The sequence below is a fragment of the Nocardioides aromaticivorans genome (assembly GCF_013408525.1).
In the GTDB taxonomy this organism is placed as follows: domain Bacteria; phylum Actinomycetota; class Actinomycetes; order Propionibacteriales; family Nocardioidaceae; genus Nocardioides; species Nocardioides aromaticivorans.
Window position 1 is genome coordinate 2095068 of sequence record NZ_JACBZM010000001.1, and the last position, 112349, is coordinate 2207416.

113 protein-coding genes and 1 tRNA gene (2 of these 114 cut by a window edge) are annotated in these 112349 nt (G+C 70.4%); 76 read left to right on the forward strand and 38 right to left on the reverse strand.

Annotated features, from left to right (window positions below; genetic code table 11):
* A protein-coding gene (locus BJ993_RS09820; RefSeq protein ID WP_179648612.1) for a DUF6361 family protein crosses the window boundary here: on the reverse strand, positions 1-419 show its 5' portion. It extends 772 nt beyond the left edge of the window; the window shows 419 of its 1191 coding nt (coding positions 1-419); it begins with the start codon at positions 417-419; its stop codon lies beyond the left edge, outside the window.
* Positions 420-635: 216 nt separating this feature from the next.
* Between BJ993_RS09820 and BJ993_RS09825 the strand changes: the two genes are divergently transcribed.
* A complete protein-coding gene (locus tag BJ993_RS09825; RefSeq protein WP_179648613.1) occupies positions 636-1466 on the forward strand; it encodes a hypothetical protein in 831 nt (276 codons plus the stop codon).
* Positions 1467-1481: 15 nt separating this feature from the next.
* Here the strand turns inward: BJ993_RS09825 and BJ993_RS09830 are convergent, their stop codons facing one another.
* Positions 1482-1928: a MarR family winged helix-turn-helix transcriptional regulator gene (locus tag BJ993_RS09830; protein WP_179648614.1), complete on the reverse strand. Its 447-nt coding sequence runs from the start codon at positions 1926-1928 to the stop codon at positions 1482-1484.
* Positions 1929-2070: 142 nt separating this feature from the next.
* Between BJ993_RS09830 and BJ993_RS09835 the strand changes: the two genes are divergently transcribed.
* On the forward strand, positions 2071-3033 hold the full coding sequence (locus tag BJ993_RS09835; RefSeq protein WP_179648615.1) for an alpha/beta hydrolase: 963 nt from the start codon (positions 2071-2073) through the stop codon (positions 3031-3033).
* Positions 3034-3083: 50 nt separating this feature from the next.
* Here BJ993_RS09835 and BJ993_RS09840 read toward each other — a convergent pair whose 3' ends face one another.
* Complete coding sequence (locus BJ993_RS09840; protein WP_179648616.1) at positions 3084-3716, reverse strand: NADPH-dependent F420 reductase; 633 nt, start codon at positions 3714-3716, stop codon at positions 3084-3086.
* Between the two features lie 177 nt (positions 3717-3893).
* Between BJ993_RS09840 and BJ993_RS09845 the strand changes: the two genes are divergently transcribed.
* The 5 genes from BJ993_RS09845 (at position 3894) to BJ993_RS09865 (ending at position 11709) form a co-directional block, all read left to right on the forward strand.
* Positions 3894-6407: a Calx-beta domain-containing protein gene (locus BJ993_RS09845; protein ID WP_179648617.1), complete on the forward strand. Its 2514-nt coding sequence runs from the start codon at positions 3894-3896 to the stop codon at positions 6405-6407.
* Between the two features lie 225 nt (positions 6408-6632).
* Positions 6633-7931: an ergothioneine biosynthesis protein EgtB gene (egtB, locus tag BJ993_RS09850; RefSeq protein WP_179648618.1), complete on the forward strand. Its 1299-nt coding sequence runs from the start codon at positions 6633-6635 to the stop codon at positions 7929-7931.
* Positions 7928-8914 carry an L-histidine N(alpha)-methyltransferase gene (egtD, locus tag BJ993_RS09855; RefSeq protein WP_218864660.1) on the forward strand — a complete coding sequence of 329 codons (987 nt, stop codon included), beginning with the start codon at positions 7928-7930 and terminating at the stop codon, positions 8912-8914. The genes egtB and egtD overlap by 4 nt, the downstream gene beginning before the upstream one ends.
* Positions 8915-9030: 116 nt before the next feature.
* On the forward strand, positions 9031-10686 hold the full coding sequence (locus BJ993_RS09860; protein ID WP_179648619.1) for an alpha/beta hydrolase: 1656 nt from the start codon (positions 9031-9033) through the stop codon (positions 10684-10686).
* A 45-nt stretch (positions 10687-10731) separates the two neighbouring features.
* On the forward strand, positions 10732-11709 hold the full coding sequence (locus BJ993_RS09865) for a hypothetical protein (RefSeq protein WP_179648620.1): 978 nt from the start codon (positions 10732-10734) through the stop codon (positions 11707-11709).
* Here the strand turns inward: BJ993_RS09865 and BJ993_RS09870 are convergent, their stop codons facing one another.
* From BJ993_RS09870 to BJ993_RS09880, 3 genes are read right to left on the reverse strand one after another with little or no spacing between them, the layout of a single operon-like run.
* On the reverse strand, positions 11710-12483 hold the full coding sequence (locus BJ993_RS09870; protein WP_179648621.1) for an MBL fold metallo-hydrolase: 774 nt from the start codon (positions 12481-12483) through the stop codon (positions 11710-11712).
* Positions 12484-12537: 54 nt separating this feature from the next.
* Positions 12538-13302 carry a sterol desaturase family protein gene (locus tag BJ993_RS09875; RefSeq protein ID WP_179648622.1) on the reverse strand — a complete coding sequence of 255 codons (765 nt, stop codon included), beginning with the start codon at positions 13300-13302 and terminating at the stop codon, positions 12538-12540.
* Positions 13299-14021: a FadR/GntR family transcriptional regulator gene (locus BJ993_RS09880; protein ID WP_179648623.1), complete on the reverse strand. Its 723-nt coding sequence runs from the start codon at positions 14019-14021 to the stop codon at positions 13299-13301. Before BJ993_RS09880 ends, BJ993_RS09875 begins: the two co-directional genes overlap by 4 nt.
* A gap of 100 nt (positions 14022-14121) precedes the next feature.
* Between BJ993_RS09880 and BJ993_RS09885 the strand changes: the two genes are divergently transcribed.
* From BJ993_RS09885 to BJ993_RS09900, 5 genes are all read left to right on the forward strand, one after another.
* Positions 14122-14919 carry an SURF1 family protein gene (locus tag BJ993_RS09885; protein ID WP_179648624.1) on the forward strand — a complete coding sequence of 266 codons (798 nt, stop codon included), beginning with the start codon at positions 14122-14124 and terminating at the stop codon, positions 14917-14919.
* 10 nt (positions 14920-14929) lie between these two features.
* Complete coding sequence (locus tag BJ993_RS09890; RefSeq protein ID WP_036543790.1) at positions 14930-15265, forward strand: DUF3817 domain-containing protein; 336 nt, start codon at positions 14930-14932, stop codon at positions 15263-15265.
* Between the two features lie 69 nt (positions 15266-15334).
* Complete coding sequence (locus tag BJ993_RS25805; RefSeq protein WP_257026853.1) at positions 15335-15457, forward strand: hypothetical protein; 123 nt, start codon at positions 15335-15337, stop codon at positions 15455-15457.
* Between the two features lie 265 nt (positions 15458-15722).
* Positions 15723-16259, forward strand: coding sequence for a peptidylprolyl isomerase (locus tag BJ993_RS09895; RefSeq protein ID WP_036543786.1), 537 nt, complete (start codon positions 15723-15725; stop codon positions 16257-16259).
* A gap of 25 nt (positions 16260-16284) precedes the next feature.
* Positions 16285-17205 carry a rhomboid family intramembrane serine protease gene (locus tag BJ993_RS09900; RefSeq protein ID WP_179648625.1) on the forward strand — a complete coding sequence of 307 codons (921 nt, stop codon included), beginning with the start codon at positions 16285-16287 and terminating at the stop codon, positions 17203-17205.
* Positions 17206-17287: 82 nt separating this feature from the next.
* Here the strand turns inward: BJ993_RS09900 and vanX are convergent, their stop codons facing one another.
* From vanX to BJ993_RS09920, 4 genes are all read right to left on the reverse strand, one after another.
* On the reverse strand, positions 17288-17896 hold the full coding sequence (vanX, locus tag BJ993_RS09905; RefSeq protein ID WP_179648626.1) for a D-Ala-D-Ala dipeptidase VanX: 609 nt from the start codon (positions 17894-17896) through the stop codon (positions 17288-17290).
* Positions 17893-18945, reverse strand: a complete 1053-nt coding sequence (locus BJ993_RS09910; protein WP_179648627.1) for a D-alanine--D-alanine ligase family protein — start codon at positions 18943-18945, stop codon at positions 17893-17895. The genes vanX and BJ993_RS09910 overlap by 4 nt, the downstream gene beginning before the upstream one ends.
* Positions 18932-19942 (reverse strand): NAD(P)-dependent oxidoreductase, encoded by a 1011-nt coding sequence (locus BJ993_RS09915; RefSeq protein ID WP_179648628.1) that lies wholly within the window; start codon positions 19940-19942, stop codon positions 18932-18934. The genes BJ993_RS09910 and BJ993_RS09915 overlap by 14 nt, the downstream gene beginning before the upstream one ends.
* Positions 19943-20016: 74 nt before the next feature.
* Positions 20017-20523 (reverse strand): cell division protein CrgA, encoded by a 507-nt coding sequence (locus tag BJ993_RS09920; RefSeq protein ID WP_036543780.1) that lies wholly within the window; start codon positions 20521-20523, stop codon positions 20017-20019.
* 92 nt (positions 20524-20615) lie between these two features.
* Between BJ993_RS09920 and BJ993_RS09925 the strand changes: the two genes are divergently transcribed.
* Positions 20616-21416: a DUF881 domain-containing protein gene (locus tag BJ993_RS09925; protein WP_051932064.1), complete on the forward strand. Its 801-nt coding sequence runs from the start codon at positions 20616-20618 to the stop codon at positions 21414-21416.
* 31 nt (positions 21417-21447) lie between these two features.
* Here BJ993_RS09925 and pknB read toward each other — a convergent pair whose 3' ends face one another.
* The 7 genes from pknB to BJ993_RS09960 form a co-directional block, all read right to left on the reverse strand.
* Positions 21448-23406: a Stk1 family PASTA domain-containing Ser/Thr kinase gene (gene pknB, locus BJ993_RS09930; RefSeq protein ID WP_051932063.1), complete on the reverse strand. Its 1959-nt coding sequence runs from the start codon at positions 23404-23406 to the stop codon at positions 21448-21450.
* Positions 23403-24905: a protein kinase domain-containing protein gene (locus BJ993_RS26325; RefSeq protein WP_051932062.1), complete on the reverse strand. Its 1503-nt coding sequence runs from the start codon at positions 24903-24905 to the stop codon at positions 23403-23405. Before BJ993_RS26325 ends, pknB begins: the two co-directional genes overlap by 4 nt.
* On the reverse strand, positions 24902-26413 hold the full coding sequence (locus BJ993_RS09940) for a peptidoglycan D,D-transpeptidase FtsI family protein (protein ID WP_036543778.1): 1512 nt from the start codon (positions 26411-26413) through the stop codon (positions 24902-24904). Before BJ993_RS09940 ends, BJ993_RS26325 begins: the two co-directional genes overlap by 4 nt.
* A gap of 148 nt (positions 26414-26561) precedes the next feature.
* Positions 26562-27944, reverse strand: coding sequence for an FtsW/RodA/SpoVE family cell cycle protein (locus tag BJ993_RS09945; RefSeq protein WP_036543776.1), 1383 nt, complete (start codon positions 27942-27944; stop codon positions 26562-26564).
* Positions 27944-29461 (reverse strand): PP2C family protein-serine/threonine phosphatase, encoded by a 1518-nt coding sequence (locus tag BJ993_RS09950; RefSeq protein WP_179648629.1) that lies wholly within the window; start codon positions 29459-29461, stop codon positions 27944-27946. The genes BJ993_RS09945 and BJ993_RS09950 overlap by 1 nt, the downstream gene beginning before the upstream one ends.
* Positions 29461-29928: an FHA domain-containing protein FhaB/FipA gene (locus tag BJ993_RS09955; RefSeq protein ID WP_036543774.1), complete on the reverse strand. Its 468-nt coding sequence runs from the start codon at positions 29926-29928 to the stop codon at positions 29461-29463. Before BJ993_RS09955 ends, BJ993_RS09950 begins: the two co-directional genes overlap by 1 nt.
* Entirely contained in the window at positions 29921-30658 is a 738-nt protein-coding gene (locus tag BJ993_RS09960) for an FHA domain-containing protein (RefSeq protein ID WP_036543773.1), read from the reverse strand. Before BJ993_RS09960 ends, BJ993_RS09955 begins: the two co-directional genes overlap by 8 nt.
* Before the next feature lie 189 nt (positions 30659-30847).
* Here BJ993_RS09960 and BJ993_RS09965 point away from each other — a divergent pair.
* A tRNA-Leu gene (locus tag BJ993_RS09965) sits at positions 30848-30931 on the forward strand.
* Positions 30932-31039: 108 nt separating this feature from the next.
* Positions 31040-32398: a tyrosine-type recombinase/integrase gene (locus BJ993_RS09970; RefSeq protein WP_179648630.1), complete on the forward strand. Its 1359-nt coding sequence runs from the start codon at positions 31040-31042 to the stop codon at positions 32396-32398.
* A 69-nt stretch (positions 32399-32467) separates the two neighbouring features.
* On the opposite strand, the gene BJ993_RS26740 is transcribed toward BJ993_RS09970, so the two are convergent.
* Positions 32468-32779 (reverse strand): helix-turn-helix domain-containing protein, encoded by a 312-nt coding sequence (locus BJ993_RS26740; protein WP_373366949.1) that lies wholly within the window; start codon positions 32777-32779, stop codon positions 32468-32470.
* A complete protein-coding gene (locus BJ993_RS09980) occupies positions 32722-32964 on the reverse strand; it encodes a DNA-binding protein (protein ID WP_179648632.1) in 243 nt (80 codons plus the stop codon). The genes BJ993_RS26740 and BJ993_RS09980 overlap by 58 nt, the downstream gene beginning before the upstream one ends.
* Positions 32965-33165: 201 nt before the next feature.
* Here BJ993_RS09980 and BJ993_RS26745 point away from each other — a divergent pair, with 201 nt between their 5' ends.
* The 28 genes from BJ993_RS26745 (at position 33166) to BJ993_RS10120 (ending at position 61761) form a co-directional block, all read left to right on the forward strand.
* Positions 33166-33612, forward strand: a complete 447-nt coding sequence (locus BJ993_RS26745; protein ID WP_179648633.1) for a helix-turn-helix domain-containing protein — start codon at positions 33166-33168, stop codon at positions 33610-33612.
* Positions 33613-34075: 463 nt separating this feature from the next.
* A complete protein-coding gene (locus tag BJ993_RS09990) occupies positions 34076-34627 on the forward strand; it encodes an SAF domain-containing protein (RefSeq protein WP_257026854.1) in 552 nt (183 codons plus the stop codon).
* 3 nt (positions 34628-34630) lie between these two features.
* Complete coding sequence (locus tag BJ993_RS09995) at positions 34631-35470, forward strand: CpaE/TadZ family protein (protein WP_179648635.1); 840 nt, start codon at positions 34631-34633, stop codon at positions 35468-35470.
* Positions 35467-37143, forward strand: coding sequence for a TadA family conjugal transfer-associated ATPase (locus tag BJ993_RS10000; RefSeq protein WP_179648636.1), 1677 nt, complete (start codon positions 35467-35469; stop codon positions 37141-37143). Before BJ993_RS09995 ends, BJ993_RS10000 begins: the two co-directional genes overlap by 4 nt.
* Positions 37140-38081 (forward strand): type II secretion system F family protein, encoded by a 942-nt coding sequence (locus BJ993_RS10005; protein ID WP_179648637.1) that lies wholly within the window; start codon positions 37140-37142, stop codon positions 38079-38081. The genes BJ993_RS10000 and BJ993_RS10005 overlap by 4 nt, the downstream gene beginning before the upstream one ends.
* Positions 38078-38989, forward strand: coding sequence for a type II secretion system F family protein (locus tag BJ993_RS10010; RefSeq protein WP_179648638.1), 912 nt, complete (start codon positions 38078-38080; stop codon positions 38987-38989). The genes BJ993_RS10005 and BJ993_RS10010 overlap by 4 nt, the downstream gene beginning before the upstream one ends.
* A gap of 79 nt (positions 38990-39068) precedes the next feature.
* Positions 39069-39272 carry a hypothetical protein gene (locus BJ993_RS10015; RefSeq protein ID WP_179648639.1) on the forward strand — a complete coding sequence of 68 codons (204 nt, stop codon included), beginning with the start codon at positions 39069-39071 and terminating at the stop codon, positions 39270-39272.
* A gap of 62 nt (positions 39273-39334) precedes the next feature.
* Positions 39335-39685 carry a TadE family protein gene (locus tag BJ993_RS10020; RefSeq protein WP_308116740.1) on the forward strand — a complete coding sequence of 117 codons (351 nt, stop codon included), beginning with the start codon at positions 39335-39337 and terminating at the stop codon, positions 39683-39685.
* Positions 39682-40131, forward strand: coding sequence for a TadE/TadG family type IV pilus assembly protein (locus BJ993_RS10025; RefSeq protein WP_179648640.1), 450 nt, complete (start codon positions 39682-39684; stop codon positions 40129-40131). The genes BJ993_RS10020 and BJ993_RS10025 overlap by 4 nt, the downstream gene beginning before the upstream one ends.
* A complete protein-coding gene (locus tag BJ993_RS10030) occupies positions 40128-40577 on the forward strand; it encodes a TadE/TadG family type IV pilus assembly protein (RefSeq protein ID WP_179648641.1) in 450 nt (149 codons plus the stop codon). Before BJ993_RS10025 ends, BJ993_RS10030 begins: the two co-directional genes overlap by 4 nt.
* Positions 40574-43834 carry a LysM peptidoglycan-binding domain-containing protein gene (locus BJ993_RS10035; protein ID WP_179648642.1) on the forward strand — a complete coding sequence of 1087 codons (3261 nt, stop codon included), beginning with the start codon at positions 40574-40576 and terminating at the stop codon, positions 43832-43834. Before BJ993_RS10030 ends, BJ993_RS10035 begins: the two co-directional genes overlap by 4 nt.
* A 22-nt stretch (positions 43835-43856) precedes the next feature.
* The gene (locus BJ993_RS10040; RefSeq protein WP_179648643.1) at positions 43857-44129 is read left to right on the forward strand and encodes a hypothetical protein; all 273 of its coding nucleotides are present in this window, start codon (positions 43857-43859) and stop codon (positions 44127-44129) included.
* Between the two features lie 26 nt (positions 44130-44155).
* Positions 44156-44689: a hypothetical protein gene (locus tag BJ993_RS10045; RefSeq protein WP_179648644.1), complete on the forward strand. Its 534-nt coding sequence runs from the start codon at positions 44156-44158 to the stop codon at positions 44687-44689.
* Positions 44683-45567, forward strand: coding sequence for a hypothetical protein (locus tag BJ993_RS10050; protein WP_179648645.1), 885 nt, complete (start codon positions 44683-44685; stop codon positions 45565-45567). Before BJ993_RS10045 ends, BJ993_RS10050 begins: the two co-directional genes overlap by 7 nt.
* Positions 45568-45698: 131 nt before the next feature.
* Positions 45699-46028: a hypothetical protein gene (locus BJ993_RS10055; protein ID WP_179648646.1), complete on the forward strand. Its 330-nt coding sequence runs from the start codon at positions 45699-45701 to the stop codon at positions 46026-46028.
* 478 nt (positions 46029-46506) lie between these two features.
* On the forward strand, positions 46507-47472 hold the full coding sequence (locus tag BJ993_RS10060; RefSeq protein ID WP_179648647.1) for a hypothetical protein: 966 nt from the start codon (positions 46507-46509) through the stop codon (positions 47470-47472).
* Positions 47473-47533: 61 nt separating this feature from the next.
* Complete coding sequence (locus BJ993_RS10065) at positions 47534-47755, forward strand: hypothetical protein (protein ID WP_179648648.1); 222 nt, start codon at positions 47534-47536, stop codon at positions 47753-47755.
* Positions 47752-48597, forward strand: a complete 846-nt coding sequence (locus BJ993_RS10070; protein ID WP_179648649.1) for a hypothetical protein — start codon at positions 47752-47754, stop codon at positions 48595-48597. The genes BJ993_RS10065 and BJ993_RS10070 overlap by 4 nt, the downstream gene beginning before the upstream one ends.
* A 38-nt stretch (positions 48598-48635) precedes the next feature.
* Positions 48636-48929, forward strand: a complete 294-nt coding sequence (locus BJ993_RS10075; RefSeq protein WP_179648650.1) for a hypothetical protein — start codon at positions 48636-48638, stop codon at positions 48927-48929.
* Positions 48929-49804, forward strand: a complete 876-nt coding sequence (locus tag BJ993_RS10080; RefSeq protein ID WP_179648651.1) for a hypothetical protein — start codon at positions 48929-48931, stop codon at positions 49802-49804. The genes BJ993_RS10075 and BJ993_RS10080 overlap by 1 nt, the downstream gene beginning before the upstream one ends.
* Position 49805: 1 nt before the next feature.
* Entirely contained in the window at positions 49806-50606 is an 801-nt protein-coding gene (locus BJ993_RS10085) for a hypothetical protein (RefSeq protein ID WP_179648652.1), read from the forward strand.
* A 32-nt stretch (positions 50607-50638) separates the two neighbouring features.
* On the forward strand, positions 50639-52621 hold the full coding sequence (locus BJ993_RS10090; RefSeq protein ID WP_179648653.1) for a type IV secretion system protein: 1983 nt from the start codon (positions 50639-50641) through the stop codon (positions 52619-52621).
* Positions 52622-52706: 85 nt separating this feature from the next.
* Positions 52707-54212: an SCO6880 family protein gene (locus BJ993_RS10095; protein ID WP_179648654.1), complete on the forward strand. Its 1506-nt coding sequence runs from the start codon at positions 52707-52709 to the stop codon at positions 54210-54212.
* Positions 54212-55756: a putative type IV secretion/conjugal transfer ATPase gene (locus BJ993_RS10100; protein ID WP_179648655.1), complete on the forward strand. Its 1545-nt coding sequence runs from the start codon at positions 54212-54214 to the stop codon at positions 55754-55756. Before BJ993_RS10095 ends, BJ993_RS10100 begins: the two co-directional genes overlap by 1 nt.
* 21 nt (positions 55757-55777) lie before the next feature.
* Positions 55778-58927, forward strand: a complete 3150-nt coding sequence (locus tag BJ993_RS10105; protein ID WP_179648656.1) for a VldE C-terminal domain-containing protein — start codon at positions 55778-55780, stop codon at positions 58925-58927.
* A 76-nt stretch (positions 58928-59003) separates the two neighbouring features.
* Positions 59004-59606 (forward strand): hypothetical protein, encoded by a 603-nt coding sequence (locus BJ993_RS10110; RefSeq protein WP_179648657.1) that lies wholly within the window; start codon positions 59004-59006, stop codon positions 59604-59606.
* Positions 59603-61063: a type IV secretory system conjugative DNA transfer family protein gene (locus BJ993_RS10115; protein ID WP_179648658.1), complete on the forward strand. Its 1461-nt coding sequence runs from the start codon at positions 59603-59605 to the stop codon at positions 61061-61063. Before BJ993_RS10110 ends, BJ993_RS10115 begins: the two co-directional genes overlap by 4 nt.
* Positions 61060-61761, forward strand: a complete 702-nt coding sequence (locus BJ993_RS10120; protein WP_179648659.1) for a hypothetical protein — start codon at positions 61060-61062, stop codon at positions 61759-61761. Before BJ993_RS10115 ends, BJ993_RS10120 begins: the two co-directional genes overlap by 4 nt.
* Positions 61762-61937: 176 nt before the next feature.
* Here the strand turns inward: BJ993_RS10120 and BJ993_RS10125 are convergent, their stop codons facing one another.
* The 3 genes from BJ993_RS10125 to mobF all read right to left on the reverse strand — a co-directional run bounded on the left by BJ993_RS10125 (position 61938) and on the right by mobF (position 71958).
* On the reverse strand, positions 61938-62678 hold the full coding sequence (locus tag BJ993_RS10125) for a hypothetical protein (RefSeq protein WP_179648660.1): 741 nt from the start codon (positions 62676-62678) through the stop codon (positions 61938-61940).
* Positions 62675-65815 (reverse strand): HsdM family class I SAM-dependent methyltransferase, encoded by a 3141-nt coding sequence (locus BJ993_RS10130; protein ID WP_179648661.1) that lies wholly within the window; start codon positions 65813-65815, stop codon positions 62675-62677. Before BJ993_RS10130 ends, BJ993_RS10125 begins: the two co-directional genes overlap by 4 nt.
* Positions 65816-66018: 203 nt before the next feature.
* Positions 66019-71958, reverse strand: coding sequence for a MobF family relaxase (gene mobF / locus BJ993_RS10135; RefSeq protein WP_179648662.1), 5940 nt, complete (start codon positions 71956-71958; stop codon positions 66019-66021).
* A gap of 335 nt (positions 71959-72293) precedes the next feature.
* Between mobF and BJ993_RS10140 the strand changes: the two genes are divergently transcribed.
* Positions 72294-72689, forward strand: coding sequence for a hypothetical protein (locus BJ993_RS10140; protein WP_179648663.1), 396 nt, complete (start codon positions 72294-72296; stop codon positions 72687-72689).
* Entirely contained in the window at positions 72667-73194 is a 528-nt protein-coding gene (locus BJ993_RS10145; protein WP_179648664.1) for a hypothetical protein, read from the forward strand. Before BJ993_RS10140 ends, BJ993_RS10145 begins: the two co-directional genes overlap by 23 nt.
* Positions 73195-73262: 68 nt before the next feature.
* Here BJ993_RS10145 and BJ993_RS10150 read toward each other — a convergent pair whose 3' ends face one another.
* The 7 genes from BJ993_RS10150 to BJ993_RS10180 all read right to left on the reverse strand — a co-directional run bounded on the left by BJ993_RS10150 (position 73263) and on the right by BJ993_RS10180 (position 77557).
* Positions 73263-73637: a hypothetical protein gene (locus tag BJ993_RS10150; RefSeq protein ID WP_179648665.1), complete on the reverse strand. Its 375-nt coding sequence runs from the start codon at positions 73635-73637 to the stop codon at positions 73263-73265.
* Positions 73634-73885, reverse strand: a complete 252-nt coding sequence (locus BJ993_RS10155) for a hypothetical protein (RefSeq protein WP_179648666.1) — start codon at positions 73883-73885, stop codon at positions 73634-73636. The genes BJ993_RS10150 and BJ993_RS10155 overlap by 4 nt, the downstream gene beginning before the upstream one ends.
* The gene (locus BJ993_RS10160) at positions 73882-74187 is read right to left on the reverse strand and encodes a hypothetical protein (RefSeq protein WP_179648667.1); all 306 of its coding nucleotides are present in this window, start codon (positions 74185-74187) and stop codon (positions 73882-73884) included. The genes BJ993_RS10155 and BJ993_RS10160 overlap by 4 nt, the downstream gene beginning before the upstream one ends.
* Positions 74187-74423, reverse strand: coding sequence for a hypothetical protein (locus BJ993_RS10165; protein ID WP_179648668.1), 237 nt, complete (start codon positions 74421-74423; stop codon positions 74187-74189). The genes BJ993_RS10160 and BJ993_RS10165 overlap by 1 nt, the downstream gene beginning before the upstream one ends.
* Positions 74420-74716: a hypothetical protein gene (locus BJ993_RS10170; protein ID WP_179648669.1), complete on the reverse strand. Its 297-nt coding sequence runs from the start codon at positions 74714-74716 to the stop codon at positions 74420-74422. Before BJ993_RS10170 ends, BJ993_RS10165 begins: the two co-directional genes overlap by 4 nt.
* 79 nt (positions 74717-74795) lie before the next feature.
* Entirely contained in the window at positions 74796-75812 is a 1017-nt protein-coding gene (locus BJ993_RS10175; protein WP_179648670.1) for a DUF932 domain-containing protein, read from the reverse strand.
* A gap of 116 nt (positions 75813-75928) precedes the next feature.
* Entirely contained in the window at positions 75929-77557 is a 1629-nt protein-coding gene (locus BJ993_RS10180; protein WP_179648671.1) for a ParB/RepB/Spo0J family partition protein, read from the reverse strand.
* A 333-nt stretch (positions 77558-77890) separates the two neighbouring features.
* Here BJ993_RS10180 and BJ993_RS10185 point away from each other — a divergent pair, with 333 nt between their 5' ends.
* Positions 77891-78346, forward strand: coding sequence for a hypothetical protein (locus tag BJ993_RS10185; RefSeq protein WP_179648672.1), 456 nt, complete (start codon positions 77891-77893; stop codon positions 78344-78346).
* Positions 78347-78362: 16 nt separating this feature from the next.
* On the opposite strand, the gene BJ993_RS10190 is transcribed toward BJ993_RS10185, so the two are convergent.
* Positions 78363-79487 carry a restriction endonuclease gene (locus tag BJ993_RS10190; RefSeq protein WP_179648673.1) on the reverse strand — a complete coding sequence of 375 codons (1125 nt, stop codon included), beginning with the start codon at positions 79485-79487 and terminating at the stop codon, positions 78363-78365.
* 174 nt (positions 79488-79661) lie between these two features.
* On the opposite strand from BJ993_RS10190, the gene BJ993_RS10195 reads away from it, so the two are divergent.
* The 5 genes from BJ993_RS10195 to BJ993_RS10215 all read left to right on the forward strand — a co-directional run bounded on the left by BJ993_RS10195 (position 79662) and on the right by BJ993_RS10215 (position 83674).
* On the forward strand, positions 79662-80051 hold the full coding sequence (locus tag BJ993_RS10195) for a single-stranded DNA-binding protein (RefSeq protein WP_179648674.1): 390 nt from the start codon (positions 79662-79664) through the stop codon (positions 80049-80051).
* A 21-nt stretch (positions 80052-80072) separates the two neighbouring features.
* Positions 80073-81101, forward strand: coding sequence for a DUF4192 domain-containing protein (locus BJ993_RS10200; RefSeq protein WP_179648675.1), 1029 nt, complete (start codon positions 80073-80075; stop codon positions 81099-81101).
* Between the two features lie 13 nt (positions 81102-81114).
* Complete coding sequence (locus BJ993_RS10205; RefSeq protein ID WP_179648676.1) at positions 81115-81279, forward strand: hypothetical protein; 165 nt, start codon at positions 81115-81117, stop codon at positions 81277-81279.
* Positions 81276-82307, forward strand: coding sequence for a DNA-processing protein DprA (gene dprA, locus BJ993_RS10210; RefSeq protein WP_179648677.1), 1032 nt, complete (start codon positions 81276-81278; stop codon positions 82305-82307). Before BJ993_RS10205 ends, dprA begins: the two co-directional genes overlap by 4 nt.
* Before the next feature lie 119 nt (positions 82308-82426).
* Entirely contained in the window at positions 82427-83674 is a 1248-nt protein-coding gene (locus tag BJ993_RS10215) for a hypothetical protein (RefSeq protein WP_179648678.1), read from the forward strand.
* 89 nt (positions 83675-83763) lie between these two features.
* Here the strand turns inward: BJ993_RS10215 and BJ993_RS10220 are convergent, their stop codons facing one another.
* The 3 genes from BJ993_RS10220 to BJ993_RS10230 form a co-directional block, all read right to left on the reverse strand.
* Entirely contained in the window at positions 83764-84498 is a 735-nt protein-coding gene (locus BJ993_RS10220) for an Abi family protein (protein ID WP_179648679.1), read from the reverse strand.
* A 128-nt stretch (positions 84499-84626) separates the two neighbouring features.
* Positions 84627-86228, reverse strand: a complete 1602-nt coding sequence (locus BJ993_RS10225; RefSeq protein WP_179648680.1) for a hypothetical protein — start codon at positions 86226-86228, stop codon at positions 84627-84629.
* 4 nt (positions 86229-86232) lie between these two features.
* Positions 86233-86634, reverse strand: coding sequence for a hypothetical protein (locus tag BJ993_RS10230; protein WP_179648681.1), 402 nt, complete (start codon positions 86632-86634; stop codon positions 86233-86235).
* Positions 86635-86811: 177 nt separating this feature from the next.
* Between BJ993_RS10230 and BJ993_RS10235 the strand changes: the two genes are divergently transcribed.
* The 12 genes from BJ993_RS10235 (at position 86812) to BJ993_RS10290 (ending at position 93321) form a co-directional block, all read left to right on the forward strand.
* A complete protein-coding gene (locus tag BJ993_RS10235; protein WP_179648682.1) occupies positions 86812-87414 on the forward strand; it encodes a helix-turn-helix domain-containing protein in 603 nt (200 codons plus the stop codon).
* A 78-nt stretch (positions 87415-87492) separates the two neighbouring features.
* Positions 87493-88098 (forward strand): hypothetical protein, encoded by a 606-nt coding sequence (locus BJ993_RS10240; RefSeq protein ID WP_179648683.1) that lies wholly within the window; start codon positions 87493-87495, stop codon positions 88096-88098.
* On the forward strand, positions 88088-88414 hold the full coding sequence (locus tag BJ993_RS10245) for a tudor domain-containing protein (RefSeq protein WP_179648684.1): 327 nt from the start codon (positions 88088-88090) through the stop codon (positions 88412-88414). Before BJ993_RS10240 ends, BJ993_RS10245 begins: the two co-directional genes overlap by 11 nt.
* A 257-nt stretch (positions 88415-88671) precedes the next feature.
* Positions 88672-89019: a hypothetical protein gene (locus BJ993_RS10250; RefSeq protein WP_179648685.1), complete on the forward strand. Its 348-nt coding sequence runs from the start codon at positions 88672-88674 to the stop codon at positions 89017-89019.
* 427 nt (positions 89020-89446) lie between these two features.
* Complete coding sequence (locus tag BJ993_RS10255) at positions 89447-89854, forward strand: hypothetical protein (RefSeq protein WP_179648686.1); 408 nt, start codon at positions 89447-89449, stop codon at positions 89852-89854.
* A gap of 112 nt (positions 89855-89966) precedes the next feature.
* Complete coding sequence (locus tag BJ993_RS10260) at positions 89967-90134, forward strand: hypothetical protein (RefSeq protein ID WP_179648687.1); 168 nt, start codon at positions 89967-89969, stop codon at positions 90132-90134.
* Positions 90131-90850, forward strand: coding sequence for a hypothetical protein (locus BJ993_RS10265; RefSeq protein ID WP_179648688.1), 720 nt, complete (start codon positions 90131-90133; stop codon positions 90848-90850). Before BJ993_RS10260 ends, BJ993_RS10265 begins: the two co-directional genes overlap by 4 nt.
* Positions 90851-90864: 14 nt before the next feature.
* The gene (locus BJ993_RS10270) at positions 90865-91392 is read left to right on the forward strand and encodes a helix-turn-helix domain-containing protein (RefSeq protein WP_179648689.1); all 528 of its coding nucleotides are present in this window, start codon (positions 90865-90867) and stop codon (positions 91390-91392) included.
* 19 nt (positions 91393-91411) lie between these two features.
* Positions 91412-91795 carry a helix-turn-helix domain-containing protein gene (locus BJ993_RS10275; RefSeq protein WP_179648690.1) on the forward strand — a complete coding sequence of 128 codons (384 nt, stop codon included), beginning with the start codon at positions 91412-91414 and terminating at the stop codon, positions 91793-91795.
* Positions 91792-92316: a thermonuclease family protein gene (locus tag BJ993_RS10280; RefSeq protein WP_179648691.1), complete on the forward strand. Its 525-nt coding sequence runs from the start codon at positions 91792-91794 to the stop codon at positions 92314-92316. The genes BJ993_RS10275 and BJ993_RS10280 overlap by 4 nt, the downstream gene beginning before the upstream one ends.
* A 603-nt stretch (positions 92317-92919) precedes the next feature.
* A complete protein-coding gene (locus tag BJ993_RS10285) occupies positions 92920-93150 on the forward strand; it encodes a hypothetical protein (RefSeq protein ID WP_179648692.1) in 231 nt (76 codons plus the stop codon).
* Between the two features lie 9 nt (positions 93151-93159).
* Positions 93160-93321: a hypothetical protein gene (locus BJ993_RS10290; protein WP_179648693.1), complete on the forward strand. Its 162-nt coding sequence runs from the start codon at positions 93160-93162 to the stop codon at positions 93319-93321.
* 31 nt (positions 93322-93352) lie between these two features.
* On the opposite strand, the gene BJ993_RS10295 is transcribed toward BJ993_RS10290, so the two are convergent.
* Entirely contained in the window at positions 93353-94219 is an 867-nt protein-coding gene (locus BJ993_RS10295) for a hypothetical protein (protein WP_179648694.1), read from the reverse strand.
* Positions 94220-94439: 220 nt separating this feature from the next.
* On the opposite strand from BJ993_RS10295, the gene BJ993_RS10300 reads away from it, so the two are divergent.
* From BJ993_RS10300 to BJ993_RS10310, 3 genes are all read left to right on the forward strand, one after another.
* A complete protein-coding gene (locus BJ993_RS10300; RefSeq protein WP_179648695.1) occupies positions 94440-94805 on the forward strand; it encodes a hypothetical protein in 366 nt (121 codons plus the stop codon).
* Between the two features lie 91 nt (positions 94806-94896).
* On the forward strand, positions 94897-96324 hold the full coding sequence (locus BJ993_RS10305) for a hypothetical protein (RefSeq protein ID WP_179648696.1): 1428 nt from the start codon (positions 94897-94899) through the stop codon (positions 96322-96324).
* Positions 96325-96701: 377 nt separating this feature from the next.
* Complete coding sequence (locus BJ993_RS10310) at positions 96702-97481, forward strand: DUF1998 domain-containing protein (protein ID WP_179648697.1); 780 nt, start codon at positions 96702-96704, stop codon at positions 97479-97481.
* A 202-nt stretch (positions 97482-97683) separates the two neighbouring features.
* On the opposite strand, the gene BJ993_RS10315 is transcribed toward BJ993_RS10310, so the two are convergent.
* On the reverse strand, positions 97684-99051 hold the full coding sequence (locus tag BJ993_RS10315; protein WP_179648698.1) for an aldehyde dehydrogenase family protein: 1368 nt from the start codon (positions 99049-99051) through the stop codon (positions 97684-97686).
* A 275-nt stretch (positions 99052-99326) separates the two neighbouring features.
* On the opposite strand from BJ993_RS10315, the gene BJ993_RS10320 reads away from it, so the two are divergent.
* Genes BJ993_RS10320 through BJ993_RS10340 form a run of 5 tightly spaced genes read left to right on the forward strand, consistent with a single transcriptional unit; the run spans position 99327 to position 103374 of the window.
* A complete protein-coding gene (locus tag BJ993_RS10320) occupies positions 99327-100100 on the forward strand; it encodes an SDR family NAD(P)-dependent oxidoreductase (protein ID WP_179648699.1) in 774 nt (257 codons plus the stop codon).
* A gap of 1 nt (position 100101) precedes the next feature.
* Positions 100102-100830: a gamma-glutamyl-gamma-aminobutyrate hydrolase family protein gene (locus BJ993_RS10325; protein ID WP_179648700.1), complete on the forward strand. Its 729-nt coding sequence runs from the start codon at positions 100102-100104 to the stop codon at positions 100828-100830.
* Positions 100830-101993: a cytochrome P450 gene (locus tag BJ993_RS10330; protein ID WP_179648701.1), complete on the forward strand. Its 1164-nt coding sequence runs from the start codon at positions 100830-100832 to the stop codon at positions 101991-101993. The genes BJ993_RS10325 and BJ993_RS10330 overlap by 1 nt, the downstream gene beginning before the upstream one ends.
* A complete protein-coding gene (locus BJ993_RS10335; protein WP_257026859.1) occupies positions 101990-102205 on the forward strand; it encodes a ferredoxin in 216 nt (71 codons plus the stop codon). The genes BJ993_RS10330 and BJ993_RS10335 overlap by 4 nt, the downstream gene beginning before the upstream one ends.
* The gene (locus BJ993_RS10340) at positions 102202-103374 is read left to right on the forward strand and encodes an NAD(P)/FAD-dependent oxidoreductase (RefSeq protein WP_179648702.1); all 1173 of its coding nucleotides are present in this window, start codon (positions 102202-102204) and stop codon (positions 103372-103374) included. Before BJ993_RS10335 ends, BJ993_RS10340 begins: the two co-directional genes overlap by 4 nt.
* A 113-nt stretch (positions 103375-103487) precedes the next feature.
* On the opposite strand, the gene BJ993_RS10345 is transcribed toward BJ993_RS10340, so the two are convergent.
* Both BJ993_RS10345 and BJ993_RS10350 read right to left on the reverse strand, forming a co-directional pair.
* Positions 103488-103853, reverse strand: a complete 366-nt coding sequence (locus BJ993_RS10345) for a hypothetical protein (RefSeq protein ID WP_179648703.1) — start codon at positions 103851-103853, stop codon at positions 103488-103490.
* On the reverse strand, positions 103850-104965 hold the full coding sequence (locus BJ993_RS10350) for an alcohol dehydrogenase catalytic domain-containing protein (protein ID WP_218864662.1): 1116 nt from the start codon (positions 104963-104965) through the stop codon (positions 103850-103852). The genes BJ993_RS10345 and BJ993_RS10350 overlap by 4 nt, the downstream gene beginning before the upstream one ends.
* A 214-nt stretch (positions 104966-105179) precedes the next feature.
* Here BJ993_RS10350 and BJ993_RS10355 point away from each other — a divergent pair, with 214 nt between their 5' ends.
* From BJ993_RS10355 to BJ993_RS10370, 4 genes are all read left to right on the forward strand, one after another.
* A complete protein-coding gene (locus BJ993_RS10355) occupies positions 105180-106781 on the forward strand; it encodes an FAD-dependent oxidoreductase (RefSeq protein WP_179648704.1) in 1602 nt (533 codons plus the stop codon).
* A gap of 120 nt (positions 106782-106901) precedes the next feature.
* Positions 106902-108284, forward strand: a complete 1383-nt coding sequence (locus BJ993_RS10360; protein WP_218864663.1) for a glutamine synthetase family protein — start codon at positions 106902-106904, stop codon at positions 108282-108284.
* 71 nt (positions 108285-108355) lie between these two features.
* Positions 108356-110227 (forward strand): helix-turn-helix domain-containing protein, encoded by a 1872-nt coding sequence (locus BJ993_RS10365; RefSeq protein ID WP_218864664.1) that lies wholly within the window; start codon positions 108356-108358, stop codon positions 110225-110227.
* Positions 110228-110371: 144 nt separating this feature from the next.
* Entirely contained in the window at positions 110372-111109 is a 738-nt protein-coding gene (locus tag BJ993_RS10370; protein ID WP_179648706.1) for a winged helix-turn-helix transcriptional regulator, read from the forward strand.
* Positions 111110-111147: 38 nt separating this feature from the next.
* On the opposite strand, the gene BJ993_RS10375 is transcribed toward BJ993_RS10370, so the two are convergent.
* Entirely contained in the window at positions 111148-111864 is a 717-nt protein-coding gene (locus BJ993_RS10375) for a hypothetical protein (RefSeq protein ID WP_179648707.1), read from the reverse strand.
* 167 nt (positions 111865-112031) lie between these two features.
* Between BJ993_RS10375 and BJ993_RS10380 the strand changes: the two genes are divergently transcribed.
* Positions 112032-112349 carry the 5' portion of an MFS transporter gene (locus BJ993_RS10380; protein WP_179648708.1) on the forward strand. The gene runs 1008 nt beyond the window's last position, so the window shows 318 of its 1326 coding nt (coding positions 1-318); the start codon lies at positions 112032-112034; the stop codon falls past the right edge of the window.

Sequence of the window (112349 nt, forward strand, 5' to 3'; positions counted from 1 at the left end):
ATCGCACCGGGATTCGTCCGCACCTTGTAGGTGAGCATGCCGGACCAGTAGAGGGTCGACGGCAGGTTCTTCACCTCGGGCCCTACCCGGCTCCCGATGAGGCCGGCGGCGTCATCGAAGGCCGAATCCTGAAAGGTCTTGATCAGCTGGCGTTCCTGAAGCTGGCCGACGCGGAAGTTCTCCTTGTCATAGGCGTGCGCCGCCCGGCCGCTCGTGTAGCACCACGGTACGAAGAGGTAGTAACGAGCGCGCGTCTGCAGCACAGAAGTGCCCGGGAACAGTAGGTCGCTGAACGCGTCCCGAACCTGTCCGATCCCCAGCTCGTCGCGGCTCTCCGTTTGCGAGAACAGGGCGACGAGCTCGCGAGTCACCCGCTGTTCTTCGGGGGTGGAGTCGAGCCACGCGATCAGCGAGGTCACTCGGCTGCTTTACGCCGTCGGATGTTCATCACCTATCGGAAGATAGGGGAACCGTCCGACGACTGGGATGCATTTCGAGGTTGAAGGTCGCTTGTTGCGGCCTGCAAGTAGTGCATTCGATCTGGGGCTCTGTACGCCAAGGCGCCACCATTGCGGCCGTAGGAAACCGTCAGCGAATGGCCGTCGGCTAGGCGCCTGCGTCATTAGTCTCCTGCTATGGCGGAACAAACCCAGGACAAGCTCTACGCGACGGCGCTGCAAACGATTGGCGCGGTTGCCCATCTGCCGGTCGTGAGGGTGGATCGAGAGGCGTTCCTGCGCAAGCACTTCGGCAAGTCGCCGCACATCGACGTGATCCTTGAGCGGGGTCCGCAGGCGGTCTACTCGGTGGAGTCGCTCCGGAAGAAGGCTTCGTCAATCATCAAGAGCAGCGCCACGAAGTCTTCTGCCGTCTCATTCGCTTCGGGGCTGCCCAGCAACCCGTTGGTGATGGTTGCGGCCGGAGGTGCGGATGTCGCGCAGTACTTCGGTTTCGCGATCAACCTCGCACAGCAAATCGCCTACCTCTTCGGGGAGGAGGAATTGTTTGACGGTGGTAGCGCGGAGCTGTCCGAGGCGGCGCAGATCCGCATCATCGGCTACCTGGGCGCGATGTTCGGCGCGGCCGGTGCGGCAGCGCTCGTCTCGCAGACGTCGAAGACAGCGGGTCAGAACCTCGGCAAGAAGGTGGCGGCGCAGGCCCTGACCAAGACGGCCTGGTACCCGTTGGTGAAGAAGGTCGGGGCCCTGGTCGGCAAGCAAGTGACCAAGAAGACCGTCGAGAAGACGATCACCAAGGCTGTTCCTGTGGTCGGAGGCGTCGTCTCCGGTGGGTTGACCTACGTGACGTTCCGTCCTATGGGCAACCGCCTGGCCGACACGTTCGTGAGCAACCTGAACGGCGAGTACGACGACGAGCTCGAACTGAACGCCGACTTCGCCGCGGGCTTGGATGCGGACGTTGTTCCCGGCGAGGTGCTCGCCGAGGAGACCGGAGCCGGCGAGTAGGTCCCGACTGGCGTCCTACGCCATCTTGTCGGCCACGTTGGCACTCAGGTGCTCTAGGCTGTCCTTCAACATCGCGAACTCACCCGGCTCCAGCGCCATCACCTCAGCGATCGAGTCCGGGATGCCCACCGCCTTCGCGCGCAGCTCCACGCCGGCTTCGGTCAGGGTCACGTGCACCGTCCGCTCGTCCTCGGTGCTGCGCGTGCGGGCAACCAGGCCGGCGGACTCCAGCCGCTTCACCAGAGGCGTCACCGTGCCGTAGTCCAGGCCGAGGCGGGTGCCGAGCTCGCCCATGGTCATCGGCGCTGACTCCCAGAGGGCCAGCATGGCGACGTACTGCGAATAGGTGAGGCCGAGCGCGTCGAGGATCGGGCGGTAGGCGGCGGTGACCAGGCGCTGCGCCGTGTAGAGCGAGAAGCAGAGCTGCTCGCCCAGGTCGAGGCTGTGCTTCGGCTTGGCCATGGCTCCAGCGTAGGGCGCAACTACCTTGCGCGAAAGGTTCTTGAGCAAAACCCTTGCGCGCAAGGTAGTTGTTACGTAATGTCTTGCGCACAAGGTAATCGCCTTGGTCGTTCCCCCCGACAAGCCCCAAGGAGCAGCTGACATGTCTGCCAACCCCAAGAACATCGCGCTGGAGCCCGCCGCACAGGCCTTCGTCGAAGCCACCAGCGAGCCGCCCTTCCTCTACCAGCTCCCCGTCGCCGACGGCCGCGCCGCCGTCGATGGCGTGCAGGACGACCCGATCTTCAAGCCGGAGGTCGACGACGAGTGGATCGACGTGCCCGGCGGTCCGACTGGCGACGTCAAGGTCCGCATCGTCAAGCCGCAGGGCGCGACCGGCCCGCTGCCGGTGATCCTCTACGTCCACGGCGCGGGCTGGGTGTTCGGTGACGCCCACACCCACGACCGCCTGGTGCGCGACCTCGCGATCGGTGCCGAGGCCGCGGTGGTCTTTCCGGAGTACGACCGGGCGCCCGAGTTCCAGTACCCCCACCAGATCGAGCAGGCGTACGCCGTCGCGCAGTGGGTCACGAAGCAGGGCGCCGACAAGGGGCTGGACGGCGGCCGGATCGCGGTCGCCGGTGACTCCGTCGGCGGCAACATGAGCGCCGCGCTCACGCTGCTCGCCAAGGAGCGCGGGGACGTGAGCTTCGTCTTCCAGGTGCTCTTCTACCCGGTCACCAACGCCGACTTCGACACCACCAGCTACCACGACTTCGCCGAGGGCTACTTCCTCGCCCGCGACGGCATGAAGTGGTTCTGGGACCAGTACACGACCGACCCGGCGCAGCGCGCCGAGATCACCGCCTCCCCGCTGCGCGCCACCACGGAGGACCTCGCCGGGCTCCCGCCGGCGCTGGTCATCACGGCCGAGGCCGACGTGCTGCGCGACGAGGGTGAGGCGTACGCCGCCAACCTCCGCCGCGCCGGCGTCGACGTGACCGCGACCCGCTACCTCGGCATCGTCCACGACTTCGTGATGGTCAACAGCCTCCACGAGACCGCGGCCGCGAAGGCCGCGATCGCGCAGGCGGTGGGTGCGCTCCGGGGTGCCTTCGCCGGCTGATCAACCCCGCACAGGAGAGCCCCGGTCAACCCGACCGGGGCTCTCCTGCGTCAGCGGACGATCTTGAAGTTGAAGTTCGCCGTCCCCAACGCGCCCATCAGCCGCAGCCAGACCGGCAGCATCATCTCGGTGCCGCGGGCGGTGGTGATGTCGCCGAGGTCGATCACGTCGGTATGGCCGAACTCCTCGAGCAGTGCGGTGACCGTCGCCTTCGCCGACGCGTCGTCGCCGGAGACGAAGACGCTGGTGCCCTCGGGCAGCAGGTCGGGGCGGACCATCAGGTCGGTGGTCAGGGTGTTGAGCGACTTGACCACCCGCGCGTCCGGGAAGGCGCGCTGGACCTGCTCGCCGAGGGAGTCGGTGTCCTTGACCAGCAGGGTCGGGGGGAAGCCGTTCGAGAAGTCGAGGGGGTTCGCGATGTCGAGCAACACCTTGCCGGCCAGCAGCTCGGCGCCGGCCAGGGACAGCATCGCGATCGAGGCGGTGCCATTGGTCGCGTTGACCACGACCTCGGCGTCGGCGACGGCATCGGGCACCGCCGCCAGCGGAAGGGTGGGCGCGTCGTCGCGGGCCCGGGTCGCCTCCGGGTCGCGGGTACCGATGACCACCTCGTGGCCGAGCTCGTCGAGGCGGCCGGCGATGGTCCGGCCGACCATGCCCGTGCCGAGGACGGCGATCTTCATGGGGACTCCTGGTCGGTGAGAGCCCGGTCTGGCCCGGGGTTCGGACGCTACCGCGTCGTACGACGACCGGTTCGTCAATCCCCCGTTGTGACGATTGTCGCCGCGGGCGGCCACGAGTAGTTTGCCCCGCGATAGAGCGGACCGGGCCGCCTGGAACTGCTTCGAAATGGGGTCGAAGTGAACCGCTCCCTGTCCACGCGCGCCTGTCGCGCCCTCGCCACCCTCGTCGGAGCGCTGCTCCTCGCGCTCGCCTCGCTCACCGCCACCACCTCGCCCGCCCTCGCGGACGCCAACGAGGCCGGCCTGGCCGCGGGTCCCTCGATCCGTGCCCAGCAGTCCCTGATCTCGGCGGGCGACGGGCACACCTGCTCGGTCGTCGGTACGGCGGCCACGCTGTGGTGCTGGGGTGACAACACCTTCGGCCAGCTCGGCAACGGCACCGTCACGTCGTCGACGACACCGGTGAAGGTGGTCGGCCTCTCGGGGGTGACGGCGGTCTCCGCGGGATCCCAGCACACCTGCGCGCTGCTCGGTGACGGGAGTGCCCGGTGCTGGGGTCGCGACAACTACGGCCAGCTCGGCGTGGGGCTCGCCCCCAACGGCTTCTCCGCGGTGCCGGTCGCGCCCAACGGCGGGTTCACGTTCACGGCCATCTCGGTAGGCACCGGCTTCACCTGCGGGACGACGGTGAGCCAGGTGTTCTGCTGGGGTCGCGGGACCGAGGGCGAGATCGGCAACGGGGGCCTGAGCAACGTCGCGTCACCCGCGCCGGTCGCCATGCCGGGACCGGCCCGTGCCCTCTCGGCCGGCAACCAGCACGCCTGCGCCGCCCTCCAGTCCGGTCAGGCCTGGTGCTGGGGCAACAACACCCAGGGCCAGCTGGGCCTCGGCTTCGCGAGCGGCCCGCGGCTGCCGCAGCAGCTCGGCATCCAGAACGTCGAGGCGATCAGCGCCGGCGCCCTCCACACCTGTGCCCTCGCCGAGGGCGTCTCGAAGTGCTGGGGGTCCAACAGCGACGGCCAGCTCGGGACCGGGAGCTTCAACTCGGTGCCCTTCCCGACCACCACGGCCAACAGCCCCTCCCTCGACCAGACGATCAGCGCCGGCGGCGCGCACACCTGCTCCCGCGTGTCCAACCAGGTGCGCTGCTGGGGTCGCAACCAGGAGGGTCAGCGCGGGGTCCCGAACCTGAGCGACACCAGCATCGCGACCGCGATCCCCACCTACGCGGGCGAGATCCCGGTGGTGAGCACCGGGACGGCGCACACCTGCGTGCGGTTCGCGAACGGCCGCGTCGACTGCTTCGGGTTCAACCAGCAGGGCCAGCTCGGCAACGGTACGACGACCCACAGCTCTACTCCGGTGCGCGCGCTCGGCGTCCCGGGCACCCCGGGCGGCGCGTCCGCCAGCGTCGTCGCCTACGGCACCATCAAGGTCAGCTGGAGCGCGCCGGCGAGCACGGGCAACATCCCGCTCGACCACTACCGGATCTACGACACGGAGGGCACCCTCAGCCGTCTCGTCCCGGCCGGCCAGACGTCCGAGACCCTCAGCGCCCTGCCCTCGGGGCAGACCTACAACCTGCGGATCGTGGCGGTCAACGAGCTCGGTGAGGGACAGCCCGCCCAGCTCACCGCGATCACCACACCGACGCAGCCGGTCATCCTCGTCGACGACGTGTCGTACGCCGAGGGCAACTCGGGCACGAAGAACATGACCTTCACCCTGACCCGGTCCGGCCCCGTCGGCGCCACGTCCTCCGTCAAGGCCGCCACCCAGAACGGCACGGCCGTGGCGTCGGGCGACTACACCGCGAAGGCGGCCACGACGATCAGCTTCGCGGCCGGCCAGGTGAGCAGGACCTTCGTGGTGAGCACGAAGGGCGACCTCCTGGCCGAGGACGACGAGTCCTTCAACGTCGTGCTCTTCTCCCCGGTCGGTGCCCAGGTCTACGACACCACCGCGGTCGGGACGCTCGTGAACGACGACCCGGGCGGCAAGCCGGTCTACAGCATCAGCGGCGCGAGCACCGTCGAGGGCGACGCCGGCACGAAGAACCTCACCTTCACCATCACCCGCAGCGGCAGCACCGCGGTGGCCGGGTCGGTGCAGTACTACACCCAGGCGCTCTCCGGCCAGGCGACGCCGACCACCGACTACACGACCAAGGCGGTGACGACGATGAGCTTCCCCGTCGGCGCTGTCACCAAGACGTTCACGGTGGCGATCAAGGGTGACTACGTCGCGGAGAGCGACGAGTACTTCCAGGTCGTGCTCAAGAACCCGGTCAACGGCAGCCTGGCGACGATCCCGTTCGACTACGGGCAGATCGTCAACGACGACTCGAGTGCGACGCCGAGCATCTCGATCAACGACGTCAGCGTGGTCGAGGGCGACAGCCTCACCAAGAACGTCACCTTCACCGTCACCCGCTCCGGCAACCTGGCGGGCACGACGGCCTTCAAGTACGCCACCCAGGACGGCACCGCGATCGCGCCGGGTGACTACACCGCGAAGGCGCTGACCAGCCTCAGCTTCACGGCCGGCCAGACCAGCAAGACGCTCACGGTCACCATCAAGGGCGACACCGTGGTGGAGCCGGACGAGCTGTTCTCGGTCGTCCTGTCGGCCGTCACCGGCGGCACGATCGGCGACGGCACCGGGACGGCGACGATCACGAACGACGACTAGTCCGCGCCGGAGGTCGGGAGGAGCTCGCGCGGTCGCGCGAGCTCCTCCCGGCTGAGGCCAGACCGCGGCTACGACGTCGTGGAGCCGCCGTACCCATCCGTTGTGACGTGAACTCCGAATGGCCAGAAGGGCACGCCCCTTGCGTTGTCGGCGCTGCGCCCTAGGGTCGAACGCAGGCGTCTCCGGCGGGCGCACGGGGCGACCGCGGACGACGAGGAGGCTCGGATGACAGCCAGGCAGTGGACCGCAGACACCCTCCTGACCCGTTACGACGAGGTCAGGTCGCACACGGAGCGGCTCGCGGAGCCGCTCTCGCCGGAGGACCAGACGGTCCAGTCGATGCCGGACGTGTCCCCGACCAAGTGGCACCGGGCGCACGTGACCTGGTTCTTCGAGACCTTCCTGCTCGCCGAGAACGAGTCCGGGTTCAAGCCCTTCCAGGACAAGTACTGGTTCCTCTTCAACAGCTACTACGAGGCCGTCGGGCCGCGCTACAACCGCGCCGAGCGCGGCGTGGTCAGCCGCCCGGGCGCGCACGACGTCGGCGTCTACCGCGGCAACGTCGACGACCGCGTCCGCGACCTCGTCGGCAGCCTCGACCAGGGCACGATCGACAAGCTGGCCGGCACGATCGAGCTCGGCTTCCACCACGAGCAGCAGCACCAGGAGCTGCTCCTGATGGACATCAAGCACGTCCTCTCCCTCAACCCCCTCCAGCCCGTGTACGCCGGCAGCCCGGCCGCCCACGCCGAGCCGGACGCGCTCGGCTGGGTCGACGTGGCGGGTGGGCTGGTCGAGATCGGCCACCGCGACGCGGGCTTCTCCTTCGACAACGAGCTGCCGCTCCACCAGCAGTGGCTGGAGCCCTACCGGCTGGCCGACCGGCTGGTCACCAACGGCGAGTGGCTCGAGTTCATGGCCGACGGCGGCTACCGGCGACCGGAGCTGTGGCTCTCCGACGGCTGGGCGCAGGTCCGGACGAACGGCTGGGCCGCGCCGTTCTACTGGACCGAGGTCGACGGCGTGTGGTTCGAGCACACGCTGCACGGCACCTTCCCGGTCAACCCGGGACTGCCCGTGAGCCACGTCAGCCACTACGAGGCCGACGCCTTCGCGACCTGGGCGGGCAAGCGGCTGCCGACCGAGGCCGAGTGGGAGCACGCGGTGCGCACAGACACCGCCACCGACGACGGCGACACCGCCGAGCGGGTGGGCAACCTCGCCGACACCGAGACCTTCCACCCCCGCGCGGCGGGCGAGGCCACGGGCCGGCTGCGCCAGGTCTACGGCGACTGCTGGGAGTGGTCCTCCTCGGCGTACCTGCCCTATCCCGGCTTCCACCCGCCCGCCGGCGCGATCGGCGAGTACAACGGCAAGTTCATGTCCAACCAGATGGTGCTGCGCGGCGGCTGCGCGCTGACGCCGCCGGGCCACGCCCGCGCGAGCTACCGCAACTTCTTCCCGCCGGGAGCGCGGTGGGCGCTGTCCGGCCTTCGCCTCGCCGACGGAGGGGAGCCGCGATGACCCAGTCGTCGGGCAACGGGCCGCAGATGAAGGTCCTGCTGGAGTCCGACTGGGCCGCGGGCAGCCTCGTCGACGACGTGCGCCGCGGCCTCTCCCAGCACCCGCGCACGCTCCCGCCCCGCTGGCTCTACGACGACCACGGCTCTGCGCTCTTCGATGAGATCACCCGCCTGCCGGAGTACTACCCCTTCCTCGCCGAGCGCTCGATCCTCGAGCAGCACGCCGCCGAGATCGTCACCGCGAGCGGCGCGACCACCCTGGTCGAGCTCGGCAGCGGCACCAGCGAGAAGACGCGGCTGCTGCTCGATGCGTTCACGGCCGAGGGCCAGCTCACCCGGTTCGCGCCGGTCGACGTCTCCGAGGGCACCCTGCGCGAGGCAGCCGACCAGATCGCCGCCGCCTACCCCGGCCTGGAGGTCGTCGGCGTCGTCGGCGACTTCACGCTCCACCTCGCCCACCTGCCCAAGGGCGGGCGGCGGATGGTCGCCTTCCTCGGCGGCACCATCGGCAACCTCTACCTCGAGGAGCGCAAGGCCTTCCTCGGCGCGCTCGCCGACCTGCTCGAGCCGGGCGACTCGCTGCTGCTCGGCACCGACCTGGTCAAGAGCGCCGATCGCCTCGTCGCGGCGTACGACGACAGCGCCGGGGTCACCGAGGCGTTCATCCGCAACTCCCTCACCGTCGTCAACCGCGAGCTGGGCGCCGACTTCGACCAGGCGTCCTTCTCCTACGTGCCCTTCTGGGACCCGCACATGGAGCGGATCGACATGCGGCTGCGCTCGGAGGTGCCGCAGCGGGTGACCATCCCGGGGGCCGATGTCGTGCTCGACCTCGCCGTGGGCGAGGAGCTGCGGATGGAGATCTCCACGAAGTTCCGGGTCAGCCGGATCGCCGCCGAGCTGGAGGCTGCCGGGCTCGCCGTGGCGCGGGTGTGGACCGACGATCCGGGCGACTTTGCGCTCACCCTTGCGGTGAAGGGCTGATCCGACCGCAAAATCTCTCGCGAAGGGGTGGACGCGCGCAGGTCCCGGAGGGCAGGGTCGGATCCGGCCCGGTGGACCCGGGCCGAGCTTCGTTCCACTACTCGGAGGGACCACACGTGAAGAGAGCACTGACGATCGTGGCGTCAGGACTGGCGGCCGCAGCCCTGGTGCTGCCCGCCGGCGGGAGCCCGGCAGCCGCGCGTGACCGCGACGGCAGCGCAGCGGGCGGCAAGCAGGCCGGTGTGCCGTCGTACACGCCACCGGCGCCGGCCTGGGGCGAGTGCGCCAGCGCACGACTCAAGGCCGCGGGTGCGGAGTGCGCGATGCTCGAGGTGCCCCTCGACTACGCGCGGCCGAACAGCACCAAGATCCACATCGCGGTCAGCCGCAAGCTGCACACCGACCCCGACTACAAGGGCATGATCGCGGTCAACCCCGGCGGCCCCGGCGGCTCCGGCCTGATCTACTCGATCCTCGGCGGCGCGATCCCGAACGGCGTCGGCGCCAAGTACGACTGGTACGGCTTCGACCCGCGCGGTGTCGGCAGCAGCGAGCCGTCGCTGAGCTGCGATCCCGACTACGCCGGCGCCGGCTACGACCGGCCGAACTACGTGCCCGAGCGCGCCGCGGACAAGCGCTGGTGGCGCCGGACCACCCGCGACTACGCCCGCGCCTGCTCGCGGTCCGAGGCGCGCGCCCTGCTGCCCTACCTGCACACGACCGAGGTCGCCCGCGACCTCGACAGCCTCCGCAAGGCCGTCGGCCAGGAGAAGCTCAACTACTACGGCTTCTCCTACGGCACCTACCTCGGCCAGGTCTACGCGACGCTGTTCCCGCAGCAGGTGGGCCGGTTCGTGTGGGACGGCGTGCTCAACGCGAAGAACGCCTTCTACCAGGCGAACCTCGACCAGGACATCCAGTTCGACCGCAACCTCGACACCTACTTCAAGTACCTCGCCGACCACGACACCGTGTTCGGCCTCGGCACCGACTGGCGCGCGATCAAGCGCGGCTACTACCGCCTGCGCGCGAAGCTCGACCGCACCCCCGCCGCCGACGGCAAGCTCGGCCCGGACGAGCTCGACGACGTGATGCTCAGCGCCGGCTACTACGTCTACGACTGGGTCGGCCTCGGCGAGGCCTACGCGAAGCTGGTCACCACCGGGGACGGCGACGACATCCTCGCCAACTATGCCGGTCCCGGCGACGACAACGGCTTCGCCGTCTACAACGGCGTCCAGTGCACCGACGCGGTGTGGCCGAACTGGAAGCGCACCCAGGCCGACGCCTGGCGGATCCACGAGCGGCACCCGTTCCTGACGTGGGGCAACACCTGGTACAACGCGCCCTGCCTCAACTGGCCGGCCCCGTCGCGCGACGCCGTCCGGGTGACCGGACGCCGGATCAGCACGCCGATCCTGATGATCGCCGAGACCCACGACGCCGCGACGGTCTACTCCGGCGCGCTGGCCACCCGGCAGGCGTTCCCGTCGTCGTACCTCATCGAGGGTGTCGGCGGCACGACCCATTCCGGCTCGCTGTCGGGCATCGCGTGCACCGACGACACGATCGCGAGCTACCTCGACACCGGTGAGCTGCCGGCGCGCAAGCCGGGCAACACCAGCGACCAGCAGTGTGACCCCGTGCCCGCGCCGGAGCCCGAGGCCGCGTCGTCGCTGCGGCTGCGCAGTGCCGGCGGCGACGTCGTCAAGGACCGGATGCCGGCGGTGCTGCGCGACGCGCTGCAGCAGGCGCAGACCATCGGTCGCTGAGTCGGAGCACGTCTCCGGGGCTCCCCTCATGGCAGACTCAGCGCCGTGAGGGGAGCTCCGACCAGTCGATCGAGGCTGGGTGCGCTGCTGGCGTGCGCGGCGGTGGTGACGGCGTGCAGCAGCGACCCGGAGCCGGTCTACCAGGAGGAGACCGCTCCCCAGTCCGTCGTGACCGAGTACGACGCCTCGCTGGAGCCCTCGGCCGCCGTACTCTCGCTGGTGCCGGACGACGCCACCTCGCTGACGGTCACCGACTTCGACCAGCTGCGGCTGGTGCTCGGCTACGGCGCGCTCGACGGCGACAGCTCGCAGCGCGAGCGCGACGCCTTCTGGCGCAAGGCCCCCACCACGGCCGCCCTCTCGCTGGGTCTCCTCGCCTCCGCCGACGCCCGGCTGCGCGCCGACTTCGGCATCGGTCGCGACGACGTCGCGTGGGAGGCGACCTACGCCGGCGACGCCTCCGGCTGGGTGCTCGCCTTCCACGACTCCGTGCCGATGGCGGCCGTGCAGCGCGCGGTCCGTGCGGGCGTCGGCCCGCTCGAGGGTGCGGTCGTCGACGCCGACCGCCACCTGGTCACCTCGGCCGAGCCGCCCGACGGCGCCGACTCGTGGGGCGCCACCGAGGAGCTGCTGAGCCTCGTCGGCCGGGAGGCCATCTCGACGTACGTCGACCGCTCCTGCCTGGACTTCGACAGCGTCTTCGGCGACGGCATGGAGGCCCAGCTGGCCGATGCCCCGAAGGCGGCGCTGCGTGCGCTCGACGAGCTCGACGCGTACTCGGTCGCGCTCGGCGCCGAGCTGGTGACCGTGCAGCTCGGCCCGAACCGGGGCGACGTCTTCGACCGGGTCCGGCTGGCCGAGGTGATGCCGCCGACCGATCCGGACTTCGGCTTGGTCATGAGCCGCGGGGTCGCCGACCCGTCGAGCGGCCGGCTGGGCTACACGCTGGCGGACGCCCCCGCGGCCGCCGCCCTGACGAAGGCCCGCACGCTGCCCTTCGCCGTCTGCCGTTCGCTCGGCTGATCAGCCCCGCAGGGCGTCGTACTGGCCCTTGTCGTGGGCGCAGATGACCGTGACCTCGTCGCCGTGGCTGCGGGCCAGCTCCTGGAGGCGCTCCAGGTTGGCGACCCGCGCCTTGTTGTCGACGGCCATCATCCGCTGGAAGGCCGCGAGCGAGGCGGGGCAGCCGGGCGGCTCGGCCACCTGGTCGCCGTGGAAGAACGCGTCGCCGGCGTGCAGGAGCCAGCCGCCGTCCGGGCGCCTGACCGCGACGCCGGAGTGGCCGCGGGTGTGGCCGTGCAGCGGCACGATGACCACGTCGTCGGCCAGCGCCTTCACCGAGGCGAAGCCGAACCAGTCGTCACCACCCTCGCGGTGCTCGGCCCAGAGCGGGTGGTGCGCCCACTGGCCCTGGACGTAGCGCGCCTTCTCCCGCAGCGTCGGGCGCTTCGCTGCGCCGAGCTCGGTGGCGTGCACGTGGATGCGCGCGTTCGGGAAGTCGCCGATGCCGCCCGCGTGGTCGAGGTCGAGGTGGGTCAGCACGATGTCGGTGACCTCGGCGGGGTCGTGCCCGAGCGCGCGGACCTGCGCGACGGCGGTCTCCGCGGCGTCGAGCGCGGGGCGGACCATGGTGAGGAACGGCCGGCCGAGCCGCTTGCGGTCGGCGAGGTCGGCGGTGCCGAAGCCGGTGTCGACGAGGACGAGCCCGTCGGGGCGCTCGAGGAGCAGGACGTGGGCGACCATCGGCGGGGCCAGCGGCGGCCGCATCGTCGCGCAGTTCAGGTGGTGGATGCGCACGGCCCGATCCTGATGGGACCGGGCCGGTGCGCGCTACCTACCGGAGCAGGATTTCTAGAGGTCCAGGTCGTGCAGCCGCTGCACGGTCGGCGAGGTCGGCACCGTGCTCGGGTCGGGGGCGGTGCCGAACAGCCGGTCCGCCGTACCGGCCGTGGTGACCGTGAACCAGTAGTGCTCGCTCTTGTAGTGGTGCAGCCGGTGGTTGCGCCAGACCTTGCGGTACCAGGCGGACTTCGGGCGGTAGTCGCTGTGCAGCAGGTAGTGCGTCCACTCGTAGCCGGACTTGATCGTGTAGACGGCGACCAGCAGCGTGAACATCGACGTCGTCGTCGGGGTGACCAGCCACGCGAGCCCGGTCCACGCCGGCGCGAGCCACAGCTGGGCCTGCCACGGGATGAAGACGAGCGGGATCTCGCGCGGGTTGGCGTGGTGGGCGCGGTGCTTGCGCGCGAGCAGCGGGTCGAGCCTCACCGGCCCGACGTGGCGCGGCTTCCAGTGCAGGATGAAGACGTGGACCAGCCACTCCACGACCGGCAGGATCGCCACCAGCCCGACCGGCACGAGCAGCTCCCACCACGACCCGGCGCCGGCGAGGACCCGGCCGACCAGTGCGGCGACCAGGCAGGTGCCCAGCAGGTAGGGGCTCGGGTGTCGCCAGAACTCGGCGAAGACCTCGCCCATCGCGAGGTTGGTACGACGCCCGGCGGCCCGGTCGCCGACGTACTTCCCGTCGAGCTTGCCGTCCAGCTTCCCGTCCAGCCGCTGCTCGTCGGCGGCCACCTTGCGGGCCGCGAAGGCCTCGACCTCGCGGGGGCTCACTGGTCCTCGCCCATCGCGTCGAAGGCGGCGAGGAGCGCCTCGGCCGTCGGCGTCAGCACGCGTGCCGCGGCAGCGCGGGCCGTGGCGGCGTCGCCGGTGCGGACCGCGGCGGCGAGCATCCGGTAGGGCTCGACCTGGCCGACCTCGGCGGCCAGCACGGCGGCCAACGCGGGCAGCGCCGGCTCGTAGGCGGTGCGCAGGCTGTTGAACATCAGCCGGAAGACGAGGGAGTCGGCGCCGTCCACGAGCAGGTCCCAGTAGTCGAGCGCCAGCTCCTGCCACCGCACGGCGTCGTCAGCGGCGGCCAGGTCGTCGATCACCCGGTCGAGCTGGGTGGCGAGCGCCGGGCCGCCCCGCTCGGCGGCCAGCGCGGCGATGCCGGGGCCGACCTCGGCGCGGGCCTCGATCACGCTGCGCGCGATGGAGGCGTCGAGGCGCCCGCCCCTGACCAGCAGTCGGGGCAGGAGGTCGAGGCCGGCGGCGCGGCGGAAGTCGCGGACGGTGGTCGCGCCGCCGTGGCGCACCTCGACGAGCCCGGTCTGGGCGACGCGCTGGAGCGCCTCGCGCACGGCCGGCCGGGAGATGCCGAGCACCTCGGCCAGCCGGCGCTCGCTGGGCAGGGGCTCGCCGACGGCGAGCTCGCCGTCGAGGACGTCGTCGAGGACCTGGTCGAAGACCTCGTCGGCGACGGAGCGGCGGGTCACGGGTCGCAGTGCCATGCCGACGACGGTAGGCCGAACCGGCTTGGTGGTCAAGTGGTCATACCAGTTTGATCGGCCCGATGACGCCTGTGCAGCACGCCGCTCGTACCCTGAATCCGTGGTGCGATGGTGGAGCGTTCGACTGTGGGGCGCCCATCTCCTCGCGCTCGTCTGCGTGGCCTTCGCGGCCGGCATGGGCGTGTGGCAGTACGACGCCTGGCAGGAGCGCCGCGCCGCCGAGCAGATGGACCTGACCGAGGCCTCCCCGGTGCCGATCACCGACGTGCTCGGCCCCGACGACCCGTTCCCCACCGCCGGCCTGGGCCGGCCGGTCGAGGTCCGCGGCACCTTCCTCGACGCCGGCACGGTGCTGGTCTCCGGCCGTGACGGCGCCGACGGCGAGGACGGCCGCTGGCTGGTGACCCCGCTCAGCGTCGGCGCCACCGACCAGCCCGCCGTGCCCGTGGTCCGCGGCTGGGTGCCCGCGGACACCACGATCGACGACGTCCCCCCGCCTCCGTCGGGCGAGATCGAGCTCGTCGGCTGGCTGCAGCCCACCGAGGCGGCCGAGGACGGCGACACGGACCCCGAGCAGGGCGTCATCCCCCACCTGCGGGTGGCCGACCTGGTCCAGCTCCTCGACGGCCAGGACCTGTACGGCGCCTATGTCGTCGCCCGCGAGCCGCTCGCCGCCGACGCCGCGGCCGGCGTGGACGCCGCCACCCTCGACCAGCTGCCGCCGGCCAGCCGGTTCACCGGCCTGCGCAACATCCTCTACGCGATCGAGTGGTGGGTGTTCGCCGCGTTCGCGGTCTTCCTGTGGTGGCGCCATGTGCGCGACACCACGGCGGCCCCCCTGCCCGGGGAGCCCGCCGACGTGGACGACCCGGAGGGCGTCTCCCCATCGACGGCATAGGCTCGGAGCCGTGACCAAGCTCTTCCACACCTATCGCGTGCTCGCGCTCGTGGTGGGTGTCCTCCTCGTGGTCGGCGCGCTCAGCTCCCTGTGCAAGTACCTCCTCGAGGACGGCAGCACCCTCCAGCAGCTGGGCGACGACCTCACGCTGATCTGGATCGTCCACGGCTGGGTCTACATCGTGTACGTCGTCGTGGCGTTCCTGCTGAGCCAGAAGGCCCGCTGGAGCCTCCCCCAGCTGGGGCTCATGCTCATCGCCGGGCTCATCCCCGGCCTGATCTTCTGGGTCGAGCACCGGGTGGTCGAGCGCCTGCGTGCCGACCACCCCGAGCTCGCCCGCGCCTGATGCCCGCCGACGAAATTGATTGACGTCAATCAATTTCGCCGGCGGCCCCTGCCACGCTGACCGAGGCCTGTGGAAGCGGTCGGCGGCGGCCGGCTGCGCCGTGACACGCCGTTGTCGGTGCTCGACGCCCGGTCGCTGCTGGAGCAGCACGCGGCGGCCGCGAAGTCGGTGGCCTCGCGACCCGCCGCGTGAGCTGGTCCGCCCTTCTCAGGCCTCGTCGGCCGACTGCCAGACCGGCTCGCTCCCGCCGCCCTGCAGCTTCTTCGCGATCGCGGCGACGGCCACGCCGAGCCCGGCCAGCACCAGCAGCTTCTTCAACGTCCTCATCCCAGTCTCCTCCTCGATCGGTGTCGACCCCAGCATGGTCCACGCCCCCAATGGCCGCCTCGTAGGATCGTCAGCGTTGCCGGCCACCGATGACCGGCGAGACACGAACCAGCCAGAGACGAGGCACCCCATGGCAGACCAGGCCGTCCTGAAGACGAACAAGGGCGACATCACGATCAACCTGTTCCCGAACCACGCGCCGCTGACGGTCGCCAGCTTCGCCGGCCTCGCCACCGGCAACCCGGTCGAGGTCTCGGCCGACGGCCCCTACACCCCCGACCGCCGCGGTGGCTCCACCGGCGAGGGCCCGTTCTACGACGGCCTCACCTTCCACCGGATCATCCCCGGCTTCATGATCCAGGGCGGCTGCCCCGACGGCATCGGCACGGGCGGCCCGGGCTACCAGTTCAAGGACGAGCCGCACCCCGAGCTCACCTTCGACAAGCCCTACCTGCTCGCGATGGCCAATGCCGGCCCGGGCACCAACGGCTCGCAGTTCTTCATCACCGTCGGCCCGACCACGTGGCTGAACTTCAAGCACACGATCTTCGGCGAGGTCGCCGACCAGGCCGGCCGCGACGTCGTCGACGCGATCGCCGCCGTCCCGACCGGCCGCAACGACAAGCCGGTCGAGCCGGTCGTCATCGAGTCCGTCACCATCAGCTGACCGCACCGGATCGAAGACAACGCGCATGACCAACCCTCCGGTCGGGGTGCCGACCTGCTACCGGCACCCCGACCGCGAGACCTGGATCCGCTGCCAGCGCTGCGAGAAGCCGATCTGCCCCGACTGCATGCGCGAGGCGGCGGTGGGCTTCCAGTGCCCCTCCTGCGTCGCCGAGGGTCAGAAGTCGGTGCGCCAGCCGACCGCGGCGTACGGCGGCACGCCCTCCAGCAACCCGGCGCTCACCTCGATCGTCCTCATCGCGACCAACGTCCTGGTGTGGATCCTGGTGACCGCGACCGGGCGCTACTCCAGCGCCCTCTTCGACTGGTTCGCGCTGAGCCCGCGGGGCGCGTGCCGCGAGGGCGACAGCTACTACCCGTTCATCACGGACGCGGCGACCTGCAACGCAGGCGCGTCGGCGCGGTGGGTCGACGGCGTCAGCGACGGCGCCTACTGGCAGCTGGTCACCAGCATGTTCACCCACGTCGAGCCGTGGCACATCGGCTTCAACATGCTCGCCCTGTGGGTGCTGGGACCACAGCTCGAGCGCGTCGTCGGGCGCGCGCGCTTCCTCGCGATCTACTTCCTCGGCGGCCTCGCCGGATCCGCGGCCGTCTACTGGCTCGCGGCCGAGCAGGGGACGACGATCGGCGCCTCCGGTGCGATCTTCGGCCTGATGGGAGCCCTGGTCGTGATCGGCCTGAAGATCGGCTCCAACCTGCAGGACCTGCTGATCTGGGTCGGCATCAACGTCGCGCTGACCTTCACGCTCTCCAACATCTCCTGGCAGGGCCACTTCGGCGGCCTCGCCGGCGGCGCCGCCGTCACGGCGCTGATCGTGTTCGCGCCGCGCAGTCGGCGCGCGACGCTGCAGGCCGTGGGGCTCGGTCTCTTCGCCCTCCTGATCGTGCTGGCGGTCCTCGCCCGCACGGTGGTGCTCGCCTGATATCCCCAGCTTTATCCACCGGTGTGGATGAATGACACCGATGTAGTTCTCCCCAACTGGGGAGAAAGCTGTGGAGAAGGCCTCAGGCGACCGTGAAGTCGAAGTACGTGTCCGGGTACGGCTCGTCGCGCAGCGTGTAGTGCCACCACTCGCAGTCGAAGCGCTCGAAGCCGCTCGCCTCCATCACCGTGCACAGCTGGTCGCGGTGCCACGCCTCCTCGGCCGTGATGCCCGCGGCCCCGTGGTGCGAGACCGGGTCCATCAGGTCGTGGTCGCCGCCCATCGCGGCCAGCTCGCCGGTGTCGAGGTGGAACAGGGTCAGGTCGACGGTGCTGCCGCGGCTGTGGCCGGAGCGCCGGGCCACGTACCCGAGCTCGATCATCTCCGGGCGCTCGAGGCGCGGGTAGTGCCGCGGCTTCGTGCGGCCGTCGTCGGGCTGCTCCGACCACGCCACGAACCGGTCCACCGCGCGCTGCGGCCGGTAGCCGTCCCACAGCAGCAGCCCGAAGCCGCGCGCCGCCGCCTCGTCACGGGCCACCCGCAGCGCCGCGCACAGCGCCCGGGTGCCGATGATCCGGTTGGCGAGGTAGCCGTCGACCGGCGTGCCGGTGAAGTTGTCCCAGGTCGCGTACTTCGCGTCCCAGCGGACGCCGGGCACGAGGTCGTCGACGTACACGAAGTCGGCGCTCATCGCCCCGCCCGGGCCAGGGTCAGCTCGACCAGCCGGTCGAGCACCGCCGGCAGCGGCAGGCCCGCCGCCGCCATCATCCGCGGGTACCGGCTGTACGACGTCAGGCCGGGCATCGTGTTGACCTCGTTGAGCACGACCTCGCCACCCGGCGTGAGGAACAGGTCGACCCGGGCCAGGCCGGAGCACCCCAGGGCGCGGTAGACCGCGACCGCGACCTCCTGCACCCGGCGCCGGTCGGAGGCCGGGATGTCCGCGGGGACGACGAAGGTCGCGTTCTCCGAGCCGGACTCGGGGGTCGCCTCCTGGTGGATCCGGAAGAAGCCGTGGGACAGGGCGACCCGGTCCACCTCGCCCACCAGCAGGTCGGCGCCGTCGCCCAGCACCGCACAGCCGATCTCGCTGCCGGCGACGGCGCCCTCGACGAGCACCTTGGCGTCGTACACGCGGGCGGTGGCGAGGGCCGCGGCGAGCTCCTCGGGACCGGTCACCTTGCTGACCCCGAAGGAGGAGCCGGAGCGCGCCGGCTTCACGAAGACGGGATAGCCGAGCTCGGCCGGGTCGAGCTCCTCGTCGCTGAGGACGACCCGGAAGTCCGGGGTGGCGATCCCCGCGGTGCGCACGAGCGTGTACGCGAGCGCCTTGTCCATGCAGGCCGCCGAACTGGGCACGTCGCAACCGGCGTACGGGATGCCGGCGAGCTCGAGCAGGCCCTGCACCGCCCCGTCCTCACCGAGCCGGCCGTGCAGCACCGGCAGCACGAGGTCGAGGTGGACGGTCCGCACCCCGTCCCCGGACGGTACGACGAGCCCGTGCACGGCGCGGTCGGGCGCCACGAACGCCGGCCGGCCGCCGGAGCCGTTCCAGTCGGCGTCGGGCCCGTCGCACAGGCGCCACTGCCCGTCGCGGGTGATCCCGACCCAGTGCACCCGGTAGCGGTCCGGGTCGAGGCTGCGGGCGACCTCCCGGGCCGACTTCACGGAGACGTCGTGCTCCTCGCCGATCCCGCCGAACAGGACCCCCACCGCGAGCCGCTCCTCACGCCCGGCCACGGCTGCTCCTCCGCTCGAAGTCGAGGCAGGTCGCGAGGGTCTGCTCGACCGTGTCGGCGAGCGCGTGGTCGGTGTGGAAGGCGGTGTGCGGGCTGATCACCACGTTCGGCATCTCCTGCAGCCGGGCGAGGGCCGGGTGGTCGAGCGGGCCGGTGCCGTGGTCGGCGTAGAAGATCCCGCGCTCGCCCTCGACGACGTCGAGCGCTGCCGCGGCCAGGTGGCCGTCCTCGAGCGCCGCGACCAGGGCGGCCGTGTCGACCAGCGCACCGCGCCCGGTGTTGACGAGCACCGCGCCCGGCCTCATCCGGGCGATCCGGCCCGCGTCGAGCAGGTGGCGGGAGTCGCGGTCCAGCGGCGTGTGGAGGGTGACGACGTCGCTGCCGCGGAGCAGCTCGTCGAGCGGCACGTGGCCGGCGCCCGGGCGCTTGTCGTGGGTGAGGACCCGGGCACCGAAGGCGTGCAACCGGGTGACGACGGCCGAGCCGATCCGGCCCGTGCCGACCACGCCGACCGTGAGGTCGCGCAGCTCCCGGCCGCGCTCGTCGGCGAGCCGGTAGTCGTGCAGGTCGGCCCGGCGCACCATCGACTTCGCGTGCCGCAGGGCCATCAGCACCAGCATCAGGGTGAAGTCCGCGACGCTGTCGGGGGAGTAGCGGACGGTCGCGACCTCGATGCCGAGGCGGGCGGCGTACGCGCGGTCGATGTGGTCGTCGCCGATGCTGCGGGTCGAGAGGTGCTCGACGCCCGCGCGGCGCAGCGCCCGCAGCGTGGTGCGGGTGACGTCGTACCGGTGCCCGACGCTGACGCACCTGCTGCCGCGCGCGAGCTCGGCGGTGTCCTCCATGACCGGCAGCGCGCTGATCGCGGTGCGGATGCCGAGACGCGACGAGGCCGCCCGGAACAGGGCGGCCTCGTCGGGGTCACAGCCGTAGATCGTGATCGTCGTCGGGAGCGCCGGGGAGACGGCGCGCTGGTCTGCTGCGGGGCTGGAGCGCATGGGCCCCAGTCAAGGCAGGACGACGTTGCCGGCCCGTATGCGTTTTCCGATACGCGCGCGATATGCGCGCGCCGTCACTCCCAGCGGGTGGCGAAGGTGAAGCCGACCGCCATGAACGCGATGCCGACGAAGAGGTTCTTCTGGCCCAGGTCGTTGAAGATCGGGATGTCCTTCGGGTCGTTGCCCGTGAGGAAGATGTAGAAGATGCAGATCCAGACCAGGCCGATCAGGAAGCAGCCGAGCATCCCGACCACGACGCCGCGGCCGCGGCCGAGCGGGGTCTTCGGGTGCGCGGAGATCGCCAGGCCGAGGAAGAGCGCGATGAAGCCGATCAGGTAGTTCTTGCCCTCGAGGTCGGCGAAGAACGACGGGCCGCCGGGCTGGTTGGGCTTGCCCTCGGAGTTGAGGCTGCCGAAGCCGTCGGTGGGCCGGATGCCGAAGTAGTAGTAGAGGATCCAGCCGATGCCCCCGAGGATCAGCACCAGCGCGATCGCGAAGCGGATGCTCATCACCGGACCGCGGTCGGGGTCAGCGAAGATGTCGCCGTCGTTGTTCTTCGACAGGCGGGGCAGCTTGGCCACGTCAGGGCTCCTCGATCATTTTCGGTCAGTCTGCCCGGCTGTGCTGCCGGGGCGGGGCGATGCGGTCAGGGGTCCGGGTGGACACTGTCAGTATGACGGGTACGCACGCGGGCGCTCCGCCGGGCCACCGGACCAGCCGGTCGCTGGCCTGGCGGGTCGGGACACCGGTCGTCGCGCTGCTGAGCGGCAGCCTGCTCGCCGTGTCGGCGGCGAACAGCGACGGCACCGATCTCCGCCCCGGACGGTACACCGACATGGCCGGTCTGGTGGAGGCCGAGGCCAACGACTACCAGGGCGTCGAGGACCGGCTCAACGAGCTCACCGACGAGGTCGACCAGCTCGGTGCCCGGGTCAGCGACCGCGGCGTCAACCTGGCGCGGGCCGAGGCCGCCGAGCTGCGCGACCCGGCGGGGCTCACCCCGCGGGAGGGCCAGGGTCTGCGGATCACCATGCAGGACGCCCCCGACGAGCTCGTTGACGAGGCCATCGAGTTCAACAAGCAGGCCGACCCCGAGGACCGGCTCAAGCTCAACCGGTTCGTCGTCCACCAGCAGGACATCCAGGCAGTGGTCAACGCGCTGTGGGCCGGCGGCGCCAGCGCGGTGACCATCGCCGGCCAGCGGGTCATCTCCACCACCGGCATCAAGTGCCGTGGCCCGGTCGTCCAGCTGCAGGGCGTCCCCTACTCCCAGCCGTTCGTGATCGAGGCCGTCGGCGACCAGTCCGGGCTGCTCGAGGCCATCGACGCCGACGGCCTGGTGAGCGGCTACCGCACCGACGCGGCCAACTCCCAGATCGGCATCGGCTGGTCGATGGAGGCCGAGGAGCGGGTCAAGGCGCCGGCGTACGACGGCCTGCTCGACCTGCAGTACGCCCGCCCGCTCAGGAACTGACGCTCAGGAGCCGGCCTTCAGCGACCGGCCCTCAGCGACCGGCCCGCAAGGGACTGGGCAGTCCCCCGAGCGGCCGCTCCGTGCCGCCCCCGGGTCCGCCGCCCGGGCCCGGGTCGAGCGGGTTGAGCGGGTCGGTGCCGTCGGCGACCTCCTGGCCGTCGCTGATCCCGTCGGCGTCGCTGTCCGGGTTGCTCGGGTCGGTGCCCGCCGCGGCCTCGTCGGTGTCGGAGAGCCCGTCGCCGTCGGTGTCGACCGGCTCGGTCGGCTTCACGTAGACCGACACGAAGATCACCACGTCGTCGCCCTGGTTGCGGGTCTCGCCGGCCGCCGGGATCTGCTCGGTGATCCGGCCCTTCTTCTGGCTGTCGTCGGACGCGTCGGCGTCGCGGACGACCGGGTTGAAGCCGGCGTCGCGGATCAGCTTCTCGGCCTGGGCCTGCGTCTTGCCGACGACGTTCGGGACCTTGCTCGGGCCGTCGGACACGCAGAGCGTGACGTCGGTGTCGGTGCCGACCATCGTGCTGGGGATCGGGGTCTGCTCGACGACGGTGCCCTTGGGGTCGTCGGCGTCGCAGTCCTCGAAGCGGATGTTCTCCCGCGGGATGCCCGCGTCGGTCAACGTCTTGAGCGCGACGGCGCGCTTCGAGCCGGTGACCGTCGGCATCGCGAAGTCGCACGGCCCGCTGGAGATGGTGAGGTAGACGGTCCCGGTGGGCGCGATGTAGTCGCCGCCCTCCGGCTCCTGCTTCAGGACCACGCCGGCGTCGAAGTCGTCGCTGCACGCCACCGCGCTGTGGTCGCTCTCGAGGCCGGCCTCGCCGATCTCGCTGCGCGCCTTGTCGACCTGCTTGGTGACGACGTCGGGGACGCGGATCTCGGTGGGGGTGTCGTCGAAGAGCTTGGGCCACACGGCGTACGCCGTGCCGAACAGGGCGAGCAGGAGGACGCCGAGCAGCACCCACAGGCCGACCTTGCTGCGGCGGTCGTCGCGGGCCGGGGGGAGCGGCTGCCGGACCGCGGTCTCGGGACCGGGGTCGTGCGGCACCGGCACGGGCGCGGCCACGGCCGTGGGCCCGGTGGCCGGCTCGCTGACGACGGCCTGGACCGGGCGGCCGGCGAGATAGCGCTCGATGTCGGCGCGCATCTGGGCGGCCGACTGGTAGCGGTCCTCGACCCGCTTCGCCAGCGACTTCATCACGATCGCGTCGATCTCGGGGGTGAGGTCGTCCTCGTGCCGCGACGGCGGTACGGCGGGCTCCCGGACGTGCTGGTAGGCGACCGCCACCGGGGAGTCGCCGACGAACGGCGGGCGCCCGGTCAGCAGCTCGTAGAGCAGGCAGCCCGCCGAGTAGACGTCGGAGCGCGAGTCGACGGTCTCGCCGCGCGCCTGCTCCGGGGAGAGGTACTGGGCGGTGCCGACGACGGCCGCGGTCTGGGTCATCGACGACTGGGCGTCGCTCATCGCCCGGGCGATGCCGAAGTCCATCACCTTCACGTCGCCCGACGGCGTGAGCATCACGTTGCCGGGCTTGATGTCGCGGTGGATGATCCCGGCGCGGTGGCTGTAGTCGAGGGCCGACAGGACGCCGCTGGTGATCTCCAGCGCCCGCTCGGGGAGGATCTTGCGGCCCTCGCGGAGGATGTCGCGCAGGGTGCGCCCGGCGACGTACTCCATCACGATGTAGGGGACGACCTCGTCGCTGCCGTCGGGCTGGACCGCCCGCTCCTCGCCGGTGTCGTAGACCGACACGATGGCGGGGTGGTTGAGCGAGGCCGAGGACTGGGCCTCGCGGCGGAACCGGGCCTGGAAGGTCGGGTCGCTGGCCAGGTCGGTGCGCAGCCGCTTGACCGCGACGACCCGGCCCAGGCGGGTGTCGGTGCCCTTGCGGACCTCGGCCATGCCGCCGCGGCCCAGCAGCTCGCCGAGCTGGTAGCGGCCGCCGACCACCGGCCCCGAGCCGTTGTTGCCGTCGTTGGGTGGGGTGCTCATCCGTCGGCTCCCAGGTCGCTGAGCGGGTCGGTCGGTGCGGTCGTCGGCTCGGTCGGCGTCGTGGGCTCGGTCGGCTCGGTCGGCGTCGTGGGCTCGGTCGGCTCGGTCGGCTCGGTCTGCTCCACCGGACCCCAGTAGTAGATGACGACGGAGTCGCCCTTGTTGAGGGTGCCCGAGCGGGAGAACTCGGCGACCGTGTCCTCGGGGCACGAGCCGTCGTTGGGCGTCGTGAAGCGCTCGACGGAGACCTGCAGCTCGAGTTCGCTCAGGTCCTGCTGCGCCGTGCGGTAGTCGGCGGAGCAGACGTAGTCGTCGGCGTCGAACTCGACGACGGTGCTCTCGCTGGAGGTCTCCTCGGTCGGCGTCGTCTCCGTCGTCGCCTCGGACGTCGTGTCGTCGGCGGTCGGCTCGTCGTCGCCGCCGCCGAGCAGCAGGATCGCGACCACGACCGCCGCGATGACGAGCAGGATCACCGCGATCGCGGCCGGCCACGGCGACGTACCGGTCTTCTGCTTCTCGTCGTCGCCCGCGTACGCCGCCGGCGAGTCGAGCCGGCGCATCGGCGCCGACGGGTCGGGGACCGGCGCCGGGACCACCCCGGTGACGGGCGGCAGGACCCGGGTCGCCCCCTCGGCGGGGGTCGGCGGCGGCACGGCGCTGGCGCCGGACGGGTTGCGGACCGCTGCGGCGAAGGCCGAGCCGTCGGCGAAGCGCTCGGCCGGGTCCTTGGCGAGGGCGCGCGTGACGACGGCGGCCAGGTCGGCGGGCACGCTGGCGGGCAGGGTCGGGACGGGCTGCTGGAGGTGCGCGAGCGCCGTCGCGACGGGGGTCTCGGCCTCGAACGGCCGGCGTCCGGTCAGGCACTCGTAGGCGACCACGCCGAGCGAGTAGACGTCGGAGGCGGGCGTCGACGGGTTGCCGCGCGCCTGCTCCGGGCTGAGGTACTGCGGGGTGCCCATCACCGAGCCAGTGCGGGTCAGCGCCGCCGAGTCGGCGGCGCGGGCGATGCCGAAGTCGGTGATCTTCACCTTGCGGTCGGGGGTCACGAGGAGGTTGGCGGGCTTCACGTCGCGGTGCACGATGCCGGCGCGGTGCGCCACGCCGAGCGCTTCGGCGGCCTGGGCGATCAGGTCCTGCACGACGGCGGTGTCGATCACCCGACCGTTGGAGCGCGCGCTCGCGAGCAGCGCCGAGAGCGGCTGGCCGTCGACCAGCTCCATGACGAGGTACGGCGGCAGGGTGCCGGTGTCGTCCGCGCCGTAGTCGTAGACGCCGGCGATCCCCGGGTGGTGCAGCGCCGCGGCACTGCGGGCCTCGCCCTCGAAGCGGGTCTGGAACATCGGGTCGTCGGCGTACTCGGCCTTGAGGACCTTGACCGCGACCGGCCGGTTGAGGCGGGTGTCGGTGCCGCGCCAGACGACGCCCATGCCGCCCGTGGCGATCACGGAGTCCAGGTGGTAGCGACCGGCCCGGTCGGCGTACTGGCTCTGCTCGCTCACTTGTTCAACACCGCTTCCATGACTGCCTTCGCGATCGGACCGCCGAGCTGCCCGCCCGCGATCTCCTTCCCCGGTGCCTCCTGGATCATGACCGCCACGGCGACCTCGGCGTTCTCGGCCGGCGCGAAGGACACGAACCAGCCGTACGGCGCCTTGCCCTCGACGCCGCGCTGGGCGGTGCCGGTCTTGCCGGCGACCTTCACGCCGTCGATCGCGGCCGGGGACGCGGTGCCGTCGTCCACGGTCGAGACGAGCAGGTCGGTGAGCTGGGCGGCGGTCTGCGGCGAGATCGCGTCGCGGAGCTTCTCCGGCTCGGTCGTCTCCAGCACGTCGAAGCTCGCGGTCTGGATCTGGTCGACCAGGTAGGGGCGCATCAGGCCGCCGCGGTTGGCGATCGCGGAGACGACCATCGCCATCTGCAGCGGCGTCGCCTGCACGGAGAACTGGCCGAAGCCGGAGCGGGCGGTCTCGGCGTCGTTGAGCTCGCGCGGGTCCTGCGGCTCGCCGTCGATGGTGTCGACGACCTCCTTCGGGAAGACCGACCGGGCCTGGGGCCCGAGGTCCTCGAGGTAGTCGCTGTTGAACCCGAACGCCTCGGCCGTCTCGCGCAGCTTCTTCGGGCCGAGCTTGACCGCCATCTTCGCGAAGGCGGTGTTGCAGGAGTTCTCCATCGCGGCCGCGAACGAGATCTCCGCCGGGCTGCATCCGGTGCGGCCCTCGTTGTCGATGACGTTCTGCGAGCCGCTGGTGCCCGGCGCCTGCCAGGTCGCGCCGGAGGGCACCTGGTCGTCCTGGTTGTAGAGGCCCTCCTCGATCGCCGCCGCGGCGGTGACCACCTTGAAGGTCGAGCCCGGGAAGAGCCGGGTCTGGATGGCCCGGTTGAGCAGCGGCTGGTGCTCGTTGGCGTCGAGCCGGTCGTAGGCCTTCTCCCGCACGTCGCGGCTGTGGGAGGCCAGCTCGTTCGGGTCGTACGAGGGGAAGGACACCATCGCGAGGATCCGGCCCGTCTTCGGCTGGATCGCGACCACGGAGCCCTCGCCGTCGGGTCCGACGGTGTCGCGCAGCGCGCGGTAGGCGGCCCGCTGCGCCTTCGGGTCGAGGGTCAGCGAGACATTGCCGCCCTGGTTGGTGTCGCCCTTGAGGAGGTCGACGAGGCGGTTGACGAACAGCCGTGGGTCCTCACCGGAGAGCACCTCGTTCTGGCTGCGCTCGAGGCCGGTCTGGCTGCCGAGCTGGAGATAGCCGGTGACCGGCGCGTAGAGCTCCTTGCCCGGGTAGACCCGGAGGTACTTGTACTGGTCGTCGACCGGCACGCTGCGGGCGATCGGCTCCTCGCCGACCTGGATCAGGCCACGCTCGCGGCTGAACGCCGCCGCCGCGACCCGGGCGTTGCGGGGGTCCTTGTTGAGCTCCTCGGACCGCCAGAACTGCAGATAGGTCACGTTCGCCATCAGGGCGAGGAAGAGGAACATGCAGAAGATCGAGACGGCGCGGATCGGCTTGTTCATCGCAGGCCCTCCCCGGTGGTCGAGGAGGTCGCGCAGCGACCGGTCGTCCCGGTGGTCGAGGAGGTCGCGCAGCGACCGGTCGTCCCGGTGGTCGAGGAGGTCGCGCAGCGACCGTCACGAGACCCCTGTGCCCGGTGCACGTGCTCACTCACGACGGCACCACCTTCACGATCTGCGTGGCCTGCTCGTCCTCGTCCTCGGTCTCCGTGAGGTCGGGCAGCGGGCGCCGGGCCTGGTCGGAGATGCGCAGCAGGATCGCGATGATCACCCAGTTGGCGACCAGCGACGAGCCGCCGTACGACAGAAAGGGCGTGGTCAGGCCGGTCAGCGGGATCAGCCGCGTCACGCCGCCGATGACCACGAAGATCTGCAGCGCGAAGACCGCGCCGAGGCCGGTGGCGACGAGCTTGCCGAAGCCGTCGCGCGAGATCAGCGCGGCGCGGAGGGCCCGCTCGACGACGAGGCCGTAGAGCAGCAGGACCGCCATCACCGCGGTCAGGCCGAGCTCCTCGCCGATGGCGGCGAGGATGAAGTCGGACTCGGCGTACGGGACCCGCTCGGGCATGCCCTCGCCGAGCCCGCGCCCGACCATGCCGCCCCACGCGAAGCCGTAGAGCGCCTGGACGAGCTGGTAGCCGCTGCCGTCGGGGTCGGCGAACGGGTCGAGCCAGATGTCCACCCGGGCCTGGACGTGGGAGAAGATCCGGAACGCGACCGTGGCGCCGCCGAAGAAGAGCAGGCCGCCGACGACCAGCCAGCCCGGTCGCTCCGTCGCGACGTAGAGCATGACGAGGAAGAGCCCGAAGAACAGCAGGCTGGACCCGAGGTCGCGCTGCAGCACGAGGATGCCGAGGCTGACGACCCACATCATCAGGATCGGGCCGAGGTCGCGACCGCGTGGCAGGTCGATGAAGACCACCCGGCGCCCGGCGAGGGCCAGCGCGTCGCGGTGGACGACGAGGTAGCCGGCGAAGGTGACGACCAGCAGCACCTTCGCGATCTCGCCCGGCTGGAAGCTGAACGGGCCGAGCGCGATCCAGATCTTCGCGCCGTTGATGGTGCGCCCGATGCCGGGAAGCATCGGCAGGATCAGCAGCACGATGGCAGCGAGGCCCGAGGTGTAGGTGAAGCGGGCGAGCAGCCGGTGGTCGGGCAGCACCACGAGGGTGCCGACGAAGAGGACGACGCCCAGCGTCATCCAGGTCAGCTGCTGGCTGGCCAGGCCCGTGTCCTTGGCGAGGTCGAGGCGGTGGATGATCGCCAGGCCCAGCCCGTTGAGGGCGGCGACGACGGGGAGCAGCACCGGGTCGGCGTAGGGCGCGACGATCCGCACCGCGACGTGGGCGGCGACCGTGAGCACGGTCAGCCAGCCGCCGTACCCGATCAGGTTGGTGGGGACCTCGCCGTCGACGCCGAGCCCGACGGCGGCGTAGGCACCGATGCCGACGACGAGCGCGAGGACGAGGAGGAAGAGCTCCGCGCCCCGCCGGCGGCGGTGGACGAAGCCCATCAGGGCGGAGTTGGTGGCCATCACTCCACCGGGGCGAAGTCGCTGGCGTCGCCGGTGGGGTCCGGCGTGGCGGGCGACGTCGGGTCGGGGGTCGTGGACGGCTCGGGCGACTCGTCGGCCGGGTCCTCGGCCCGGTCGACCTCGCCGGCGATCTGCTGGACCTTGTCACGGGCGGCGTCGTAGTCGTCGGCGGGGATGCCGTCCTCGACGCTCGAGGCCAGGCCGTCGGGCAGGTCGTCGACGGAGATGTCGGAGACCTCGTGTACCGAGGACAGCCCCGGGACCTCGACGCCGCGGTAGATGACGACCTTGCCGTCGTCCTCACCGACGTAGTACTGCCGCTGGCTCCACCAGTACGCCGTGCCGAGCACCACCCACACCAGGCCCACCAGCACGGCGAGCCCCAGCAGGCGGCGCGGCCAGATGAAGCGCGGCGGCGCCTGGGGGGCGTAGCGCATCGCCTCGGGGTCGGCCGGCGGGTCGGCCCGGATGGCGTAGTCGATGCCCTCCGGGATCTCCGCCGCGACCGGCTCGAGCTCGCCCGTGTCACCGGAGCGGTGGCCGCGGAAGAGCGCGCGGGGGCGACGCTGGCGCAGGTCGGCCGCGGCGCCGACGATCATCGGCTCGTGGGGGACGGCGTCCGGGACGGCCTCGGCGACGTCGGCCACGACGCAGGTGACGTTGTCGGAGCTGCCGGCGTCGAGGCTGGCACGGACCATCTCGATGGCGCTGAACTCCGGCGAGCCGTCGGCGAGGATCTCGGTGATCCGCGGGTCGTCGAGCACGCCGCACGCGCCGTCGCTGCAGAGGAAGAGGCGGTCGCCCGCGACGAGCTCGAGCGCGAACAGGTCCGGCTCGACGTCGTGCAGGCCGTCCAGCGCCTTGAGGATGAGGTTGCGGTGGGGGTGGACCCGCGCCTCCTCGGCGGTGATCCGGCCCTCGTCGATGAGGCTCTGGACGAAGGTGTGGTCGTTGGTCAGCTGGGAGAGCTCGCCGTCGCGGAGCAGGTAGGCACGGGAGTCGCCCACGTGGCCGAGCGCCAGCCGGGTGCCGTCGAAGAGGGCGACCGTGGCCGTCGTACTGGTGCCGTTGAGGGAGGGGTCCTGGTCGACCTGGTTGCCGATCGCGACGTGGGCCTCGTGGATGCCGTCGCTGACCCGGTCGAGGACGTCGGCGCTGCCCGGCGGCTCGTCGAGCTGGCGCAGCTCGTTGACGGCCGTGCCGGAGGCGATGTCGCCGCGGGCCGCGCCGCCGACACCGTCGCAGACGGAGAGCAGCCACGGGCCGGCGTACCCGGAGTCCTGGTTGTCCTTGCGGACCCGGCCCACGTCGGAGACGGCGTAGAAGTCGAGGCTGAGCGGCGCCTTGGGCGCCTTGGCCGGCGCGTCGACGGTGTCCTGCTGGAAGACCTCCGGGACCTCGGCGGTCGGGTCGGGCGTGGGCCGCTCGGGCGCCTCGGGGTTCTCGACGGTGTCGGGCGCGGTGCTGTCGAGGGGGGAGTCCTCGAGCGGGACGTCCTCGTCGGGGGTGGGGGCCATCACTTCCTCAGCTCCACGATGGTCTTTCCGATCCGGACCTGCGAGCCGAGCCCGATCGGGACGGGCTGCGTGATCCGCTGGCTGCCGAGGTAGGTGCCGTTGGTGGAGCCGAGGTCCTCGACGTACCACTGGCCGCCGGACGACACGATCCGCGCGTGCCGGGTCGACACGTAGTCGTCGTCGAGCCGGATGGCCGCGTCGTTGCCGCGTCCGATCAGGACCGGCGCGTTGGCGAGGTCGGCGGTGATGCCGGTGTTGACGCCCTGCACCACCGCGACGTGGGTGGGCTGGCCGCGACGCGGCGCCGGCGGCGGCTTGGGGGCGCGCGGCTGCTTGCCGGGCGCGGCCGGCGTGGGCACGCGGGCGCCGAACATGTCCGAGCGGATGACCGAGATGGCCGACAGCACGAAGATCCAGAGGATCGCGAGGTACGCGATCCGCACCAGGAACAGGGTCAGCTCAGACATCGGAGGCCTCCTCGAGGAGCCGGAGGACGAGGGACGTGTGGCCGACCTGGACCCGGGAGCCGTCGCGCAGGGTCGACCGCGCGACCTTCTGCCCGTCGACGCGGATGCCGTTGGTCGAGCCCATGTCGTGCACCTCGACATGGACCGGTCCGTCGCCGGGAGCGGCGCCGGTGCCGGTCTGGGTGGTGATGAGGAACTCGGCGTGCCGCCGGCTGACGCCGGGGTCGTTGATCCGGATGTCGGCCTCGCTGCCGCGCCCGACCACGAGGCCCGGCGCCTGCAGCGGGTGCTGCGTGCCGTTGACCTCGAGGACCGCGCGGGTGCGCTGGCTGCTGCTGCGCCGCGAGTGCCCGGTCACCGCCGCCTCGGCCTGGCTGCGCACCCGGAACCGGCCGGTGGTGAGGTCGTCGGCCGCCTCGAAGGTGATCCGGATCGGCCCGGGGAAGACGTAGGACTGCAGCTCGGCGTGCTCGGTCAGCTGCTCGGTGAGCTCGGTCGCCAGCGTCGAGTCGTACGGCGCCAGCCGCTCCAGGTCGCCGGGGGACAGCTCGACCACGAAGCTGTTGGGCACCAGCCGCCGCTGCCGCGAGAGCACCTGCGCCTTGTTGTCCAGCTCGCGCTGGAGCGCGGCCGCGATCTCGACGGGCTGCACGGCGCTGCGGAAGGTCCGGGCGAACACGCCGGAGATCGCCTGCTCCAGCCGCTGCTCGAATCGCTGCAGTCCCCCCACGTGCCTGCCCTCCTCTCGCCGGTCGGTCGTCCGTCGTCTGCGTCATTGCCCGTCGGGCCTGTCCGGACACGGGTCACTCGATCGTATCGGTGGCGGCCTCGAAGCCCCGGGACCTCGTCCGCCACCCCCCGGTTTTGGGCGATGGGGCGAGGCTGGGATAGCCTTGCCCGGCTGTCGAAAGACAGTGACGCGCGAGTGGCGGAATAGGCAGACGCGCACGGTTCAGGTCCGTGTGTCCGAAAGGACGTGGGGGTTCAACTCCCCCCTCGCGCACGTGAGTAGCCCCGGGGATGACCTGGGGCTTTACTCATTTCCGGAGTTAGCCTGATCGCCCAAGGGCGCACGAAGGGTGCACCAGCCTCTACTCGGAGAGGTTTGGACATGGCATACATAGAGAAGCGACACCGCACAGACGGCGGGATCTCGGCGCGCGTGAAGTGGCGTCTGGGAGGCACCCGAGACGGTGCGATACAGCTCGAGGTCTTCAGTGCCGGGACCGACGCACAGAACCTCGCACGGGCCGACGGCTTCAAGAAGATGGTGGACGCTGCTGGCCAGCGGTGGCCGGCCGGCTGGGTAAAGGGCGAGGGATTCGTCCGACCGGCCAGCGAGGCGGACCCCCTAACCGAGCCCCCGCGGTTCGTTGACATCGGCGAGGAATACGTCCGCCAGATCGTCGACCTCTCGCCCGGCCAGCGCAAGCGCTACCTGGGCCACCTCCGCATGCTGGAAGAGACCAGGATCCGAGGATCACTGATCTTCACAAAGCCGGTGACCGCAATCACCGAGGCAGACCTCAAGGATTGGTTGATCGACTGGGACCGGTCACTCAAGACGAAGGCGAACTATCACGGCCTGATCTACGGAGTCTTCGGATACGCCGTCAAGCGCGGTTGGCTGCCTGCGAACCCTGCCGTCGGGACGGCACCACGGATGTCCAGGGTGAAGCAGTCAAGACCTGAGCTGCGCTTCCTCACCGAACGAGAACTGCAGCGTGCTGTCGAACTGGCCGGACCATACGCCGACCTACTGACCGTTGCCGTGGGCACCGGCATGCGATTCGGCGAACTCGGAGCTCTCTGGGTCTCCGACGTGGACCTCGAGCGTCGCACGATCCGAATCAACAAGGCGTGGAAGCGCAATGGAGAGGACGACGCAACCGACGTGCCCGGGTGGCTCGCCAAGCTGTTGAAGGCCAAGCACACGATGCGCGATCACCACCTCGGCGTACCAAAGACCACCAAGTCGCGCCGGACGATCACCATCTCGCCTGCGCTCGTCGCCGTCTTGCGCAAGCGGATCAGAGGCAAGGCAGCTGACGACTTCGTCTTCGTGTCGAACGCTGGATACCCGCTGCACAACGGGGACTTCAGCACGCACGTGTGGCGAAAGCTGATGACGGCCCTCGAAGCCGAGGGCATCAGTCGATTCAGGTTTCACGACCTGCGGCACACCCACGTCGCGTGGTTGATCGCTGGCGGTGCACCATTGCCCCACATCCAGGCACGGTTGGGGCATGAGTCGATCACGACGACGATCGACACCTACGGCCATCTACTTCCCGCCGGTGACGAACTCATCTCCGGCATCATCGACACTGCGCTGACCGGAGGGACAATCCGCCCCAGCTCTGGGTCGTCCACGGGAACGAAGGCGAAGGGAAAGAAGTCCAAGAAGCACGCCAAGGCGGCTTCGGACCAGCGCTTGTCGCCTTTGGCCGAGAAGAGCGTCGGCACTTGAGGCCGACCCGCTGTAGTTCACCGGGCCCGAGCTTGCACAAGCTGGCGCGGCCGCGGGACCGCACACGGATCAGAGCTTTGAGCGGCGACGGTTGGATCCCGGCGGCCGGACGGCAGTCAGCGCGTCGGGTGAGGCGGAGACTGGCTGCTCTCCCGCCTCGATCAGTTCGTCGAGGTGCTCTGGGCGAAAACGGACATGCTTGCCGATTCGTGTGCATCGCACTCTCCGCTCCCGAACAGCATCCGCGACCCACCTCGTCGGAACGTTGAGATAGGTAGCCGCCTCCTCGATGGTGAACAGCGGACGCCAGCTCGATGCCTCGCTCACAGCCGTCCCCCGGTTTCTCGAACGTCCATGACGACGGTCGACGGAGCGATCCATCGCCGCACCTCGTCGACCGTCGTATAGAGCCGCCCATTGCCGTTGAACCTCCAGAATCGCGGGCCAGACCCTCGTGATTGCCAGGCATGCACCGTCGCCTGCGGCAGTCGAGCAAGACTGCAGAACTCGTCGATGGTCAGCAGTGCGCTGCCATTCCAGTCGGCAGGGATTTCGATGGGCTGCACGAGAACGCTCCTCTCAATGTCCGGACGGTCTCCTAAGTCCGTGCAGCTCCCCGGGGCGATCAAATCCGGCCAACTTGCTAGAAGAGCGACACCGCCGGGTACGTCGGTCGCATCGCAGCTCCCCATCGTGCGTTGGTCGTCTGAGTCGCCTTCCGACGAGCAGACACGCGCTACGACACTGGGCGGTAGAGTTCGCCGCTGATGGTCTCCGCCCTTGACCCCTCAGAACTGCGCGCTGCTCGCGAGAAGGCTGGCCTGACTCAGCACGAGTTGGCACGTCTCGTTGGTGCTGCTGGCGGGGAGCGAGTATCGCGCTGGGAGCTCGGCACGTCCGTTCCCCGGCCGGACTTCCTCGTCAGACTCGCAAGAGCCCTCGATATCCCGACCCTTCGTCTCATTCACATTGACGGCGAGATGCCCGACCTCAGGGCACTTCGACTTCAGGCTGGGCTAACGGTGCCGAGGCTGGCCGCGGCCGTGAACGTGGCTGTGCCTACCTACTACGCGTGGGAACAGGGTCGCTGGGCTCGGCTCCCTGCGTCCAAGCAGCTCGACAAACTCGCCCTCGCGCTAGGGCAGCCCCTTGATGTCGTTGACGCCGCCTTCTATGAGGCTCAACGTCAGCGCGCGCGGGGAACGGAGAAGTAGCCGCAGGCCGGAGTTCCGACGCGGTCGGCACACGCCCCAGGTTTTGACGGATATCCACAAGGAAAAAAGCCCTTCCGGGAGAGCCGGATGATTTGTGGTCCCATGGATCCGGACGTTCGGTGCGCGAAGAGCAGGTCAGTCCCATCGGGGGGACTGACCGCGCAACCGCTCCCGGTCAGGACTCGGGCGATGACATCTCGGAACTGGTCACCTGTGGACAGCAGTCAGGTCGATAGAAAGGCACTAGTGTGTTTGTGTCGAGTGGGGTTGCTGTTGACCGCTCCGAGCCCGTCTTGACACGTAGGTGATCGAGACAGGAGAGGACTCGGGAACCATGTCGATGAACATCACTCAAGAGCACTCGGGCGAGGCGCCCGCGAACAGCTCAGGGACGCCGCCCGTTAATCACTTCCCACGGCTCCGACGACGCCGCAGGCGTTGGGTGTTCGCAGTCTGTGCAGCATTGGTCGCTGCCGGAGCGCTGGGCACCTCGTTCGCCTTCACCTCGGTCAACGACACCCAGGAGGTCCTCGTCGTCGCCAACGACATCAAGCGCGGCGAGACCATCGACGTAGGTGACCTGGCCGTCGTCCGAGTCAGCGTGGATCCCGCGCTGACCCCGGTCCCCGGCAGCCAAAAGGCCCAGCTGGAGGGCAGCCGCGCGGCGGTCGACCTGTGGGCCGGCACCCTGCTCACTGAGCAGGCAGTCACCGACAGCCTGGTGCCGGGGCAGGGGGAGTCACTGGTGGGCATCAGCCTCACTCCCGCCCAGATGCCTTCGGAGCCTCTCTACGGCGGCGACGCCGTCCGGATCGTCACCACGCCCGGCGACCAGGGCGAGGTGACCGACAAAGAGCCGGTCACGATCGAGGCAGTCGTGGTTGGTGTTAGCCGCGTCGAGGAGACGGGGGAGACCGTCGTCGACGTCTCGGTGCCCGAGCGCGAGGCCGCCGACCTGGCCGCCCGTGCCGCCACCGGACGCGTCGCGCTCGTCCTGGACGCCCGGGAGCGCTGAGCCATGGCGCTGATCGTCCTGGCCTCCGCGAGCGGCTCGCCCGGCGTCTCCACCACCGCGCTCGGGCTCACCCTCAACTGGCACCGCCCCGTGCTCCTGGTCGACGCCGACCCGACCGGATCGTCCGCGGTGTTCGCCGGCTACTTCCACGGCACCCAGGAGCCAACCGGCGGGCTGATCAACCTCGCGCTGTCCCTGCGCGAGGGGACGCTGGCCGACGCCCTGCCCCGCGAGACGCTGCTGCTGGACCCTGAGGCGCCGGCCGAGCGGTCGGCGTGGTTCCTGCCCGGCATCCGGGCCCACGAGCAGGCTCCCAGCCTGATGCCGCTGTGGGATCCGCTCATCGAGCAGCTGCGGGCGCTGGAGCGCAACGGCCAGGACGTCGTCGTCGACGCCGGCCGGCTCGGCCTCGCCGGCTGGCCCCAGCCGCTCATCGACGCCGCCGACCTCACCCTGCTCGTCACCCGCAGCTCTCTGCCGGCGCTGGCCGGTGCGACCAGCTGGGCCAAGACCCTGCGGGCCCAGTTCGCGGCGGTCGGTGGCCTCTCCCGCCTCGGGGCCCTCCTCGTCGACGAGGACCGCCGCTGGCCCGCGGTGCCCACCGGAGCCCGAGTCCGCCCCTACACCGCACGCCACATCGCCAAGGCCCTGCAGATCCCCGTGGTCTTCTCGGTCGACTGGGAGCCCGAAGCCGCGGAGGTCTACTCCCACGGCGCCCGCAAGCCCCGCAAGTTCGAGTCCTCTGGCCTGCTGCGCGGCTACCGGGCCAGCGCCGCGGCCATCCAGTCCATCCTCGCCGCCAACCAGGCTGCCCTCGCCCCCACGAACGGAGGCCGAGCATGAGCACCAGCGGCACCAACGGACACCAGCCCGGAACCAACGGCCGCGACCCGCTGCGCGCCGATGAGTGGCTCGAGGCGCGTCACGCTGCGACCAGCGACCGCACCTCACCGTTCGCCCGCCGCCGCAGCACCCAGCCGCCTCCGCCGCCGCCCGCGGAGGACCACGACCCGACCTCGCTGCCAATCTTCGCCTCCGCCTGGACCAGCGAGGAGCAGCTGCCGGGGCGGGCTCGCTCCGAGTTCAGCCTGCGCCCTCTCGTCGCGCCCGCACCGGAGGAGCCCCACGACCACCGCGGCGCGGCCGGCGAGGTCGAGCTGGACTGGGAGCTGATCGCGCAGTACCGCGCCGAGATCTCCTCGCGCCTGACCGCCCGGCTCGACAAGGAAGGCGGCCGCGTCACCGAGGAGGACCGCGAGCAGATGGGCCTCGACGTGATCGAGGAGCTCATCAAGTCCGAGGCCGAGACGCTCGTCTCCACCGGCCGCCCGGCGTGGACCAAGGACCAGGAGAGGGCACTCAAGACCGCCCTCAAGGCCGCGCTGTTCGGCCTGGGGCGGCTGCAGCCGCTGGTCGAGCGCACGGACGTGGAGAACATCATCGTCATCGCCCGCGGCCCGGTGGTCTCGGTGTGGCTCGAGCTGGTCGACGGCACCCTGGTCGAGGCCGACCCCATCGCCGACTCCGAGGACGAGCTGCGCGAGTTCCTCGCCGACCTCGGCTCTCGGCAGAACCGGCCCTTCACCGAGGCCCGTCCGCACCTGGACCTTCGGCTGCCCGGGGGAGCGCGGCTCGCGGCCGGCTCCTGGGTGATGGCCTACACCTCGGTGGTGATCCGACGTCACGGCATGCGCGAGGTGTCGATGGACGAGATGGTCTACGACCGCAAGGCCTGCGGCGCTGTCCTGGCCGACTTCCTCGCCGCCTGCGTGCGAGCCGGCAAGAGCATCGTCGTCTCGGGCGTCCAGGGCTCCGGCAAGACCACCTGGGTCCGCGCCCTGTGCTCGTGCATCCCGCCGTGGGAGATGATCGGCACCTTCGAGACCGAGTTCGAGCTGCACCTGCACGAGCTGGTTGACCGGCACAAGATCGTCCACGCCTGGGAGCACCGCCCCGGCTCCGGTGAGGTCGGGCTCGACGGCCGCCAGGCCGGTGAGTTCAGCCTCGAGGAGGCCATCCACCACTCCTTCCGGTTCAACCTCGCTCGCCAGATCGTCGGCGAGGTCCGCGGCCCGGAGGTGTGGAACATGCTCAAGGCGATGGAGTCCGGCCCGGGTTCGATCAGCACCACCCACGCCCGCAGCGCTGAGCACACCATCGAGAAGCTCGTCTCCTGCGCGATGGAGAAGGGCCCGCAGGTCACCCGCGAGTTGGCGATCAGCAAGCTGGCCGCCGCGATCGACATCGTGATGTACCTGCGCTCGGAGGTCGTCCCCAACGACGACGGCACCTTCCGCAAGCAGCGCTGGGTCGAGGAGGTCCTGGTCGTCCAGCCCAGCATCGACGCGGCCCGCGGGTACGCGACCACCCCGATCTTCGCCCCCAACAAGCTCGGCCATGCCGTGGCCACCGGAAAGCTCGACAACTTCCTCGCCCAGGAGCTGGTCCGCCACGGGTTCGACCTCGAGGCGTACACGGCCGAGTCCCAGGCCAACCCGGGGGTGGCCACGTCATGAGCACCGCATCGTCGGCGTTCCTGCCCGCCGTCTTCGGCGCCTGCATCGTCATCGGCCTGATCGGCATGGCCTATGCGCTGATCCCGGCGCCGCCCAAACCGCCGCGGCCTACTCGGACCGTCACCCCGTTCGGCCGGCTGGGCAGCCGGTTCGGCCGGCTCGACCGCCGTACTCGGCTGCTGGTGATCGGCGGCGCCGTGACCGGTCTCCTGGTGGCGCTGGTGACCGGCTGGGTGATCGCGATCGTGCTCGTGCCGGCCGCGATCATCGGTATCCCGATGCTGCTGACGCCCCCGCCGGCGGCCGCGAGCATCGAGAAGCTCGAGGCGCTCGAGGAGTGGACCCGTTCCCTGTCGGGCAAGCTGACCGCCGGCCAGTCCCTGCGCTCTGCGCTCATCAGGTCGCTGCAGTCGACGCCGGAACCGATCGAGCGCGAGGTCGGGCTGATGGTCTCCCGGCTGTGGAACAACACCTCCTCCACCGAGGACGTGCTGCGCGCCTTCGCCGAGGACCTCAGCGACTCCACCGGCGACGTCGTGGCCAGCCAGCTGGTCCTCGCCGCCAGCGGCCGCGGTCAGGCCGGTCTGTCGAAGGCCCTGGACGCCCTCGCCGAGACCGTCGCGGCCGACGTGCGCGCACGTCGCCAGATCGCCGCCGACCAGGCCAAGCCCCGCACCACTGCACGCACCGTCACCGTGATCACCCTCGTTGTGCTGGGCATCCTGGCCTTCACCGGCGACTACATCGAGCCATACGGCACCCCGCTGGGGCAGGTCGTGCTCGCGGTCCTGCTGGCGGCCTACGTGGCGACGCTGCTGTGGATGCGCCGGATGGCCGTCGCCAAGCCGCTCCCGCGATTGCTCGACCTCGACGCCCGCACCGCGCGCCGCGCCGCCCAGCGCACAGCATCGGGCGCGAAGGAAGGAGCGCTCGCATGACCGGCCTGCAGCTCGCGCTCGCCAGCGGCACCCTCCTCGGGCTGGCCCTCGCCCTGCTCGTGTGGCGTCTCGCTCCGTCGGACCCTGACCTGGTCGACGCGCTGGACCGTCTCTCGCCCGACCACGCCGTGCCGCGCCGCTTCGCCGGCCTCGACGACGCCGGCGCCGACGCCGGATCGGCCGTCGACCGGATCGGCCTGTGGGCGATGAAGAACCTGCCCGGGGGAGCCTGGGCGCACACGCCGCGCAAGGACCTGGCCATCCTGCAGATCAGCGAGGCCCGGTTCTACGGCGAGAAGGTCGTCTGGGCGATGCTCGGCCTGATCATGCCGCCGCTGCTGGCCGGGTTCTTCACGATGATCGGGCTCACGCTGCCGTTCGCGATCCCCACGCTCGGCTCGCTGGCCCTGGCCGTCCTGTTCTGGTTCATGCCCAACTACAACGCCACCGACGAGGCCAAGAAGGCGCGCATCGAGTTCAACCGCGCCCTCGGCGCCTACATCGACATGGTCGCCACCGGCATCCGCGACGGCTCTAGCGGCCAGCAGGCGCTGCGCTCGGCCGCCGAGGTCGGCGACACGTGGGTGTTCAAGCGGATCGAGAGCGAGCTGCGCCGCGCCCGCTACATGACGCGAGCACCGTGGGACTCCCTGCACGGCCTGGCGGAAGAGCTCGGCGTCCCCGAGCTCGACGACCTCGCCGACATCATGCAGCAGTCCGGCCAGGACGGAGCGCAGATCTACAACAACCTCCGCGCCCGGGCCGCGGCCCTCCGCTCGGCGATGCTCAGCGCCGAGCTCGGCAAGGCCAACGCGGCCTCCGAGCGCATGTACATCCCCGCCAGCCTGCTCGGCATCGTCTTCATGGCGATCCTCGTCACCCCCTCGATGCTCCGATTCGCCACCTGACGCCCCTAACACCCGACCCCACCCACCGGCACGGGTCGCCCAAGACCGCAAACCGAACAACCAAGGAAGGAACAACCCGATGTTGAAGCTCTTCATCGCCCTCCAGCTCGCGGTGCTCACCGTGCGCGATGCCCTCGAGGACCGGGCCAGGATCCTGCGCGACGAGCGCGGCTCCGTCACGATTCAGGAGGTGCTCTGGGCAGTGGCGGCCATCGCCATCGTCGGCATCGTCGTCGCCGCCATCAGGGCCTTCGTGACCAGCGAGTCCGGCAAGATCAAGTAGGCCGGAGCCAGTTCGTCATGTCCGCCACCTCTCAGCGCCGTCGCCGGGACGAGCGCGGGTCAGTGACCATCCAGATGGTCTTCTTGATGCCCGCCCTCTTCCTGCTGATGTTCCTCGGCCTCCAGGGCGCGCTGTACTACCACGCGAAGCAGGTAGCGCTCGCGGCCGCGCAGGAGGGCGCCCGCGAGGCGGGCAGCGAGACCGGCACCCGAGAGTCCGGTCTGGCAACGGCGAACACCTTCCTCAACCACGCCGGCGGCTCCGACGTGATGACGTCGACCAGCGTCTCGGGGTCACGCACCACGACCACCGCCACCATCACGGTCACGGGCAAGTCCCTGAGCGTGATTCCCGGGTGGCACGTCACCGTCTCCCAGAGCGCCAGCGTGCCGGTCGAGAGGCTCACCGAATGACCAGGTGGACCAGCTGGCGGCGCAGGCGCCGGGACGAGCGAGGATCGGTGGCGATCGAGGCCGCGATCGGCGTCCCGGCCTTCGGCCTGTTCATCGCGATGATCATCCTCGGCGGCCGCGTGGAGATCGCCAAGCAGTCGGTGGAGGCAGCCGCCTACGAAGCAGCTCGCGCCGCCTCGATCGAGCGGACCCAGAGCGAGGCGATCAGCTCCGGCAAGTCCGCGGCCACCAGCAGCCTGCACGACCAGGGCCTGCAGTGCGCCACCACCAACGTCACGGTCAACGCCGCCGCGTTCAACGCGCCACTGGGCACCACCGCTCAAGTGACCGCCACGGTGACCTGCAAGGTCGACGTCGCCGACCTTGCCATCCCCGGCCTGCCGGGGACCAGGACGATCACCGCGACCGCCAGCAGCCCCGTCGACGCCTACCGGGAGCGCCGATGATCAGCCAGCTGCGCCGCCTCCTGGCGGGCCGGACCCGCGACGAGCGGGGCTCCATCAGCGTGTGGTTCGCCACCGCCTCGTTCGCGATGATCATCCTCGTCGGGATGGCCGTCGACCTCGGCGGCAAGGTCCACACCCAGCAACAGGCCCGCAGCGCCGCCGCCCAGGCCGCCCGCACCGGCGCCCAGGAGGTCCAGGGCTCGACCGCCGTGCGCGGCGAGGACCTCCGCGTCGACATCAACGCCGCCAAGGCGGCCGCGATGGACTACCTCCACGCCGCCGGCGTGGAAGGCAACGCGCGCGTCGTCGACGGCGACACCCTGATCGTCACCACCACCGACACCTACACCAGCAAGTTCCTCGGGATCATCGGCCTGGACACCATGCAGGTCACCGGGGAGGCGTCCGCGCGGCTCATCCGCGCCGAAGGAGGCATCGAAAGATGACCACGCCCACCCACCCCACTCTGGGCCAGCGGCTCACCGGCCTCGCGGCCTCGGTCGCCGTGCTCGGCATCCTCGTCGGGCTCCCTGCCCTGTTCCTCGCCATCGGGGCCAGCCCGATCCCCGACCAGGCCCCGACCCTGGACAGCATCAAGAACGCGCTCCTGGCGCCCGACGACGGCACCCTCGTCCTCGGCCTGTTCAAGGTGATCGGCTGGGCCGCGTGGGCCTTCATGGCGCTCAGCCTCGTCGTCGAGACCATCGCACGGCTCCGCAACATCCAGGCGCCCCAGCTGCCCGGCCTCCGGCTCCCGCAGGCCGGCGCCCGCAACCTGATCGGGCTCGCGGCCCTGCTGTTCATCGCCGCACCCATCGCGACGCAGGCAGCCACCGCCGCTCCAGCCAACGCTGCCGCCCCGGCCGCGGTGGGCCACGTCCACGCCGCCGCCGTCGACCAGGCCCCCGTGCAGCAGGACGTCAAGGTCGAGACGAAGCAGGAGCGCCAGGCGCCCAAGACCGTCAACCACGCCGTGAAGCCGGGGGAGAGCCTCTGGTCGATCGCCGAGGACCACTTCGGCGACGGAGCCAGGTACAAGGAGATCGCCGAGCTCAACCGCGACCTGCTCGGCACGCAGCCGAACTTCCTCGAACCCGGCTGGGTGCTCAAGCTCCCCGCGCACCAGGTCAAGGACGCCCCCGCACACCAGTACGGCGTCCAGGCCGGCGACACCCTCAGCGAGATCGCACAGGAGCAGCTCGGCGACGCCGATCGGTGGCCGGAGATCTACCAGGCGTCGGCCGGCGTCGCCCAGCCCGGCGGAGTGCAGCTGACCGACCCCGACGTCATCGACGTCGGCTGGACCCTCAACATCCCCGGCGCCGACAACCAGCAGCAGCCACGTGAGGTCGAGCCCGAGAACCCCGCCAGCCCCGAGGACCATCAGCCCCTCGACCCGCCGGCCGAGGAGAAGCCGCCGGTCGTCCAGGAGCCCGACGTGCCGGAGGTGCCCGAGACTGCGGCACCCGAGACCGAGGCACCCGAGGTCGCACCGCCCCAGGCCGAAGAGCCGGCGGCCGCCACCGAGGTCGACCAGCTCGACGACAGCGACGACTCGATCCTCGAGGCACCCTGGGTCCTCGCCGGTCTCACCGGCGGGGGCGTGCTGCTGTCCGGGGCCCTGCTGATGGCCCTGCGCTCACGCCGTCGCACCGCGTTCCGCAACCGGCCGCCCGGCCGCGCGATCGCCGCCCCGTCGCCGGAACTCGCGCCGGTGGAGATGACCCTGAACGCCACCGGCGCCGCCGCGGCCGCCACCGTGGAGTTCGCCGACGAGGCGCTGCGTCGCCTCGCGGCCGCCGTCGGCGCCCAGGGCACCACGATGCCGCCGCTCGCGACCGTGGAGCTCGGGCACGGCAAGCTGACCCTGCACCTCACCGCGCCGGCCACCATCCCCGCGCCCTGGGTAGGCAGCCCCGACCAGACCCACTGGCACGTCACCACGGACACAGACCTCGACCAACTCGGTCCCGACACCGACAACGTCGAGCCGCCCTACCCGCTGCTGGCCACCATCGGGGTGAGCGACACCGGCGAGACGTGGCTGCTGAACTGCGAGGAGCTGTCCACCCTCAGTATCAGCGGAGACCCCACCTACGGCCGCGACTTCGCCCGCCACCTCGCCGCCCAGCTGGCGGTCAACCCGTGGTCGCGGCGGGTGCAGGTCGACTGCATCGGCGTGGCCGAGGAGACCGTCGCCATCGACGAGCGGATCAGCTTCTACCCGACCGGAGCAGCCGGGTCGCCGGCAACCGCGGAGATCCTCGCGGCCGCGGTCACCACCGTCGACCGGGCCAAGCGCCACGACACCGACGTGTCCACGGCCCGCACCGGCAGCGTCGACGACGACACCTGGCCCGCCCGGATGCTCCTCGTCGACGCCGCCGCCGGAGATCCCGAGGGCCTCGAGCAGCTGCTGCAGCTGGTCAACGACCACGTCGGACAGTCGGCAACCTCCATCGTCGTCGCCGGCGAACGCCCCAACACCCCGGGCGCGGTGCTGCACATGACCAACACCGGCCGCGTCGTCCTCGAGCACGCCGGCCTCAACCTCATCGCCGTCGGCCTCACCAGCGACGAGGCCCGCGGCTGCGCCCTGGTCTACGCCCAGAGCGAGACCCCGGAGTACGTCGACACCCCGGTGGACGAGACCGCCACCGACGGATGGGAGGCCTACACCGACACCTCCGGCGCCCTCCGCCGCGAGTACACCCTGCCGCGCAACACCCCCGAGGACGCCGTCGACGAACCGATGTCCTCCCTCCTCGAGGGTCAGGACAAGGAGTACATCCGCGAGAGCGCGATCGTGCAGGAGGACCTCGAGGCGCTCGCGCCCAAGGTGCCGGCTCACGTCCGCGCCGAGGTCGAGGAGAAGGACCCCGACCTGGACCAGGACATCGCCGACTGGTTCTCACCCACATGCGACCGGCCCCGACTCACCCTGCTCGGACCGGTCGCAGCACGCGCCCACGGCAAGGCCCTGGCCAAGCGCAAGCCGTACTTCACCGAGCTGCTGGCGTTCCTCGCCCTGCATCGCAAGCACGGCGCTACCCGCGAGCAGATCCGCGAGGCGTTCTCGATCTCCGACGGCAAGGTGCGCGACTACACCAACATCGTCCGCGACTGGCTCGGCACCAACCCCCGCACCGGCGAGGACCACCTTCCCTACGCCGACAAGGCACCGGCCGCGAAGGTCAACGGCGTCAACGTCTACCAGGTCGACGACGGCCTGCTCGTCGACCTGGACCTGTTTGTCCGGCTCCGCAAGCGCGGCCAGGCCCGAGGGGGCGCCGAAGGCGTCGCGGACCTGTGCACTGCGCTCGAGCTGGTCGGGGAGGCCCAGCCGTTCAGCCAGCTGCGCGAGGAGGGATGGTCCTGGCTGGCCAACGAGCCCGACCGCGTCGACCTCATGGCCGCCGGTTGGATCGCCGACGTCGCGCTCATCGTCGTCACCGAGGCACTCGCGGCCGGCGACCTGGTCAAGGCTCGCTCCGCGGCCTACGTGGCCAACCGGGCCGACCCCGACGGCGAGAGCACCCGTCTGTGCCTGGCGCACGTCATGAAGGCCGAGGGCGACCAGCTCGAGGCCGACCGGATCCTGCGCGAGGAGATCTGCAACCGGTCCGACGACGGCGACGCCCCCATGGAACTGTCGGAACGCACGAAGACCATCATCCGTACGCACGGCTGGCTCGCGAGCTGACTCGGAAGGGAGCCCCCAGCACATGACAACGTTCGACCAGGAGCTCACCGGCCGCTACGTCGCGGCCGGCGGAGCCCGTCCCGACCCGGACGCCCGACGTATCGCTCGGGCGGTGTCCGTGCGCGACACCATCCGCACCCTCTACAACGCCGACAAGAAGTTCGGCATCGACCCGGCCGACAACGGCTCGCTCGCGGAGCTCGTCGACGCCGCCGAAGAGCACCTCGAGCACATCGCCAATGACGTCAGCAGATCCGTCACCACGCTGGCCCACACAGGAGGAGACACCGCATGAGGAAGCACCACTCCGCACTCGGGGGAGTGGCCCTCGCGCTCGCCCTGGCCCTCACCGGCTGCGGCGGCGGCGACCCCGACCCCGAGGTCAAGGAGACCCCCACCCAGTCGCCCTCACCGACACCCACTAGCGCGCCGACCCGGAAGACCCCCGAGGAGAAGGCCGCGGCCCAGCTGGAGGCCTACCTCGAGGTGAGAGACATCGCCTACCGAAAGCGGACGATCGACTTCAAGACTCTGAACCCGGTCGCGACCGGCGATGAGTTCCTGCAGCTGCAGCATGCGGTGGCGAGCATGACCCTGAAAAAGGTCACGGTCGAGGGCGAGTACACGCACACGCTCGACGAACCGCGGAACCGTGGGAAGGAGATGCTGATCATCGACTGCGAGGACCGCACGGGCGTGACGTGGAAGAACGACGGCGCGGTTCGGCAGCCCGACTTCACGGATCCGAATGGGAAGCCGCTTCGCAACCCGGCACCGGTCGAGTACACGCTGGTCAAGGACAAGGGCGTGTGGAAGGTCTCCGACTCAGACCTGCTCTGGGATCAGCCATGCTGAGGCGACTCGTAGCACTCATCGTTGCGTTGGCAGGGTCGCTCGTAATCGTGTTCGTAACAGCGTCGATCGCCAGCGCGGACTGCGTGGCCGACCCGGTCACCGGAGAGGTTCACTGCGAAGAGGGCGAGGGCGGCAACAACGGCGGCGGCAACGGGAGCACCGGCGGCTCATCGACCTGCAAGTACGACGGGAAGGAGATCCCGTGCACGGGCCCGGGAGGGTCGGTCTGGAGTAGCAAGTATGCGTGCTGGATCGGCGAGCGCGGTCCGGACGACATGGTCCCGCCGGAGGGTCAGACTAAGGAGGACGGGTGGTGGCATGTCTGCTACTTCCCGCCGCCGGGCTCATCGTGGGAGTACATGTGGATCGAGTCTGGTGAGGTCGGCATCAACCCGGTGGTCCTCGCCGAGCGTGCGATCGCCTCGATGGACCTGGACCCGATCAAGATCGGCATCGTTCCCGAGTCAGGCGCCAACCGTGCCGGCCTGGTCGGCCTCCCGGTATGGATGTGGGTCGACAGCCCGACTGAGGACACGTTCGGTCCGATCACCCGCTCCGCGAGCGAGGGGTCGGTTTCGGTAAGCGCGACAGCCAGCGTCTCCAACGTCGTGTGGGACATGGGCGACGGCACCAAGGTGACCTGCACGGGCAAGGGCACGCCGTACGCGGATCATTACGGGAAGCAGCCCTCGCCGACCTGCGGCCACCGCTACGCGAAGATGTCGTCGGCCCAGCCCGACGGCGCGTACCAGGTCACCGCCACGAGCCACTGGGTGGTGGAGTGGACCGGCGGCGGCCAGTCCGGAACCATCGAGTTCGACCTGACCACCGACCCGCTGCCCATCCGCATCGGGGAGGCCCAGGTGCTGACGCAGTGATGGGCGTAGAGGTGGAGAACGTGTGGGCGCGGCTCACTGAGCTGCCGAGCATGCCGCCCCGGATGGGCCTGTTCACGAGCCTGTCCGAGTGGCTGAACCGGGGGATCGACCCGCGGCCGCAGATGTAAGACATGGCCCCCACCTGGCGGGCCTTCAAGTCCGGCCTGCTCCAGCCTGGGAACCCGGTTCAGTACCGCCGGCTGCCCGGGTGGGCGCTAGACGTCGGCCGCGCTCGTGACGTCAGGATCATCGAGGCCCCGGAAGATCGGTTCGTCGCCGAGCCCCCGGTCGTCGTGGAGGGCGAGTTCGTCGACGACCACCCGGCGGCGTGGATCGAGCGCCTGGCCAGAGACGGCGAGGCGATCGTCGCGGTGGGGGAGCAGGGACCGGATGCGCTCTCGAGCTTCGCCGAGTGGAGCGGGACCTGGCACATGGGCGCATCACCGTGGCGACCTACATGAGTCCACGAGGGGTCGGCGTCACCCCGTAGAGCCCCGATCACAAGAAGCAGGTCCCCGTCCTCGAAGTAGGACGGGGACCTGTTGTTCCCCCGCCCGCGGTCTGCTGCTGGACGCGAAAGAGCCCCAGGCGTCTCGGGTCACCTGGGGCCCTTGGGCCACGTAGAGCACGCACCCTGCGGGCGGCGCCGGGGAATCGGGGATCGCCGGGCAGGGCAGGGTCTCTGCGGCCCGGGCCGCGAGGCCGACGCCGAGGCCGCGACAGCCTCCCGCGCCCGGTCGATCGCCGCCCGCAATAGGGGCGCGCAAGGGGGTCGGCCGAGACTCCTTGAACTTTCGGGGGGACGCCCTCTGACCTGCGGAAACGCGCGTCCCCCCTCAGCGTCCCCCCTCCAAATCAGGGCTTTGGGGGGACGGATGCGGGGACGCCAGCTCGCGACCTTTCTGCCGTGCTCAGCCACGGACGAAAGGAGCGAGTGCGATGAGTGTGGGCGACCAGCTCGGCCTCGACGAGACCCCGAATTCACACAGCGAACTGCTCGACCAGGCCCGCGAGAAGTGGCCGGCCTGGGTGGCAGCGGATCCCCGGCTCGGGGTCGTCGAGGAGTTCGACGACCTCCGTGCCTGGCTGCCCTCGGCCGAGAGCGCAGCCTCTGACGAAGTCCTCCTGGCGCTGGCCATGCTCGCGGCCCCCGACGGCGGTGACGACATCGCCGCGGCGGCCGCGCTCGCCAAGTGTCTGCTGCCCGGTGCGTGCCGGCTCGCCGGCTGGCTGAGCACCCTGCCTCCCCGCGAGGTCTTCCGGGACAGCCAGCCCGTCGTCGCCGGCTCCTGGTCAGCCGTCGAGCGGATCGACGAGCTCGTGGCCTCCCAGCTGTGGATCGAGGTGCGGACCTTCAAGTGGCGCCGTCTGCGCAAGGTCGCCGCGAACATCCTGATCAACACCCGAGTCGGGGTGCTCCGCGAAGTCGGCGACTTCTTCCACGTCTCCCGAGCAGACCGCACCTGGGCGAACACCACCCTCGTCGAGTCGTTCTCGACCGGCGACCTGGACGCCTCGGACGGGGCAGCGTGGAGCAAGGGCGAGCTGCAGACCGAGCCGGTCGCTGGCGCCCTGCGGCGCCGGCCCGAGATCCTCGCCGACGCCGGCTCCGAGCAGGAGGAGCCGTCGGCCACCGAGGAGTTGCTAGAGCTGCTGGCGTGGGCGTGTGAGAACCAGGTGATCAGCGCGGCCGACCGCTACCTGCTGCTGTGCTTGGTCGACGAAGCCGACCGGATCGAGACCCGCAACCTGACCCGCGGCTACGGCGGCCTGCTCAGCAACGAGGTGTCCAGCCGCGTCGCACCCCGCATCGGGGTGTCTGAGGCCACCGTCCGCCGCCACGGCTCGCGCACTGTCCGCGCCCTCGCCGCGGCCGCCCCGAGGAAGTTCGGCCATGACGAATGAGCGCAACCGTGATCGCTCTCACCGCCCCGCGACACATAGGCGACTGGAGGTGGTGAAGCCCATGACAAACACCCAGGACGACGGCGAGAGCCGGACGCCGGAGCAGATCGCCGAGCTGTTCGCGATCGCCGGCCGCGAGACCGAGGCGATCGAGCAGCTGACCGGCTGCGTCGCCCAGCTGCACGAGGTGCAGGCCGCCAAGGCCCAGCTGGCCAGCCTCACCCCGGCAGAGGTCCGTGCCGCGCTTGAGTACCGCCGCGGCGGCCTCGGGGAGGCCCAGTGAGCACCCAGACCTCGAGCCGCCCGGTCGGCGTCGACGAGCTCAAGCGGGCTTGGAACGCGGTGAGCGCAGGCGAGTTCCGGACCGGCCCCGGCGCCGGCAAGGGACCCCGCGGCCGCGGCACCGCCGCCGCGGACAACTGGAGCCCGGCAGCGGGGGAGCGCACCATCGCCGTGATCGGCTGCGCCGGTTCGGTCGGGGCCAGCACCGCCGCCCTGGCCGCCGGCCTGGCGGCCGCCAGCCCGGTCCGGGTCATCGAGTGTTGCTCGGTCACAGCGTCGGGCCTCGCCGCGGCCAGCACCGCCGAGCTCGGCCTGCACCCGACCGACTGGCGCCAGGGCAAGCGCGACCACGTCCTGCTCGAGCGGGCCAGCGAGGTCCTCGCCGGCGTCGACGAGGTTCCGCTGCCGACCGAGTCCGAGCACGAGACCCAGCTGACCATCCTCGACATCGGCTGGGAGGCCGGCCAACTTCTGGCCACCGACTGCTGGCTCGCCGAGGCCGTCCGCACCGCCGACCAGATCGTCCTGGTCACCACCGCCACCGTCCCCGGGATGCGCCGCGCCTCGGTCGCGCTCGAGCTGCTGGCCAACCACTGGCAGCCCGAGCAGATCACCCTCGCCGTGCGCGGTCCGCGCCGCAAGAAGTGGCCCCGGGGCCTCGAGCACGCCGGCGGGCCCGCCGTACGGCGCGTTCTGGTCGCAGACCGGTGCGTGGAGATCCCCGAGGACCGCGAGCTCGCGGTCAACGGCCTGGACTCCCGGCCCGTCCCGGCCCCCCTGATCTCGGCAGCCCGCCAGCTGCTCGAGCCCGCACACCTGTCCGACACCAGCGAAAGCGCCTGACCCACCGGGGGTCAGCAACCCAGAAAGGAAGTCCACCCATGGACGTCATGACCGCTGTTCTCCCGATGGCCGCCAAGGTCTGCCCGAAGGCACCCCCGGGTGCTGTCGGACCCACCAACGAGATCACCAGCTACGTGCTGTGGGGCGTCATCGTCCTGTTCGGTCTCGGCATCATCATCGCCATCGGCGCGATCATCGCCGGCCGAGTGTTCTCCCTGCCGCACGCCTCCAAGGTCGGCGTGATCTCGGTGGTCGTCGTGTTCGCCTGCGCGATCGCCTACCTGGTGCTGCCCGGCATGCTTAACGGGATCCTCGGCGAGGGCTGCATCTGATGCGGCGCGCAGCCACGAAGAAGGCCGAGGCCACCACCGAGTGGGGCCGGCGCCGGCTGCTCGGCATCCTCGCCGCCGCCGTCGCCGTGGCTGTGCTCCTGCTGGTCGGCCTCGTCTACGCGGTGTACCTGGCGATCGCCGGTATCGGGGACGAGGCGAACGCGAACACCGGCGTGGCCACCGGCGAGACAGACCACTCGACGGTGGCGCGCGGTGCCGCACACCGCGACGACATCGCGGCGGAGCCGATGCTGAGCGTCCCCGAGGGTGCGGCCTTCCCGGCCGAGACCACGAGCACCAAGGCCCCGGAGATCAAGATCCCGGCCGGCGCCGGGGTCAACGGACCGGCGTTCGTGATGACCGGGTTCCCGCAGACCCCCGAGGGCGCGATCGGACAGCTCGCCCAGATTGACCTCGCGGTGCTGCAGTCGATGAGCCTGACCACCGCCGAGGAGGTCTACAACGCCTGGGCGCTGCCCGGCGGGGTCCGCGCGGAGGATTGGTGGATCACCGCCAGCGTCCGGGCCTTCCTGTCCAGCACCGGGATGGGCGAGGTCAAGGACCCGAGCGCCTCGGTCTCCCTCGAGCCGGCCGGCGCGCTGATCAAGGGAACCGACGGCCCCGACTGGGCCACAGTCTGCGTGCTGATGAAAGTCAGCGCGACCTACAAGTCCGAGGGCCAGATCGCCTTCGCGCACTGCGAGCGCATGCAGTGGGTCGGCGGCCGCTGGATGGTCGCCCCCGGCACTCCGCCGGCACCCGCACCCGCCACCTGGCCCGGCACCGAGCCGGCCCACGAGGCCGGCTGGCGCACCTGGTCCACCGACCACACGACCGAACCCATCATCCCCGGCGACCACGAAGGGGAGCACTGACATGCGCAACGAGATGAGCAACCGGATCAACGGCCCGATGGGGGAGTCCCGCACCACCTTGCTGCGTGTGGGCGTCCTGGTGGTGATCGCCGCCCTGGTGGCAACCGCCGTGTGGCTCGGAGCTCGAGGACGCGCCGACGACAACGGCGGCACCGACAAGACCTCCGGCGGCTCGAGCCAGACCGAGGGGCAGAACGTCTCGGTCGAGCAGGTGGCCCCGGACACAGCCCCCGCGGACGGCGTTGTGATCCCGACCGGCGCAGAGGTGGTCGACGGCCACCCCATCCGGTTCCCGGCCACGGACCTCGGTGCGGTCGCGCTGCAGGTCGAGGTCGCCAAGGCACAGCTCGGGTTTGACTACGACCAGGCCGTCGCCGTGGCTGGCCTGTACGCCGCCCCCGAGGACAAGGCGGTCTTCGAGCAACGCGCCCGCGACGCCGTCGCGCTGCGCCGCCAGCAGGCCGGCGTCCCGAAGCAGGGCGACGTCCCGCCGCCCGCGTCGTACGCCGTGACACCTATCGCCTACACCCTCGAAGAGCTCGACGCCGGCTACTACGCGGTGAACCTGCTCAGCTACGTCACCCTCACCACCGCCAACGGCAAGGTCAGCGATGGCCTCTACGCCGGCACCCAGCTGATGCGCTGGACCGAGGTCGACGGAGTAGGGGACTGGCGCCTGGTCCAGGGCAGCGATGAGGACATCGACCACCTGGTCTCCACCGGCCAGCCTCAGGCGGTCGCGCCGGGCACCCCGGAGTACAAGCAGGCCGGCTGGATCCCGATCAACGGAGCGCCCCAGTGACCGCCACTGCTCTCAGTACTGTCGTCGGCCGAGTGACCAGGCTGGGCCACGTCGCTCGGGCGGCGCTGGCCGTTCTCGTCCTCACCACGCTCCTCGGTGCCGCCACCGCGCTGCAGCCGCCCGCCGCGGCCGCGGCCGAGCCGGTGGCCCGCACGGCCGCCACGACGGCCCGGTCCGCTCCGGTGGCGGCCACCGGCCAGCTGCCGGCCCGTGACGTCAAGATGGGCTGCCCCGGCCCGGACGCGCTGTGCGACCTCGGCGGCGACGCCGTCGACTGCGCCAAGGACCCGATCGACTGCGGCAAAGACGCTGCCGGCGAGGTCAAGGACGGCGCCGGGAACCTGATCAACGGCGCCGGCGACGTCCTCGACGGCGCGACCGGACTGTTCCCGGACGGCTGCGGCATCCTCGACGCGATCTGCGACGGCGGATTGCCTGGACTCCCGGGCTTGCCGGGTGTCCCCGGGATCCCCGGCATCCCTGGCCTCCCGAACGTCGGCGACCTGTTCGGCGGCGGCATTCCCGGCCTCGGTGACATCCCCAACCCGTTCGAGGCCATCGGCGACGTCATCGCCAAGGCCGCGGCCGATGCCTGGACCGCAGCCATGCTCGCGGTCTGGAACTCCGGCCTGTTCGTGCTGCGCATCGTGCTGACGTTCAGCGAGCTGTTCTTGACCCCCGACCTGCGTGCCGACGGACCGGGCAAGGACGTCTACGCCTTCGCGCTCTGGCTCGCGCTCTCCTTGGTGGTCATCTTGGCGATGATCCAGCTGGGAGCTGCCGCCTTCAAGCGCGAAGGGAAGGGCCTCGCGCGGGCGTTCATCGGCGCCGGCCAGTTCGTCGTGGTCTGCGCCTGCTGGTTCGGCTACTGCGTGATGATCGTCGCTGCCTGCGGCGCCATCACCAAGGCGCTGATGAAGTCGCTGCTCAAGGTGCAGACCTGGCCCGACTGGGACCCCCTGGGCGGTCTCGGCATCGACGACATCACCGACGCCGGCGTGGCCACCGCGCTCGCGTTCCTCGGGATCTTCCTGTGGCTGGCCGCGATCGGGCACGTCCTGGTCTTCCTCGCGCGCGCCGCGTCGCTGCTGGTGCTGACCGCCACCGGCCCGCTGTCGGCAGCCGGCCTGGTCTCGGACTTCACCCGCTCCTGGTTCTGGAAGTCGCTGCGCTGGTTTCACGCTGCGGCGTTCACGCCGGTGCTGATGGTGATGGTGCTGGGCATCGGCGTGCAGTTCGCCAACGGTGTCGCCGCCCACCTCGCCGACGACACCGCCAAGGCGTTTGGCACCGCACTGCCGGCGGTGATGACGATCTTGATCAGCGTCGTGGCGCCGCTGGCGCTGTTCAAGCTCCTGGCGTTCGTCGACCCGGGCACCCCCAGCGGAGCGTCGTTCCGACAGGGCATGGCCATCCAGGGCGGCCTCCAGGGCCTGCTCGGCGGCGGTGCCGCCGGCGGCGGTTCATCGGCCGCGTCGACCACGGATGCCAACGGCCGGTCTTCGGGTGAGCAGAGCGCGGAGGCCTCGACCGGTGACCGGTTCAACAAGTCGACCCAGGGCGTCCTCGGCAGCTTCGGGCCGGTCGGACAGGCGCTGTCGACCGGCATGGGCTGGATCAACTCCGCCGGTGCCAAGGCGACCTCGCTGATGTCGGACGAGACCAACCAGGCCGGCGTCGGGCAGAGCACCTACGGCCCGGACTTCAGTGGCATGGGAGGCCGTCAGTCCGGCGGCCAGTCCGGCGACCAGAGCAGCGGAACGCACCCCGGTTCGCAGGGCGGCGGGGACGACGACGCGCAGATGCCGACTCCGCCCATGCCGCCTGCTTCGCCGACACCTCCGACGCTGCCCACCGGCGGTGCGCCTGGTGGCGGCTCGGGTGGCGGTCAGGGCGGTGCCGGTGGTGCCGGAGCAGCTCCCAAGACCCCGGCTGCCGGTGGCGGTGGGGGAGCGGCGGGCGGCGCCGGTGGTGCCGGCGCTGCCGCCGGCGGGATCCCCCCGGTGGCGGTGTAGCGATGCGCCGCCGGATCCGCCTCACGCCCCTGCCGACCGTCCCCGACCTCACCGACATCGAGATTGACCCGGAAGGAAGCCGACGATGACCATCTACGCCGACTACCAGCGCGACCGCATCGGCTGGTTCTTCGGCCTCTCCGGAGGCCAGCTGATGTTCCTGGCGCTGGCCAGCCTGCCGGCGTTCTGGGCGATCAGCCGCGGGGCGTGGTTCTCCGCGTTCCTGTTCGCCCTGGTCTGGCTGTTCTTGCTGGCCATCACCGTCATCCCGGTCCGGGGCCGCTCGGCCACCGGCTGGGTGTTCGCTTCGACGGCGTACGCCGTGGGTGGGCTGCTGGGCTGGACCTCGTTTAGGGCCAAGGCCACGCAGGGCCGCGGCGAGGACCTCGACACCCCGGACCTGCCTGGGGTGCTGCAGGGGGTCCAGATCCACGACGGCCCGCCGCATGGCTCGCAGCTGCAGCGCGTCGCGGTGATCCAGGACCACGCCACCAAGACGTGGGCGGTCACGGCCGCGATCGTGCACCCCGGCATCGGCATGAAGGACGTCGAGGAGCGCAACCGCTACGGCGAGGCGCTTGCCGGGCTGCTCGACGTCGCCGGGCGTACCGAGAAGGTCGACGAGATCCTCTTCATGGTCCGCACCGTCCCCGAGGACGGCGCCGAGCGCGATCTGTGGGTCACCAAGCACCGCCGCGCCAACGCCCCGGAGTTGGCCGAGGTGGTGAACGGCGACCTGGCCCACGGCCTCACCCAGGCGTCGGTGCGCACCGAGACGTTCGTGACGATCGTGGTCTCCGAGACCCGGATCGCCCGGTCGGCCAAGGAGTCCGGCGGCGGCTTCGAGGGACGCTGCCGTGAGATCTACCTGCTCATGGCCGAGATCGAGGCACAGCTGCGCGGCCCGATGGGCATGACCTCGGTCCGGTGGCTCACCTCGCCCGAACTCGCGCTTGCCTGCCGGACCGGGTTCGCCCCCGGCGATCGCGCCGGCATCGTCGAGGCCATGGCGATGCGGGAGAAGGAGCCGGGCGTGAACGCCGACGTCCCGTGGGCATTGGCCGGCCCGTCCGGTGCCGACGCCACGGTGCGGCACTACAGCCACGACGCCTGGAACTCGATCAGCGCCACCATCAAGCTGCCCACCCGCGGCGTGGCGATGGGCGCACTCGCACCGATCCTCACCCCGAGCGAGTCCGGCGAGAGGCGCTCGTTCGTCGTCGCCTACCCGATCGTGTCCCAGTCCAAGGCCGACCGGCAGTCCGGCAACGCCGAGTGGGCCGCCGACCTGGCCGAGGGCATGAACGAGAAGCTCGGCCGCAAGACCCGCGCCAAGCAGCGCGACGAGGCACACAAGGCCCGCGGACTGGACGCCAAGCTGGCCCGCGGCAACTCGCTGACCCGCCCCTACGCGGTGTGCACGGTCACGGTTCCCAAGACGCTGCGGATCACCGAGTTCGGCCGCCGACTGGACGCCTCGGTCCGCCGCGCCGGGTTCGCGCCGCTGCGCCTCGACCTCGCCCAGGACACCGGGTTCGCCGCCTCGACCATCCCGCTCGGCACGAGCCTGACCCGGAGCGGAGACGCCTGATGACCACCTCTCGCCGCAACCGCCGCGGCGCTGATCGAGGCAGGGACATGGCGGCCCTGCTGTCGGACTTCGGGCACGACCTGCCCACGATCCCCGCCCTCGAGCCCGAGGCCAAGGAGCCTCGGATCTTCAAGTACGCCCCGCGCCGCGGCGCAGCTCGTGGCGGCCGCGGCTGGGCGGCCGCCACGGCGCCGGCGTCGGCCTGGTGCATGACCAGCGACCAGACGCCGGTGTTCTGGCCGTTCGTCTCCGCGCCCGCCCTGCCTCCGACCGGCGCGCAGATGGGCGTCGACCAGCTCTCGGGCGGCTCGTTCTACTGCGACCCGTTCGGGTGGGTGCTGCGCGATGACGTGCCTGCGACCAACCCCAACATCTTTCAGTTCGCCAAGCCCGGCAGTGGCAAGTCCGGCACCACCAAGGCGTTCTGCACCCGGATGATGCCCTTCGGCTACCGCACCCTGGTCACCGGCGACGTGAAGGACGAGTACGAGTCCCTGTGCCGCGCGCTCGGGGTCGAGCCCTTCGTCATCGCCCCCGGTTTCTGGGCTCGGGTCAACCCGCTGGACATGGGCCCGCTCGGCGACGGCTGGAAGGACCTCTCCGCCGAGGAACAGCAGCGCCGCGCCACGATCATCTTCAAGCGCTGGCTGGTCCTGGTCCGCGGTCTCGTCGGATCTATGAAGATCGACGACGAGCGCCGGGTCCCGTTCGGTCCCGACGAGAGCGACGTCGTTCGCAACGCACTGCAGATCCTCACCGGCTACGCCGCCGGTAACACCGTCCTCAAGGAGACGACCATCCCGCGTCTGTGGGACCTGTTGCGCAACCCCACCGAGGAGCTCGTCCGGGCCTGCGAGTACGCGAACATCCGCGCGTTCCTCGACGACACCCGGCTGCTGCGCAACGCACTCGGCGAGCTGGTCACCGGTACCCTGGCCGGCCTCTTCGATGACTTCACCAACATCGAGGTCGACTGGCGTGCCCCGATCCAGTCGTTCAGCCTTTCCCGGCTCGACGGCCTGGGCGATGAGGCGGTCGGCATCGCGCTGCTGTGCATGAACTCCTGGGGCCGCGGCCTGCGGGAGATCGCCGAGCCCGGCGACCTGCGCATCGTCGTGCGCGACGAGGTCTGGAAGCAGATGCGTCTCGGAACCGCCGCGGTGGCCAGCTTCGACGCCGACCTGCGGCTCTCCCGCGGCATGGCCGGTAAAGGCGGCGACATCCAGTTCTGCAACCTTCACAAGCCCTCCGACCTGCTCTCGGTCGGCGACGCCGACTCCCAGGCCGCGATGATCGCCAAGGACCTCCTCGAGCTGGCCGACATCAAGATCCTCGGCGCGCAGAAGCCTCGCGTCGCCCGCGAGCTCGACTCGATGCTCGGTCTCGGCCCGATCGCCCAGGACCTCGTCTCCGGGTGGGCGATGCAGGACAAGGGCCGAGCGCTGTGGTGCATCGGCGACGCCACCTACAAGGTCCAGACCGTGCTGCACCCGCTGGAGAAGAAGCTCTACTACACCAACGAGGCCATCGAGGCCGCGGCCTGAGCCGTCCGGGACTGACCAGTCGTGAAGAAGCTGCTGCTCGCCGGACTGCCGGTCCTGATCGTCTTCATGGGGCTGCCGTTCGTCGTGACCCTGATGGTCGTCATGACTACCACGGCGGCGGCCGAGTGCCGTACCCAGAGCTCCCAGTCAGCACCCACCGAGCTCGGCGACCTTGGTGCCATCGACGGCCCCGTGGGCGGCCCGGTCAAGGGCAGGATCACCATGGCCCAGGCCAACATCCCGCGCCGCTCCGGCCTCGATGGGTTCCGGGCCTCCATGCCCAAGGTGCTGTCCAAGAGCCCCGACTTCGTCACCCTGAACGAGGCCGGCGGCTGGAGCCTTGCCCAGATCGAGGCCGCGGCCCCGGGCTACGACGCCTTCCGGGTCTCGGCACCGTCGGAGTCCGGTGCCGGTGCCGAGCAGGCCATGGGCAACGTCGTGCTCTGGAAGCGGTCGACCTGGACCAAGGCCAACGGCGGTCGCGTCCAGCTTGTCGACGACGACAAGACCTTCTACGACGGTCGGCCGGTCACCTGGGACCGGTTCGCGACCTGGGTGATCCTCGAGCGCGCGGACGGCCACGGCGGTCGAGAGGTGGTGTCGGTGGTCTCCACCCACCACATGACCAACCCGCACCGCTGGCCGAAGCAGCACGGCAACCCGCCGCTGACCCGCCCCCAGCAGTACGGCGCCGGGATGGACATCCTGCTGCAGATGCGCAACTCGCTGGCCGCGCACGGCCCGGTGCTCGTCGGTGGCGACATGAACACCCAGGCCTCCTACACCGACCTGCCCTGGGCGGCCGCGGCGAAGATGAAGGGCGCCGGCTACGGCTGGCACAACCACGGCGTCGACTTCATCTTCTTCCCCCAGCACCAGGGCGTCCGGCTCGAGCAGGGCTGGGACGGCACCATGGTGTCGGACCACCACTGGCTTTCCGCGCGCATCGCCATGAACGGCGCCGGCCCCGAGAGCGCCCCGGAGCCCGCGGCCGCCAACGACGGTGTCGTGAACGTTGCCCACACCTCGAGGACAGCGGCCGCGCCGCCGGCCGGCGACGTGCTCGCCCAGCTGATGCGGCTGCGGTTCGCCTCTGGCTACCCGACCATGACCGCCGAGCAGGCCCGCAACGCGATCACCATCGCCCAGGTCGCCCGCGACCTCCAGATTCCCCGCCGCGGCCTGCAGATCGCGATCGCCACGGCGATCCAGGAGTCCAAGCTGGTCAACCTCAACAGCGGCGACCGTGACTCCCTCGGCCTGTTCCAGCAGCGCCCGTCGACCGGGTGGGGGAGCCGGGCCGAGATCACCACCCCGGTGCTGTCCGCGCGTGCCTTCTTCGGCGAGGCCCAGCACACCGGGAACCCTGGCCTGCTCGACATCCCCGGCTGGCAGAGCATGACCCTCACCCAGGCCGCGCAGGCCGTGCAGCGCTCCGGCTACCCCGACGCCTACGCCCAGTGGGAGGACGTCGCCGGCGACATCACCGACCTGCTCGGTGGAGACCTGCCCGACCTGCCCGACGACGGCTCCACCACCGACGTCGCCAACTGCCAGGGCGACACCGTCAACCCGATCACCGTCGGCACCCTCAACCTGCTCGGCGCCGGCCACACCGACCAGCCCGGCGAGCGGCCGGGCTACGACACCTGGGACAAGCGACTGCCCGGCGCCATGCGGACCATCGAGAACGCCGGCGTCTCGATCGCCGGTCTCCAGGAGGTCCACCTGCCCCAGGCCAAGGCCCTGGCCAACCAGTACGCAGCCAAGTGGGGCATGTACCCGGCCACCGGGAAGGTCCAGAACCGGGTGGTCTGGGACCGCAACGAGTGGGAGCAGACCGACGCCCGTCTCGTCGACATCCCCTACTTCGGCCGCAAGGACACCGGTATGCCGCTGGTCCAGCTCACCGGCACAGCTGGAGGCCCCAGCGCCGGGCAGGTGATCTGGGTCTGGAGCATCCACAACCCGGCCGACGCCCAGGGGGACGCCGCGGGGCACCGCAAGGAGGCACTCCGCCGCCAGCTGGCCACGATGACCGAGCTCTCCGGCACCGGCACCCCGGCGGTGATCCTGGGTGACTTCAACGACGGCAACAACTCCTCGCACTGCGCCCTGACCCCTGAGCTGACCAACGCCTTCGGCGGGTCGGCCGAGCCCTGCAAGAAGCCCAAGCAGGACGCGCCGATCGACCACGTCTACGGCACCAACCTCACCTGGGCCAGCGCCGAGGTCGACAACAGCACCAAGGCCAGCAAGCTCGCCGACCACCCGCTCGTGACCGCCACCACGGCCGGGAGCAGCGCCGGGTGCGCCGTCGCCACCGAGACCAACTACAACCTCGGGCCGGTCAAGCCCCAGCTGACCCAGCTGGTCAACATCCTCGGCCCCATGTTCGGCATCAAGACCGTCGGCGGCTACCGCGCGAGCGCCACCGATCCCAACGGCCACCCCGCTGGCCTCGCCGCCGACTTCATGGTCCCGCTGACGCCCGCGGGCAAGGCCCAAGGAGACGCACTCGCGGCCTACGCCCAGGCCCACGCCCGCGAGCTCGGCATCGACTACATCATCTGGTACCAGCGGATCTGGTCCGTCGCTCGGGCCGACGAGGGCTGGCGTCTGATGGAGGACCGCGGCTCCGCTACCGCCAACCACATGGACCACCCGCACATCAACGTGCTGCCCAACGTCAAGGTCTCACCGGTCGGCCTCGAGGGTGCGAGCTGTGACGAGGTGGTCTACCCGGTGCCGGCGAAGTACATCGGCTCCGACAACTACAACTGGCACGAGACCGGGCCCTACTGGTCCAAGTGGCACACCGGCACCGACTTCTCGGCTCCCTGCGGCACCACTGTCTACGCCGCCCACGCCGGCACCATCGAGATCGACACCACCCAGCGCTCCTGGGCTGGTCCCCAGTTGGTGAAGGTCACCACCGGCGCCGGAGGCCTCACCACCTGGTACGCCCACATGCAGAACATCAGCGTGAGCCGCGGTCAGACCGTCGCCGCCGGCGAGCCGATCGGGCAGGTCGGCAAGGAGGGCAACGTCTCGGGCTGCCACCTCCACTTCGAGGTCCACCTCAAGAACGGCTCGATCTACGGCCCCGACAACGTCGACCCGTCCACCTGGCTCGCCGAGAACGCCTCGCGCCCGAGCCGCGCCGTGTGATCGCACCGGAGGGCTGACCGCACATAGGTGACCAGCGAGGCCCAACGACCCACGACCGCCCGGAGGTGGCCAACCGATGCAGCGCGACCGACGACGAGACCCCTACCCGTGGACCTGGGAGGTCCCGCTAGCGGTGACGCTGGCGACCTTGTTCGTCATCGTCATCGGCATCCAGCTCGGCCGATCGGTGGCCAACCTGCTGGCCGGCGCCGGGTGGACCTGGCCCGACGCCAACGCCGGCGCCTTCCCCTCACCGATCGGGACCGCGTTCTGGACCAGCCTGCCCGGCGTCTTGGGCGGTAACGCGGGGGCGGGACTGCCCGACCCGGTCCCCGATCACCTCGCCGGCCGCGGCCTGGTGTGGGCCAGCCTCGCGCTGACCGAGCTCTCGCTGCTGGCCGCGACCATCTGGGCCGGTGTCTGGGCCTACCAGCGCTGGGGGCCCGGCCGGATGCGCGGCATGGCGACTGCAGCCGAGGCCGAGAAGCTCCTAGGAGTCACCCGTCTTCGCAAGGTCGCCGGCATCGTCCGCCCCGACATCTACGGCAAGCACGCGGCCGCCTCGGCCGCGCCGATGCAGCGCCCTGCCGGTGACCACACCGAGCAACCTGGTCCGCAGCTCGGCCACGGGCTCAGCCCCTGGCTCCTGGACGGGCGACGAACGAAGGAGGAGCGATGAAGCTGAGGTTCGACCCGTGGGACGTCGGCTGGCGCATCGGTGACGCGCACGAGCCGAGGGGTGGCGAGCTGTGGGTGCCGTGGGACCGCACCGCCGGCGTGATCGGCCCGCAGGGCTCCGGCAAGACCCTCGACCTGCTCACCCCGGCGCTGCTCGGCGCCCCGGGCGCGGCCCTGGTGACGTTGACGAAGGTCGAGGACCTGCTGCTCAACCTGACCGAGCGCTCCCGCGACGACCGTCCGTGCGTGGTGCTCGATCCGTTCGGGCTGGCCGAGGGCGTCGTCGACGAGCTGATCTGGGACCCGATCGCCGGATGCGTCGACCCCAAGGTGGCCGAGCGTCGCGCCAAGGCCTTCACCGCCGGCACCGTCAAGGGCGCGATCACCGGCGGCACCGGCGACGATGCCGCGCGGTTCTACGCCGCGGAGTCCGCGAAGGTCTTGCAGGGCTACTTCCACGCCGCGGCGCTGACCGGGAAGACGCTCGAGGACGTGCTGCAGTGGGTCGCGAACCCGACCGCGGCCACCCAGCCGATGGAGATCCTGCGCCGGCATCCGCACGCCGAGCCGTTCTGGCACGGCCTGCTGCACGGTGCGCTCAACGGCGACGACCGCACCGCCGGCAACACCGTCACCACGGTGCAGCAGGCGGTGTCGCTGTTCTTCCAGGCCGACATCCGCCGCCGCTGCATCCCCAGCCCCGGACACCCCGCCACCGACCTGGCCGACGTGATCCGCCGCCGCGGCACCATCTACCTCCTCGGCCGAGAGGACCCCTACGCCTCGGCCAGCCCGCTGATGACTGCGGTGGCCGAGCACGTTCTGGACACCGGCCTGGTGCTGGCCAACAACTCCCCGTGGGGAGGCCGGCTGTGCCCGCCGCTTGTCTCGGTGCTCGACGAGCTCCCCTCGACCGCGCCGCTCCCGACGCTGCGGACCCGGATGGCCAACGAGCGCGCGCTGGGGCTGTCGTTCATCTGGGCCGCCCAGACCCGGCCCCAGCTGACCAGCATCTTCGGCGAGCACGAGGCCCGGGCGCTGCTCGGCCTCACCAACACCCTGGTCATGTTCGGCGGGTCCAAGGACGTCGCCTTCAACCAGGAGATCTCCGACCTCCTCGGCCAGGTCCGGATCGGCCGGCGCACGCGCCGCGGTGGTGGCGGCGGGTACGAGGGCGACGACATCGCGATCATGCGGCCTGAGGAGGTCCGCCAACTGCCCGAGCACCAAGCGCTGGTGATCGCCGAGAACGGCAAGCCGATCATCGCCAAGCTGCACCGCTCTGTGGAGGGCAAGGCGGGCGAACGCCTCCTGGCCGACCAGCGGGTATTGCGCGAGCGCCTCACCAACGGCCGCCGCATGGTCATCACCCCCGAGGCCCGCGCCACCGCGGCACTCGTCGAGGCACGCCGTCTCGGCTTCGTCGACGACGACCACGCAAGGAGTGATGACCTGTGACCGCCGAGCAGCAGACCCGGCGGGCGGCGCCCGCGCTGATGGTCTTCCCGTTCCCCATGCCCGGCGACCACGTGCGGCTCGCCTACCGGGAGCTGCACATCGCCATCAACGGCACCGAGGAGGAGAAGCAGGCTCTCGGCAACCACGCGCTGTTGCCGCGGCCGTGGGAGCCGGCCTCCTGCCTGGACCCCGATCTTCGGCACGACCTGTGGGAGTGGCTCGAGGACGTCGTGATCTGGCTGAACCGCGAGTACACCTGGGACGTCTCCGGGCTCATCCCCAGCTGCTGGCCCCTGCACCCGCACCTGGTCCACGAGATCGCCGTGCTGGCCGACCAGCGCCGGCGAGCAGGGCTGGCGATGACCAGCGACGCGCTCGAGGAGTGGCACCGCTACTGCCTGCCGGCGTTCAACGACCGCATGCGCAACAGGCTGCGGGCCCACTGCGACGACGAGCACAAGACATGGCCGGCCAAGCCGCGACACAATGAGCACCTGGCCGAAGCCAGCCGCCAGCGGCGCGAGAACGCCTTCGCCCACGACGTCGACGCGCTGCACCTAGGTCGCCGGACCATCGAACAGCCGGAGTTGCCGGGGCATCCGCGTCTAGTCGAGGTTGACCTGAACACTGGCGAGATCAGGGACGAACCGCTCGGCGCGCAGCCGCACACCCGCACCGCGAAAGGCCCGCGCACCTGACGCGGCAGTCGCGTCTGTGAGAGTCATGGAATCCGCTCAGGTCGTCGTTTGCTCGTTCCGTCGGCGCTCCAGCTTCGAAATCGCTCTTCAGCGGGCGGCAGGACGGCAACGTCAGCCAGACAGGATTCGGACTCGGATCGGGAGCCGCGGGCAACGGTCGGATCAGAAGGTCTCTGTCAGGGCGTCGAGGCCATCGGGGCCTTCGGGTTTCGCTTCGACGGTCGCTTCTTGGCTGGGGCGGGTGGTGGACCTGGTGTCTCCACCCACAGGTGGGTCAGTTGGAACGGCGATTCGGGAAAGGCGCGAGTTAAGGTGTGAACGAGTTCGTGTAGGGGCGCCGTCGATGTCCCGTTCAGGGACACGGGTGGGACGGCGTTTGAGTTGGCAGCAACGTTGACGTCGGCGATCACGCTTCGAAGGGCAATTCCCTCGAGGTATCCAACCATCGCTCCAGCCCGTACGTACTTTCCGTATTGCCACCCGACGTCGATGAAGCGGGACATGCCGTCGGTGACGTAGCGCTCGGTGAAGTTCCAGCTCTTGGTTGGCTGTCCCAGACGTTTGCACTCAATGACAAAGGCCTTCGCAGACAGCAGCGGGTCAGGGCACTCGTGGTCGATCAGACCGCACTGGAAGTCGGGGATCTTGTTCTCAGCCGTTCCACTCGCGGTCGTGGGGCTTGGCTGATTTCGTGATTCCCACATGACCGGAGTGTCGAGCGCTGCCAGGCCTGCGATTCGGCGGTTTCGATTGGCGCGCAGGACGCACTCGTACAAGAGTCGGTTGAGGTCGGGTTCGGTTCCTCTCGCACCTTGGGCGGCGAGGAGGTGCAGTGCGTCGCGGAATACGTCCAGAATCAGGGCAACGTGGCGATCCCAGAGCGAGAGTTGGGACAGACGAGGCCGGCCCGTCGTCATCTGGACAGCTCCATCGCCTGCAGGAGCGCGACCTCGGCATCCTCGGCTGCAGCGGACGCCGACCAGAACCGCTCGCGGTTCCTCTTGATGATCACCATGCTGGTGTCGGTTGTGATCCGAATCGTGGTGTCGGCACCCACCGGCGTTGCCTCGCCGAGGGCCAAGTCGTCGGGCAGAAGAGACAGCACCTCGTCCCACTCGGCGCGATCGCGGTACAGCGTCGACGGCGGCTCGCCGCTGTAGGTCTCGAAAACGACCGCAATCAGGTCGCGTGCAGGTGCCGTTGCGATTCGCCAGGTGAGAGCGCCATCAGGTGCCAGACGCGCGTTCCACGACTTGAGGAAGCGTGCCACGTAACTTCGAAGCGGCTCGCTCTGTATTCGCTCGACATCGTCCGCGATGCCGCTGGTCTTGTGTGGTGCCGCTGCTCGACGTGATCCGAAACGGTCGGCTCGCGCGCCCGCGAAGCCCAGCAGGTATTGGTGGAAGTCGGTGACGATCGACCTCTCATCGTCAGACATCTCGAACAGGTCGAAGACCGCCTCATCGAGGTCCCTGAGCGTCGGCGGAAGATCGGGGTCGACGATGTCAGTCAGGAGGCCGGGCCGAGTGCCGTCGCGTTCGAGCGCATCGACTGCCTTGACGATCCGTCGCGTGACCTCGTTGTGGGCGTCTGGCAGGTGAACTGGTGTTCCCTTGATGTCACTCGCCAGCACCGAATCGTGCCACAGGCCCCACGATCCGCTGCGCATGAACATGCTGTACCGCCCGAGCGACGACAACAAGGTTGCCCAGATGACCTTCGCCTTCCATGCAGGCAGATTGCCCATCGGCAGGCAGTACACCGGATGCCGAAAGGACATCTCGTCTGTGACGAGGCGGGATCGAGGTCCGAATCCGACGCGGATGCCACGCTTGACGAGGATCCGCTGACCAGAATAGAGACGTTCGTCCGGCTGTCGCTTGACGCCCTTCGGGGGCGGTTCAAAGGATGCTTCGGTCAAGGGCCCCCACGGTTCAAATGACTTGAGCGAAGGAAGCGAGGCCAGGTACTCAGTCGGCTTCTGGGGTCCTCGCTGGTAGCCCCAACCGGCGTTCGGCTGAGCGGGAAGGAAGTCGGCAACGGTGTCCTCGAGTTCGAGACGTGACATCAAGGCAGCGTCTCGGTGGCTACCCCAGGCGTAGACCTTCCAGAGGTAGTCGCGCTGTGCGAGAGCGTGCTGGTCGACCCAGCGACGGTCGACGGAGGCGAATGACATCGACCTGGAGTAGGTGAGGGGCGCACTGGGGCGGACGGTTCGAAATGCAACGGGTCGCTTGCGTGCGGTGGATGCGGCCTCGAATGAGACAAGCAGGAACGGTGCGACTGCTCCGTCGAAGAAGGTTCGCCGCGCCGAAGAGAAGTTGAACACTGAAACTAGTTGAACGCGGTCTAGGAACTGGTGACGAAAGCGCTGAGAGGTCTCGCGGGTGTTGTGGAACGCCGTCGCATTCACCAGGAGGGCTGCTCTGCCGCCGCGTCGCAGCAGCGACAAGCTGCGCCACAAGAACAGTTGGGATGGGTTGCGGTCCCCGACAGCAAGTCCATTCTCGCGTGCCCAACGGTCGGCGAGACTGGCCGGCCCACGGGCAGGTTCGTTCCACGGCGGATTTCCGATCACGATGTCGAACCCAGCGTCAGTTGGATCCAGTTCGCGGTGCTCCGCGTCCGAGCGTCCTCCGGCAACGAGCGTCGACACCGAATCGTCGAAGGCATCCGCTACCCGGAGTACTGGGCGTGTTGCACCCCCTTCAATCAAGCGTGGCAGTGGGCCAGCATCGCGAATGTCGGGAGGTGACTGATAGCTCAAGTAGGCCAGGTACAGGCTAAAGGCTGCAAGCCGAACCGCTTCTGCGTTGATGTCGATCCCCGCCACCCGAGTGAGAAGCAGCTCTTGCAGTTCGGCAGTCGTCAGTCTGCGTTCCCGTCGGGTCATCTCCCACCGCACAATGCGGCGGTAAGCCTCGACAAGGAAGATCCCCGATCCACATGCCGGGTCGCACACGGTTGGATTGTTGGCCAGCCGATCCGCCGTGAGGACCTGAGACGTGACGAATTCGACGAGAGGCTGGGGCGTGTAGTGAGTGCTCTGGTCATCGTCACTGTCGGCGCGGTAGAACCGCTCGTACATGCCGCTGATTAGCGCAGTTGGTACGACACTGAAGTCATAAGCCCACAAGAACAGCGAGCTTTGAGTGTCGACACCTTCGCCGCCAAGCATCTGCTGGATCAGGCGCAGGTGTTCGGTCGTTACGATGTCAGACTCCAGGTCGTCGACCTTGAAGAGGTCGCCATTGAAGTCCTTGGCCAGCGCCGCGAAGATCGCGAACGTCAGCGAGCGATTGGACAGGCACGGGATGAACGAGCTCTGCGCACCGAAGTTCTCAACAGGCGACGCTCTCGTGAGGGCAGCAGTCCAGGACTTGCGGGCGGCGGCGATCGATTCGAGGTAGGTGGGGACGACTACGCCGCGATCCTCCAGGTAGCGGATGAGAATAACCCGCTCGATGAGTCCGTGAGCGACGGACCTGGCCAGGCCACGGGCCACCAGCGCGTCTGTGGCTGCCTCGACGTCGCTCAGCAGGGTCTCGTCGGCGCCGCCTCCACGCGTGAAGGCAGGCTGCTCGAACAACGAACCTGATTCGACACGTTCGCGATGGAAGGCTGCGAGTTGATGCGCGACATCGGCCGCGCGCCTCACTACGTCCAGCGGCTCTAACGCCGTTGAGTCGGAGGAATCGCGGGGCGGCGGAGATGTGAGCGCGTAGACCTGAAGTTCGTCTCCGGTGGCAAGGAAGAGGCAGCGGGCGCGGCCCAGAGACCACGCGCGACGGTAGGCGGCCACGATCCCGTTCGTGTCGGTTCCGTCGGGAATCTCGCTGAAGACGACAACCGGGTCGTCGCCGACGAAGAAGATCCGGTCAGCGCCGACCCTGGTTCCTAGCATCAGCCACTCGCCGAGTGCTTGCCACGACTCATCAGGGGTCTCGGAAGGGTCGGCAGTTGGTTTGAACAGGTGCCCGCCACGGAAGTCGAGGCCGTCGTAGGCAGCCTCTAGGAGTTCGCGAGTAGCGGTGGCGAGCTCAGAGCCGGACATGCGGGAATCGGCGACCAGCGCCTTGCTCGCTCAAAGGAGCCGGCTGCCAGTGCAGGACAGGTCGGCAGATGTCCATGGAAGGGAAACGTACATGAACCCTCCGACGCGGACTCTCTGGCGCGCCGTCCTATGCGTGCTCGACTGCTGAATCAGTGGCTAGATGACCTATCTGACTACGAATCGCTGTGCCCTTGTAACCCGTCTCAGCGCCGCCGCGTGCCACGTCGCGGCGGCTGGGGGCAGTTGGCGTCGCGCCGCTTGCGCACAGTGCCCTGCGACTGCGGCGAGGTCGCTACCTGCTGGCTGGTGTCGATCGGAAGGTTGAGGCGGGACACGATCCGGTAGCGCAGGTCACGGGCCGGGCTGTCGCCCAGCGGCTTCTCGGCGACCAAGCTGCGCGTCGTGCCGCCGATATCGTGACCGTGCTCGTGGGCTTTCTGCAGTATCGCCGCGGTGGCTGCCCAGTCGCCCTGTTCAAGCAGTCGGGGGTCGAGCTCGCGAGCCAGCGGAGCCCAGCGCTCGGCTGGGGTCTGCTCGGCCGTCGCCGCGAGCCGTGCGCGAACCTCGCTGCTCTTGTGCAGCTCGGCCAGCGCCGCCTTCCGCGGGTCGGCATCCCAGCTCTTGACCGCGTCGCGCAGGTCCCGGCGGGCCTGCATCTGGGAGAGCTGCAGGCGAGCCCGCACCTGGTTCACGCCCGGCTCCCAAGCGCGGCTGGGCCGCGCCGACAGGATCCTCATGGCGGCCACCCGCGCCTGCTCGGGGGCGAGGTTGTCCAGCCGCTCGGTGAGCAGCTGGTCACCCAGCGATCGGAAGGCCGGCTGGCCGCTGGCTACTGCGGCGGTGAGCGCTGCGGGCCCGTGCTGGGCGAGCAGGTCGGCGGGGTCGAGGCCGTCAGGGAACCGGGCGTAGCCGGGGTCGATGCCGTGCGGAGTGAGCATCCAGAAGTCCCGCTCGGCCGCGACCTGGCCGGCGAGGTCGGCGTCGGTGGCCACGATCGGGTCGCGGCCGACGGCGGCCAGCTGGGCGGCCTGCTCGTCGGTCAGCGACGTGCCCAGCGGCGCCACTCCGACGTAGAGGCCGGCGCTGGCGATCGTGACGGCGACTGCGTCCATCGGACCCTCGACGATCACCGGTACGGCGCCCTCGGCGAGCAGCTCGTCGACGACGCCGAACAGTTGAGCGCCCTTGTGGAACAGCGGGGTGTCGGCGGTGTTGAGGTACTTCGGGCCGCCCTTGTCTGCGTCGGTGAGGTCGGGTCGGCGGCGGCCGACGAAGCCGAGCACCTCGCCCTGGTGGATCACGGGGAACATCACCCGGTCGCGGAACCGGTCGATGAGACGGCCGGTGCTGGCCTCGGTCGCCACGCCGGTGGCGAGCATCTCGGTGTCGCTGACGCCGCGGCCGCGCAGGTGGTCGACCAGGTTGGTCCACCCGGCCGGCGCCTGCCCGGGCCGGAACCGCTCGTCGCCGGCGAGGTCGACGCCGAACCGGCCGGTGAGGTAGTCGCGGCCCCACGAGTCGGCGAATCGGGCCTCGAAGAACGCCTGGGCCATGTCGTTGATCTCGAGCATGCGCTCACGCGAGACGGGGGAGGACTGCCACTCCTCGGCTCGCTGGTACATGAGCCGGAGGTCGGCGTCGGTGGGTTCCAGACGGGTGCCGCCCAGGTCGCGGATGTAGGCCGACAGGGTGAGGTCGGGTTCGACGTACTGGTCCTCGTCAGCCGCCTCGAGCGCGTTGACCTGGTGCTCGTCGTGCTGGTCCTCGTCGACCGGATCGTGCTCCGGGCCGGGGTCCTCCGTCAGCGGCCACGGGACGTCGTCGGGGTGGTCGACGAACGCCACCGGGTCCGGATCCACGCCCTCCCACAGGTCGGCCGGCGGCTCATCGAAGTGGACCTCGTGCGCGTGCTCGTCGGGGGCAGTCTCCAGCGCGATCGAGGTCCGCCAGACCAGCGCCTGGCACTCGTCGACGCCGTCCCAGCCGTCGCTCGGCATCGCCCGCCCGGCACCCAGCAGCTCGTCGACCTGCCAGCCGCGCTGAACGCCGTGGTCCACGTTGGAGACAAGAGCGGGCCACCAGGTGCTGGCCTGGATGCTCGCGGCGCGCTCGGGACCGAACAGCTCCGCCAGTCTGGGAGTCCACTCGGTGGTGACGCTCTCGCCGTGGGAACCGTCACCGATCTGGGCGGCGACGGCCGGGGTCAGCTGACGGGCCATGCGCCACCACACGGCCGCCGCGGCGTGCTCGTCGGGCAGCGGGCCGGCCGGGTGGTCCGGGGCGGTGGCGGTGCGCAGCAGTTCGTGGGCGGTGACGCCGGCGCGGGACATCGCGGCGAGACGCTCGGCCAGCAGCGGGGTGAACTCGTCGTCGCGGACCTGCGGCGCCAGCGAGTAGAGCAGCTGGCGCCATTCCTTGAGCGCCGGGGTGTGGTCTCCGGTGACGGACTTGTTGAGGCGCCGCTGCCAGGTCGCGGAGATCTTCTGCAACTGCGGCGCGCCGGTCGGTCGCCGGTCGTCGCCGGGGACCTGCATGGCGGCTCGCCAGACCTCGACGTCGGCGATGGTGGCGGACTCGGGGCGGATGCCGTTCTGGGCCCACACCGGCAGCGCACCCTTGTCGGCCTGGTCGGTCGCGCGGGTGCTCACTTGGTCGGCGAGCTCGGTGACCAGGTGAGTACGCTGGGCGAGGTAGGCGCCCCAGTGCGGGTCCTCGGCCAAGCGGGCCGGGACTGCGGGCATCCAGGGCAGCGGGCCGGCGCCGGCGTTGCGCAGGCCGGAGGCGTCCAGGCGCCAGTCGACGACCGCGGCGCGGTCGTGTGCGGTCTCCAGCTCGCGGTCGCCGGCGGCTGCCCGGAGCGCGTCGACGGGGTTCTCTCCGGCGGCGCCGAGCAACAGCAGGTGGGCCCGCAGGGTCGGCCACGCCGCCTCTTCCGAGAGCCCCGGGACGAGCGTCTCGACGGTGCTGTCGAGCGCGTCGACCACGTTGAGCGTCGTCCCGTCGGCCGCGGTGACGGTCTCGTGGCGCAGCAGGTCCTCGGCGGCGACGTAGAGGCTGTCTAGGTAGCGCTGGGCGGCCTCGCCGAGCCGGGTGGCCGGGTCGGCCTGCTCGCGGATGAGGCTGGTGGCGGACCGCTGGGCGTCGTCGCGGGCCAGCATCGACTCGAGGATGTCGGTGGGGGTGAGCGGCCGGACCAGCGTCGGGTGGATCACCGAGTGCGGGTCCCCGTCGCCGACGGCCTCGAGGTAGACGTGGTTGGCGTGCGCGCCGCGGGTCATCATCGTGTAGAGCTGCTGGCGCGACTCGGTGCCGGTGGCCAGGCCGTGCATGGTGTCGGCGGTGACGCCCTGAGCGGTGTGGACGGTGCACGCGTAGCCGAGCTCGGTGGATCGGGCGACGTAGTCGGCGGGCAGCCGCACGGTGCGGCCGTGCTGGGTGTGCTGGACGGTCAGGTCGCCGCCATCGTGGATCTCCAGCACGTGCCAGCGATCGCCGTTCTTCACCCAGTCGGTGGCTGAGGTGCGCAGCCGACGGTCGTTCTCGCGGGTGATGATCAGCTCGCCGATCGAGGCCTCGTTGCCGTCGCCCAGCCGGCGCACCGGTCCGAGGCTGGCGAGGTCGGCCGGGTCGAGCCCGTCGAGCCGGTGGGCGCGTGCCTGCTGGTTCAGCTCGCTGACCAGGTCGCGGGTGGGGGCGAGCATGATCGAGTCCAGACCGGTCGCGCGGTCGGCCTGCCAGGCGGCGAAGACCTCCTCGGTCATCGACGCCAGGTCGCCTACGTGGACCCGGCCGCGATCGAGGTAGAAGCCGAGCGCCTCGGCCTTGCCCACGCGCAGCGCGAGCGAGGCGGCACCCTCGGCGGGGTCCTTGAACCGGACGAGATCGGTCAGCTGCAGCGCCCCGTGGGTGGCGCGGATGTCGCGCAGCACGCCGCCGGCGCCGATCGCGGAGAGTTGCTGGTCGTCGCCGATCAGGCGCACGCTGCCGCCACGCTCGAGGATGTAGGACACCGCGGCGTCGAGGGAGAGGGTGTCGGCCATCCCGGCCTCGTCGATGACCACGAGCGTGGAGGAGTCGATGCCGGCAACCCACGCGGGCATCGCGGCGCCGGGCTCGCGGGCCTCCTGCAGCGAGTGCGTGAGCTTCGCCAGGGTGTCGGTCTGGGTGTCGATCTGCGAGCGCAGCGCGTCCGCGGCCGCGGCCGACGGTGCGAGCCCGATGATCGTGCCGCCGCCGTCAGCCCACGCGCTGGCGAGCGCCCGCATCGCGGTGGTCTTGCCCGATCCGGCGGGCGCGATCGCGAGCTGGAGCCGTGCCCCGGAGGTGGCCATCTCCTTGACCAGGGTGGCCTGACCGGCGTTGAGGGTGATGCCGTTGGCGGTCGACTCGAGCAGCGCCAGGTCGACCGAGTCGGTCGAGACGGCGTATCCGTCGTGGCGGCCGGCGGCCGCGACCAGGCGCTCCTCGGCGCCCAGCACCTTGCTCGAGGTGAACAGTTCGGCGCCGCTCTGGGTGTAGACCGATGCGCCGTCGGCGCGGCGCAGCTCGGCCGGCTCGCTGATCGTGTCCACCTCATGTTCGGGGCGGGCCATGCTCACCGAGCGTCCGTCGAGGACCTCGCTGACCAGCAGGTCGACCACCTTGGCGACGCGGTTGGTGGGCACGTTGGCGCCCCTGACCTGCCGCTGTGCCTCGGCGTAGACGTGCCAGTACTGCCAGGTGCTGCGGCCGCCTTCCATCGTCGACACGATTCGGTCGGTGGTCGTGGCGAACCACGCGGAGTCGGCCAGGGACCGCGCCGCTGCCTTCGGGTTGAGGGCGCCGTGGACCATCTGCTCGACTCGCTGAGGGGTGCCGAGGGCCTCGACGGCCTCGCGGTTCCAGGTCTCGCGCTGCTCGGCCAGCGAGCGCGGCTCGTGCTTGGCCTCGCGGGTCTCCAGCGTTGCCTGCTGGGACAGCTGGATGGTCTCCACCGGCGTCGGCGGCCGCCCGTGGGTGGCCTGGAAGGCAGCCGCGAGGACCTTGCGGCGGTCCTCGACGCTGGCGCGGCGCTTGGAGAACCGGCGGTTCAGCTCGGGATCGACGCCGACGATCTCGCGCACCGGCCGCTTGCGGGCGTCGCCGCCATCGATGCCGTTGGGGCGCTCGTCGAAACGCACGCCGAGGGCGTCGACCAGGTGCCGCTCGAGCGCGGTGTTGTAGGTCTCCGAGGCCGAGACGACCGCCTTGTGCAGCGGCCGGCCGTCGATCGCCAGCCACTTGCCGTCGAGGGTCTGGACCTTGTTCGCCACCGCGACGTGCGTATGCAGGTCAGGGTCGCCGACGCGGGAGTCGCGGTGGGTGAACGCTGTGGCGACCAGGCCGCGGACGTCGACCTGGCGCACGCCGTTGGTGCCGCGGCGGGTGAACAGCGCCTTGGACTCGATGAAGTCCAGGGCGTCCTTGATCGCCGCCTGATGGGCTCGCTCGATCACCGCGGCGGTCTTCGGGTCGGCGATCGCCCACAGCACCGAGACGCTCTTGACCGGCGAGAAGGTCAGGTCGTAGCCGGCCACCGCGTTGGTCTTAGGGCGGGAGTGCTTGGCGATCGTGGCGGCCAGCTCGCGGGCGTCGGCGGGTTCGCGGCCGTGCTCGGCACGGAAGAACTCGGCCGCGACCTCGGTGCGGACCTTGGCCCGATCGGCGGCGGGGACCGGCCAGTCGCCGGGCAGCCCGGCGGCCTCGTTGAGGGCGGCGATGCGCTTGGCGACCTCGATCCGGAACGGGCTGATGTCGTTCTCGTAGACCTTGTACGGCGTGCCGAGCTGGCGGGCGGTCTTGTAGTCAGCCTCGGTCGGCCGGGCGACGCCGCCACCTTCGATGGGGCGGCCGATGCGCAGGTCCAGATCCTTGGTCCGCTGGGTGGCCAGCGGGTGTTGACCGGAGCCGAACAGGCTCTGCATGTGGTCGGCGGTGACGATGTCACCGGCGTCGAGGCCTTCCAGGCCCTCCATGCCCGAGCCGACCCACACACCGGGGGTCTCACCCTTCTCGGTGTAGTAGCTCGCCAGCCCGGTGTGGCCCTTGTCGGTGGCATCCAGCGCTGCGACCTGGCGGGTCAGGTAGTCGTACCCCGACCCCGCCGTCAGCTTGTGGAGGCTCATCGTCACGGTCCCCTACGTGAGCGAGGGCGCGCGGTGCGATCACTTCCGGCCGGACTTCTGGTGTGTTCTTTCTATTCTGCGGACCGAGAATGCAAGAGGTGTGTGGCACTTGGAAGGTCGCGGAAATCTGGGGGGACGCTGAGGGGCGTCGGTGACGGTGAGGTCGTCGGGTTCGGGCTGGCTGGGGTGGATGGGTCGGGCTGGGTTCTGGCTGGGCTGGTTCGGGGGTCGAGGTCGTCGGGTTCGGAAGTTTCTTGGCCGGTGGTGATCGCACGGGCACCGGGATTTGTCGTAGGTGACTGTCAGAGTCCATGTCGACACGGAGTGAGGACCGGATGAGTCAGCAGACGATCAAGCAGCAGGCGCGGCGTACGGCGCGGGAGATGGCCGAGAAGCGGCGCAAGGAGCGCGAGGAGCGCGAGCGCCGGGTGATCGACCTGGCCGAACAGGTCATGGTCGCGATCGGTCAGCGGGACGCGGCGGTGGCCGAGACCGAGAAGCGCGCCGGTGAGGCGCTGCGGGAGTTGACCGAGGTCGAGGGCCTGTCCCTGGGCGAGGCCGTCGAGTGGTGTGGCGAGACGGTCACCGTGCGGGAGGCGACGCGGCTGCGGCGGCTCGCCAACGCGGACGGCGAGCCGAGCCGCGACGTACGCGACGACTCGGGCGACGACGGCGCGGCGCTGGCGTCGGCCGGGAGCGGGGGAGCGGGTGCCGGTTCGTCGGCTGGATGACGCCGGCCCCGCGGCGGTCGCGGCAGCGATCGCGGACCCGGCGGTGCTCACGCGCTACCGGGCGAAGGTCGCCACGGTGCCGGGCAGTGAGTGCCTGTGGTGGACCGGGGCGGTGGCCGGTCGCTCCGAGCGGGAGCGCACGGACGGCGGTGGCCATGGCCGGTTCTGCTACGCGCCGGGGCGGGTGATCATCGCCCACCGGTTCGCGTACGCAGTCATGCACGGCGTTGACGCGCTCGCGGAGGCGCGGCTACTCGGGCACCGCTGCCACAACCCGCTGTGCCAGCGGATTGCACCGGACCACGTCGTGGTGTCGAGCGCGGCGCAGAACCGCCGTGAGTGGTCGGTGCAGCGGCGGCTGCCGTACAGCCCGCTGGCCGACCCGCGCGGCCCGCGTCGACGCGCGCGGGAACTGCGCGACCTGACGCGTGAGGATCCGCAGCTCGTAGCCGAGGACCTCGCTCGGCTCCAGGAGCTGCTGGGCGAGCAGCTGACCTTGTGGTGACGCCCGCCCCAACACAGAAGGACGCCCGCAGCGATGAGCGCTGCGGGCGTCCTTGCGGTCAGAGTGGGTCAGGCGGGTTCGCCGTCGAGGAGCCGACCGAGCGTCTCCCACAGGTCGAGGTAGCCGTCCGCGTCCTCGGGTGCCTGCTCGGCCCACCGGGCGTGAAGGTCCCGGATGCGGTCGAGCCGGTCCAGGCGGTCGGGCAGCGCGGTGCGGGCAGCGGCCATGAACTCCACGTCGGGCGCGTGCTCGGGAACCTCATCCCCGCGTGGGTACGTCTTGAACCCGAGCCGCTGCCATTGAGCACCGGCGTAGGCGACGAGGATGTTGTCCGGGATCAGGGCGTCGGCGGCGGTGGCGCGGATCTTGTCACCGGCAGGAATCCAGGGGCCGGGGGTCGCGAGGGCCTCCAGCGCACGCAGCGCGGCGTCGTCGTCGCTCATGCTGGCTGGTCCTCCCGGGCGGTCGCGGCGGCGAGGTCGAGCCGCCCAGCGGCAGCGGTGGCCACGGCGGTGATCCGTGCGGCGAGCGCGCGCAACTCGGCGGGCGTGCCCTGGATCGCCACCACGTCGTCCCCGGCCAACGTCAGGACCGGCTGGCGGTGCTCACCGGCTCCCACCCAATCCTCGCCGGGGGTGAACACCTGGACGCTGGTCTCGCGGGCGGCCAGCCACTCGATGTGCGCGCTCACGGAGTCACCTCGGCGGGCGCGGTGCCGATGAGGCGGCGGAACGCCTGCACGTCGGCCTCGAGGGAGAACAGGCGGCGGCGGTGCTGGTCGTTCTCCGTGCCGACCTCGGTCAGGACCTGGGCGAGGCCGTCGAGGAACGCCACGACGGCATCGGCGGTGACCGTCTCGCCCATCGCGGTCCACGGCTTCGGGACGCGGCTGCTGGCGGCGTACGGCATCGCCATCATGGCGGCGACGATGCGGCGCTGGTCGCGCTCGCTGATCACGGTGCCGGTCGGCTTCGGCTGGGTCTGCTCGGTCATCACTGCTCCTGTTCGGTGGTGCGGGTGGCGTACTCGGCGTGCAGGGCGTCCAGCGCCGTGGCGACGCTGGACAGGGCCGCGTCCAGGTGGGCGCGGGCGGTCTCGGGGGTCCACCGGCGCACGTCGCGCAGCCGGTGCTCGATGACGATCAGGTCGCAGGCCGTCTCGCTGAGGGTGTGCCGGTCCTTGGCGCTGCTCGCCGCGATGTCGGCGGGGGTGGCGGTCGGCTGGCTCATCGCAGGACGTCCTCGACCGCGCGGCGCTTGGCCTCGTCGAGCGTCGCGGTGCGCATCCCCCAGCGCTGGCCGTAGCCGCCGTCCACGTCGGCGTAGAAGCCCGGCGCGAGGTAGGTCGTGCAGTCGCCGGGCGTGATCCGGATCAGGTAGGTGCGCCCGTGCGCGTGGACGCTGGCGGTGTGCGCGGTCCAGCGCCCCGGCCATCGGTTGTCGGCGTCCACGGCGTGCCACTCGACCGCGGCGGCGTCGGTCGGGCTGTCGGTCTGCTCGCGGGTGGTGGTCGTGTCGGTCATGGCTCCTCCTTCGGTTGGGCCGGTGGCGGGCCGGACTCGGGGTCTCAGCCCGCCACCGGAGGACTTGCGGGACGGACGGTCAGGCGGGGGCCAGCGCGGTCCAGGCGCGGCGCTTGATCCGGTCGGGGTCGTCGCTGGTGAGGACGCGGGTGGCGCGGGCGGTCTGCTCGTCGCCCCCGTGCTTCTTCGTGGTGCGGACCGGGGCGTAGTGGTCGGCGTATTCCGCGACGGCCTGGTAGCCGGCCCACGCGGTGTCGCGGATGCCGGCCTGCGTGTCGGCGTCCGCGAAGAGCCAGTGCAGCCGGGAGCGGCGACGGCGCTCGGTCTCGCGCACGCGCTTGGTGGCGCTGGCCTCGGCCTTGCCGAACGTGGCGTCGATCAGGGCGTCGAACGCGGCGTCGGTCATGGTCTGCTGGATCAGCCGCTCGGCCTCGACCTGGAACGCGTCGACGTAGGCGAACGTCAGGCCGAGCGCGTCGCGGGCGGCCTGCACGGCGGCCTTGGCGTTGCGGGTGTGCCGGATCGAGAACGACGACTCGTGGTTGCGCAGGGCCGCGCTCTGGGTGTTCGCGCACACGACGCGGACCGGGGTCACGAGGATGCGGAACGCGCTGGAGCCGTCGTGGCTGTTGAGCGCGGCGATGTTCAGGTCGACGCGGTCGGTGCCGCCGACGGTGAGCGAGTCCGGCAGCTGCATGGTGATGAACACCTGCCGACCGCCGCGCAGCGACCCGGCGGTGTCGAAGATCGCGCCGGACTCGTCGGCCAGCAGGTTCAGGAACTCGGCGTGGTCCTCGTTCTGCAGCGGCGTGTAGCCGCCGCCCACGACGCCGAGCGCCTCGGGCTCGCCGGTGAACGGGTTGGTGCGCACCGTGGCGAAGCCGGGGACCTCGATCGCGGTGACGCCGCCCTCGCTGACCTCGGCGGTGGTGAGCGGCAACTTGCGGACGTCCCAGCCGCCCAGGTGACCGAGTCGCATGGCCTCTTCGGCGGTGAACGCGCGGTCGCGGACGGTGGTGCCCAGGCGGTGCCAGGCGTCCTTGCGGGCGAAGACGGCGGCGGCCTGCGTGCCGTGGGTCTCGATCTCGTGTGACATGTCGGGGTCCTCCCGGGTAGCGGATCAAACGAACTGAGTTCATTCTATGGTTTCTATTCCACTGAGGGCGGTTCTCCACAGGGAGAACCGCCCTCAGGTGGGGGAGGGGTGACGGGTCAGGCGGCGCTGTCGCTGGCCTCGTCGTCGTTGTCGTCGTTGTCGTCGTTGTCGTCGGCGGCGTCGTCGGCGGCGTCGCTGGCGTCCTCGTCGGTGGTCGGCTGCTGCTCCTCGCCGAGCAGGATCCGCTCGACCTCGCTGGGCTGGTAGCCCCACTCCACGAGCGCGCCGAGCACGCGGGCGTCCCACGCGGTCGGGTTGCGCCACGAGTGCTTGCCGGTCGTCGCCTCCCACGCCGCCACGACCGCCGCGAGCGTGGTCATGGTCGCGGCCTTCGGCGTGCTCGCCTTGGTGATCTTGCGGCACTCATCGTGGCCAGCGCCGTAGTAGCCGGTCGGCCGCTCGACCCCCAGCAGCGTGAAGAGCATCGGGTGGCGGTGGTCCATGGCCTTGCTCAGCGAGTGGTGTCCGGTGACGACGGCCTCGCAGATCAGGGCCTCGGCACCCTTCGGGGCGGTCTTGCGGGCCACGAACCCGGCCAGCCACTCGCGGCGCACCGTCTCCGCGCTCGCCCACGCCTTGTTGTTGGCGATCACGCGGCGGCGCTCCTGGCTCTGCTGCTCGCGCTGCGCCTCGGCCTCCTCCTCGTTCTCGCCCTCGTCGCTGCTGTCGGCGGTGCTGCTGCCGGAGCCGCCGCGACGACGCAGGCCGGAGGCGGCGAGGTCGGTCACGACCCAGACCGGCACGTACTGCTGGTAGGGCACGGCGGGCTCGTAGTCCTCGCTCTCCTCGTCGCTGCCGTCCTCGTTCTCCTCGTCGTACTCGTCCTCGGGGTAGACCCACTCCTTGACGACCTGGACGCGAGCGCCGGGGACGTTGGGCCACTCCTCCTCGGCCAGCGGCTCGCCGTCCTCGGTGACCAGCCGCTCGATGCGCAGCACCTCGTCGGCCTGCTCGACCTCCTCGGCGGTCAGGACCGGCAGGCCCTCGGTCCGCAGGCGCTCGACCTCGGCGGCGTCGGCCTCGCGCTCGGCGGCCTCGTCGCGCAGCCGCTGGGCCTCGTGGGCGAGCGAGCGCCGCCACCGCTTGGCGTTCTCCAGCCGCTCGACGGCCCCGGGGTCGTGCTCGAACTCGGCGAAGATCGCGGCCTCTTCCAAGGTCAGGTCGCCGGCGTCGAGGCGGTTGCGGCTCTGGTCGGCCTTGGTGACCGCCAGGGCGGCGTTCACGGTCGGGCGGTCGATGCTGGTGCGCTTGGCGATCTGCGCGGCGCTCACGCCGAGCAGGGCCAGCTGCTCCACGCCCGCGACGATCTCGGCCTCGCGCATCCCGGCCCGGTGGATGTTCTCGACCATCTGGTCACCGATCCGGTCGGCGTCGGCGGGCTGGGGCACGACCCGGGCCGGGATCAGGCCGGTCGGGGTGCCGACCTCGGCGGCGGTCACCGTACGCCGCTGGCCACGCAGCAGGACGTACTGCCCGTCCTCGTCGCGGTAGACCGTGACGGCCTCCAGCACGCCGCGCTCCTTGATCGACTTGCGGAACTCCTTGTGGTCGGGTCGCAGGTCGGTGCGGACGTTGGTGCCGATGATGATCGCGGCGGGGTCGAGGTAGAGGAACTCCTCGGACTGGACGGCCTCGGTGGCCTCCTCGGCGGCGCTGTCGGCGGGGGCCTGGATGGTGTCGGTCATGATGCTGTCCTCCATGGGTAGAATAGAAAGAACTGACATGACCTAGTCTCCCAACGGGGGCCGACACCTACCGGGCCGCAGGGCGAACCTGTGGAAAGGTGGGCACGTCCGGAGGGTGGGGAAAACCCCCTGCTCTCACCGGGCGCGGACTCCGCTGCGGCGGCGCGGCGCAGCTGCACCTCGTAGCTGTCTGGACGGAAGGAATCGAGCGAGAGTGGGAACGGCTGCACACGGCCCCGCCCGGGAATGCAGCGGCGTTGGTGTTAGCCGCTGCAGCTCGCCGGCGATCGCTCCCGGCACGCGGGGCAGGGGAGTGGCTGAGGTGGTGGTGGCGTGACGAGCCAGACCACGATCCCGGTCGGGATCTACTGGAAGCCCGGCGTGTGGGACCTCGCCCGCTCGGCGTACGTCGCCGACCTGGACACCGATCCAGAGTCGCCCGGTTCGTTCGTCGGCTGGCTCGCCCAGGCGCTCGAGCTGCACGCCCGGCGATCGCCCCAACAGCGGGCCGAGCTCGCGGCCGCCGGCGAGAACCATCCCGCCCTGGTCAGCGTGACCCGCAAGAGCTTCAACAAGAAGCACGACCTGCCGGCCTCGACGATGGAGACGGTCGAGGACGCCCTGGTCGCCGATCGCCAGGAGCTCGGCCGGATGCTCGCCCGGTCTGCGTTCGCCCAGGAGGCGGTCATCGCCGCGGCCGAGCACTCCCGCCGCCGGCTCGGCCGCGAGCTGCCGCCACCTCCGCAGAAGCTCAGCAACCGACCGCCACGGCGCCGGCCGACGGGGTGAGCCGGCGCGGGCAAGGTCACTTGAGCTGCATGCGGAGCACGGCTGCTCCCTGCTTGAGCGTCTTCTCGGCCTCGGACAGGGTGCGCTCCTTGCGGCGCTTCTTGTAGAGCGGGTTGTCGCTGTCCCTGAGTTGCTCGAGACCATGCAGCATCAGCTTCAACGCACGTTGGCGCTCGACGAGCTGCTTCGCGCCGCGGCGCTTCCGATCGCTGATCGGCACCTTGGTCGCGTCCTCGATCTGCTGCGACCAGCGGATGGCGCGGTTCTGTCGCGACTCGAAGGTCAGCGCCCCGAACGCAGTCCGCTGGTCGGGCGCTGGAGCTCCCGGCGCAAGGCCGCGCGCCGCGTCGTTGATGGCGACGACGAGTCCCTCCGGCGTGAACTGGAAGAGCGCAACCCCAAGCCGGTCCGCCTCGAGGATCGCCGCGGTGGTGTAGCTCGACGCGTAGAAGATCCGACTCCGGAGGCCGTGGGCCGCCCCGATGAGCCGTTGAATGTCTGGTCGGCCCGTGGGGCCCTCGTGATACTTGACCTGCGCTGCAGCGTCGTGAGCGATCACGTCGAGTCCTGCGTCTGCTCCACCTGGTGTGACCGTCGCGCCGCTGAACCCGAGATCCACCATGTGCGCCGCTGCGAGCAGCTCCGCTTCTTGCCAGCTCGTGACTGGGCGCCCCCATCGCCATGCGCCCGTGGATCCGGGAGGAGGAGCCGTACCCGCGGGATCGGGGGGCGCCGACGGCGGTGGGGGAGGTGCCTGGGTGGTGGATCCTGAGGGTGAACTGGCCCCACCGGTCATCTGCAACGCGCGGAGGTCTGGTTCCTGTAGCAGGAGGCTGAGGCAGAGCCCGCGTGCGTCGAAGACGTCGACCGACTGCCCGATCAGCCGCTTCTTCCCCAGCACGATGGTGAAGGGGCGTTCGATCGCCTGAGTCGATCTGCCGATCATGGAGATCGTCAGGAGCCGGGAGTCGGTGGCCACGACGAGCGCAGGAGCCATGCCGGTGCTGATTGCCACCCACTCGGCACGCTCGTTTGACCGGAGATCCGCAAAGAGCCGGTCGGCAACCTTTTCAAGCTGGCGCCGCGCCCCACGGTCGCCGGCCAGCGTCGCGGTGCGGTGATCGTTGCTCAAGCGGTCCACGCCGCCATCCTGCCCGGACGGTCCGACACGTGGAGTCAGAAACGGCGACCTGGTAAGCGGACGCGTCGACGAGACCGTGCAGAAAATCTTCCCCGAGCTGATCGCTGCGGAGCACCGATCGCACCTAGGTGACTGCGGGAGCGATTACCTCTCGCAGTCACCTAGGAGGAAGTCATGTCCACCACCGTCACCTTCGCCGGCAACCTGGCCGAGGCTCCCGAGCTGCTCTACACCCGCGAGAACAAGCCGTTCGTCAGCTGCCGGGTCCTGGTCAACCGGCGCGTGCAGAACGACGAGGGGGAGTGGGTCAACGACGAGCCCACCGCACACAACGTGAAGATCTTCGGCTCGGCCGCCACCCACGTCCACGACAGCTGCGGATCCGGCGACCCGATCTTCGTCCACGGCCTCGAGCGCACCGAGAGCTGGCCGGACAAGGAGACCGGCGAGAAGCGCACCAAGGACGTCGTGGTCGTCGACAACCGCTTCGGCGAGGTCGGTGTCTCGCTCAAGTACGTCTCCGCGCGCATCGAGCGCACCACCCGCCCGGCCCAGGCCAGCTGAGCCGTAAGGAGGTTCGCTCCGATGGATCTCGTCGTACAGTCCCCGGACGAGCTGCTCGCCGCGGTGCCCCACGTCCTGGGCTTCAAGCCCGAGGAGTCGATCGTCTTGGTGCCGTTCCGGCCCGGACTGCCGATCACCCGCGTCGACCTCCCGACGACCGCCGCCGACCGCGAGGCGGTCTGGGACGCCGTCAGTGGCCCCTACGGCCGGCACGCCCGCCCCGGAGCCCGGCTGGCCATCCTCTGCTTCACCGAGGACCGCCGCAGCGCCGAGCTGGCCAGCCAGCACCTGTCCAACCGCCTTGAGACCGTGGGCATCACCACCCACATCCGACTGTGGTCCGACGGCGAGCGCTGGCGCGAGTTAAACACCGGCCAGACCGGCCTGCAGACCCAGGCAACCGCCGATCGGATCGCGGCCGCGACCGTGCTCACCGGCGCCGCCCAGCCGGCGGCCAACCGCGCCTCACTGGCGGCCTCCATGGTCGGAGACCGCGAGCCGATCGCCCAGCTGATCCCCGCAGCTCGAGCAGCAGCCGCCGCCAGCAGCCCCGCCGTCGAGCAGGACTGGGCACTGGACCGCCTCGAGCAGTTCCACGCCGACGGCAACCGGCTCTCCGACCTCGACGGGGCCCGGATGCTCGTCGCCCTGGAGACGATCAGCACCCGCGACGCGCTCTGGGAGGACATGAGCCGGGAGAACCACACCTCCCACATGGCGCTCTGGAACGACCTCACTCGCCGCGCACCCGACGAGGTCCGCGCGGCCCCGGCCTCCATGCTCGGCTTCGCCAGCTGGCTTCACGGCGACGGCGCCAAGGCCTGGTGCGCGCTGGACCAGGTCCCCGCCGACCGGCCCTACTCCATGGCCGCCATCGTCGCCTCTGCCCTGCAGAACGGCATCCACCCGCGCGAGTGGGAGAGGTACCAGACCCAGATGCGCGACCTCGCCGGCGAGCTCGACGAGTCCTTCGTCCCCCAGCCTCCGAGCCAGCAGCGCGGCCTACCGGGCACCCGGCCCGCCACCGACCGCCCCGCCCCGGGCCGCTGAGGAGGGAAACGCCATGTACCACGACGACACCGACCCGATCGCCCAGGCCCAGCCCAGCGCCACCGAGCGCCAGCTGCGCCGCCTGGTGGTGCCCGAGCCCGCGGCCTACGCCCCCGACAAGCGCCTCGACGTCATCCACGAACCCGACCTCGAGCTGCTGTGGGGAGGCCAGGCATGAGCGGCGACGTCGACGAGGCCGACCGGCTCGCCAGGGTGACCCTGAGTCGGGCGATCGAGCCCGGCGACCTCCGCGTCACCGGCCTGGTCAGCGAGCTCGGCGCGGGCAAGGTCCTCGGCTACCTCGAGGCCGCGGCCGAGGTCGAGTCCCACTGGGGCTTCGGGATCGCCCAGGAGCTCGGCCGCGTCGACCCCGCCCAGGTGCTCGAGCAGGCAGCCGCCCGCGGCATCCGCTTCATCGTCCCCGGCGACGCCGAGTGGCCCACCCAGCTCGGCGCCCTCCGCGACGCCGGCGCCCTCCACGACCGCGGCGGTGAACCCTTCGGCCTGTGGGTCCTCGGATCACACGACCTGCGCCACCTCGCCGGCAACGCCGTCGCGGTCGTCGGCTCACGAGCCGCCACCAGCTACGGCACCGAACAGGCCACCGAGCTGAGCCGCGACCTCGCGACGATGGGCCACACCGTCATCAGCGGCGCCGCGTTCGGCGTCGATCAGGCCGCACACCGGGGCGCCCTCCTCGCGGGCGGCCCGACCATCGCGGTCATGCCCGGCGGCGTCGACCGGCCCTACCCGGCCGCGCACGCCCAGCTGCTCGAGACGATCGCCGAACGCGGTCTGGTCGTCTCGGAAGCACCGCCGGGCGCTGGACCAACCCGGACCCGTTTCCTGGCACGGAACCGGATCACCGCCGGCCTCGCCGAGGGCACCGTGGTCGTCGAGGGAGCCGTGCGCAGTGGCGCGATGAACACCGCCCACTGGACCACCAACCTGCACCGGCCGCTCATGGGCGTCCCCGGCCCCGTCAGCAGCGTGGCGTCCACCGGCGTCAGCCAGCTGATCCGGCTCGGCTCTGCCAGCGCGGTCACCAACGCTCAGGACGTCGTCACCGACGTCATGACCCACGCCGCCCGGGCCGCCGGCGACGGCGCAGACCTGGTCGACGAGTCGTTCGTCCCCGGTCCCGTGCGGTCCGGCCCGCAGGCGGTCCCTGCGGGCGCATCACCGTCCGCCACACCGTGGCGATGACCCCTCCGCCGGCCCCCTGTGGATAACCCGATTCGTGTCGGAATCCGCACCTACTCTGCTGAGAGTTCCTAGGCCCGGCTGGCGACGTCGACCAGGACCGCACTCGGGAGGAAGAGACCATGAATCCCCCACCGCACAACACGCCGCACCGCGAAGCGACGTCGCGCGAGTCCGCCGACCGGCCGGCCCCGTGGCTCCTCGATCTGGGCCTCGAAGTCGCCTCTGGGCGGCGGCCTTGGCTGTCCCCGGTGGCCTTCGCGCTGTTCATGGGCACCGGGCCGTTCCTGCTCAAATGGCTCACCGAGGGCCTTTCCCCGTCAGCAGACACGGCGCCCGAGCTCGTTGCGATGACCGAGCGGTTGAACGGCGTGGTGGCGGTCGTCATGTGGGTTCTGGCGGGGATCTCCCTGGCAGTCGGCGTGGGCTACTGGTGCGTCTGCCGGCGCGCCCACCGCGCCTGGCGCTCACTGCCCGAGCACGAGCGCGAGGAGCTGACCCGCAGGCGCATCGACCGGCTGAACCAGGCGCTGGTGGCGCTGGGCGGGATCGCTCCTGACGCGCTGCCGATCAGGCTGGAGGACCTAGACGGACTCAACGACCGCCACCGGCGCCTCCTGGAGGACCTGCGGGCCAAGGCCGAGGAGACGACGTCGCCCATCTGCGGCGGCGCTCGAGCACGGACCGAGGACCTGGTCATGGCCGGCCGGCTCCACCGAGCGCTCTCCAACGACACGATCGTGCGGCCGCCGCACACCGCCTCCGCCGCCACTGACCCCCGCGTGGTCGCCCTGGTCGAGCTCGACGAGGAGATCCAGGCTGCAGCTGCAGCGATCGGCGAGGCGCTGGAAGCCGGCCGGTGCAACTGCGATCAGGACACCCACCGCCGCCTCATCCGCGCCGGCGATCACGCCCATGCAGTCCTCCACGGCCTCGACCCCGAGACGCCCGAGCTGACACGGCCGCGGCCGTGCTGGATCGGTCGCCTGACCTGGGCCGGCGTAGTGCTCTGCGCCATCTGCACCAGCCCGGTGGCCAGGGCACCGCTGCCGGCGCCGGCCGACCAGGGCCGCGAGCGACCGTCGACGGTCTCGCCCTGGCGGGCCTGCCCCAACGTCCTCCATCCGTCGACGGCACCGACCGGGCTGACCGGCACCATCAGCGGAGCCTCGAAACCGAGAGCCACGGGCACGCCGGCGCCGAGCGCCTCGAGGACCGCGAGCGCTGCCCCCTCGGGATGGCTGCCCCCTTCGCCGACCGGACGCCGGCCAGGCAAGTCGAGGGCGGCCCAGGCGAAGTTGCTGCGCACCGACCCGACGTCGATGGCGACGACCCGCGGAGCCATCACGCGCTCGTGCGACAGCAACTGAGGATGCCTGCGCGCGGGCGGGGCTCCTGCCCCCTCTTCCTCCTCGTGATCTTGCTGCTGTTCGTGATCTTCATGCTGATCCGCTTCCTGTCACAGAAGCCCCGGGACGGGGCACTGGGCGAGCAATGACGGAACCACTGAGGTGCCCCGGACGTAGGCGGCGGCGGCCGGGGCGACCCAGGCGAACAGCTCGTCGACGTCGCGCATGCGGTCGTGGAGGCCGGAGGAGGTGGAGAAGACGGGCTCGTTGTGCGCCAGTCGGTTGCGGAACTTGTTCACGCGGGCCACCCGCTCATGGACCTCGCCACGCGTGGGGGAGCCGTTGAAGGCATGACGGAGCATCGGCGTCCAGAAGGTCGCGGTGCGGTCACGGTCGGTGAGCTTGGTCCAGAACCCGAACGTGGTGGCGGCGACGACCTTGCCGTGGCTGGGGCTCGCTCCAAGCCCACGCTTGGCGTCGTTGAGCGCGCGCTGACTGCCTGTGTTGAGCGAGATTTGCTTCGTCACCGCACGGCCGTGACCCTGGGTGCGCGTGAACAACTGGCTCGCCGGGTCCACTGACCAGTCTGGGAACTGCTGAGCCATTTGCCGGTCGTAGGCGTTGCGCAGCGCGACCTCGAGATGGCAGGTGTCCGCGAGCGCGGCGGCGGCAAGCTGGCTGTTCCAGCAGTAGAGCTCGAGCGCCAGGCCGGCGTCGCCGCCGCAGGGGAACAGGTAAGTGTCCAGGCGTGGTGTACTCAGCCACGCCTCGAGGTCGGCGGTGCTGAGCGGCGCCGCGGCCGCGGCCGCGATCGCGGGTGCGTCGTCTTGCTCCTCAGCCGTCACATGCGTACCCTAGTGACATCGCCCCGCGGATAACCGCCCTCTGGCACGGCTCGCAAGAGCCGGGTTAGGCACCGCGGGGCTCAGGCATTTCCTGGGGCCGTTCTGCGGCGCGCTCACGACGCCGGAACCTAGTTCAGCTGCCCAAGCTTGGCTTCGACGGCGCGGCCGGCGAAGGGATGGGCGAGGATCGTCACGTCCTCGCCCGGCGGCGCCGGAGTGAACTCGAGGGTCTCGGCGTCGACGCAGAGCAGGTAGGGGCCGAGCTCGACGTCGCGGCCGCAGATCTGGGCGATGTATGGGGCAGCCGCGTCGACCTCCAGGCGGTGAGCGGGTGCTGAGGCTGTCGACTCTTGAAAGCGCGCCGCGGCGTCGGGCTCCATCACGATGCGTGCCGGCCCTCGGCCGACCTTCACCGCGCCGCCGGCGAGCAGGGTGACAGCGCGGCGCACCGCGAGGAGGTCACGGCTGGACCATTCCGCCGGCGTCGGGAAGGAGTGGCCCGTGCTCGACTGGATCCGGTCGAGCCCCTCGACGAACTCGAGGTAGGAGTCGATGCCAGGCAGCGCCGCGGTACCGATGGGGACGGCCGCGGCCGGTGGCGCGTCGCCCACCCCGAAGGAGAGCCGGTTCGGGGCGGTGGCATGCCGCATGAAGCGGACGACGGGGAGGAGAGCACCCGGCAGAAGGGGCGGCGGCTCCTCGTAGGTCAGCTGCAGCTTCACGTTGAGGAACCGGTGGTCCAGCCGCATCTTCGCCGTGACGATCCCTGTGCTGTCGGACCCCACCACGGTGGTGCCGCTGCGGCCGTGGCTGCGGTCGACGAGCCGGGCGGGCAGGGTCGCCAGGCGCCGGCCATCGGGTGCCCAGACGACCAGCTCGAGGTCGAGGTCGACGGCCTCGACCTCCGGCGTGAGGGTGATGTTGGCCTGGTCGAAACTGCCACCCAGCCCATGTGGTGCGCGGACCTCGAAGTCGCGGACGTGCGTGGCCGGGAGTGTCGCCGGCTCGCCCCACTCGAACGCCGCCTCGAGCGCGTTGCGAACCTCCTGATCGGCGGGCGAGGTGCCGGAGACCACGTTGAAGCTGAGTGTGATCGGGCTGTCCAGCTCGGCGCCGACGTACTTGGGCCGCAGGCTGGCGGAGGTGATCTGGCCTGCGTCGATGGTGAACGCGACGCTGTAGAAGGGGTCGGAGGCCTCGACCTTGGCAGCGATCGCCTCCAGCCGGGGCCGCGCGGCGGGGAGACCGTCCACGAGTGCGTCCTGCTCCTGCTGCAGCTCGCGCAGCAGCTGGACGTACTGGTCGTTGGCGCCCATGAAGTGCCGCACGATCTGCGGGTGGCCAGCCAGCTGGGCCTCGAGCCAGTCGCCGGCGCACCAGGCGAGCGGGAAGGGGTAGTCGGGCTGCAGGTTGTTGAACCAGGCGAGTTCCTCCGGCGTGGGGACCATCGGCGTGACCAGTGTCCAGTGGTCCGGCTGCAGGGCGGCCGCGGTGATCAGACTCTCGGTGATCTGCCGCTTCCGGTTGCCCGTGCTCAGGCGGCCGAGGAAGTACTTGGACTGCCAGACCAGGAGCTGCCCGTCGATGTGGAACTGGTGGTCGCGACCGCCGTCCCCGCCAGCACCGTCGATACGGCGAGACCCGGGATTCAGGGTGCTGAGCAGGACGCCAACGATCTTCTCGAAGCGGCCACCCGCCCCAACCTCGGCCCAGTCGATTCCGTCGCGCATGGGCTTAGCCGGCTCCGGCGAAGGCTCGCGCGGCCGCGAGCACCGGCGGGCCGACCTGCTCGATGTTCCCCTCACGCAGCAGCCGCGCCGGGGCGACGTCGTCGAGGTGCGGGTTCATGCCCTGGAACCAAGACTGGATCACCGCGGCCGAGTCCTTCTCGTGCAGCAGAGCCGTGATGCGGTAGGCCATGCGCAGCCGGTTGACGACCTCGGTTGACGGGGTGCGCGCGTCGACCGGGTCGGCCCACTGGCGTACAGCGCGGGTCTCCTGGACCGATCCCAGGTAGGCGACGAGCTTGGCCCCGAGCAGGTCGCGCAGCCGCGCCACCAGTTCGCTCGTGGGCAGGCGAACCGACTCCTCGTAGGCGCGGAGGTCGCCGCGGGCGATGGTCGACGGTGTGCTCATGGCTGAACTCTCCCACGTGGTGACGCCGTTGCCCAGACAGATCACACCCGAAATCACACGCAAACCACACCGCCGATAACCTAGATCATGACAATCTGCCAACAAGAGGAGCAAAATGCACGCGGATACGCATGCAAACTGTTGCGTGAGTGGATGCGACGTGCCTACCCTCCTCGCATGGACAACACCAGGCCCGCCGCCGGCATCGTGAAGGCTCTGCGCACCCTCGCGGGGATGTCGCAGCGCGAGCTGGCCGAGGCGTCAGGCGTCGCGGCGTCGACCATCGGACGCATCGAGAGCGGCGCCATGGACCCCTCGCTGGAGACCGTCTCGAAGCTGGCGGCCGGCGCCGAACTGGGAGGACGCGTCGTGAAGACCATGACTGCCGAACAACTCTGGGGCGAGAGCGCCAAGCTCATCCCCAACCCCGTCATGCGCACGATGTGCGCCCACACGGCGATGGCGGCCGCCGACCAGGTGCTCGAGGGATTCAGGCTGGGCACGGGCTACCAGCCCGGTCAGGCGGTTCATCCAGGCGACCCCTTCGGCAAGGTCCTGGCCTGGCTGTGGCTGACCGACCGCGCCGCGGCCATGCTCACCCTCGCCGACTTCTGCGCCCAGCTGCGCGACCACGGCCGCGACCCCGCCCCGGTCACCCTCGACGACGTCCTGGCCGGTCTGACCTTCGCCATGCCCGCCCGGTTCCCCGATGCCGAGTTCGAGGCCCTGATCGCCGAGGCGCGCCGCATGGTGCCCGGCATGTACGGCCGCCCGTTCTGATGTGGCCTGTGGAAAGCCCGGCCAGTGTCGGACCCATCAGACAGACTGGCCCCATCCCCTTCGACCACGGAGCCCCCGATGACGAAGCTCAACAGTGAAGCCCGCCGCATCCTCGCGGACGCGGGCATCACCGTGCGCGACTGGATCGCCTACGGCGGGTGGCTCAAAGAGATGACCGACGAGGCCGGCGATCGCCAGTGGGTGCCCGAGACCGAGTGGCGCGGAGACGAGTGCGGCTGCAGCGACGACCGATGCATCGGCTTCCACCATGACGAGGGCGAGGAGTGCGGCTGCCTCCCGGTGCTCATCGAGAACCGCGCGAAGGACCGCGAGGCCTACGACATCTGGCAGGCCTACCGCACGGCTGTCGAGGCCAACGACGGCCGCGGCGACCAGGACGCCTACGACGCCGTCTGGAGCCGGGCGGAGACATGGGTGCGCCGCCACTACCCGCGCGCACTGACCTTCTCCCTAGACGCCGTGGTGAAGGGTGAGCGGGGCATCTCAGCCACCTACCCGCCGTTCCCGAACGGGTCGATCCCGGACTACGTCGGCGCCACGCCAGAGGGCGACGGCTACCGCCAGCAACTTTGGACCGAGGGCACTGACCCCAACGGACACATCAGCCACGAGCGCGCCCGCACCATGTTCCGCCAGGGCGAGGAGAACGGCAGTGCCAACTGAGGCGAACTACGTCGCCGGCCTCGCGCTGAGCTGGGCCCGGAACGACCCACTTGAGCAGTGGATCAACGCAGCGCCCCGGGGTGGCGCCACCCCGCTCGAGGAGACCATCAGCGAGTACCTGGGATCCCACAACCCCTTCGCCGACGGCTCGCGCGTCGAGGTCCTCGGCGGCCTCCACGGCGACGCCCCGACGGCCTGGGTTCCAGTCACGATCGTCGAGCGGACCGCCGTCGACGAATGGACAGTCGAGTTCGACGACGGCGACCAGGCCTGCCGCGATCACCACGAGCTGCGGCCCTACTCTCAGGGCCTGTGACCGACGCCGCCGAACAGAAGCTCACCCTGTACGCCACCGTGCAGGAGATCCCGCCAGACCACGCGGCGGCTACACCCTCGGCCGAGACGAGCTGACCGTCGAGGACATCGACTACGACCAGGCGCTCGAGGCCGCCTGCCGGCGCGTTCCCGAGGGCTGGCGGATCATCGCCCTCCGAGTCGAGCGAGAGCCAGTCCCCGCAAGCTGATCGCTCCCACCCCTCCACTGCACGTAGGTGCCAGGAAGCGAGGTGGACCATGAGCACTTCCCCAGCCGAGAACCCGGTCCCCGGAGTCGTCACCTTCACCGCCCACGGCAACGCCGCCCTCGACCAGCTGGCTGAGGCCCTGGCGGCTGACTGTGACGGCTCCCCCACGAGCATCGCCGACATCCTCGAGCGGGTCCTGGAGGCCGACATCGAGGACCTGGCCGAATCACTGAGCGCGACCGCGCGACCAGCTGGCCGCGCATCCCTGGTCGGTCTCGACGTCGAGGAGGTAGGGCCGCCGGCCGAGAGTCCCGACGAGGCGGCCCGCCGCCGGCTCTCGCCGAGGACGCCCGCCGGCAACAACCGCGCTAGTCGGGGCCCTGGCATCGCCCGCTGAACTCAGAGCTTGCGCCGGGCCTGTCGGCGCAGGACTGCCTCCAGCTCGGCAATGCCCTGGCCCAGCGGAGTCGGCGGGGCGACCTCGACAAGGTCGTCGAGCAGCTCGTCAACGTCGCCGGCCTCGAGCTGTGGTGAGGCGTAGGCGTTCCACTCCCCACGGCCGCGGCGAGCCGGCGTAGGCCTCGACGTCGGCCGGCGCGTTGAACCAGGCCGCCGCGGCGAGCGCGACCCGCCGCGTGATCAGGGCCCCTGGTCATCCATGGTCGGTCAGTCGGCACGGGCGGCAACGAGCTCGCCGACCTTCTCCGCCCCGCACGCCTGTAGGGGACCCCTGCGGGTTATCCACAGCCTCGCCAACGGCCGCGCGCGCTGGGCCGTGAGATCAGCGAGACTCGGGCCCTACCGCACGGCAGGAAGGGCACCCGGTGGACGACAACGACCAGCTCGGAGCAGGCGGACATGCACAGGCGGCCCGCGAGCACGTCTACGGCTTCAACCGCGCCACCATGTGGGAGCAGGACCAGATCCCATCCGAGACCTCCGACCAGCTCGCGGAGTTCGCCGACCTCGCGGCCGCGCTCCCCCAGGCGTTCTCCCAGCTGTCCAGCACGCTCGAGCAAGCACAGGCCAACCAGGTGCTCAGCATGGACACGATGACCAACGAGTCAGACCCGGCAATGGCCATCAGCGTCGCCCGCCTTCACTTGGAGGAGGCCCGGGGCCTGGCGGTCGACCTGCACAAGCACCTCGACGCCGCGCGCAACGCCACCGCGCACATCATTAGCCAGGGCGTCGACGACGGCCAGGAGTCGATGCCCTGGGACCAGCCCTGACCAAGGCCCGACGCGCGGTAGCCGAGATTTCTTTGCGGTAGGTGATCGCCCCCACGGGTCGCACTTCCTTTGGTGACTGAGAGATGACCCCGGTCCACCGAGGAGCTGCCCCGTGAGCACGCCCACCGAATCCCCGTCCGCCGCGGCCGATCGTGACCCGGTCCAGGAGGCCCGCGACCACCTCGAACAGGCACTGGCCGCGCTCGATCGTCTCCGCGAGGTACTGCCCCCGGCGGGCAGCACGCCCCCGCCCGACACGCGAGGCGGTGACCCGGCATGACCACCAACGACACAGCCTTCCACGCCGCCGACGCCATCTTCATGGCCGAGCAGGCGGTGGGCCGCGCCCGCCATGTCGTCGAAGAGCTGCACACGACCATCAACTCCGCGTTGCGGGTGCTCGACGACGCCGAGCTTGACTCGGCCAAGGCGCGGCTCTCCGACCGCGGCAACTACTACCTCGAGACCGCCGGCGAGCACCTGGGCCGCCTGCAGCGCCGCTGCAGCGACAACGCCGAGCTGACCGACGAACTCACCGGGCACCTGGAGCGCGCCTCGCAGGCGGTGGCCGACGCCCACGACCTCCTCCGGGACGCCGACACCACCGATCCCGCTCTCGCGCGCGACGTCGCGCAGTTGAAGCCGCGTCTTGCGGTCGTGGGCGAGATGGTCGACCTGGCCAAGCCGATGGCTCGCCTGGCCGCTCAGCATGTCGAGAGCGCGCACCAGGCCGCGCAGCAGGTGACTCCGCCGTCTCTGCTGGAGCCGGTCAGCCTTGAGCGGAGCATCGCGACTGCCGGCAAGGAGCTCGGCCGCGCCGACGAGGACGTGCGCCTGCTCGAGAACGTCGTCGACCACGCCGCAGCCAGCGCGCGTCAGTCCGCCGGCATCGCGTCCGAGATCACCGACAACGCACGCCGTCGCATGGCCGAGCATGGCCGAGCCGAGGGGGTCCCCCGCCAGGCAGCACCGGCCGTCGGATCTCCGGTGCGGTAGGCGGGAGGCGCGTCATGGACTTCGACGAGGGCGGCCGCCAGCTGGCGGGCCTCATCCTCGAGGCGGCCAGCGGTGGCCAGCACGACCAGGTCGCCGAGCTGATCGCACCGCTCGACGCCGAGCAGCTGCGGTCCTTGGTGACCATGCTGGCCGTCCAGGTCGACCAGAGTGCCCCCAGCTCCTCCGCTGCTGGCCCAGCCGCGGTGTGCGAGCTGGCCATCAAAACTGCGGCCCCGATGTTCGGCACCACCCCGGAGGCGATCCGCAGCGCTGAACGCAGCCGACCGGTCAGCGACGCCCGTGCGGTGGCCATGACCGCCGCGCGCGAGGTCGGTCTGTCTATGCCGGTGATCGCGGAGCACTTCGACAAGGACCATGCCTCGGTGATCCACGCAGTACGCCGCACAGCTGAGCGACCGCGTCTGGCTGACGCCGCGGCCCGCGTCACCGCGCACGTCAACGACCGCTACGACGCCCAACTCTCCCGCCCCGAGACCACGGTGGCCCCCCCTCCACCCGCCGGCCTCAACGTTCGAGCCTGACGGCCCGGTCGAGCACGCCGTGGTCGCGGCCGCTGAGGCCTTCGGCACCACCCCGGAGGTCCTCCTGGGCGCCGACCTGACCCGAACGGCCTCGGATGCCCGCGCCGTGGCCATGACCGCGGCCCGGATCCACGGCCACAGCCTGCCGGCGATCGCGCGTCACTTCGACCGCGACCACACCACCGTGCTCCACGCCACCCGGCGCATCGAGAAGACCCCGCCGCTGCGGGACCTGGCCGCAAAGATCGCCGCCGACCTGCCCAAGCAGCCCTCCAGCAGCATCGGCGCAGGCGACGCCATCGAGTACGTGCCCGAGCGCGGTCACGGCGCCCTCGGGGTGCGCGAGCAGGAGCGGGCGATCCCCGGTGCCAGCGAGCGGGCCCAGCTGAGGGAGGCCCGGTGAAGGCCCTGATCGGCCTCGCGGCGGCCGCGGTCCTCGCGCTGACCGCCGGCGGGATCAACGCTGCCATCCCCGGAGGTCCGACCGGCCCCGAGCCAACTGAGGGCGCGGCCACCCGGGTGCGCGTGACCGCCGTCGTCGACGGCGACACGATCCGCGTCGAGACCCTCGGCGGTCCCCAGCTCGGCCGCGTACGACTACTGGGGATCGACGCCCCCGAAGTCGCCCACCCACCGGAGCCGGCGGAGTGCTACGCCGAGGACGCCACCCGGCTGCTCGAGCAGCTCGCCCCGATCGGCAGCACTGTCGAGCTCGTCACCGACAGCAGCGAGCCCAACCGCGACCGCTACGACCGGCTGCTGCGCTACGTCGACCACGACGACGTCGACGTAGCTCGTGAGCTCCTGGCCAGTGGCGCCGCCCGGCGCTACGAAGCAGACCAGGCGCTTGCCCGCGAGGAGTCGTACACCGCGGCCGTCGACGACGCCCAGGGCGCGGAGCGCGGCCTGTGGGGCACCTGCTGACAGGCCAAGGGGGCGGCGAACCGATCATGGACGAGCAGCTGGCTGCGAACGCGAAGGCGCTGGCCCGCTGGTGCTACGCCCGCGGCGTCGACGAACGCCTCCTCGGCGCCGGTGAGCAACTGCGCAGATCCGCGGTCGACCAGGCCATCGGCCGACCGGCGCCGGCGCATCTCGAGCAAGCGCTGTGGCAACACACCACCGCGCTGCTGCGGCAGCGTCGCGACTGGGACCGCGCCCACCGCGCCCACCAGGTGAGCCCACCGGCGCCGGCTGGGTGTCTGCCTTGCGCCGTGGCGGCCGACCAGTGCCCCACCCACGCCGGCCGCTGCTGTCGTGCCTGCGGTGGCCAGCTGCACGCACCGTCGTCGACGAGGGTTTCGACACCCACCCGTGCTGCGACCGGCCGGGCGGTAACGAATCCTTGGCGTTCCTCGAGAACACCGCTCAGCTGCTGGGAGCCACGCTGCTGGCCTAGTCGGCGGGACCGGAACCGGCCAAGACGGATCCGCCGAGGGTGATCGCTCCCACCCCTGTTCCCAACTTAGGAGACCAAGGAGGACTGGCGCAGCCGGTGCCAGTCCGCGGTATCGATGGGAGTTCACAATGAGCGAAGCCGCTCGCGAGGAAGCCGCGCTCGAGGAAGAGGCCTGTCAGCGCGCTGAGGAGATCAGCACCACCGAAGCTGCCGCCGCTCAGGCCGCGGCCGCCGACACCGGCCCTTCCCCCGACGCCGAGATCGCGCAGGTCCACCGATCCGGCCGCCAGCACGACAACACCGACACCGCCGCCTACCAGCGGCCCCAGCTCGGCCGCCGCCGCGGCCCGCGCCGCTAGGAGGCAGCGATGGCTACCGCACTCGCGTCGACAACCGGCCCCTCGACGGTTCGTTGGGTCGACTGCTCACACAAGCTGGGGTCGCTGCCGTGCATGAACCACAAGCCGCACGAGGGCGACGGCCGCGGCTGCGTTCACCACTCCACCTCCGGCTTCGCCGACGACGAGTAGGCCCACGGACCTGCCGCGCCAGCGAGAGCCCTCAGCCGTGCACCAGGTGCAGCCGCGGCCGCGCCTGCTGCGCGACGGGTGCCTCCAGACGCTGCAGCTGCTCGAGCGTCATCGGATGTCCATGACGCCGCAACAGGCCAGCCAGCACGGCACCCAGGCCGAGGGAGACCACCAGCTCGTCAGCCGCGGCGTCCGCACGGGCCTCGATTCGCCGGCTGGCCGCTGGCACCAGGTAGGTCAGGGCGATGACCGCGCCGCCGAGGATGCCCGGAGCGGCCCGGCCCTCGGCCACGGACTGCACGACACAGATCACTCCGACGACGCCGCGCAGCGTCCAGGCCAGCCGCATGAACGGCAGCCAGGCGAAGGCCCGGCCGATGCCGCGGAACGCGCCCACGACCAGCCGCCAGGGCGTCGTCGCCGCCAGCACGGCAAGCTCCAGCACGGGCCGGCGCGCCCGCCCTCGACCGACGGCATGAGCGATCGCCGCGGCCGCCTCTGCAGCGGTGACGCCTCCTCGGAAGGTGGCGTCGACCAGCCCCGGGCTGACCACCGCGGCGCGATCCGCGATCACCACAGCCACCGGGGTGCTCGGCACCTGGCGGCGGCGTACGAACAAGGCGTCGACGTCAACGCCGCGGACGCCCAGATCGGCGAGCACGGGTGCCATCACCTGGAGCTCGGCCGAGCTCGCGGGACGAGACCTGGTCAGCGCCGTGATCGCCGGCACCTCAAGCTGGCCGATCGCCAGCGCAACGAGCAGGCCGCCGGCGGCCAGGAACGCCACCAGGCCAAGGGCCGGCGGGAGCAGAGCGCACACCACCACCGTCAGGACGAAGCTCACCAGCAGCGCCGGCGCCAGCGTCACCACCCTCAACACGGTCATCGGGAACCTCATCATCACGACCCTCCTCCATCTATCAGCACTAGTGCGAATCTCTTGACTTTGCTCGCGGTGATCGTCCGGCGACCACCGAACGACATAGGCGAACGAGACCAGTTTGTGCCCAGCCACCGACACGATCCCGAGTTATCCACAGCCCCCCGCTCCGCGGAGCGAGGACCGACCCGGACGTGGGTTCATGGGCCAGACCGACCTCCAACCGAAAGGAACACCCGTGGACACACTCAACGCTGACGGCACCTGGGACCGCCTGGGCTCGATCGCCCTCCTGCTGCACCAAGCCGCCAACCAGGTGTGGAGCGACGCCGACAGGGCCACCTCCGACTCGCCGCTGCACGACCTCGGACTCGGCGTCTACCTCGCGCACTCCCAGGCCAGTTCCCTGCTGCCCGACGACTACGAGCTGCCCGACGTCGACGAGGACGCCGAGCTCGAGGAGCGCACGCCACTGCAGCTGCTCACCGAGGCCGAGGAGCTGACCCGTCCCCTACCGCTGCACCGGCCCGACCTGGTGCACGGCTCCCAGCTGGTCGTCGACCTGTGCGACCTCATCCGGGAAGCCCGCGGCCTTGGCTACTGACCTGCGTCTGGCGTACGCCGACATCGACCAGGAGCTCTTCGACGTCGACCAGATCCCGATAACCACGCGCGACGTGCGCAGCGTCGGCGAGATGCTCTTCGACGTCGACTACCTGGCCCGCCAGCTGCTCATGGACGTCGACGGCGACGACGCCGGCACGCTGCTGCGCAGCTGGCCCACGATGGTCGCAGCCGCGGAGGACCTCTGGGCCTCCCTGCCGGGTTGGAGGCCGGGCGTCGACGAGCGCGATCGTCCGATGACCAGCCTCGCCGCTCAGGCCGCCACCATCGAGGCCAGCCTGGCCGGCCGGAAGGCCTGGCCGGGTCAGGGGCCGACCAACCCTCGTCTGGAACAGATGACCCAGACCCTCATCAGCGCCGCAGCCCTCGTACGCCGCTACGGCGCCGAGATCCCCCACGAGCAGCCCGAGGCCCACCGCGACCTCGAGGCAGCTCGCGCCAGGATCATGCACGGGCTGTACCTGACCGCTCACGCCGTCAACGTGGCCCTGCACGACAACGGCCGCGACCGCGTTAACGACGCCCGCGAGTCCGGCCGCCGCGTCCACCTCGCCCAGCACCACTCCCCCTACGCCGTCGCGCCCACCGGAGCATGGCTCGACCGCATGACTGCATGCGAGAACACCGCCCACAGCTACCTGAGCGACCGGTTCGCCCAGGCCCTCGCCGGCGTGGCGATCAGACCTGTCGAGGACCCCAGTCGACTGACCCAGGCGCTGGCCAACTGGGACATCCAGTCCCACCGTGCCCTGGCCTGTCAGCTTGAGCCCTCCAACATCCTCCTCATCACCCGCACCCAGGGCCTCATCGCCGGCGCGAGCATGGTGCTCGTTGACGCGGCCGCCACCGCCGGCATCCTCGAGCCCTCCGACCGGCTCGTCCCCGCGATCGCCGACGCCGGCCGCTCCTGGAGCGACCTAGCCAGCCGCTGGAGCGACCTCGCGCCGCCGGGCGCCCGGATCCAGGAGCCGCTCTCTCGCGCGGCCGCGGAGGTCCGCGCCGCCTACCGCCAGATGACCCACGACGCCAGTACCCTCGTTAGCCCCGAGGTGATCGCGGGACGCCCGGGACTCCCCCAGGCCGTGACAGCGACCCTGCGCGCCGTCGAGGCCGGCTCCGAGCTCGCGCACGTCGTCGCTGAGAAGGCCGATAACCGCAATCTCACGGGTTCAGCTCGCACGCTCTCGCGTCGAGCGCACAACGACATTGACTCGGGCATGGTCGCCGCTCCGCCCGAAGGTGACGTCGTATGGGTGTCTCCGGCCGACATCCTTGCCCGGCGTTGGGTACCGCTGCCGAAACCCGTGGCGACAGCTCTGCGGGCTGCGAGCGCCGCGGCCGCGACTGCTTCGGGCGCTGCATCCCGCGAATCTTCACTACATTTGCCACCGGCGCGAGTCGGGGGCATCCCGAGCGACCGGGGGCGGGGGAGGGACTCGCGAACGCATGCAGGCTGGCGGCCACTGGGTGCGACGAAAAGCAGGGGCGTAACGCTGTGAGCCGTCGGCCAAGTGCCGTTCTAGCATGCGTGCCGCTCGGTTGGCAGGGCCGGATGGGCTGTCCGACGGAGTGCGTGTCGGACTCGTCAAGGCACGTCACTGCTGGGGGAGGGCGACAGTGCGGCGTGGTGGAACGGAGTCAGCCGTTGCGCGATGGATCGTTCGGACGGCGCGTGGTTCGACGGCCTGGTTCGCTGCGAACTCGCCCCGACAAGTCCGTAACCCGTACTTCCTGTGTCGCCTCCAGATCCACGAAGTTCGTCGTGGCAACTATTGATCGGGCCCCGCCGCGCTTCCTGAGCGTTCGAGCGAGGGCACTCCAACCAGGGGGAATGTTTCGAATGAGCACAACGCAACTTCAGTCGCGCCGATCGCTGTTGGCGATCGTGATCCTGGGGGCGATCGCGATCGCTCTCGGGTTGCAGCTGGTCGCGACACGCAGCGACGCCGGGCCGCGGGTGGCGCCGGTGGCCAAGCCCGCCAAGACCTCGTCCATGGTGATGCAGACGACCGGTCGCGGCCGTCTCGAGGAGCACCCGCCGGGTGTGGTGGACGGTGTCCGCTTCGAGGGGCGGTTCGTCATCTGGGGCATGAGCAGCGCTGGCGGTCAGGTGTTCGGCGACGACGCCTCGCTCTTCGATGAGGACTGTGTCGAGCAGTACGGCCGCGGCCCTCAGTGTGCGCACCTCGTGGCCGTTCGCAGCGGGTCCATCCTCCACGGTTTCGTCACCGGAAACGGCGCTGACCTGAAGGGAGAGAGCGTGGGCCGGACGACGGCAGCCAGTCGGTACCGGATCTTCTACGACGCCCACCCCGACGGCTCGCGGGACTACGAGGAGCGCGCGGGGTGGCTCCGTGGTGAGCTCGTCGCGACCTACACCTCCGACGAGTTCTTCTCGATCGACGCTGCCGGTGGGGTGTTCGACACCCGCGTCGACTACTCGATCATCAGCAGCACGCCGTTCGAGCTGAATGGCGTGAAGGTCGACTTCGCGAGGCTCGCGCCCCACATGACCGAGCTCGACCACGGGCACAACCCGCAGCCCGACCCGCAGCCCGAGCCCGTTCCGTACGACGAGAGCTGGTTCGCGAACAAGGGACCCGGGGAGTTCGCCAGCTACTTCCCTGTCGGGGGAGCAGTGCTCGCCGCGGACTGAGCGGGGAGCGGCGGCTCTGCCGCCGAGAACCACACGACGCCGAGGGGCGAAGCGGGCATCTTCCGCTTCGCCCCTCGTGCTGTTCTTTGGGCAGGGGACGCCCGTCGGTGACGCGTGGTCGTGATCCGGGTACGGAGCACACGCAAAGCGTGAGGGGCGCTGCGGATCATCCGCAGCGCCCCTCGCCGAGCGGGTCAGAGAATCATTCGGCGGTGCTGATGAAGACGTTCTTCAGCTCGGTGTAGCCCTCGATCGCCGCGAGGCCGAGCTCGCGGCCGAAGCCGGACTGCTTGAAGCCGCCGAAGGGCGTCTGGATGCGAACCGACGAGTTCGAGTTCACCGAGACGGTGCCGGTCTCCACGGCGCGCGCGACGCGGAGCGCACGGCCCACGTCGGAGGTCCAGATCGAGCCGCTGAGGCCGTAGATCGTGTCGTTGGCCATCCGGACCGCCTCCTCCTCGCTGTCGAAGGGGATGATCGCCGCGATCGGGCCGAAGATCTCGTCGCGGACGATCCGCGAGCCCGGGTCGGGCGCGACGACCACACGCGGTGCCATCCAGAAGCCGGGGCCGTCGGGGGCGTTTCCGGCCAGTACGGCGTCGACGTCGTCGGTCAGGAAGGACGACACGGTCTCGCGGTGGGCGGCGGAGACCAGTGGTCCGAGGTGCGTCGACTCCGACTCGGGGTCGCCGATCGTCATCGCCTGGGTCTGCTCGATGAAGCCGGCGACGAAGTCGTCGAGGACCTTGCGCTCGACGAGGATGCGGCTGCGTGCGCAGCAGTCCTGGCCGGTGTTCCCGAAGACGCTGCCCGGAGCCGCCTTGATCGCGCGCGAGAGGTCGGCGTCAGCGAAGACGATGTTTGCCGACTTGCCGCCGAGCTCGAGCGTGAGCCGCTTCATCGTGCCGGCGGCCGAGCGCATGACAGCCTGGCCAGTCTCCGTGGAACCGGTGAAGCTGATCTTCGCGACCGACGGGTGGCTCGTGAGCACTGCTCCGACCACCCGGCCCGGGCCGGTGACGACCTGGACGAGGTTCTCCGGCAGGTCCAGCGCTGCGACCAGCTCGCCGAAGCGGATGGTGGACAGTGGCGTGAGCTCGGCCGGCTTAACCACGACCGAGTTGCCGGCGGCCAGCGCGGGCGCGATGTTCCAGGACGCGATCGGCAGCGGGAAATTCCACGGGGCGATGACGGCGACCACCCCGAGCGGCTCGCGGAAGGTCATGTCGACGCCGCCCTCGACCGGGATCGTGTCGCCCAGGATCTTGTCGACAACGCCGGCGTAGTACTCGAAGCACTCGGCGACGCCGCCGATCTCGCCCCGGGCCTCGGCGATCGGCTTGCCCACGTCGCGGCACTCGAGAAGCGCCAGCTCCTCGACGTGGTCCCGCACCGTTCCGGCGATCGCGCGGAGCGCGTCGCGGCGCGCGGAGAGCGACATCCGGATCCATTCGCGCTGTGCGATGACGGACTTCTCGACGGCAGCCTCGGCGACTGCTGTGTCCGCCATCGGGATCTCGGCGATCACCTCCTCGGTGGCGGGGTTGATGACTCGGTTCAGATCGTTCACGGGAGGTCCTCACAAGGATCAGCAGGGTGTAGCAGGGGCCTGCAGAAGAGGTCTGCGCAGCTCTGCTCGGGACCGTTCCATGCTCTGGCCGGACCGACCTCGCGACAACGTACGCAGTGCCCTCCCGGCTGGCGAAGCATGTGCACGACGGCCACAGTGGCGACGCTCTCCGACGCTTACGTTCGTGGCACACCACAGGGCGGAGCGCTCCCCGAGATGAGGAACGAGCGAGGCCCGAGGACGAACAGCCGTCACGACCATCACAGGAGATGCCCATGTCCGTTCACACTGGCAAGTTCGCCGCCGTCACCGGGGCCGGCTCCGGCAACGGAAAGGCGATCGCCGAGACCCTGCTCGAGGAGGGTGCCTCGGTTGCGCTCATCGACATCGCCCCGGACTCGCTGGCCGAGATCACGGACAAGTATCCCGCCGCCATCGCCGTGGAGGGCAACGTCGCGGACGCTGCTTCGGTGCGGAAGGCCGCCGCCCAGATCCAGGAGCAGTTCGGCCGCCTCGACATCCTCGTGAACAACGCCGGCATCGTCCGCGGCACGAACTTCGAGGAGCTTTCCGTCGAGGAGTGGGACCAGGTCTTCGCGGTCAACTCCACCGGCCCGTTCCTGATGAGCCAGGCAGCCATGCCGCTCCTGAAGGCCGGGGCCGAGGCGCGGGGCGAGAAGGCCACGGCCGCCATCGTCAACATCACCTCGGTCGAGGCCCACATCGTCATCTCGAGCAGTGGGCACCCGCAGATCCACTACAACGCGTCCAAGGGCGCGCTGCTCCAGCTGACCCGCGCCCTCGCCGTGGAGTGCGCTTCGAGCCGCGTCCGCGTCAACGCCGTCGCCCCCGGCTTCATCGAGACGCCGTTCACGAAGGCCGTGCTCGGCAACCAGGACGTCCTGAACTGGCTGCTCGAGCGCACCCCGATGGGGCGCGTCGGCCAGCCCGAGGACGTCGCCAACGCCGTCTCGTTCCTGAGCAGCGAGAAGTCCAGCTGGGTCACCGGCAGCACCCTCTTCGTCGACGGCGGCTGGACGGTCTACTGAGATGTCCCGCCCCCTGATCGCAGTCTCGGCGCCGATCGAGCTGGCGCCCACCGCCTTCGGTGAGCAGGACTGCACGAAGCTCACCACGGCGTACACCAACGCGGTCTATGCGGCCGGTGGACAGCCCGTCGTCATGCCGGTCGTGGTCGACCCGCCTGCCGGTCTCCTCGACCGCTTCGACGGCCTCGTCCTGACTGGTGGCGGCGACCTCGACCCGACCCTGTACGGCGAGGAGCCGGACCCGACCGTCTACGGCGTCCGTCCGGAGCGGGACGCCTTCGAGATCGCGCTCTACAACGAAGCGGTCGAGCGAGGTCTCCCCGTGCTGGCGATCTGTCGCGGCATGCAGCTGGTGAACGTGCTGCGCGGCGGCTCGCTGATCCTCGACATCCAGGACGAGGTGCAGCACTGGCAGACGATCCCCGCCCACGAGGCCTCTCACAAGATCGACGTCGTCGACGACGCCCGGCTGGCCGGGATCTTCGACCAGGCCTCGGTCGGTGTGAACAGCTACCACCACCAGGGGCTGAAGGATCTCGGTGCCGGGCTTCGCGTCACCGCCACCTGTGGCGCCGTCATCGAGGCGGTTGAGGCGGACGACGCCAACCTCGTCGCCGTCCAGTGGCACCCGGAGCAGATGGCAGCCACCGACAGCCAGCAGGCAGCGCTCTTCCAGGCCCTCGTCGCTGCAGCCGACTCTCGCACGAACAACAGCAAGGAGACCTACTGATGTCCGACCAGCAGGTAGAGCCCAAGGACTTCGACTTCCACGGTCCGTCGCTCGACAACATCTTCGACACGTACGACGACCTGCGTGCCCAGTGCCCGGTCGGGCGCAGCGACAAGCACGGCGGCTTCTGGTACATGATGAAGAGCGAGGACATCTTCGCCGCCGAGCAGGACCCCGAGACGTTCGCCGTGGCGCCGTCAATGCTGCTTCCCGCCTTCGGGACCGATGTTCCGCTCATCCCGATCGACATCGACCCGCCGGAGCACACCGACTACCGCCGGATCCTGCTTCCGCTGTTCACGCCGAAGGCGATCGCCAAGCTCGACGACGGCATGCACCAGACCTCGCGTGAGCTCGCTGAAGAGGTCGCCAAGCTCGACGTGGCGGACGCCTCAGCGATGTTCGCGCGGCCGATGCCGACCATCATCTTCAGCCGTCTCGCCGGCTTCCCCGAGGAGGACTGGCCGAAGTTCGACCAGTGGATCGACGACATCATCTACGAGCGAACCGTCGACCCCGAGCGGGCCTACGCCGCTGGTGACGCCGTGATGGCGTACTTCGACGAGCTGCTCAAGTCGCGCGAGGGCCAGCCGCCGCAGGACGACCTGATCGAGATCCTGACCAACGCGGAGATCAAGGGCCGCAAGCTCAACCACGACGAACTGCTGTCGTACTGCTACCTGCTCTTCCTCGCTGGACTCGACACGACGGCATGGGCGATCCGGTCCAGCCTGTGGCACCTCGCGCAGGACAAGGAGGCGCAGAAGCGGCTTCGCGAGGACCCGGACCTCATTCCCGACGCAGTCGAGGAGTTCCTCCGGACGCTCTCGCCCGTCCAGGCGATGGCCCGGACCTGCATGAAGGACACCGTCGTCTCCGGCCAGGAGATCAAGGAGGGTGAGCGGGTGGTGCTGGTCTTCGGCGCCGGCAACCGCGACCCCGAGACCTACGACGAGCCCAACGAGATCCAGCTCGACCGGGAGAACAACCGGCACCTCGCCTTCGGCGGCGGCATCCACCGCTGCCTCGGCTCGAACCTCGGCCGCCAGGAGGTCGTGGTCGCGCTCGAGGAGTTCCTCGACGTCGTCGACGACTTCTCCCTCGCCGAGCCGGACCAGGTCTGGCACGGCGTCGGACCCCTGATGCTCAAGATCGGAGGATGACCATGTTCACCGTGACCGTCGACGCTGAGCGTTGCCAGGGCCACGCCCGCTGCCTCGCCTTCGCGCCCGAGGTGTTCGACTTCGACGACGAGGGCTACGCCTTCGTGCCGGAGGAGAACCAACGATTCGCTGAGCTTCCCGAGAACGTGCGAAAGGCGATCTCGAGCTGCCCCGAGCGCGCCATCCTCGTGGCTGAGGAACCGGCACCGTGACCGAGCGCGCCGCGGTCGTGGCCGTCGGCGCGTCGGTGGCGACCGCCGCCCTGGTGTCGCAGCTCCGCGAGAGCGGGCACCAGGGGCGGATCGTGGTCATCGACCGCGATCCCGACATGCCCTACGACCGTCCGCCGCTGTCCAAGGAGTTCCTCGCGACGGACGGCGAGCGCCCCGAGGCTCCGTGGTGGACTGACTCCTGCGAGCTCGTCCACGGTCGGGTCGAGGGGTTTGAGACCACGACCCACACCCTCAGCGTCCGGATGCCGGGTGGCGAGCTTCGAGAGATCGCGGGGGATCACGTGGTCATCGCCACGGGTTCGACGCCGGTCAGGATCCCCGGCCAGCCCGAGGGCGTCCTCGAGCTGCGGTCGGCGTCCGATGCCCGCGAACTGCGTGTCCATGCGCGCCCGGGGCAGCGCGTCGTCATCCTCGGGGCCGGGACCGTCGGAACCGAGCTGGCGTCCAGCCTGTCCGCAGCTGGCGCCGATGTCTGCCTCATCGACCTCGCCGAACGCCCGCTCGACCGCTTCTTCGCCGGTCACCTCGGCGTCGATGCGGCCAGCTGGATCCAGGACGCGGCGGTCGACCTGCGACTAGGGACGCGGGTCGCGGGAATCGAGCGGTCCGGTGACCGGTGGCTCGTCGCGACCGACCGCGGCATCGTGGCCGGCGACGCGGTGGTCTGCGCGGTGGGGACGCGCCCCGCTGTCGGCTGGTTGGCCAACTCCGACGTCGCACTCGACAACGGTGTCCTCTGCGATGCCGACGGCCAGGTGCTCGACACCGCGGGGAATCCTGTTCCCGGAGTCCACGCCATCGGCGACGTCGCCAACTGGCCGTCGTACGACGGCACGCGACGCCGCCGGGAGGACTGGACGTCCGCGCAACGACAGGGCCGCCACGTGGCACTCGCTCTCGTTGGTCAGCAGAGTGATGACCTCTCAGCAGAGCGGGACTACTTCTGGACGACGCAGTTCGGGCGACGGATCCAGGTCCTCGGCACGCCGATCCGTGACGGGGTGCTCGTCCAACAGGTCGCAGATCCCGACCGGAACGCAGCGTTCTACACCGTCGAGCGCAACGGCGAGACCGTCGCCTGGATCTCCATCAACCGGCCGCGCGAGTTCGCGCTCGCGATGCGCCAATCAGTCGTCGGCGCTTCCTGATCCCACTCGCGTCGTGGTCAGGGGGCTTCGACCCCGCTGGTGCCGGACCAGCGCGTGGCCCGGGTTCTCACCCTTCTGGAGGGAGTGAACCCGGGCCGCATCCTTTTTGGAGCTCAGTCCTCAACGACGCCCGGCAGGACGACGGTGCCGAGGGCCGAGGCAACGACGGCCTGCGCGCGGTTCGACGACGTCCGCGGGACGGAACGCGCCTCCAGCGCCAGGCGGCGATGGCCGACGTCGGACGAAATCACCCGAGCCCTCACCTCGACGAGGGCGCCCATCTCCGGCGCGGCGTCGATGCTGACCTGCGAGCAGGAGGACAGGACGCCTTCCCCGCCGTCAGTCCGCCGCACGACGTCCGCGGCGACCTCCCTGAAGAGCTCGTCGACGACGCAGCCGAGGTCACGGTCGAGCCACGCGGCGTGGAGCGCACCGTTGACGCGCTGACGCCGTCGCGCAGGGTGGTCCGCCGAGGTCATCGACCCGCGCCGGAGACATCCACCAGCACACGGACGCTGCGCGGCTCCTCCATGGCCTCGAACGCTTCGTTGATCCGGCTGAAGGGAAGGACGGTCGTGACCATCGCCCTGAGGTCCAGCCGCCCGAGACGGTACTGGCTGCAGTACAGGTCGACATCGCTCAGGAACCGGTTGGCGCCCAGGTAGGCGCCCTGGAGCCGACGATCGCCGTACACCAAGGCGGCGGCGGGGATGACGAGCTGCTCGCCGTCCGGCATGAGGCCGAGGATGGTCGCCGTTCCGCAGGGACCGAGGACCCGAAAAGCCAGTTCTGCCGTTTGTGGTCTCCCGACCGCCTCGATGGCGTGGGAGTAGCCGCTCGGCTCAAGGAGCCCGAGCGCCCGTTCTGTCGCGAAGGGGTCGGTCGAGGCCCGCACGACATCGGTCGCCCCGAAGCGGCGAGCGAGGTCCAGCTTCTCGGCCTCGAGGTCGACCGCGACGATTCGCCGCGCTCCCTTGAGCCGCGCAGCCTGGATGGCAGCCGCACCCACTCCGCCACAGCCGATCACGACGACGGTGTCAGCGGGAGAGATCGTGGTCCCGTGCAGCACCGATCCCGCGCCGGCGCTGATGCAGCACCCCAGCAGGCAGGCGACGTCCATGGGAACGTCGTCAGGAACGGTTGCGAGCGCAGACTCGTCCACAAGGAACGCGCTCGCGAAGGCGCCGATCCCGGCGAGCGTGCCGACGGGCTCGCCGAGGTTCGACACGAGCTTCGGCCGGCGCCGGTCTCGCGACAGGTCGAGGTTCGCGCACTGGGTCGGCCGACCGCGGAGACAGAAGGCGCACTGTCCGCAGGCCGGGCTCACGGTCGCCACCACACGGTCGCCGGGCGAGAGCCGTCGTACGGCGCTACCGACGCGTTCGACCACCCCCGACACCTCGTGTCCGAGAACAGCCGGAGCCGGGATCTGGAGGGAGCCGGTGACGTACAGCGCATCGCTGCGGCACAGGGCCACGTAGTCGGTGCGAACGAGCACCTCGGTGCGAAGTGGGGAGTCCAGGAACAGGTCCCGCAGCACCAGTGTCTGGTTCGGCGCCGTCATCAGGGCGGCGGCGACGCGTGTGCGCACGAAGTCTCCTCGGGCCGGGCCGTTGCGGCCGACGGCGATGTCTCATCGTCGCTGCGGCGACGTGCGCGGACAACGTGCACCGGGCACTGCGTCGGTCCAGATCATGTGCTCCCGAGCCACCGCAACGCCCGCCGATTGTTCCTAGCGTGTTCCTCCACATGGTCGTGCTCGTCAACCCGTCGAGCCACCGTCCGGCACCAGGAGGAAGACCCCCATGACCTTCGTCATCACGCAGGGATGCTGCGACGACGCCTCCTGCATCGCCGTGTGTCCCGTCCAGTGCATCCGGCCGCGGCCGGGCGACCCCGACTTCACCACGGCCGAGCAGCTCTACATCGACCCGGCCACCTGCATCGACTGCGGGGCGTGCATGGACGAGTGCCCGGTCAGCGCGATATATTCGGAGTGGGACCTTCCGGAGGAGTTCAGCGACTTCCTCCAGATCAATGCGGACTACTTCGCCACCAACCCCATCGAGGAGTCGTCCCCGGCCGACCCTGTACGACGGACGCTTCCGGCCGATCGCCCCGAGCTGTCCGTCGCCATCGTCGGCACCGGCCCGGCAGGGTGCTACGCGGCGGCAGAGCTCAGCGACATCAAGGGCGTCACGGTCTCGCTGTTCGACCGCCTCCCCACACCGTTCGGCCTCGTGCGTGCCGGCGTCGCTCCTGATCACGCGAACACCAAGCAGATCACGAAGCGGTTCAACGGGCTGTTCTCCCGGCCGAACGTCAACGCCTTCTTGAATGTCGAGGTCGGTCAGGACGTCACCATCGACGAGCTGCTTCAGCACCACCACGCCGTCATCTGGTCAGCGGGCGCTTCCGACGACCGCAAGCTCGGCATCGAGGGCGAGAGCCTCGCCGGATCGGTGTCGGCGCGCGAGTTCGTCGCCTGGTACAACGGCCACCCGGACTTCGCCGACCAGGAGTACGACCTCAGCGGGAAGCGGGTCGTCGTGATCGGCAACGGCAACGTGGCCCTCGACGTGGCCCGAGTCCTTGCGCAACCGGTCGAGGCTCTGGCAAAGACAGAGGCGGCGGACCACGCCATCGACGCGCTGCGAGAGAGCTCTGTCGAGGAGGTCGTGGTCACGGCCAGGCGCGGGCCGGAGTTCGCGGCGTACACGACCGGCGAGATGATCGGGCTCCACCATGTCGATGGGGTTCGCGTCGCGGTCGTCGAGGACGAGGTCGCCAGCGCCGTCCGCGATGTCCCGCGCGTCGCGAAGGTACTCGGACCGGCGCTCGAGGCCGCTGGGGCGGGCGAAGAACGCAGCGTCACCTTCCGGTTCGGCCTCACTCCCTCGAAGATCAACGGCAATGGTGCCGTTCAGTCCGTCACCTTCCAGCACGCCGACGGCTCGCTGGAGGAGATCGAAGCCGGTCTCGTCGTCCGTGCGATCGGCTACCGGGGACAAGAGGTCGAAGGCCTTCCGTTCGACGAGCAGGCAGGCGTGATCCCGAACGTCGCCGGCAGCGTGTGTGATCCCGAGACCGGTGAGTCGGTCGCCGGCATCTACTGCTCGGGTTGGATCAAGCGCGGTGCCACCGGCATCATCGGCACGAACAAGGCCGACTCCGCCGAGACCGTGGACTCGCTCCTCCGTGACTTCGGCGCCGGCCGGCTGCCCACCCCGGAGTACGACGTGGCGCACCTTGCGACCCTCGTCCTTGACCGGTGCCCGGACCTCGTCGATGCCGAAGGCTGGCAGCGCATCGACCAGGCCGAGCGCAAGGCGGGCCGCCGCGCCCGCCGACCCCGCGCCAAGCTCGTCACCGTCGACGAGCTGCTCGCTGCGTCCCGGGCCGGCTGATCGTGCGCACCCGTGCGTGTGGCACGTGCCACACGCACGAGGTGTGCCCAGAGGCCATTCCAACGACCCAGTGACCCTCTTAGCATCGATGAAACACCCGTAGAAAACGAGGTAGGACCCGTGTCCCAGAACCTTCCGGAAACGCCCACCGCCGAGGACCTCCAGAGGTTCGTCGAGGAGAACGGCATCAAGACCTTCAAGGTCGGAGCCGTCGACATCGACGGACTCTGGCGAGGCAAGCGGATCGCGGCGCCGTACTTCCTGGAGAGCGTCGCCACCAAGGGGACCAACATCTGCAACATCCTCTTCGGATGGGACATGCAGGACGTCTCGGTCGCCGACCTGACCTACACCGGTTGGCACACGGGGTACCCCGACATCACGCTGCTGCCCGACCTGTCGACCCTGCGCGTCGTCCCCTGGGAGCCGGGCACTGCGTCGGTCATCTGCGACATCTACTCGATGGACGGCACGCCGCTGGAGCTCTCGCCCCGCCAGGTCCTGCGTCGGGTCCTCGCGCAGGCCGAGCAGGCCGGCTACGCCGCGAAGTGCGGTTACGAGCTGGAGTTCTACCTGCTCAAGGGCACGCCGGACGAGCTCGCGTCGAAGGGCTACCGCGACCTCGAGACCTTCACGCGCGGCAACCACACCTACAGCGTCTACCGCGACACCGCGTCGGAGCACATCCTCGGCGAGATCCGGGAGCAGCTCGCGGCGTACGGCATCTACATCGAGGCCAGCAACAGCGAGCACGGCCCCGGCCAGTTCGAGGTCAACATGCGCTACTGCGACGCGCTGCACGCCGCGGACGGTGCCATGCTGCTGAAGAGCTCCGTCCGCGAGCTCGCTGCCCGGCACGGCTACACCGCATCGTTCATCGCGAAGCTGTCCTCCGAGTGGGCTGGCTCGTCGGGCCACTGCCACCAGAGCCTCGTCGGCCTGGACGGTGCGCGCGCGTTCGCCAACTCGGAGGACGAGGCGAACCTCAGCGCCGTGGGCGAGTCGTTCATGGCTGGTGTGGTGGAGCTCGCCAAGGAGATGACGGCCTTCTACCTCCCGACGATCAACTCCTACAAGCGGACCGAAGGCGCCACGTGGGCCGGTTCGAGCGCGACGTGGGGCTTCGACAACCGAACGGTCGCGCTGCGGGCCATCCCGGGCTCGGGGCCGTCCGCGCGGATCGAGAACCGGATCGCCGGCGCCGATGCCAACCCGTACCTGGTGATCGCGGCCAGCATCGCGGCGGGTCTGCACGGTGTCGAGAAGGGGCTGACCCCGCCGGCGCCGATCGCCGGCAACGGCTACGAGCAGGCGGCCAAGGACACCATCCTGCCGCAGACCCTCGAGGACGCCGTGCGGGTGCTGGAGACCAGCAACACGGTCCGTACCCTCCTGGGCGACACCTTCGTGGACCACTTCGTGGCCACTCGGCGCTGGGAGATTCAGCAGTTCCGAGCCGCTGTCACGGAGTGGGAGGTTGCGCGCTACCTCGAGCACATCTGACCATGCAGCTTCGCCGTACGCTGGTGCTGAGCGCTGATCACTGCGAACCTCAGTGGTTGGAAGGGGGCACGGTGGGAACGAGCAGCACGCCGCGAGAGGCAGATGTCGAGGCCCTGCGCCTGGCGCTTGCCGCCTCCGAGCGGCGCGCTGCGACGCTCGCCGAGCTCACCGCCCTGATGAGCGAGGGGCGCGATGCGCTGGCACTCGCCCAGCGTGCGGTGGAGCTGACGGCACGTGCCACCAAGGCGGCTGGCGCCTTCGTCTACCTGTGGGACAAGGACGACGAGCGCCTGGTGCTCCGGGTGGCGACGGACGGCTGGCAGCGACGGCATCTCGACACCATCCGGTTGCGGCTGGGTGAAGGTGTCACCGGATGGTCGGCGCTGATGCGGCAACCCGTGCTCGTTCCCAAGGACCCGTCGCAGGATCCGCGCTTCAAGGCGTTCCCGGAGCTCAGGGAATCGACGTTCAAGTCGATGGTGGCCGTGCCGATCGTGGCGCCGGGCGAGGAGGTGCTGGGGGTCTTCTCGCTCTACGCGCCGACGGAGGACGCCTTCAGCGCCAACGACGTGAGCCTTGCGACCGAGGTGGGTTCGCTCCTCGCCAGCGGTCTGGTCCAAGCCGAGACCCTGACCAAGCTCCAGGTGCAGTCGACCGCGGCCCGCTTCCTGCACGACCTGCCCGACCAGGCCTGGAGCTCCCTGACGGACTGCCTCCGCGTCATGGCCCAGCACTGCGCGGCGGATCTCGAAGCGGATCTCTGCTCTCTCGAGGTCACGACGGACCGCACCCATGGCCAGGGCTCCGTGCACGTCCTCGCGGCCGCTGATGCCTTTGGCGCAGTGCATGGTGACATCGTCCGTGACGGGGAACAGGACAAGGCGACCTTGGCCCAGCAGGTGGCGCCGCTCAACCTGTCGCGCCTGCGCATCCCCTTGGGGGTGGCGGCACCCATCGGCGCGGTCACGGTCTTCAGGCCTCGTCGCTTCTCTCCCGAGGACGAGGTCCTGCTCGAGGCCATCGGAGCGCAGATCGCCGCAGGTGCCTTGTCATTGATCGGTGCCGAGGCGCTGCGGCCCGCTCGCGATCGCCTCCTGTCAGCGGCAGACGCGGAGGCGACGGAGAACCTGCTGCTCGGCCTGGGCTGGAAACGCCGGGCCACCACGCCTGTCGTGCTCCGGAGCACCGCAGCCGCCGGCACTGGCCCGGTCGAGGTGGACCGATTCCGGTCCACGCTGGTCGAGGCCCTGGCAGAGCCGGGGCGACGCGTCGAGCTGCTCGGCGACGCCGGGCACTTCCTGGTCCTTGCCGAGACGCCCGACGCGCAGGCGCGGTCTGTCCTCGTCGAGAGGCTGGCCGAGCTCGGCCGGCGGCCAGGCGTCCGGATCGCCGTTGGCGTAGGATCAGTGGCTGGCGCTCTTCGTGAGGTCCACCGCTCACTGAGGCAGGCGACTCTCGCCTCGCAGTGGGCGGTCATGGCCGGCTCGGAGGCGGGAGTCGTCCGGTTCGAGGATGTCGTCCATCTCCGCATGCTGCCGTCGGCAGCCCTCGACATGTCGGACTCGCTGCGTTCCGTGCTCGGGATGCTGGGCGCTGTGGTGACCTACGACCTCGAGAACGGGACGGACCTGGCGCAGACTCTGGAGGCGTTCTTCGCCAACAGCGGTTCGGTCGCCCGGGCGTCCGAGGCCCTCTTCATCCACCGCAACACCCTGCGGCAGCGGATCCAGAGGATCGAGGAGTTGATCGGTCAGTCGCCTGAAGCCTTCGATGACTGGATCTCAGCGGGGCTCGCGGCACGTCTCGTGCGCATGAGCAGGGCCGAGCTCGCCGCTGGCGGTCCCGCGCGGGGGTCGGCCCGGTGCCCGAACGGTGTCGCCACCATCGGCAAGGCGTGCTGCGGCTCGGCAGCAGCCTGCGTCATGATCCCGAAACGGGGTTGAGATCCCCCCGAGACCGGGGTGCGGCAGATCACATCTGCAGCAGCAACAGTGGTCACCGCGGCCATAACGGGTAGCGGCCACCAGGGGTTGAATGACCGGTGAATCGGCGATGGCCGGACAGCCGACCGACGTGGGGAGCTGAGGATGACGCTGGACGAGTTGAGCGCGGAGTTGCTGTCTGGGGATGACGCGGTTCCGCCTGCCGAGTACTGCCCGGTGTCCATCGGTGCAAAGCTCCTGGGCGATCGCTGGACGCTGCTGATCATCCGGGAGCTGATCGCCGGCGCTCGCGGGTTCAACCAGATCCACCGGGGCCTTCCGGGCCTCAACCGCAGTGTGATGTCCGAACGGCTGCGCCACCTGGAGCGGGCCGGGCTGATCGTGCGGACCGACGCAGAAGGCTCGGCGCGGCCCGAGTACAACCTCACCGAGGCTGGTGAGGCGCTCACTCCCGTCATCATCGCCATCGGTGAGTGGACGATCGACTGGCAGTTCCCTGCGCCGCGGGAGGAGTTCGTCGACGTACCGCTCCTGCTGTGGCGTATGTATCAGGGCCTCGATCCTGAAGCGCTGCCGGGTCGTCAGGTCAGCATCGAGTTCCGTTTCCCTGACACCGACCCCTCCCGCGGCTGGATCCACATGGACAAGAAGTCGTCCGGCGCCTGTGTCGGGGCCCCCGACCGCGAGGTCGACGTCGTCGTCTGTGCTCGACCGAAGGTCCTCTACGAGGCCTGGTACGGCTTCAGGAACTTTCGTACGGCGATCGACGACGGCTTGATCGAGATTGCCGGCGCGCGCTACGCCGAGAGCGAGTTCCCGAACTGGTTCAAGCGCAGCTACTTCGCTCCGAGCATCGAGGGCAGTAGCCGCCGGCTGGGCTGACTCGCCCCCCCAGACCGAGCCAGCCGCAGCCCTGGGGCTCAGCTCGACGCGATGATCGCCCCGCCGACCGGGAAGTGGTCGGCAAAGACACCGGGGCCGCCAGCGAGGAACGGCTCCTCCATGGGGATGTCCTCCGGGGAGGGGTCCGGCTCCGGGTTGTGCCCGTGTGACAACTCGACCATCACTGGTGCGAGCTCAGCGAAGTCGACCGTGACGCCCGCGTGCTCGAAGGGCTTGCTCTCGATGAGGGTGTAGTTCACGCGCGTGTCGAAGACACCCGCGCGCGAGTCCATCTGGAAGTACTCCTCGGCGCGGTAGGTCGCGACGAGCTCTCCGGCCATGAAGGCCTTCCGGTCGTCGAACCGTCGGGAACCGTCTGGAGCTGCGTCGTAGTAGATCCGGAGACGGGTCTGTGAGGACGAGCGGCCGATGGTCGTGCCCTCGATCGTGTCGTCGCCCGTGACGAAGCCCTCGAGGAGGAAGCCGCTCCGCATGGCGACCAGATGAGCGCTCTGGGGGCCCCGGCCGTGCTCGGCAACGGCCCCCGCATCGAAGAGCGACACGTCCTCGCCGAACAGCGGGCCCTGTGCATCGGCCAGGGCGTAGATGACGAAACGGCCCTCGAACCGGACGCCATCGACTTCGCCGGGCGGGTGGCCCTCGAGGCGGCCACGCCCTGCGATCTGCAAGGCCAGGCGAGTGGTGGGTGAGGTCATGGGGTGGGCTCCGTTCGAACGAGATGTGCAGCGGTGCATCTCCGTCAAGGTAGGTCGCTCGCCGTCGTCGTCCCACCGAAAAACGGTCCGGAATCCGTACTAGTGACCTTTCTCGCCGCAGAACTAGGTTCGCCGGAACATTCGACCCACCGGCGACCCATGCGAAGCCGGATGCCCGTCCTGGTGGGAAATCCGAGGAGTTCTGCATGACCCAGGCATCAACGTCTCCCAACTCGATGCGGCGCATCGCCGCAGCCGGTCTACTCGGGACCACCGTCGAGTTCTACGACTTCTTCATCTTCGGAACCGCAGCTGCGCTCGTCTTCGGCTCGCAGTTCTTCCCCGCACTCGGTGACAACGCCGCTACCCTGGCTTCCCTTGCGACCTACGCCGTCGCTTTCGTCGCCCGGCCCTTCGGATCGATCCTGTTCGGTCACTTCGGAGACAGGATCGGTCGCAAGGCGACCCTCGTCTCCACCCTGCTCCTGATGGGTGCTGCGACGGTGGCGATCGGTCTTCTCCCG

Bases quoted from the DNA above. Each gene is read 5' to 3' on its own strand.
- BJ993_RS10165 (WP_179648668.1), bottom strand. From the start codon at position 74,423: ATGAGCCAGCCGACCGCCACCCCCGCCGACATCGCGGCGAGCAGCGCC.
- BJ993_RS10100 (WP_179648655.1), top strand. From the start codon at position 54,212: ATGACCACCTCTCGCCGCAACCGCCGCGGCGCTGATCGAGGCAGGGAC.
- BJ993_RS10225 (WP_179648680.1), bottom strand. From the start codon at position 86,228: ATGCGCGACGGAATCGACTGGGCCGAGGTTGGGGCGGGTGGCCGCTTC.
- BJ993_RS10320 (WP_179648699.1), top strand. From the start codon at position 99,327: ATGTCCGTTCACACTGGCAAGTTCGCCGCCGTCACCGGGGCCGGCTCC.
- BJ993_RS10040 (WP_179648643.1), top strand. From the start codon at position 43,857: ATGACAACGTTCGACCAGGAGCTCACCGGCCGCTACGTCGCGGCCGGC.
- BJ993_RS10230 (WP_179648681.1), bottom strand. From the start codon at position 86,634: ATGAGCACACCGTCGACCATCGCCCGCGGCGACCTCCGCGCCTACGAG.
- BJ993_RS10015 (WP_179648639.1), top strand. From the start codon at position 39,069: ATGTTGAAGCTCTTCATCGCCCTCCAGCTCGCGGTGCTCACCGTGCGC.
- BJ993_RS10130 (WP_179648661.1), bottom strand. From the start codon at position 65,815: ATGTCCGGCTCTGAGCTCGCCACCGCTACTCGCGAACTCCTAGAGGCT.
- pknB (WP_051932063.1), bottom strand. From the start codon at position 23,406: ATGAGCACCCCACCCAACGACGGCAACAACGGCTCGGGGCCGGTGGTC.
- BJ993_RS10215 (WP_179648678.1), top strand. From the start codon at position 82,427: ATGAATCCCCCACCGCACAACACGCCGCACCGCGAAGCGACGTCGCGC.
- BJ993_RS26740 (WP_373366949.1), bottom strand. From the start codon at position 32,779: ATGGATCGCTCCGTCGACCGTCGTCATGGACGTTCGAGAAACCGGGGG.
- BJ993_RS10235 (WP_179648682.1), top strand. From the start codon at position 86,812: ATGGACAACACCAGGCCCGCCGCCGGCATCGTGAAGGCTCTGCGCACC.
- BJ993_RS10270 (WP_179648689.1), top strand. From the start codon at position 90,865: ATGGACTTCGACGAGGGCGGCCGCCAGCTGGCGGGCCTCATCCTCGAG.
- BJ993_RS10180 (WP_179648671.1), bottom strand. From the start codon at position 77,557: ATGACCGACACCATCCAGGCCCCCGCCGACAGCGCCGCCGAGGAGGCC.
- BJ993_RS09900 (WP_179648625.1), top strand. From the start codon at position 16,285: ATGACCAACCCTCCGGTCGGGGTGCCGACCTGCTACCGGCACCCCGAC.
- BJ993_RS10370 (WP_179648706.1), top strand. From the start codon at position 110,372: ATGACGCTGGACGAGTTGAGCGCGGAGTTGCTGTCTGGGGATGACGCG.
- BJ993_RS09840 (WP_179648616.1), bottom strand. From the start codon at position 3,716: ATGAAGATCGCCGTCCTCGGCACGGGCATGGTCGGCCGGACCATCGCC.
- BJ993_RS09995 (WP_179648635.1), top strand. From the start codon at position 34,631: ATGGCGCTGATCGTCCTGGCCTCCGCGAGCGGCTCGCCCGGCGTCTCC.
- BJ993_RS10055 (WP_179648646.1), top strand. From the start codon at position 45,699: ATGGCCCCCACCTGGCGGGCCTTCAAGTCCGGCCTGCTCCAGCCTGGG.
- BJ993_RS09955 (WP_036543774.1), bottom strand. From the start codon at position 29,928: ATGTCTGAGCTGACCCTGTTCCTGGTGCGGATCGCGTACCTCGCGATC.
- BJ993_RS10170 (WP_179648669.1), bottom strand. From the start codon at position 74,716: ATGACCGACACGACCACCACCCGCGAGCAGACCGACAGCCCGACCGAC.
- BJ993_RS10285 (WP_179648692.1), top strand. From the start codon at position 92,920: ATGAGCGAAGCCGCTCGCGAGGAAGCCGCGCTCGAGGAAGAGGCCTGT.
- BJ993_RS09945 (WP_036543776.1), bottom strand. From the start codon at position 27,944: ATGGCCACCAACTCCGCCCTGATGGGCTTCGTCCACCGCCGCCGGCGG.
- BJ993_RS09835 (WP_179648615.1), top strand. From the start codon at position 2,071: ATGTCTGCCAACCCCAAGAACATCGCGCTGGAGCCCGCCGCACAGGCC.
- BJ993_RS10125 (WP_179648660.1), bottom strand. From the start codon at position 62,678: ATGACGACGGGCCGGCCTCGTCTGTCCCAACTCTCGCTCTGGGATCGC.
- BJ993_RS10250 (WP_179648685.1), top strand. From the start codon at position 88,672: ATGAGCACTTCCCCAGCCGAGAACCCGGTCCCCGGAGTCGTCACCTTC.
- BJ993_RS10375 (WP_179648707.1), bottom strand. From the start codon at position 111,864: ATGCACCGCTGCACATCTCGTTCGAACGGAGCCCACCCCATGACCTCA.
- BJ993_RS10325 (WP_179648700.1), top strand. From the start codon at position 100,102: ATGTCCCGCCCCCTGATCGCAGTCTCGGCGCCGATCGAGCTGGCGCCC.
- BJ993_RS10075 (WP_179648650.1), top strand. From the start codon at position 48,636: ATGGACGTCATGACCGCTGTTCTCCCGATGGCCGCCAAGGTCTGCCCG.
- BJ993_RS09825 (WP_179648613.1), top strand. From the start codon at position 636: ATGGCGGAACAAACCCAGGACAAGCTCTACGCGACGGCGCTGCAAACG.
- BJ993_RS10175 (WP_179648670.1), bottom strand. From the start codon at position 75,812: ATGTCACACGAGATCGAGACCCACGGCACGCAGGCCGCCGCCGTCTTC.
- BJ993_RS10140 (WP_179648663.1), top strand. From the start codon at position 72,294: ATGAGTCAGCAGACGATCAAGCAGCAGGCGCGGCGTACGGCGCGGGAG.
- BJ993_RS10005 (WP_179648637.1), top strand. From the start codon at position 37,140: ATGAGCACCGCATCGTCGGCGTTCCTGCCCGCCGTCTTCGGCGCCTGC.
- BJ993_RS10200 (WP_179648675.1), top strand. From the start codon at position 80,073: ATGGATCTCGTCGTACAGTCCCCGGACGAGCTGCTCGCCGCGGTGCCC.
- mobF (WP_179648662.1), bottom strand. From the start codon at position 71,958: ATGAGCCTCCACAAGCTGACGGCGGGGTCGGGGTACGACTACCTGACC.
- BJ993_RS09950 (WP_179648629.1), bottom strand. From the start codon at position 29,461: ATGGCCCCCACCCCCGACGAGGACGTCCCGCTCGAGGACTCCCCCCTC.
- BJ993_RS09940 (WP_036543778.1), bottom strand. From the start codon at position 26,413: ATGAACAAGCCGATCCGCGCCGTCTCGATCTTCTGCATGTTCCTCTTC.
- BJ993_RS10355 (WP_179648704.1), top strand. From the start codon at position 105,180: ATGACCTTCGTCATCACGCAGGGATGCTGCGACGACGCCTCCTGCATC.
- BJ993_RS10080 (WP_179648651.1), top strand. From the start codon at position 48,929: ATGCGGCGCGCAGCCACGAAGAAGGCCGAGGCCACCACCGAGTGGGGC.
- BJ993_RS10290 (WP_179648693.1), top strand. From the start codon at position 93,160: ATGGCTACCGCACTCGCGTCGACAACCGGCCCCTCGACGGTTCGTTGG.
- BJ993_RS10110 (WP_179648657.1), top strand. From the start codon at position 59,004: ATGCAGCGCGACCGACGACGAGACCCCTACCCGTGGACCTGGGAGGTC.
- BJ993_RS10010 (WP_179648638.1), top strand. From the start codon at position 38,078: ATGACCGGCCTGCAGCTCGCGCTCGCCAGCGGCACCCTCCTCGGGCTG.
- BJ993_RS10050 (WP_179648645.1), top strand. From the start codon at position 44,683: ATGCTGAGGCGACTCGTAGCACTCATCGTTGCGTTGGCAGGGTCGCTC.
- BJ993_RS10000 (WP_179648636.1), top strand. From the start codon at position 35,467: ATGAGCACCAGCGGCACCAACGGACACCAGCCCGGAACCAACGGCCGC.
- BJ993_RS10060 (WP_179648647.1), top strand. From the start codon at position 46,507: ATGAGTGTGGGCGACCAGCTCGGCCTCGACGAGACCCCGAATTCACAC.
- BJ993_RS10345 (WP_179648703.1), bottom strand. From the start codon at position 103,853: ATGACCTCGGCGGACCACCCTGCGCGACGGCGTCAGCGCGTCAACGGT.
- BJ993_RS10265 (WP_179648688.1), top strand. From the start codon at position 90,131: ATGACCACCAACGACACAGCCTTCCACGCCGCCGACGCCATCTTCATG.
- BJ993_RS09915 (WP_179648628.1), bottom strand. From the start codon at position 19,942: ATGCGCTCCAGCCCCGCAGCAGACCAGCGCGCCGTCTCCCCGGCGCTC.
- dprA (WP_179648677.1), top strand. From the start codon at position 81,276: ATGAGCGGCGACGTCGACGAGGCCGACCGGCTCGCCAGGGTGACCCTG.
- BJ993_RS09880 (WP_179648623.1), bottom strand. From the start codon at position 14,021: ATGGCACTGCGACCCGTGACCCGCCGCTCCGTCGCCGACGAGGTCTTC.
- BJ993_RS10335 (WP_257026859.1), top strand. From the start codon at position 101,990: ATGACCATGTTCACCGTGACCGTCGACGCTGAGCGTTGCCAGGGCCAC.
- egtB (WP_179648618.1), top strand. From the start codon at position 6,633: ATGACAGCCAGGCAGTGGACCGCAGACACCCTCCTGACCCGTTACGAC.
- egtD (WP_218864660.1), top strand. From the start codon at position 7,928: ATGACCCAGTCGTCGGGCAACGGGCCGCAGATGAAGGTCCTGCTGGAG.
- BJ993_RS10085 (WP_179648652.1), top strand. From the start codon at position 49,806: ATGCGCAACGAGATGAGCAACCGGATCAACGGCCCGATGGGGGAGTCC.
- BJ993_RS10025 (WP_179648640.1), top strand. From the start codon at position 39,682: ATGACCAGGTGGACCAGCTGGCGGCGCAGGCGCCGGGACGAGCGAGGA.
- BJ993_RS10295 (WP_179648694.1), bottom strand. From the start codon at position 94,219: ATGAGGTTCCCGATGACCGTGTTGAGGGTGGTGACGCTGGCGCCGGCG.
- BJ993_RS09970 (WP_179648630.1), top strand. From the start codon at position 31,040: ATGGCATACATAGAGAAGCGACACCGCACAGACGGCGGGATCTCGGCG.
- BJ993_RS10240 (WP_179648683.1), top strand. From the start codon at position 87,493: ATGACGAAGCTCAACAGTGAAGCCCGCCGCATCCTCGCGGACGCGGGC.
- BJ993_RS10035 (WP_179648642.1), top strand. From the start codon at position 40,574: ATGACCACGCCCACCCACCCCACTCTGGGCCAGCGGCTCACCGGCCTC.
- BJ993_RS09830 (WP_179648614.1), bottom strand. From the start codon at position 1,928: ATGGCCAAGCCGAAGCACAGCCTCGACCTGGGCGAGCAGCTCTGCTTC.
- BJ993_RS10160 (WP_179648667.1), bottom strand. From the start codon at position 74,187: ATGACCGAGCAGACCCAGCCGAAGCCGACCGGCACCGTGATCAGCGAG.
- vanX (WP_179648626.1), bottom strand. From the start codon at position 17,896: ATGAGCGCCGACTTCGTGTACGTCGACGACCTCGTGCCCGGCGTCCGC.
- BJ993_RS10305 (WP_179648696.1), top strand. From the start codon at position 94,897: ATGCTCTTCGACGTCGACTACCTGGCCCGCCAGCTGCTCATGGACGTC.
- BJ993_RS26745 (WP_179648633.1), top strand. From the start codon at position 33,166: ATGGTCTCCGCCCTTGACCCCTCAGAACTGCGCGCTGCTCGCGAGAAG.
- BJ993_RS10150 (WP_179648665.1), bottom strand. From the start codon at position 73,637: ATGAGCGACGACGACGCCGCGCTGCGTGCGCTGGAGGCCCTCGCGACC.
- BJ993_RS10095 (WP_179648654.1), top strand. From the start codon at position 52,707: ATGACCATCTACGCCGACTACCAGCGCGACCGCATCGGCTGGTTCTTC.
- BJ993_RS10065 (WP_179648648.1), top strand. From the start codon at position 47,534: ATGACAAACACCCAGGACGACGGCGAGAGCCGGACGCCGGAGCAGATC.
- BJ993_RS09895 (WP_036543786.1), top strand. From the start codon at position 15,723: ATGGCAGACCAGGCCGTCCTGAAGACGAACAAGGGCGACATCACGATC.
- BJ993_RS10115 (WP_179648658.1), top strand. From the start codon at position 59,603: ATGAAGCTGAGGTTCGACCCGTGGGACGTCGGCTGGCGCATCGGTGAC.
- BJ993_RS10330 (WP_179648701.1), top strand. From the start codon at position 100,830: ATGTCCGACCAGCAGGTAGAGCCCAAGGACTTCGACTTCCACGGTCCG.
- BJ993_RS10030 (WP_179648641.1), top strand. From the start codon at position 40,128: ATGATCAGCCAGCTGCGCCGCCTCCTGGCGGGCCGGACCCGCGACGAG.
- BJ993_RS10195 (WP_179648674.1), top strand. From the start codon at position 79,662: ATGTCCACCACCGTCACCTTCGCCGGCAACCTGGCCGAGGCTCCCGAG.
- BJ993_RS09925 (WP_051932064.1), top strand. From the start codon at position 20,616: ATGACGGGTACGCACGCGGGCGCTCCGCCGGGCCACCGGACCAGCCGG.
- BJ993_RS10205 (WP_179648676.1), top strand. From the start codon at position 81,115: ATGTACCACGACGACACCGACCCGATCGCCCAGGCCCAGCCCAGCGCC.